General features: G+C 69.9%; 113 protein-coding genes, 4 tRNA genes and 2 pseudogenes (2 of these 119 running past the window's edge). 47 read left to right on the plus strand and 72 right to left on the minus strand.

What is annotated here, in order from left to right:
• Positions 1 to 310 carry the 5' portion of an Rne/Rng family ribonuclease gene (locus tag IFU19_RS05690; RefSeq protein WP_191915016.1) on the minus strand. Its footprint begins 2360 nt before the window's first position, so the window shows 310 of its 2670 coding nt (coding positions 1–310); it begins with the start codon at positions 308 to 310; its stop codon lies off the left edge, out of view.
• A gap of 279 nt (positions 311 to 589) precedes the next feature.
• On the opposite strand from IFU19_RS05690, the gene IFU19_RS05695 reads away from it, so the two are divergent.
• Both IFU19_RS05695 and IFU19_RS05700 read left to right on the plus strand, forming a co-directional pair.
• Complete coding sequence (locus IFU19_RS05695; protein WP_192013160.1) at positions 590 to 1186, plus strand: vitamin K epoxide reductase family protein; 597 nt, start codon at positions 590 to 592, stop codon at positions 1184 to 1186.
• 81 nt (positions 1187 to 1267) lie between these two features.
• Positions 1268 to 1504, plus strand: a complete 237-nt coding sequence (locus tag IFU19_RS05700; RefSeq protein WP_191915015.1) for a PLD nuclease N-terminal domain-containing protein — start codon at positions 1268 to 1270, stop codon at positions 1502 to 1504.
• A gap of 109 nt (positions 1505 to 1613) precedes the next feature.
• On the opposite strand, the gene ndk is transcribed toward IFU19_RS05700, so the two are convergent.
• The 8 genes from ndk to IFU19_RS05740 all read right to left on the minus strand — a co-directional run bounded on the left by ndk (position 1614) and on the right by IFU19_RS05740 (position 13045).
• Positions 1614 to 2030, minus strand: a complete 417-nt coding sequence (gene ndk, locus IFU19_RS05705) for a nucleoside-diphosphate kinase (RefSeq protein ID WP_055836910.1) — start codon at positions 2028 to 2030, stop codon at positions 1614 to 1616.
• A gap of 3 nt (positions 2031 to 2033) precedes the next feature.
• Entirely contained in the window at positions 2034 to 2447 is a 414-nt protein-coding gene (locus tag IFU19_RS05710) for a DUF4233 domain-containing protein (protein WP_308447287.1), read from the minus strand.
• Entirely contained in the window at positions 2444 to 3796 is a 1353-nt protein-coding gene (locus IFU19_RS05715) for a bifunctional folylpolyglutamate synthase/dihydrofolate synthase (protein WP_192013161.1), read from the minus strand. The genes IFU19_RS05710 and IFU19_RS05715 overlap by 4 nt, the downstream gene beginning before the upstream one ends.
• Positions 3793 to 7206 carry an isoleucine--tRNA ligase gene (ileS, locus tag IFU19_RS05720; protein ID WP_199858606.1) on the minus strand — a complete coding sequence of 1138 codons (3414 nt, stop codon included), beginning with the start codon at positions 7204 to 7206 and terminating at the stop codon, positions 3793 to 3795. The genes IFU19_RS05715 and ileS overlap by 4 nt, the downstream gene beginning before the upstream one ends.
• Positions 7207 to 7987: 781 nt before the next feature.
• The gene (locus IFU19_RS05725; protein ID WP_342343378.1) at positions 7988 to 9637 is read right to left on the minus strand and encodes an ABC transporter ATP-binding protein; all 1650 of its coding nucleotides are present in this window, start codon (positions 9635 to 9637) and stop codon (positions 7988 to 7990) included.
• The gene (locus IFU19_RS05730; RefSeq protein ID WP_055836902.1) at positions 9634 to 10443 is read right to left on the minus strand and encodes an ABC transporter permease; all 810 of its coding nucleotides are present in this window, start codon (positions 10441 to 10443) and stop codon (positions 9634 to 9636) included. Before IFU19_RS05730 ends, IFU19_RS05725 begins: the two co-directional genes overlap by 4 nt.
• Positions 10440 to 11417, minus strand: a complete 978-nt coding sequence (locus IFU19_RS05735) for an ABC transporter permease (RefSeq protein ID WP_192013162.1) — start codon at positions 11415 to 11417, stop codon at positions 10440 to 10442. Before IFU19_RS05735 ends, IFU19_RS05730 begins: the two co-directional genes overlap by 4 nt.
• Positions 11418 to 11431: 14 nt before the next feature.
• A complete protein-coding gene (locus IFU19_RS05740; protein WP_192013163.1) occupies positions 11432 to 13045 on the minus strand; it encodes an ABC transporter substrate-binding protein in 1614 nt (537 codons plus the stop codon).
• Positions 13046 to 13289: 244 nt separating this feature from the next.
• Here IFU19_RS05740 and valS point away from each other — a divergent pair, with 244 nt between their 5' ends.
• Positions 13290 to 15857 carry a valine--tRNA ligase gene (gene valS / locus IFU19_RS05745; RefSeq protein ID WP_192013164.1) on the plus strand — a complete coding sequence of 856 codons (2568 nt, stop codon included), beginning with the start codon at positions 13290 to 13292 and terminating at the stop codon, positions 15855 to 15857.
• Complete coding sequence (locus IFU19_RS05750; protein WP_055836886.1) at positions 15857 to 16105, plus strand: hypothetical protein; 249 nt, start codon at positions 15857 to 15859, stop codon at positions 16103 to 16105. Before valS ends, IFU19_RS05750 begins: the two co-directional genes overlap by 1 nt.
• Position 16106: 1 nt before the next feature.
• On the opposite strand, the gene IFU19_RS05755 is transcribed toward IFU19_RS05750, so the two are convergent.
• Positions 16107 to 16319: a hypothetical protein gene (locus IFU19_RS05755; protein ID WP_192013165.1), complete on the minus strand. Its 213-nt coding sequence runs from the start codon at positions 16317 to 16319 to the stop codon at positions 16107 to 16109.
• Positions 16316 to 16909, minus strand: coding sequence for a winged helix-turn-helix domain-containing protein (locus tag IFU19_RS05760; protein WP_192013166.1), 594 nt, complete (start codon positions 16907 to 16909; stop codon positions 16316 to 16318). The genes IFU19_RS05755 and IFU19_RS05760 overlap by 4 nt, the downstream gene beginning before the upstream one ends.
• An 81-nt stretch (positions 16910 to 16990) precedes the next feature.
• Between IFU19_RS05760 and IFU19_RS05765 the strand changes: the two genes are divergently transcribed.
• Positions 16991 to 19042, plus strand: coding sequence for a M3 family metallopeptidase (locus IFU19_RS05765; protein WP_192013167.1), 2052 nt, complete (start codon positions 16991 to 16993; stop codon positions 19040 to 19042).
• A gap of 69 nt (positions 19043 to 19111) precedes the next feature.
• Here the strand turns inward: IFU19_RS05765 and IFU19_RS05770 are convergent, their stop codons facing one another.
• The 7 genes from IFU19_RS05770 to IFU19_RS05800 all read right to left on the minus strand — a co-directional run bounded on the left by IFU19_RS05770 (position 19112) and on the right by IFU19_RS05800 (position 25828).
• Positions 19112 to 20233: an epoxide hydrolase family protein gene (locus tag IFU19_RS05770; RefSeq protein WP_192013168.1), complete on the minus strand. Its 1122-nt coding sequence runs from the start codon at positions 20231 to 20233 to the stop codon at positions 19112 to 19114.
• Between the two features lie 160 nt (positions 20234 to 20393).
• Positions 20394 to 21662 (minus strand): ATP-dependent Clp protease ATP-binding subunit ClpX, encoded by a 1269-nt coding sequence (clpX, locus tag IFU19_RS05775; RefSeq protein ID WP_055836872.1) that lies wholly within the window; start codon positions 21660 to 21662, stop codon positions 20394 to 20396.
• A gap of 269 nt (positions 21663 to 21931) precedes the next feature.
• Positions 21932 to 22594 carry an ATP-dependent Clp protease proteolytic subunit gene (locus IFU19_RS05780; RefSeq protein ID WP_055836869.1) on the minus strand — a complete coding sequence of 221 codons (663 nt, stop codon included), beginning with the start codon at positions 22592 to 22594 and terminating at the stop codon, positions 21932 to 21934.
• Between the two features lie 23 nt (positions 22595 to 22617).
• Positions 22618 to 23202 (minus strand): ATP-dependent Clp protease proteolytic subunit, encoded by a 585-nt coding sequence (locus IFU19_RS05785; protein ID WP_055836866.1) that lies wholly within the window; start codon positions 23200 to 23202, stop codon positions 22618 to 22620.
• A gap of 78 nt (positions 23203 to 23280) precedes the next feature.
• The gene (locus IFU19_RS05790; protein ID WP_192013169.1) at positions 23281 to 23769 is read right to left on the minus strand and encodes a tetratricopeptide repeat protein; all 489 of its coding nucleotides are present in this window, start codon (positions 23767 to 23769) and stop codon (positions 23281 to 23283) included.
• Positions 23770 to 24211: 442 nt separating this feature from the next.
• Positions 24212 to 25681: a trigger factor gene (gene tig, locus IFU19_RS05795; protein ID WP_192013170.1), complete on the minus strand. Its 1470-nt coding sequence runs from the start codon at positions 25679 to 25681 to the stop codon at positions 24212 to 24214.
• A 73-nt stretch (positions 25682 to 25754) separates the two neighbouring features.
• Positions 25755 to 25828 (minus strand) — tRNA-Pro (locus IFU19_RS05800).
• A 255-nt stretch (positions 25829 to 26083) separates the two neighbouring features.
• Here IFU19_RS05800 and IFU19_RS05805 point away from each other — a divergent pair.
• From IFU19_RS05805 to IFU19_RS05835, 8 genes and pseudogenes are all read left to right on the plus strand, one after another.
• Positions 26084 to 26157, plus strand: a tRNA-Gly gene (locus IFU19_RS05805).
• 242 nt (positions 26158 to 26399) lie between these two features.
• Positions 26400 to 26636 (plus strand): annotated as a pseudogene (locus IFU19_RS17120) (hypothetical protein); the annotation flags it as partial.
• Positions 26637 to 27112: 476 nt separating this feature from the next.
• A complete protein-coding gene (locus IFU19_RS17125; RefSeq protein WP_441004768.1) occupies positions 27113 to 27412 on the plus strand; it encodes a tyrosine-type recombinase/integrase in 300 nt (99 codons plus the stop codon).
• A 1002-nt stretch (positions 27413 to 28414) separates the two neighbouring features.
• A pseudogene (locus IFU19_RS17130) lies at positions 28415 to 28540 on the plus strand (helix-turn-helix domain-containing protein); the annotation flags it as partial.
• 396 nt (positions 28541 to 28936) lie between these two features.
• Complete coding sequence (locus IFU19_RS05820) at positions 28937 to 29581, plus strand: hypothetical protein (RefSeq protein WP_192013172.1); 645 nt, start codon at positions 28937 to 28939, stop codon at positions 29579 to 29581.
• A 47-nt stretch (positions 29582 to 29628) separates the two neighbouring features.
• Positions 29629 to 30696, plus strand: coding sequence for a DUF262 domain-containing protein (locus IFU19_RS05825; protein ID WP_192013173.1), 1068 nt, complete (start codon positions 29629 to 29631; stop codon positions 30694 to 30696).
• Between the two features lie 44 nt (positions 30697 to 30740).
• Positions 30741 to 31361, plus strand: a complete 621-nt coding sequence (locus IFU19_RS05830; protein ID WP_192013174.1) for an MAE_28990/MAE_18760 family HEPN-like nuclease — start codon at positions 30741 to 30743, stop codon at positions 31359 to 31361.
• 579 nt (positions 31362 to 31940) lie between these two features.
• Positions 31941 to 32411 carry a hypothetical protein gene (locus IFU19_RS05835; RefSeq protein ID WP_192013175.1) on the plus strand — a complete coding sequence of 157 codons (471 nt, stop codon included), beginning with the start codon at positions 31941 to 31943 and terminating at the stop codon, positions 32409 to 32411.
• A gap of 25 nt (positions 32412 to 32436) precedes the next feature.
• On the opposite strand, the gene IFU19_RS05840 is transcribed toward IFU19_RS05835, so the two are convergent.
• Complete coding sequence (locus IFU19_RS05840) at positions 32437 to 32661, minus strand: helix-turn-helix domain-containing protein (protein ID WP_192013176.1); 225 nt, start codon at positions 32659 to 32661, stop codon at positions 32437 to 32439.
• Positions 32662 to 32729: 68 nt separating this feature from the next.
• On the opposite strand from IFU19_RS05840, the gene IFU19_RS17135 reads away from it, so the two are divergent.
• On the plus strand, positions 32730 to 33125 hold the full coding sequence (locus tag IFU19_RS17135) for a DUF2510 domain-containing protein (protein WP_192013177.1): 396 nt from the start codon (positions 32730 to 32732) through the stop codon (positions 33123 to 33125).
• A 186-nt stretch (positions 33126 to 33311) separates the two neighbouring features.
• Here IFU19_RS17135 and IFU19_RS05850 read toward each other — a convergent pair whose 3' ends face one another.
• Positions 33312 to 34196, minus strand: coding sequence for a hypothetical protein (locus IFU19_RS05850; RefSeq protein WP_192013178.1), 885 nt, complete (start codon positions 34194 to 34196; stop codon positions 33312 to 33314).
• Between the two features lie 162 nt (positions 34197 to 34358).
• On the opposite strand from IFU19_RS05850, the gene IFU19_RS05855 reads away from it, so the two are divergent.
• The 3 genes from IFU19_RS05855 to IFU19_RS05865 all read left to right on the plus strand — a co-directional run bounded on the left by IFU19_RS05855 (position 34359) and on the right by IFU19_RS05865 (position 36767).
• The gene (locus IFU19_RS05855) at positions 34359 to 34502 is read left to right on the plus strand and encodes a recombinase family protein (RefSeq protein ID WP_199858607.1); all 144 of its coding nucleotides are present in this window, start codon (positions 34359 to 34361) and stop codon (positions 34500 to 34502) included.
• Positions 34503 to 34594: 92 nt separating this feature from the next.
• Complete coding sequence (locus IFU19_RS05860; protein WP_192013179.1) at positions 34595 to 35665, plus strand: hypothetical protein; 1071 nt, start codon at positions 34595 to 34597, stop codon at positions 35663 to 35665.
• A 7-nt stretch (positions 35666 to 35672) separates the two neighbouring features.
• Positions 35673 to 36767, plus strand: a complete 1095-nt coding sequence (locus IFU19_RS05865; RefSeq protein WP_192013180.1) for a hypothetical protein — start codon at positions 35673 to 35675, stop codon at positions 36765 to 36767.
• Positions 36768 to 37017: 250 nt separating this feature from the next.
• Here the strand turns inward: IFU19_RS05865 and IFU19_RS05870 are convergent, their stop codons facing one another.
• From IFU19_RS05870 to IFU19_RS05880, 3 genes are all read right to left on the minus strand, one after another.
• Entirely contained in the window at positions 37018 to 37335 is a 318-nt protein-coding gene (locus IFU19_RS05870) for a hypothetical protein (protein ID WP_192013181.1), read from the minus strand.
• Between the two features lie 224 nt (positions 37336 to 37559).
• Positions 37560 to 37946, minus strand: a complete 387-nt coding sequence (locus IFU19_RS05875; protein WP_192013182.1) for an A1S_2505 family phage non-structural protein — start codon at positions 37944 to 37946, stop codon at positions 37560 to 37562.
• A 338-nt stretch (positions 37947 to 38284) separates the two neighbouring features.
• Positions 38285 to 38857, minus strand: a complete 573-nt coding sequence (locus tag IFU19_RS05880) for a gamma carbonic anhydrase family protein (protein WP_192013183.1) — start codon at positions 38855 to 38857, stop codon at positions 38285 to 38287.
• A 161-nt stretch (positions 38858 to 39018) separates the two neighbouring features.
• On the opposite strand from IFU19_RS05880, the gene IFU19_RS05885 reads away from it, so the two are divergent.
• From IFU19_RS05885 to IFU19_RS05905, 5 genes are all read left to right on the plus strand, one after another.
• Positions 39019 to 39615 (plus strand): alternate-type signal peptide domain-containing protein, encoded by a 597-nt coding sequence (locus IFU19_RS05885; protein WP_192013184.1) that lies wholly within the window; start codon positions 39019 to 39021, stop codon positions 39613 to 39615.
• Positions 39616 to 39628: 13 nt separating this feature from the next.
• Positions 39629 to 40144 carry a hypothetical protein gene (locus tag IFU19_RS05890; protein WP_055836848.1) on the plus strand — a complete coding sequence of 172 codons (516 nt, stop codon included), beginning with the start codon at positions 39629 to 39631 and terminating at the stop codon, positions 40142 to 40144.
• On the plus strand, positions 40141 to 40641 hold the full coding sequence (locus IFU19_RS05895) for a hypothetical protein (protein ID WP_055836845.1): 501 nt from the start codon (positions 40141 to 40143) through the stop codon (positions 40639 to 40641). Before IFU19_RS05890 ends, IFU19_RS05895 begins: the two co-directional genes overlap by 4 nt.
• The gene (locus tag IFU19_RS05900; RefSeq protein ID WP_192013185.1) at positions 40626 to 41843 is read left to right on the plus strand and encodes a signal peptidase I; all 1218 of its coding nucleotides are present in this window, start codon (positions 40626 to 40628) and stop codon (positions 41841 to 41843) included. Before IFU19_RS05895 ends, IFU19_RS05900 begins: the two co-directional genes overlap by 16 nt.
• Before the next feature lie 110 nt (positions 41844 to 41953).
• Positions 41954 to 42439, plus strand: coding sequence for a Dps family protein (locus IFU19_RS05905; protein ID WP_055939900.1), 486 nt, complete (start codon positions 41954 to 41956; stop codon positions 42437 to 42439).
• A gap of 109 nt (positions 42440 to 42548) precedes the next feature.
• Here the strand turns inward: IFU19_RS05905 and IFU19_RS05910 are convergent, their stop codons facing one another.
• The 5 genes from IFU19_RS05910 to IFU19_RS05930 form a co-directional block, all read right to left on the minus strand.
• Positions 42549 to 44042, minus strand: coding sequence for an amidohydrolase family protein (locus tag IFU19_RS05910; RefSeq protein WP_192013186.1), 1494 nt, complete (start codon positions 44040 to 44042; stop codon positions 42549 to 42551).
• The gene (locus IFU19_RS05915) at positions 44039 to 44662 is read right to left on the minus strand and encodes an FMN-binding negative transcriptional regulator (RefSeq protein WP_191914989.1); all 624 of its coding nucleotides are present in this window, start codon (positions 44660 to 44662) and stop codon (positions 44039 to 44041) included. Before IFU19_RS05915 ends, IFU19_RS05910 begins: the two co-directional genes overlap by 4 nt.
• Positions 44663 to 44770: 108 nt before the next feature.
• Positions 44771 to 45763, minus strand: a complete 993-nt coding sequence (locus IFU19_RS05920; RefSeq protein ID WP_191914988.1) for an Fpg/Nei family DNA glycosylase — start codon at positions 45761 to 45763, stop codon at positions 44771 to 44773.
• Positions 45763 to 46305 (minus strand): ribose-5-phosphate isomerase, encoded by a 543-nt coding sequence (locus tag IFU19_RS05925; RefSeq protein ID WP_055836828.1) that lies wholly within the window; start codon positions 46303 to 46305, stop codon positions 45763 to 45765. Before IFU19_RS05925 ends, IFU19_RS05920 begins: the two co-directional genes overlap by 1 nt.
• 93 nt (positions 46306 to 46398) lie before the next feature.
• Positions 46399 to 47586, minus strand: coding sequence for a ferrochelatase (locus IFU19_RS05930; RefSeq protein WP_192013187.1), 1188 nt, complete (start codon positions 47584 to 47586; stop codon positions 46399 to 46401).
• A gap of 150 nt (positions 47587 to 47736) precedes the next feature.
• Here IFU19_RS05930 and pepN point away from each other — a divergent pair, with 150 nt between their 5' ends.
• The 5 genes from pepN to IFU19_RS05955 all read left to right on the plus strand — a co-directional run bounded on the left by pepN (position 47737) and on the right by IFU19_RS05955 (position 53894).
• Entirely contained in the window at positions 47737 to 50286 is a 2550-nt protein-coding gene (pepN, locus tag IFU19_RS05935) for an aminopeptidase N (protein WP_192013188.1), read from the plus strand.
• A 129-nt stretch (positions 50287 to 50415) separates the two neighbouring features.
• A complete protein-coding gene (locus IFU19_RS05940) occupies positions 50416 to 51327 on the plus strand; it encodes an ABC transporter ATP-binding protein (RefSeq protein ID WP_055836821.1) in 912 nt (303 codons plus the stop codon).
• Positions 51324 to 52133: an ABC transporter permease gene (locus IFU19_RS05945; protein WP_192013189.1), complete on the plus strand. Its 810-nt coding sequence runs from the start codon at positions 51324 to 51326 to the stop codon at positions 52131 to 52133. Before IFU19_RS05940 ends, IFU19_RS05945 begins: the two co-directional genes overlap by 4 nt.
• 70 nt (positions 52134 to 52203) lie before the next feature.
• On the plus strand, positions 52204 to 53448 hold the full coding sequence (locus IFU19_RS05950) for a mechanosensitive ion channel family protein (protein ID WP_192013190.1): 1245 nt from the start codon (positions 52204 to 52206) through the stop codon (positions 53446 to 53448).
• Positions 53445 to 53894 carry a globin gene (locus tag IFU19_RS05955; RefSeq protein ID WP_192013191.1) on the plus strand — a complete coding sequence of 150 codons (450 nt, stop codon included), beginning with the start codon at positions 53445 to 53447 and terminating at the stop codon, positions 53892 to 53894. Before IFU19_RS05950 ends, IFU19_RS05955 begins: the two co-directional genes overlap by 4 nt.
• A gap of 231 nt (positions 53895 to 54125) precedes the next feature.
• Here the strand turns inward: IFU19_RS05955 and IFU19_RS05960 are convergent, their stop codons facing one another.
• Both IFU19_RS05960 and IFU19_RS05965 read right to left on the minus strand, forming a co-directional pair.
• Positions 54126 to 54989: a cation-transporting ATPase gene (locus IFU19_RS05960; protein ID WP_192013192.1), complete on the minus strand. Its 864-nt coding sequence runs from the start codon at positions 54987 to 54989 to the stop codon at positions 54126 to 54128.
• 170 nt (positions 54990 to 55159) lie between these two features.
• On the minus strand, positions 55160 to 55828 hold the full coding sequence (locus IFU19_RS05965; protein WP_055836809.1) for a hypothetical protein: 669 nt from the start codon (positions 55826 to 55828) through the stop codon (positions 55160 to 55162).
• Positions 55829 to 55881: 53 nt separating this feature from the next.
• Between IFU19_RS05965 and IFU19_RS05970 the strand changes: the two genes are divergently transcribed.
• Positions 55882 to 56751 carry an acyl-CoA thioesterase gene (locus tag IFU19_RS05970; protein ID WP_055836806.1) on the plus strand — a complete coding sequence of 290 codons (870 nt, stop codon included), beginning with the start codon at positions 55882 to 55884 and terminating at the stop codon, positions 56749 to 56751.
• 13 nt (positions 56752 to 56764) lie between these two features.
• Here IFU19_RS05970 and IFU19_RS05975 read toward each other — a convergent pair whose 3' ends face one another.
• From IFU19_RS05975 to IFU19_RS05990, 4 genes are all read right to left on the minus strand, one after another.
• A complete protein-coding gene (locus IFU19_RS05975; RefSeq protein ID WP_055837884.1) occupies positions 56765 to 57247 on the minus strand; it encodes an acyl-CoA thioesterase in 483 nt (160 codons plus the stop codon).
• 67 nt (positions 57248 to 57314) lie between these two features.
• The gene (ettA, locus tag IFU19_RS05980; RefSeq protein ID WP_055836803.1) at positions 57315 to 58994 is read right to left on the minus strand and encodes an energy-dependent translational throttle protein EttA; all 1680 of its coding nucleotides are present in this window, start codon (positions 58992 to 58994) and stop codon (positions 57315 to 57317) included.
• Between the two features lie 170 nt (positions 58995 to 59164).
• Positions 59165 to 59677, minus strand: coding sequence for a DUF6993 domain-containing protein (locus tag IFU19_RS05985; protein ID WP_070407882.1), 513 nt, complete (start codon positions 59675 to 59677; stop codon positions 59165 to 59167).
• Between the two features lie 67 nt (positions 59678 to 59744).
• Positions 59745 to 60299 (minus strand): single-stranded DNA-binding protein, encoded by a 555-nt coding sequence (locus IFU19_RS05990; protein ID WP_192013193.1) that lies wholly within the window; start codon positions 60297 to 60299, stop codon positions 59745 to 59747.
• Positions 60300 to 60504: 205 nt separating this feature from the next.
• Between IFU19_RS05990 and IFU19_RS05995 the strand changes: the two genes are divergently transcribed.
• Positions 60505 to 60762 (plus strand): hypothetical protein, encoded by a 258-nt coding sequence (locus tag IFU19_RS05995; protein WP_191914978.1) that lies wholly within the window; start codon positions 60505 to 60507, stop codon positions 60760 to 60762.
• 119 nt (positions 60763 to 60881) lie between these two features.
• Here the strand turns inward: IFU19_RS05995 and yczR are convergent, their stop codons facing one another.
• On the minus strand, positions 60882 to 62300 hold the full coding sequence (gene yczR / locus IFU19_RS06000) for a MocR-like transcription factor YczR (RefSeq protein WP_192013194.1): 1419 nt from the start codon (positions 62298 to 62300) through the stop codon (positions 60882 to 60884).
• Positions 62301 to 62361: 61 nt separating this feature from the next.
• Between yczR and yczE the strand changes: the two genes are divergently transcribed.
• Positions 62362 to 62970, plus strand: a complete 609-nt coding sequence (gene yczE / locus IFU19_RS06005) for a membrane protein YczE (protein WP_192013195.1) — start codon at positions 62362 to 62364, stop codon at positions 62968 to 62970.
• A 10-nt stretch (positions 62971 to 62980) separates the two neighbouring features.
• Here yczE and IFU19_RS06010 read toward each other — a convergent pair whose 3' ends face one another.
• Positions 62981 to 63193, minus strand: coding sequence for a hypothetical protein (locus IFU19_RS06010; RefSeq protein ID WP_055836783.1), 213 nt, complete (start codon positions 63191 to 63193; stop codon positions 62981 to 62983).
• Between the two features lie 101 nt (positions 63194 to 63294).
• Here IFU19_RS06010 and IFU19_RS06015 point away from each other — a divergent pair.
• From IFU19_RS06015 to IFU19_RS06040, 6 genes are all read left to right on the plus strand, one after another.
• Positions 63295 to 63370, plus strand: a tRNA-Arg gene (locus IFU19_RS06015).
• Positions 63371 to 63405: 35 nt separating this feature from the next.
• Positions 63406 to 64032: an oligoribonuclease gene (gene orn, locus IFU19_RS06020; RefSeq protein ID WP_055836780.1), complete on the plus strand. Its 627-nt coding sequence runs from the start codon at positions 63406 to 63408 to the stop codon at positions 64030 to 64032.
• A gap of 36 nt (positions 64033 to 64068) precedes the next feature.
• A tRNA-His gene (locus IFU19_RS06025) sits at positions 64069 to 64144 on the plus strand.
• A 239-nt stretch (positions 64145 to 64383) separates the two neighbouring features.
• Positions 64384 to 64665, plus strand: coding sequence for a metallopeptidase family protein (locus tag IFU19_RS06030; RefSeq protein WP_374754289.1), 282 nt, complete (start codon positions 64384 to 64386; stop codon positions 64663 to 64665).
• Positions 64656 to 64964 carry an ATP-dependent Clp protease adapter ClpS gene (gene clpS / locus IFU19_RS06035; protein WP_055939876.1) on the plus strand — a complete coding sequence of 103 codons (309 nt, stop codon included), beginning with the start codon at positions 64656 to 64658 and terminating at the stop codon, positions 64962 to 64964. Before IFU19_RS06030 ends, clpS begins: the two co-directional genes overlap by 10 nt.
• Positions 64961 to 65443: a DUF2017 family protein gene (locus IFU19_RS06040; protein ID WP_342343379.1), complete on the plus strand. Its 483-nt coding sequence runs from the start codon at positions 64961 to 64963 to the stop codon at positions 65441 to 65443. The genes clpS and IFU19_RS06040 overlap by 4 nt, the downstream gene beginning before the upstream one ends.
• Before the next feature lie 94 nt (positions 65444 to 65537).
• Here IFU19_RS06040 and IFU19_RS06045 read toward each other — a convergent pair whose 3' ends face one another.
• The 6 genes from IFU19_RS06045 to gatC form a co-directional block, all read right to left on the minus strand.
• A complete protein-coding gene (locus IFU19_RS06045) occupies positions 65538 to 66131 on the minus strand; it encodes a hypothetical protein (RefSeq protein WP_192013196.1) in 594 nt (197 codons plus the stop codon).
• A complete protein-coding gene (locus tag IFU19_RS06050) occupies positions 66106 to 66426 on the minus strand; it encodes a hypothetical protein (protein ID WP_055836765.1) in 321 nt (106 codons plus the stop codon). Before IFU19_RS06050 ends, IFU19_RS06045 begins: the two co-directional genes overlap by 26 nt.
• A gap of 63 nt (positions 66427 to 66489) precedes the next feature.
• The gene (locus tag IFU19_RS06055; protein WP_055836763.1) at positions 66490 to 67746 is read right to left on the minus strand and encodes a DNA polymerase IV; all 1257 of its coding nucleotides are present in this window, start codon (positions 67744 to 67746) and stop codon (positions 66490 to 66492) included.
• A gap of 124 nt (positions 67747 to 67870) precedes the next feature.
• Positions 67871 to 69388, minus strand: coding sequence for an Asp-tRNA(Asn)/Glu-tRNA(Gln) amidotransferase subunit GatB (gene gatB, locus IFU19_RS06060; protein WP_192013197.1), 1518 nt, complete (start codon positions 69386 to 69388; stop codon positions 67871 to 67873).
• The gene (gene gatA / locus IFU19_RS06065; protein WP_192013198.1) at positions 69388 to 70908 is read right to left on the minus strand and encodes an Asp-tRNA(Asn)/Glu-tRNA(Gln) amidotransferase subunit GatA; all 1521 of its coding nucleotides are present in this window, start codon (positions 70906 to 70908) and stop codon (positions 69388 to 69390) included. The genes gatB and gatA overlap by 1 nt, the downstream gene beginning before the upstream one ends.
• Complete coding sequence (gene gatC / locus IFU19_RS06070) at positions 70905 to 71204, minus strand: Asp-tRNA(Asn)/Glu-tRNA(Gln) amidotransferase subunit GatC (protein ID WP_055836752.1); 300 nt, start codon at positions 71202 to 71204, stop codon at positions 70905 to 70907. The genes gatA and gatC overlap by 4 nt, the downstream gene beginning before the upstream one ends.
• A gap of 145 nt (positions 71205 to 71349) precedes the next feature.
• Between gatC and IFU19_RS06075 the strand changes: the two genes are divergently transcribed.
• Both IFU19_RS06075 and IFU19_RS06080 read left to right on the plus strand, forming a co-directional pair.
• Complete coding sequence (locus tag IFU19_RS06075; RefSeq protein ID WP_192013199.1) at positions 71350 to 73029, plus strand: long-chain-fatty-acid--CoA ligase; 1680 nt, start codon at positions 71350 to 71352, stop codon at positions 73027 to 73029.
• A 120-nt stretch (positions 73030 to 73149) separates the two neighbouring features.
• On the plus strand, positions 73150 to 73563 hold the full coding sequence (locus tag IFU19_RS06080; RefSeq protein ID WP_055836747.1) for a hypothetical protein: 414 nt from the start codon (positions 73150 to 73152) through the stop codon (positions 73561 to 73563).
• Positions 73564 to 73785: 222 nt separating this feature from the next.
• On the opposite strand, the gene ligA is transcribed toward IFU19_RS06080, so the two are convergent.
• From ligA to IFU19_RS06095, 3 genes are all read right to left on the minus strand, one after another.
• Positions 73786 to 76344 (minus strand): NAD-dependent DNA ligase LigA, encoded by a 2559-nt coding sequence (gene ligA / locus IFU19_RS06085; protein WP_249405351.1) that lies wholly within the window; start codon positions 76342 to 76344, stop codon positions 73786 to 73788.
• A 140-nt stretch (positions 76345 to 76484) separates the two neighbouring features.
• A complete protein-coding gene (gene mnmA / locus IFU19_RS06090) occupies positions 76485 to 77582 on the minus strand; it encodes a tRNA 2-thiouridine(34) synthase MnmA (protein ID WP_192013200.1) in 1098 nt (365 codons plus the stop codon).
• A gap of 9 nt (positions 77583 to 77591) precedes the next feature.
• Complete coding sequence (locus tag IFU19_RS06095) at positions 77592 to 78773, minus strand: cysteine desulfurase family protein (protein WP_192013201.1); 1182 nt, start codon at positions 78771 to 78773, stop codon at positions 77592 to 77594.
• 49 nt (positions 78774 to 78822) lie between these two features.
• Between IFU19_RS06095 and glgX the strand changes: the two genes are divergently transcribed.
• The 3 genes from glgX (at position 78823) to glgB (ending at position 85200) form a co-directional block, all read left to right on the plus strand.
• The gene (gene glgX / locus IFU19_RS06100; RefSeq protein ID WP_192013202.1) at positions 78823 to 80910 is read left to right on the plus strand and encodes a glycogen debranching protein GlgX; all 2088 of its coding nucleotides are present in this window, start codon (positions 78823 to 78825) and stop codon (positions 80908 to 80910) included.
• 67 nt (positions 80911 to 80977) lie between these two features.
• On the plus strand, positions 80978 to 83062 hold the full coding sequence (locus IFU19_RS06105; RefSeq protein ID WP_192013203.1) for a maltotransferase domain-containing protein: 2085 nt from the start codon (positions 80978 to 80980) through the stop codon (positions 83060 to 83062).
• Entirely contained in the window at positions 83059 to 85200 is a 2142-nt protein-coding gene (glgB, locus tag IFU19_RS06110; RefSeq protein ID WP_192013204.1) for a 1,4-alpha-glucan branching protein GlgB, read from the plus strand. Before IFU19_RS06105 ends, glgB begins: the two co-directional genes overlap by 4 nt.
• 55 nt (positions 85201 to 85255) lie before the next feature.
• Here glgB and IFU19_RS06115 read toward each other — a convergent pair whose 3' ends face one another.
• Positions 85256 to 86197: a tetratricopeptide repeat protein gene (locus IFU19_RS06115; RefSeq protein WP_192013205.1), complete on the minus strand. Its 942-nt coding sequence runs from the start codon at positions 86195 to 86197 to the stop codon at positions 85256 to 85258.
• The gene (locus tag IFU19_RS06120) at positions 86194 to 87996 is read right to left on the minus strand and encodes a glycosyl transferase (protein ID WP_192013206.1); all 1803 of its coding nucleotides are present in this window, start codon (positions 87994 to 87996) and stop codon (positions 86194 to 86196) included. The genes IFU19_RS06115 and IFU19_RS06120 overlap by 4 nt, the downstream gene beginning before the upstream one ends.
• 174 nt (positions 87997 to 88170) lie before the next feature.
• On the opposite strand from IFU19_RS06120, the gene IFU19_RS06125 reads away from it, so the two are divergent.
• On the plus strand, positions 88171 to 89244 hold the full coding sequence (locus IFU19_RS06125) for an AI-2E family transporter (protein WP_192013207.1): 1074 nt from the start codon (positions 88171 to 88173) through the stop codon (positions 89242 to 89244).
• Positions 89245 to 89304: 60 nt separating this feature from the next.
• Here the strand turns inward: IFU19_RS06125 and IFU19_RS06130 are convergent, their stop codons facing one another.
• From IFU19_RS06130 to rpsB, 9 genes are all read right to left on the minus strand, one after another.
• A complete protein-coding gene (locus IFU19_RS06130; RefSeq protein WP_192013208.1) occupies positions 89305 to 90027 on the minus strand; it encodes an alpha/beta hydrolase in 723 nt (240 codons plus the stop codon).
• A complete protein-coding gene (locus IFU19_RS06135; RefSeq protein WP_192013209.1) occupies positions 90027 to 90314 on the minus strand; it encodes a hypothetical protein in 288 nt (95 codons plus the stop codon). The genes IFU19_RS06130 and IFU19_RS06135 overlap by 1 nt, the downstream gene beginning before the upstream one ends.
• A gap of 9 nt (positions 90315 to 90323) precedes the next feature.
• A complete protein-coding gene (locus IFU19_RS06140) occupies positions 90324 to 91028 on the minus strand; it encodes a transglycosylase SLT domain-containing protein (protein ID WP_235561599.1) in 705 nt (234 codons plus the stop codon).
• Between the two features lie 49 nt (positions 91029 to 91077).
• Positions 91078 to 91653, minus strand: a complete 576-nt coding sequence (locus IFU19_RS06145; RefSeq protein ID WP_055836710.1) for a DivIVA domain-containing protein — start codon at positions 91651 to 91653, stop codon at positions 91078 to 91080.
• Positions 91650 to 92699 carry a phosphatidate cytidylyltransferase gene (locus tag IFU19_RS06150; protein WP_055836707.1) on the minus strand — a complete coding sequence of 350 codons (1050 nt, stop codon included), beginning with the start codon at positions 92697 to 92699 and terminating at the stop codon, positions 91650 to 91652. The genes IFU19_RS06145 and IFU19_RS06150 overlap by 4 nt, the downstream gene beginning before the upstream one ends.
• 3 nt (positions 92700 to 92702) lie before the next feature.
• On the minus strand, positions 92703 to 93257 hold the full coding sequence (gene frr / locus IFU19_RS06155; protein WP_055836704.1) for a ribosome recycling factor: 555 nt from the start codon (positions 93255 to 93257) through the stop codon (positions 92703 to 92705).
• A 75-nt stretch (positions 93258 to 93332) separates the two neighbouring features.
• A complete protein-coding gene (pyrH, locus tag IFU19_RS06160) occupies positions 93333 to 94052 on the minus strand; it encodes a UMP kinase (RefSeq protein WP_055836701.1) in 720 nt (239 codons plus the stop codon).
• A 116-nt stretch (positions 94053 to 94168) separates the two neighbouring features.
• Positions 94169 to 94996, minus strand: a complete 828-nt coding sequence (tsf, locus tag IFU19_RS06165) for a translation elongation factor Ts (RefSeq protein ID WP_055836699.1) — start codon at positions 94994 to 94996, stop codon at positions 94169 to 94171.
• A 154-nt stretch (positions 94997 to 95150) separates the two neighbouring features.
• Positions 95151 to 96080 (minus strand): 30S ribosomal protein S2, encoded by a 930-nt coding sequence (gene rpsB, locus IFU19_RS06170; RefSeq protein ID WP_055836696.1) that lies wholly within the window; start codon positions 96078 to 96080, stop codon positions 95151 to 95153.
• 314 nt (positions 96081 to 96394) lie between these two features.
• On the opposite strand from rpsB, the gene IFU19_RS06175 reads away from it, so the two are divergent.
• Positions 96395 to 96895, plus strand: a complete 501-nt coding sequence (locus tag IFU19_RS06175; protein ID WP_249405352.1) for a murein hydrolase activator EnvC family protein — start codon at positions 96395 to 96397, stop codon at positions 96893 to 96895.
• A 60-nt stretch (positions 96896 to 96955) separates the two neighbouring features.
• Here the strand turns inward: IFU19_RS06175 and IFU19_RS06180 are convergent, their stop codons facing one another.
• The 10 genes from IFU19_RS06180 to IFU19_RS06225 all read right to left on the minus strand — a co-directional run bounded on the left by IFU19_RS06180 (position 96956) and on the right by IFU19_RS06225 (position 104984).
• Entirely contained in the window at positions 96956 to 97576 is a 621-nt protein-coding gene (locus tag IFU19_RS06180; protein WP_070407863.1) for a DUF3060 domain-containing protein, read from the minus strand.
• 291 nt (positions 97577 to 97867) lie between these two features.
• A complete protein-coding gene (locus tag IFU19_RS06185) occupies positions 97868 to 98773 on the minus strand; it encodes a tyrosine-type recombinase/integrase (protein ID WP_192013210.1) in 906 nt (301 codons plus the stop codon).
• 132 nt (positions 98774 to 98905) lie between these two features.
• Positions 98906 to 100057 (minus strand): DNA-processing protein DprA, encoded by a 1152-nt coding sequence (gene dprA / locus IFU19_RS06190; RefSeq protein ID WP_192013211.1) that lies wholly within the window; start codon positions 100055 to 100057, stop codon positions 98906 to 98908.
• Positions 100054 to 101577, minus strand: a complete 1524-nt coding sequence (locus IFU19_RS06195) for a YifB family Mg chelatase-like AAA ATPase (RefSeq protein ID WP_192013212.1) — start codon at positions 101575 to 101577, stop codon at positions 100054 to 100056. Before IFU19_RS06195 ends, dprA begins: the two co-directional genes overlap by 4 nt.
• Positions 101574 to 101936: a YraN family protein gene (locus IFU19_RS06200; protein WP_191914958.1), complete on the minus strand. Its 363-nt coding sequence runs from the start codon at positions 101934 to 101936 to the stop codon at positions 101574 to 101576. The genes IFU19_RS06195 and IFU19_RS06200 overlap by 4 nt, the downstream gene beginning before the upstream one ends.
• Positions 101937 to 102028: 92 nt before the next feature.
• Positions 102029 to 102352, minus strand: a complete 324-nt coding sequence (locus IFU19_RS06205) for a DUF2469 family protein (RefSeq protein WP_055836674.1) — start codon at positions 102350 to 102352, stop codon at positions 102029 to 102031.
• Between the two features lie 89 nt (positions 102353 to 102441).
• A complete protein-coding gene (locus tag IFU19_RS06210) occupies positions 102442 to 103101 on the minus strand; it encodes a ribonuclease HII (RefSeq protein ID WP_055837870.1) in 660 nt (219 codons plus the stop codon).
• Positions 103092 to 103841 (minus strand): signal peptidase I, encoded by a 750-nt coding sequence (gene lepB, locus IFU19_RS06215; RefSeq protein WP_055836669.1) that lies wholly within the window; start codon positions 103839 to 103841, stop codon positions 103092 to 103094. The genes IFU19_RS06210 and lepB overlap by 10 nt, the downstream gene beginning before the upstream one ends.
• Positions 103842 to 103985: 144 nt before the next feature.
• On the minus strand, positions 103986 to 104333 hold the full coding sequence (gene rplS, locus IFU19_RS06220; protein ID WP_055837868.1) for a 50S ribosomal protein L19: 348 nt from the start codon (positions 104331 to 104333) through the stop codon (positions 103986 to 103988).
• Between the two features lie 159 nt (positions 104334 to 104492).
• Positions 104493 to 104984 (minus strand): MFS transporter permease, encoded by a 492-nt coding sequence (locus IFU19_RS06225; RefSeq protein ID WP_192013213.1) that lies wholly within the window; start codon positions 104982 to 104984, stop codon positions 104493 to 104495.
• A 108-nt stretch (positions 104985 to 105092) separates the two neighbouring features.
• Between IFU19_RS06225 and map the strand changes: the two genes are divergently transcribed.
• Positions 105093 to 105875, plus strand: a complete 783-nt coding sequence (gene map / locus IFU19_RS06230) for a type I methionyl aminopeptidase (protein WP_055836664.1) — start codon at positions 105093 to 105095, stop codon at positions 105873 to 105875.
• A 139-nt stretch (positions 105876 to 106014) separates the two neighbouring features.
• On the opposite strand, the gene trmD is transcribed toward map, so the two are convergent.
• The 4 genes from trmD to rpsP are packed head-to-tail and all read right to left on the minus strand — an operon-like array spanning position 106015 to position 108023.
• Positions 106015 to 106704 carry a tRNA (guanosine(37)-N1)-methyltransferase TrmD gene (gene trmD, locus IFU19_RS06235; RefSeq protein ID WP_191914954.1) on the minus strand — a complete coding sequence of 230 codons (690 nt, stop codon included), beginning with the start codon at positions 106702 to 106704 and terminating at the stop codon, positions 106015 to 106017.
• 1 nt (position 106705) lies between these two features.
• Positions 106706 to 107374 (minus strand): ribosome maturation factor RimM, encoded by a 669-nt coding sequence (rimM, locus tag IFU19_RS06240; RefSeq protein WP_191914953.1) that lies wholly within the window; start codon positions 107372 to 107374, stop codon positions 106706 to 106708.
• Positions 107374 to 107604 (minus strand): RNA-binding protein, encoded by a 231-nt coding sequence (locus tag IFU19_RS06245; protein ID WP_055939831.1) that lies wholly within the window; start codon positions 107602 to 107604, stop codon positions 107374 to 107376. The genes rimM and IFU19_RS06245 overlap by 1 nt, the downstream gene beginning before the upstream one ends.
• 5 nt (positions 107605 to 107609) lie before the next feature.
• A complete protein-coding gene (gene rpsP / locus IFU19_RS06250; RefSeq protein ID WP_055836651.1) occupies positions 107610 to 108023 on the minus strand; it encodes a 30S ribosomal protein S16 in 414 nt (137 codons plus the stop codon).
• 252 nt (positions 108024 to 108275) lie between these two features.
• On the opposite strand from rpsP, the gene IFU19_RS06255 reads away from it, so the two are divergent.
• Positions 108276 to 109439 carry a glutamate--cysteine ligase gene (locus tag IFU19_RS06255; RefSeq protein ID WP_055939829.1) on the plus strand — a complete coding sequence of 388 codons (1164 nt, stop codon included), beginning with the start codon at positions 108276 to 108278 and terminating at the stop codon, positions 109437 to 109439.
• A 196-nt stretch (positions 109440 to 109635) separates the two neighbouring features.
• A complete protein-coding gene (locus tag IFU19_RS17140) occupies positions 109636 to 110175 on the plus strand; it encodes an SGNH/GDSL hydrolase family protein (RefSeq protein WP_441004769.1) in 540 nt (179 codons plus the stop codon).
• A gap of 85 nt (positions 110176 to 110260) precedes the next feature.
• Here IFU19_RS17140 and ffh read toward each other — a convergent pair whose 3' ends face one another.
• Together ffh and IFU19_RS06270 are read right to left on the minus strand one after the other, a co-directional pair.
• Complete coding sequence (gene ffh, locus IFU19_RS06265; RefSeq protein WP_055836644.1) at positions 110261 to 111805, minus strand: signal recognition particle protein; 1545 nt, start codon at positions 111803 to 111805, stop codon at positions 110261 to 110263.
• 75 nt (positions 111806 to 111880) lie between these two features.
• Positions 111881 to 112429, minus strand: coding sequence for a TetR family transcriptional regulator (locus IFU19_RS06270; RefSeq protein WP_192013215.1), 549 nt, complete (start codon positions 112427 to 112429; stop codon positions 111881 to 111883).
• A gap of 63 nt (positions 112430 to 112492) precedes the next feature.
• On the opposite strand from IFU19_RS06270, the gene lipB reads away from it, so the two are divergent.
• Positions 112493 to 112812, plus strand: partial view of a lipoyl(octanoyl) transferase LipB gene (gene lipB, locus IFU19_RS06275; RefSeq protein WP_055836639.1) — the 5' portion only. Its footprint extends 319 nt past the window's final position; the window shows 320 of its 639 coding nt (coding positions 1–320); it begins with the start codon at positions 112493 to 112495; the stop codon falls past the right edge of the window.

Below are 112812 nucleotides of genomic sequence, written 5' to 3' on the forward strand. Positions count from 1 at the left end.
CCACGGAGGCGTCCACGGTGGGCTCCTCGACGCTCGCGGCGTTCGCCTCGGCAACGTCGTCACCGGCAACGTCGTCACCGGCGGCGGCCTGAGCCGGCGCGTCGCCGGATCCCTCGTCGAGCACGGCGGGGGGTGCCACGTCGTCGGCGGCGGCCTGCTCGGCATCCTGCACCGCGGCCTCTTCGTCGTCGACGGGGGGCACGAATCCCGCGGCGGCCTCCGTCTCGGACGCGAGGGTCTCGAATTGCGGAGCCTCGGTCTCGGGCGTCACCTGGTCAGCGGGGGTCTGATCGTCGGTCTTGTCGGCCATATCGGGGATACTCCCTAGCGGGCGACACCGCGCGTCACCCGGCGAAATCTCATGCGGCGCCGCACCCGGCGGGGCCGCGAACTCACTCGGTCTGCAGCAGGCCTGTGGCGCTTGCTGCGATGGGCGGTCATCGCCCGAAGTCTTCTGGGTGATGTTCCTGCGGCGCGGCCGCGGTCACATCAGCTTTCATTATCGCACGGACCACGCGTTTCGCCCGCAGAAGGTCGACGACGAGCCGTCTTCAGCCGGCGGAGAAGTCAGCGGTGGCAGAATCACGGCATGAGCGAAACCGTCACGACCCGTCGTCCGATCGTCACGGCGGTCTGGCTCATCTTCGCCGGGATCGTCGGCTGGTGGGCGGCGTTCTCGCTGACGATGGAGCGGTTCCACCAGCTCACGGATCCCACGGCCGCCGCGTCGTGCGACTTCAGCGTCCTCGTGCAGTGCTCGGCCAATCTGCAGTCGTCGCAGGGAAGCGTGTTCGGCTTCCCCAATCCGATCATCGGACTGTCGGCGTGGATCGCCCCCATCGTGGTCGGGGTCGCGCTGCTGGCCGGCGCCCGGTTCGCACGCTGGTTCTGGGCCCTCTTCTGGCTGGGCTTCGCTCTGGCCCTGACCTTCGTCATCTGGCTGATCGCGCAGAGCCTGTTCGTTCTGGCCACTCTCTGCCCGTGGTGCATGGTGACGTGGTCGGTCGTCATCCCCTCGTTCTTCGTCGTGACCCTGCACGTGCTGCGCGAGGGCGTCGTTCCGGGCGCGCGGGTGCGCGAGGTCGCCGACCGTCTCATGGTGTGGGTGCCCTTGATGAGCATCGTGGCCTTTGCCGTCATCGCGGTGATCGCGCAGCTGCGGCTCGATGTGCTCGCGCAGCTGTGAGGTCGCGGCGGCCCTGACCCGCCGGCCCGGCGATGGGCATCCGAGTCGCGCGGCTCGCCTCGCGGGCCCTATCCTCCAGGAATGGATGCGATGAACCCGCTGGTGCCGGCCGCGTACGACGTCGTGTGGGCGGTCGTCGCACTGGTCGCGTTCGCTCTCGCCGTCTGGGCGGTCGTCAGCCTGTCCCGCGGAGCGGCCCGCCTGTCGTCCCTCACGGTGATGCTGTGGGCCGTGGTGATTCTGCTCGTCCCCGTTGTGGGGCCGGTCGCCTGGCTCGCCGCCGGTCGTCGTGCGGGGCGCGGGGTCGCGCGCAGCTGAGCGACGCGCCGCCGCACGGGTCCGATTCGACAGACCGTGCGGCCGCGCGGGCCGATCAGACGACGATGGCCGCCACCCTCTCGGGCGGCGGCCATCTCGGCATCCGGGATCAGGCGAACCAGATCGCCAGTTCGCGTTCGGCGGACTCGGTGCTGTCGCTGCCGTGCACGAGGTTCTGCTGCACCTTGAGGCCCCAGTCGCGGCCGAAGTCGCCGCGGATGGTGCCGGGGGCGGCCGTGGTCGGGTCGGTGGTGCCGGCCAGCGAGCGGAAGCCCTCGATCACGCGGTTTCCGGCGAGGCGGATCGCGACCGACGGGCCCGAGAGCATGAACTCCAGCAGCGGCTCGTAGAAGGGCTTGCCCTCGTGCTCGGCGTAGTGCTGGGCGAGGCGCTCACGGTCGGGCTCGACGAGGCGGATGTCGACGAGCGCGTAGCCCTTCGCCTCGATGCGGGCGAGGATGGCGCCGGTCAGTCCGCGGGCGACGCCGTCGGGCTTGACCAGGACGAGGGTCTCTTCGGTAGCCATGGGTCATTCTCCGTTCGAGAGGTCGGGATGAGCGGCGCGTCGGGCGTTCTGCCGATCCAGTGCCGCTCCCTTGATGGTGGCATACGCCCACATGCCGCCGAAAATGAGGGCGACCACCGCGAGGGCGGGAACGAGGAATCCGCCGAGCAGCAGCAGGATCTGCAGGCCCCAGCCGACGACGATCGCCGCGCGGTGCTGCAGGAGCCCCGCCACGGCGACCATGGCGACCGCCATGACGACGCCGCCGACGATGCCCCACCAGGGTTCGATGCCGAAGGGCAGCACCTTAAGGCCGTAGACGACCAGGCCGCCGAGGAACACCACGATCGACTCGAAGCCGAGCACGACGGCGCCGAGCGACTCGAGCGCACCGCGCCGTCGCCGCACGCGCGGGGTCCGGGGGGTGCGCGGGCTCACGCCTGCCACCCCGACTTCCAGTCCTCGAGCTCCGACAGGCGCAGCGCCTCGCCCGCGAGCACGACGGAACCGGCGATGATGACCGCGCGCCGGTCGGATTCCGCGGCCCACGCGCGCGCCGCGTCGGCGGCTTCTTCGAGCGTCGGGTGCACGGTGACGGGCAGGTCGGCCGCCTCGGCGACGTCGGCGATCACGTCGGGGTCGCTGGCGCGGTCGCTCGCGGGGGCCGTGGCGAACACGCGCGCGACGGCGGGCACGAGAGCCGACATGATGCCCCGGGCGTCCTTGCCGTCCAGGATGCCGACGACGGCACCCCACTCGTCGATGTCGAACGCCTCGTCGAGGGCGGCGACGAGCGCGCGGGCGCCGTGCGGGTTGTGCGCCGCGTCGACGAAGACGGTCGGCGCCGTCCCGACGAGCTGAAGGCGCCCGGGCGAGGTGGCGTTCGCGAGGCCGTCGGCCACGACCTCGGCGGCCAGGGGCTGCGTGCCCCCGCCGATGAGCGACTCCACGGCCGCGACCGCCAGGGCGGCGTTGGTGCCCTGGTGCGCGCCGTACAGCGGCAGGTACAGCTCGGGGTACGACCCCGCGACCCCGCGGATCGTCAGCATCTGCCCGCCGACGGCCAGCGCCTGGGCCTCGAGCGCGAAGCCGTCGCCGGCCACCGACACGGTCGCGCCCTCCTTCTCGGCGCGTGCGCGGATGACGCGGAGCGCCGCGTCGGGCTGCGCGGCCGAGACGACGGCGGCGCCGGGCTTGATGATGCCCGCCTTGACCGTCGCGATCTCGGTGATCGTGGAGCCCAGGCGGTCGGTGTGATCGATGTCGATGGGCGTGAAGACGGCGACGTCGCCGTCGGCGGTGTTGGTGGAGTCCCACTCCCCGCCCATGCCGACCTCGAGCACCAGCACGTCGATCGGCGCGTCGGCACAGACCACGAAGGCCAGCACCGTCAGCAGCTCGAAGAACGTCAGCGGCGCATCGTCGGCGGCGGTGAGCTCGGCGTCGACCATGTCGACGAACGGCGTGATCTCGTCCCACGCGTCGGCGATCGCGGCATCCGCCACCGGTTCGCCGTCGATGAGGATCCGCTCGGTGAAGCGCTCGAGGTGCGGGCTCGTGAACAGGCCCGTGCGCAGTCCCAGGCCGCGCAGCAGGCTCTCGATCATGCGGCTGGTCGAGGTCTTGCCGTTCGTGCCCGTGACGTGGATCACGCGGTAGGTGCGCTGCGGGTCGGCGAGCATCTCGAGCACGCGGCGCGTGCGCTCGACGCGCGGCTGCACCCACTGCTCCCCCTGGCGTTCCAGCAGGGCGCTGTACACGGCGTCGGCTCGGGTGCGGTCGCTCATGCGGTCCCTCCGATGCGTGCGACGGCGACGGTGACGGCACCGACGTTCGCGTAGGTCTTCGCGGCGATCTGGGTCTCGTACTCGGCGGGGGCGATGGCCCCGCGTTCGATGAGCCTTCCCTCGGGGCCGGCGAGCACGACGGCTTCGGCGAGGGTTTCGGATGCCACGCCCGCGACGTCGAACGCCTGGGCGACCGCCCGCGCGTCGGCGTCGTCGACGAAGGTGAGCGAGAGGAAGATCCGGTCGCTCACGTCGAAGCCGGCGGCCTTGCGGGTGTCCTGGATGCCGCGGATCATGTCGCGCGCCAGGCCCTCGGCTTCGAGCTCGGGGGTGGTGACGGTGTCGAGCAGCACGAAGCCGCCCGTCGCCAGCACGGCCAGAGCCTCGCCCTCGGGGCGACCCGCGGTCTCGACGACCAGGTCGTACTCGGCGGGCTCCAGCGCGATGCCGCCGGCGACGACCCGTCCGTCGATCTCGTTCCAGTCGCCCTCGCGGGCGGCCTTGATCGCCTGCTGCACCTGCTTGCCCAGGCGGGGACCCGCCGCGCGGGCGTTGACCGACAGGCGGTGCGTGATGCCGTACTCGGCGGCGGTGCCGGCCTGCAGGGTGACCTGCTCGACGTTCTTCACGTTGAGCTCCTCGCGCAGGATGTCGTCGAACTGCGCCAAGCCGGTGGCATCCGGAGTCACCACCGTCAGGCGCGGCAGCGGCAGGCGCACGCGCTTGCCCTCGCGCTTGCGGAGCGCGTTGGCGACGCTCGAGACGTCGCGGACGGTGTCCATCGCCGTGCGGATGTCGGCCGCGGCGGGGAACGCGTCGGCGTCGGGCCAGTCGGTCAGGTGCACGCTGCGCCCACCCGTCAGGCCCTGCCACACGCGCTCGGTCACCAGCGGCAGCAGCGGGGCGGCGACGCGGGTGAGGGTCTCCAGCACCGTGTAGAGCGTGTCGAAGGCCTCACGGCTGGTCGGGTCGTCGGTCACGCCCACCCAGAAACGGTCGCGCGAGCGGCGGATGTACCAGTTGGTCAGCACCTCGGCGAAGTCGCGCAGGCGCTCGGCCGCGGTCGTGGAGTCGAGCCCCTCGAGGTCGGCGGCGACGCCCTTCACCAGGTCGCCGGTGAGCGCGAGGATGTAGCGGTCGAGCACGTCGGTGGAGTCGGTGCGCCACTCGGCCGTGTAGCCCTCCCCCGACGCGTTCGCGTAGGTGGCGAAGAAGTACCACGCGTTCCACATCGGCAGCAGGAATTCGCGCACCCCCGAGCGGATGCCCTCCTCGGTCACGACGAGGTTGCCGCCGCGCAGCACGCTCGACGACATGAGGAACCAGCGCATCGCATCCGAGCCGTCGCGGTCGAACACCTCGCGCACGTCGGGGTAGTTGCGCAGCGACTTCGACATCTTCTGCCCGTCGTTGCCCAGCACGATGCCGTGGCACGACACACCCGTGAAGGCCGGGCGGTCGAAGAGCGCGGTCGAGAGCACGTGCATGACGTAGAACCAGCCGCGCGTCTGCCCGATGTACTCGACGATGAAGTCGGCGGGGGCGTGCTCGTCGAACCACTCGTGGTTCTCGAACGGGTAGTGCACCTGCGCGAACGGCATGGAGCCCGAGTCGAACCAGACGTCGAGCACGTCTTCGATGCGGCGCATCGTCGAGCGTCCCGTCGGGTCGTCGGGGTTCGGGCGCGTGAGGTCGTCGATGTAGGGGCGGTGCAGGTCGACCTCGCCGTCGCCGTTCACCGGCAGGCGGCCGAAGTCGGCCTCGATGTCGGCGAGAGAGCCGTACACGTCGACGCGCGGGTAGTTCGCGTCGTCGCTCTTCCACACCGGGATCGGCGAGCCCCAGTAGCGGTTGCGGCTGATCGACCAGTCGCGTGCGCCCTCGAGCCACTTGCCGAACTGACCTTCCTTGACGTTCTCGGGCACCCAGGTGATCTGCTGGTTGTTCGCCAGCAGGTCGTCCTTGATCTCGGTGACCCGCACGAACCAGCTCGACACGGCCTTGTAGATCAGGGGGTTCCGGCAGCGCCAGCAGTGCGGGTACGAGTGCTCGTACGACGCCTCGCGAAGCAGACGGCCCTGCTGCGTGAGCAGGCGGATGAGGGGCCGGTTGGCCTCCATCCACAGCTCGCCGGCCACGTCGGTCACGGCCGAGAGGAACCGGCCGCCGTCGTCGAGCGAGATGATCGTCGGCAGGCCCGCGGCGTCGGCGAGGCGCTTGTCGTCCTCACCGTACGCGGGCGCCTGGTGCACGATGCCCGTGCCGTCGCTGACGGTGACGTAGTCGTCGACGAGGATCTTCCAGGCGTTGCCGGTCCCCCACGTCTCGGCGTCGGCGTAGTAGTCGAAGAGGCGGTCGTATGACACGCCCTCGAGCTCGGCGCCGGTGAGCGTGGTCTGCACGGCCTGGCGGGCGGCATCCGGGGTCTCGTACCCCAGGTCCTTCGCGTAGCCCGGCAGCAGGTCCTCAGCGAGCAGGTAGCGGTGGGCGGTGGCCTCGATCGCTTCATCGGGGGTGCCGTCGGGGGCGCGGTGCACGTCGGCGGCACCGTGGGGACCGCCCTCGATGACCGCGTACCGGATGCCGGGACCCACCGCGAGAGCGAGGTTCGTCGGCAGGGTCCACGGCGTCGTCGTCCACGCCAGCGCCCGCACGCCGGTGAGCCCGAGCGCCTCGGCCTTCGCGCCGACGAGCGGGAAGGTCACGGTGACCGACGGATCCTGGCGCATCTTGTAGACGTCGTCGTCCATGCGCAGTTCGTGCGTCGACAGGGGGGTCTCATCGCGCCAGCAGTAGGGCAGCACGCGGTAGCCCTCGTACGCGAGGCCCTTGTCGTGCAGGGTCTTGAAGGCCCAGAGCACGCTCTCCATGTAGGTCGTGTCGAGCGTCTTGTACCCGCGGTCGAAGTCGACCCAGCGGGCCTGGCGGGTGACGTAGTCCTGCCAGTCGCGCGTGTACTCCAGCACCGACTCGCGGGCCTTGGCGTTGAAGGTGGCGACCCCCATGCGCTCGATCTCGTCCTTCTCGGTGATCCCGAGCTGCTTCATGGCCTCGAGCTCGGCCGGGAGACCGTGGGTGTCCCACCCGAAGACGCGGTCGACCTTCTTGCCGCGCATGGTCTGGAAGCGCGGGAAGACGTCCTTGGCGTAGCCGGTGAGCAGGTGCCCGTAGTGCGGCAGGCCGTTGGCGAAGGGCGGGCCGTCGTAGAACACCCACTCCTCGCCGCCGTCGCGGTTCGCGATCGACGCGCGGAAGGTGTCGTCGGCCTCCCAGAACGCGAGGGTGTCGTTCTCGATCGCCGGGAAGCGAGGGCTCGGGACGACGGATGCCGCGGACGCCGGGGTGATGGCATCCGGGCTCGCGGACGCGTCGGCGGCGGGGCCGAAGGATGAGGGGCGTGGGTAGGTCATGTCACTCCGCGGGTCGAGGTTCACTCGCCGGGACGATCCTTGCGGACCGCGGTACCACCCTGCGTTGCGCCCTCTCGCGAGGACGCCTCTCTCACTGCGGCGATGACGGGCCTGCCCCGCTCGGTTCTACCGCGGGCCGTGACCCGTTTCTTCCGAGAGCTCCCCGGTGATGGCCGGATCGGTGCTGATGCGCCCAGTCTACGCGCTCGGGCTGTTGTGCGGTGCGGTGGGGTGCGGCGGGGCTTGAGGTTGCGTCGCGGGCGTGGGGGGGCGGTTGCGGGGGTGGGGCGGCGAAGGCGTTGAGTGTCCAGGACACGCCGCGTCGCGCGGTGCGGGTGCGGCGTGTTCTGGACACTCAACGGGGCTGCGCCCGCGCGGTCGGCACCCGGTGCCGCGGGACGGGCGGGCGCGGGCGGGCGCGGGCGCGGGCCGGGCGCGAGCGAGTGCCCGGGGCGGTCGCGCGACCGGGTCGGCAGAGGCGTTGAGTGTCCAAGACACGCCGCGTGTGGCGGTGCAGTTGCGGCGTGTCCTGGACACTCAACGGGGTTGCGTCGCGCGCGGGCTGACGGCCCGTGCCGCTTGCCTGCAGTCGCGGGCGGGGTCCCGGCAACCGCACGCGGGGGCCGACAGAGGTGTTGAGTGTCCAAGACACGCCGCATGGAGCGGTGCGGGCACGGCGTGTCCTGGACACTCAACGGGGCTGCGCCCGCGCGGTCGGCCGCCCGCTGCCGACGGCCGGCAGTCGCGCAGTCGCGCGTGCGGGCGGGCGGGCGCGCGCAGCTCACCCGCCGGCGGATGGGCCGGTACCCACGCCCGCGGCGGCGAGCAACTCCCTCGTGAACGGATGCCGAGGATCGGCGAACACGCACGACACGGTGCCCGAGTCCACCACGCGGCCGTCCTTCATCACGATGACGTCGTCGGCGATCGAGGCCACGACGTCGAGGTCGTGCGTGATGAACACCATCGCGAGGTCGCGCTCGCGCTGGAGGGCGAGCAACCGTTCGAGGATCCGCTCGCGCACCGTCGCGTCGAGCGCCGACACCGGCTCGTCGAGCACGAGCAGGTCGGGGTCGGCGGCGAGGGCGCGGGCGATCGCGACGCGCTGGCGCTGACCGCCCGACAGCTGGGCCGGAAGCCGTCGGCCGAACGCCGGGCCGAGCCCCACCTCGTCGAGCAGGTCGCCGACCGCCGCCCGACGGCCGGCACGCGGCACACCCGCGGCGGCGACCGCCTCGCCGAGCGTGCGTCCGACGCTCCAACGCGGGTCGAGGGCGCCCCAGGGGTTCTGCTGCACGAGCTGCACGCGACGGCGGGCGGCGCCCCTCGCCGCGCGGGGCGACCACGGGCGGCCGTCGAAGGTCAGGGTCCCGGCATCCGGTTCGGCGACGCCGACGATCATCCGCGCGAGCGTCGTCTTTCCCGAGCCCGACTCCCCGACCACGGCGAGGGTGCGGCCGCGCCGCACGGCGAACGACACGTCGTCGACCGCCGCGCGGTCACCGAACCGCTTCGTGAGGGACGTGCCCGAGGCCAGCGGGGCGTCGGTGCGGGGGGCGCGATGCAACGGCGGATGCCGGGTGGCATCGACCAGCGCACGGGTGTGGGGGTCTCGGGGGGCGGCCATCACCTCGGCCGTGGTCCCCGTCTCGATCGCGCGTCCGTCGTGCAGCACGATCACCCGGTCGGCCACGCGACGGACGGCAGCGAGGTCGTGGCTGATGAACACCACGGCCACGCCGCTGTCGGCGATCGCGCGCACCTGATCGAGCACGCGCGCCTGCACGGTGGCATCCAGTGCCGTCGTGGGCTCGTCGGCGACCAGGATGCCGGGACCCGCCGCCAGCGCCGAGGCGAGCAGCGCGCGTTGGCGCAGGCCGCCCGACAGCTCGTGCGGGTACTGACGCGCCCGCCGGTCGGGCTCGGGCAGGGCCACGCGCTCCAGCACCGCGCGCACCCGATCGCGCAGGGCGTCGCCGCGCACGGCGGGTTCGTGGATGCGCAGGGGCTCGGCGACCTCGGCGCCGATCCGGCGCAGGGGGTCGAGCGAGACCAGGGCGTCCTGCGACACGAGGGCGATGCGTCGCCCCCGGAGCCTGCGCCAGGCCCGCCCGCCGAGGGCGCGCGCGTCGACGCCGTCGATGCGCAGGGCTTCGGCGCTCCACGACAGCGTGCGCGGGAGCAGTCCGAGCAGTGCGCGGGCGCTCAGCGACTTGCCCGTGCCCGATTCCCCCACGATCGCGACGCACTCCCCCGGCGCGACGTCGAGGTCTAGTCCGCGGACGAGCTCGGTGTCGCCGGCAGCGATGCGCAGCCCGCGCACGTGCACGCCGCCCGCCACGCTGCCGCCCGCGCCGCTGCCGCCCGCGCCGTTCCCGCCCGCGCCGCTCACACCCGCCGCCGCCACGCCCCGCCCCTCTCGCCCGTTCACGCGCCGCGCTCCTCGGCCCGCGCGCGCAGGATACGACCGACGACGCTCACGCTGACCACCGTCGCGGTGATGGCGAGGCCCGGGAACACGGCGACCCAGGGCGCCTGCAGCAGCAGGTTGCGTCCGGCCGAGAGCATGAGTCCCCACTCCGGTGTCGGTTCGGTCGGTCCGAGGCCCAGGAAGCTCAGGCCCGCGGCGGCGAGGATGCTCGTGCCGATGCCGATGGTGCCCAGCACGCTCACCGCGCCGAGGACCCCCGGCAGCACGTGCCGCACGTGCACGGTGACCGCCGGAACCCCCACGATCCGCGCCGCTTCGACGTGCTCGGCGGCGGCCGAGGTGCGCGTCTGCGCGCGCGCCAGGCGCACGTACACGGGGACGGCGGCGATCGTGACGGCCACCGCGACGTTGACCGGCCCGGGACCGAGAACGGCAACGACCAGCAGCGCCACGAGGAACTCGGGGAACGCCAGCAGCACGTCGACGACGCGCATCGCCGCGGCGTCGACCAGGCGCGGTGCCATCGCCGACAGCGACCCGACGATCACGCCCACGACCAGCGCGAGCCCCGTCGCGAGCAGTCCGATGCCCACCGAGCGTCCCGCGCCGAAGACCACGCGCGAATAGACGTCGCGTCCGCTCTGGTCGGTGCCGAACCAGTGGGCGCCACTCGGCGGCTGGAGCGCCGCCCGCACGTCGGTCAGCAGCGGGTCGTGGGTGGCCAGCAGCCCCGGCGCGAAGGCGGCGAGGGCGACGACGGCGAGAACGGCGCCCGCCGTGCTCAGTGCGACGACGCGGCCCCTCACCCCGGCACCCCCACCCGGGCGCGCAGGGCGGCGTCGGCCCGCCGCAGCCGCGGGTCGAGCACGGGCACGACGAGGTCGACCACCGTGTTCACGACGACGAAGACGAGGGCGCTCAGCAGGATGACTCCCGTGATGACGGGCAGGTCGCGATCGGTGATCGCGGTGAGGGTCACGCGGCCGATTCCGGGACGCGCGAACACCGTCTCGACCAGCACCGCACCCCCCAGCAGCGAGCCGACGAGGTAGGCCGCGAGCGTCACGCCGCCGACGCTCGCGTGGCGCAGGGTGTGGTGCACGCTCTCGCGCAGTGGCGTCGCCCCGCGGGCACGCACGGTCGTGAGGAACGGTTCCCGTTCGGCCGACTCCACGCCGTCACGCAGCACCTGCGACAGCAGCGCGGCGACCGGCAGCGCGAGGGTCACCGCGGGCAGCACGAGGGCCGCGGCATCCCTCGCCCCCGACACGGGGAACCACCCGAGCTGGAACGAGAAGACCGACAGCAGCACCAGTCCGGTCCAGAACACCGGAGAGGAGAGCACGATGAGTTCGATCCCGGATGCCAAGGCTCGGCCCGTCCGCCCGCGCACGAGCAGGGCGCTGGCCAGGGCCAGCAGCACCGCGAGCACGAGTGCGAGGGCCGAGAGCTGCAGCGTGGGTCCGAGCTGACGCCCGATCACCTCGGTCACGGGCTGCCGCAGCTGGTACGACTCCCCCAGGTCGCCGCGCAGCAGCCGACCGAGGAAGGCGCCGTACTGCTCGAAGACCGGGCGGTCGAGGCCCAGCTCGCTGCGGATCCCGTCTTTCACCGCGTCGCTCACCTGCGCCTGCGGGCCGAGCATGACGTCGACCGGATCGCCGGGGATGATGCGGAACGCCACGAACGCCAGCGTCGCCGCCCCCCACAGCACCGCGACGACGGATGCCACGATCCCGCCGATGCGCCTCAGCAGGGCGCGCGAGCGAGATCGTGGCATTCCGGGTCCGAGTCTCAGCCGACGGCGGCCGTGGCGAACAGCGGCCGACCGTAGAGGTCGAACGTCAGGCCGGTCACGTCGGGACGGACGGCGCTGATGAGCGCGGGGCTGTACAGGGGCACGATCGCGGCGTGCTGAGCGTTCCACTGCTGCACCTGGGCGTAGATCTCGGCGCGCGCGGTGGGGTCGGTGGTCGACGCGCCCTCGGCGAGCAGCGCGTCGACGGTGGGGTCGCTCACCTGCGAGGCGTTCTGGAAGCCGTCGGTGGCGAGGTGGCTGCGCAGCAGATCGGCGTCGACGCCCGAGAAGCCCCAGTCGGTGACGTCGTAGGTCTTCGGGCCGTACTGCTCGTTGTACGCACCGGGCTCCAGCACCTCGCGCTGCAGGTCGAATCCGACCGCCTTGAGGTCGCTCTGCACGGCGTTGGCGAGTGCGGCGCGGTCGTCGGGCACGGGGGTCCAGGCGATCCAGCGGGCCGTGAGGCGCTGGCCGTCCTTGGTGCGGATGCCATCGGCATCCCGTCCGGTCCATCCGGCCTCGTCGAGCAGGGCGCCCGCTGCGGCTGCGTCGAAGGGCCACGAGTTCTCGAGGCTCGCGTCGTAGCCGGGGGTCGTGGAGCCGAGGATGCTCCAGGCGCGCGGGTACTGGCCGAAGAAGATCTCCTGCACGGCGGTGTCGACGTCGATGGCCCGCGTGAAGGCCTGGCGCACCTTCTCGTCGGCGAAGACGCCGTACTTCTCGTTGAGGAACAGCGAGTAGGGCAGGCCGGGGTACTCGATCGACTCCACGGTGTCGTCGGCGGGGACCTGGCTGACGAGGTTCGGGGGCAGGTTGGTCACGACGTCGGCCTGGCCGCTCGACAGCGCGCCGACGCGCACCGAGGCCTCGGGCAGGATGTCGACGCGCAGGGTCTCGAACGCGGGCTTGCCGCCCCCGTCGGGGCCCCACGTGTAGTCGTCGTTGCGGGTGTAGACGATGTCCTGATCGGGCGTGTACTCGGTGAGCTCGAAGGGGCCGGTGCCGACCGTGACGCCGGGGCCGCCGGCCTTGAGCTGGTCGGCCTTCGTCTCGAGCACGGCCGGCGAGTAGAACCCGAGCAGCGCCGTGCTCGCGGCCTGCAGGAACGGGGCGTAGGGCTGCGAGAAGCGCACGCGCACCGTGTGCTCGTCGACCACGTCGGTGCCGGCGTACAGGTCGCCGCCGAGCATGGATGCCGCCTGCGCCGACGCCGTGTCGGGATCGACGATGCGGTCGAAGTTCGCCTTCACGGCCGCCGCGTCGAAGGGCGTGCCGTCGTGGAAGGTGACGTCGGTGCGGAGGCGGAAGAGGTAGCTCGCGCCGCCGTCTTCGACGTCCCACGACTCGGCGAGCCACGGCGAGAACGAACCGTCGGCCTCCTGGAACACGAGCGAATCGAGCACCGCGCGCTGCACCATGGCCGACACGTCGAGCTGGCTCGTCTGCGGGTCCATGTGCCCGGCCGAGAGGTTCGCGCCCTCGATCGCCCAGACGATCTCGCCGTCGCCCGAGGCGCCCGGGTCGGAGCCGGAGCACGCCGACAGGGAAAGGGCGGCGACCGCGGCGACGGCGACCGCCGACAGCACGCGACGGGAGAGCGAAGAAGGCATGGACGAACCTCAGAGTTTTCGATGGGGAGGTTTCAGACTACCCGGGTTCCTGGACGCGGTGCGGAAACCTCGACGCCGTGGGCCGTTGTGCACCTCGGCATCCACCCCACCCCACGGACTTTGCGCACATCGCCGAGCACGCGCACGCCGGCGCCACGCGCGCGCGGCGACCCCGGTATCCTGGAGGCCACCCCCTTCAGGCACGCTCACACAGTGCCGCCCATATCGCTCGAGGAGTACTCCCATGGCCACGATTCCCGACAAGCCCGCCCTGGAAGGCCTCGAGCAGAAGTGGGACGCCGCGTGGAAAGAACGCGGCACGTACGTCTTCGACCGCCTGCGCGCCGCCGAGAGCGGCCGGCAGGGCGTCTACTCGGTCGACACCCCGCCGCCCACGGCATCCGGGAGCCTGCACATCGGTCACGTGTTCTCGTTCACGCACACCGACGTGAAGGTGCGCTTCGAGCGCATGCGCGGCAAGACGGTGTTCTACCCGATGGGCTGGGACGACAACGGCCTGCCCACCGAGCGCCGTGTGCAGAACTACTACGGCGTGCGCTGCGACCCCTCGCTCCCCTACGACGCCGACTTCACCCCGCCGTTCGCCGGCGGCGACAATAAGAGCAGCAAGGCCGCCGACCAGGTGCCGATCAGCCGCCGCAACTTCATCGAGCTCTGCGAGCAGCTCACGATCGAGGATGAGAAGCAGTTCGAGGAGCTCTTCCGCGAGCTGGGCCTCAGCGTCGACTGGACGCAGACCTACCGCACCATCTCCGATGACTCGATCCGCACGAGCCAGCTGGCGTTCCTGCGCAACATCGAGCGCGGCGAGGCGTATCAGTCGATGGCGCCGACCCTGTGGGACGTCGACTTCCGCTCGGCGATCGCCCAGGCCGAGCTCGAAGACCGCGACCAGCCCGCCGCCTACCACCGCGTGGGCTTCGCGAAGACCGACGGCTCGGGCGACGTGTTCATCGAGACCACCCGCCCCGAGCTGCTCGCCGCGTGCGTCGCGCTCGTGGCGAACCCCGACGACGAGCGCTACCAGCCCCTCTTCGGCACGACCGTGCGCACCCCGCTCTTCGACGTCGAGGTGCCGGTGCTCGCCCACCCGCTCGCGCAGAAGGACAAGGGATCGGGCATCGCCATGATCTGCACCTTCGGCGACGTGACCGACATCATCTGGTGGCGCGAGCTCGACCTGCCGAACCGCACGATCATCGGCAAAGACGGACGCATCGTCGCCGACGCCCCCGACGTGATCGTGACGGATGCCGCGAAGGCGGCGTACGGCGAACTCGCCGGCAAGACGGTCTTCAGCGCCAAGAAGCGCATCGTCGAGCTGCTGCAGGAGGCAGGCGCCATGGAGGGCGCCCCGAAGCCCTTCACCCACCCCGTCAAGTTCTTCGAGAAGGGTGACCGCCCGCTCGAGATCGTCTCGACGCGCCAGTGGTACATCCGCAACGGTGCGCGGGATGCCGAGCTGCGCGAGCGTCTCGTCTCGCTCGGGCGCGAGATGTCGTGGCATCCCGACTTCATGCGCGTGCGCTTCGAGAACTGGACCAACGGCCTCACCGGCGACTGGCTCGTCTCGCGCCAGCGCTTCTTCGGGGTGCCGATCCCCGTCTGGTACGCGCTGGATGAGAACGGGGAGCGCGACTACGCGCGCGTCCTGACGCCCGACCTCGCCGCGCTCCCGGTCGACCCGACGGTCGATGTGCCCCCGGGGTACACCGAGGACCAGCGTGGAGTGGCCGGCGGCTTCGACCCCGAGCTCGACATCCTCGACACGTGGGCGACGTCGTCGCTCACCCCGCAGCTGGCCGGTGGCTGGCAGCGCGACGAGGAGCTGTGGAACCTCGTCGCACCGTTCGACCTGCGTCCGCAGGGTCAGGACATCATCCGCACCTGGCTCTTCTCGACGATGCTGCGCAGCGCCCTCGAAGACGACCGGAGCCCCTGGTCGGATGCCGCGATCTCGGGCTTCATCGTCGACCCCGACCGCAAGAAGATGTCGAAGTCGAAGGGCAACGTCGTCACTCCCGCCGACATCCTGAAGCAGCACGGCTCCGACGCCGTGCGCTACTGGTCGGCGTCGAGCCGCCTGGGCACCGATGCCGCCTTCGACCCGCAGAACCCGACGCAGGTGAAGATCGGTCGGCGCCTGGCGATCAAGCTGCTGAACGCGGCGAAGTTCGTACTGTCCTTCCCCGTGCCCGAGGGCGCCGAGGTCACGCACGACCTCGACGCGTCGATGCTCGCGACCCTGGATGCCGTCATCCGAGACGCGACCGCCGCCTTCGAGGCGTACGACCACGCGCGGGCGCTGGAGATCACCGAGTCGTTCTTCTGGACGTTCTGCGACGACTACCTCGAGTTGGTCAAGGAACGCGCGTACGACCAGTCCGACGTGGGTCAGGCGTCGGCAGCGCTCGCGCTGCGCACGGCCCTGTCGGCGCTCGTGCGCCTGTTCGCCCCGGTGCTGTCGTTCGCGGCCGAAGAGACGTGGTCGTGGTTCGAAGAGGGTTCGGTGCACACCGCCGCGTGGCCGGAGCCGCTCGGCATCGACGGCGACCCCGCCGTGCTCACCGCCGTCAGCGCCGCGCTGATCGGCATCCGTCGCGCCAAGACCGAGGCCAAGGCTTCGCAGAAGACGGCGGTCACCTCGCTCACCGTCTCGGGGCCGAACGTCGAGGCCCTGCGTCTGGCCGAGGGCGATCTGCGCGCCGTGGGCCGCATCGAGACCATCTCTTTCGTCGGGGCCGAGACCACCACGGTCACCGACATCGTGTTCGCACCCCAGGAGGACTGATGCAGCTCGGAACCCGTTGGACCGCCCGCGAGCAGCCGCCGAAGGCCGTGCCCGAGGCGCTGCACGCGCAGATCGCCGCGGTCGAGGCCGCGCTCACCCCCGACGGCCTGAGCGCCCCCGCCCCGCGGTGGACGCTCACGTTCCTCGAGGGGCGCGCGGTCGCCGAGCTCGACACGGGGGTCGTCGTGACCCAGGATGCCGCGGGCGAGGTCGTCGTGCGCTACGACGACGACGACGAGTTCGCCTGAGTCAGCGCACGCGCAGGTAGAACTCCGCCTCGGCGTACGGCGACCGCCCCTCGCCTCGGGCGGCGTGCCGTGCTTCGCTGTTCGCTGGCCTCATCGCCCGCGCCCGCATGCGGGACTCCGCGGCTCGGGCGAGCATGCGAGACAGGCCCAGCAGGGCGCGGTCGAGGGCGGTGGGGGCGAGCGTGCGCGGCGCCGTGGTCGTGAGGGCGGTCATGAGGCGACTCCGTCGGCGGGAAGAGGGAAGACGTCGGCACGCATGGTCACCACGCGAACGTCGTCGCCGGTCTGATCGCGGTACCGGTCGGTCGTCTCGTCGATCACCGCCTGCAGGCGTGCGCTGAGGTCGGCCATCTGCGCCGACGTCAGTCGGGCGCTGGCGGTGGCGATGAGCGTGGCATCGCGCCAGTCGGGTGCTTCTTCCCAGCCGTCGCGCACGAAGCGCATGAGCTGCTGCTGCCGCAGGGTGAGGGTCTCGCTCGCGACGGCCTCCTGCACGGCACGACCGGCCGGGGTCTCGGCCAGCTCGGGGTTGGTGAGCGTGATCGCACCCACCGGGCGTTCCCACCAGCGCTCGCGAGCGGTGCCGCGCCCCTCGACCTCGCGGATGAGCTCGTGGCGCGCGAGCGCACGCAGGTGGTAGCTCGTCGCGCCCGTGGACTCCCCCGTGAGCGTCGCGAGGCCGCTCGCCGTCTGGGCGCCGTACTGGCTGAGCAGGTCGAACAGGCGGACGCGAAGCGGGTGGGCGAGCGCGCGGAGGGCACCGGCGTCGAGGACGCGTTCCCGGGGTCGGTTCTGCTCGGTCATGATGCAAAGATAACTTTGCACGGGTTTCTTTGCAAGCACTTCTTTGCATCCGGTCGCTGAACGCGTGACTACGCTGGAACGATGACGGATGCCGTGACCAATCCCCTCCTCTCACCGCCCGCTCTCCCCTACGACCTGCCGCCCTACGGCAGCATCCGCGCCGAGCACTACCTCCCCGCGTTCCGCGCGGCGTTCGACGCCCACCGGGCCGAGGTCGACGCCATCACGGCGCGGACCGATGCTCCGACGTTCGAGAACACGCTCCTGGCGCTCGAGCGCAGCGGTGACCTGCTCGACCGCGTCGCGAGGGCGTTCTACACCGTGTCGTCGGCTGACGGAACGCCCGAGATCCAGGCCGTAGAGGAAGAACTCGCGCCGCTCCTGGCCGCGCACGGCGACGCCATTCAGCTCGACGCGGCCCTGTTCGCCCGCATCGCGGCGGTGCACTCCTCCCTCGACGACCTCGAGCTGGATGCCGAGAGCCGGTACCTCGTCGAACGCCACCACCGCGAGATGGCCCTCGCCGGCGCCGGTCTCGACGATGCGCAGAAGGCCCAGCTGACCGACCTCAATCAGCGGCTGTCGGTGCTCACCACCGCTTTCGAGAAGAACCTGCTCGCCGACACGAACGACCTCGCGGTCGTCTTCGACGACGTCGCCGAGCTCGACGGTCTCGGCGCCGGCGAACTGTCGGCCGCAGCCCAGGCGGCGACCGCCCGCGGTCTCGAGGGCCGCTACGTCGTCACCCTGACCCTGTACACCGGTCACCCCTACCTGGCGTCGCTCACCAACCGTGAGAGTCGCCGACGCCTGCTCGAGGCCTCCCGCTCGCGCGGGACCCGCGGCAACGCGCACGACAACCGTGCGGTGCTGCGCGACATCGTGCGACTGCGCGCCGAGCGTGCCGCCCTGCTGGGGTACCCGTCGCACGCCGCGGCCATCCTCGCCGACCAGACGGCCGGCTCCCCCACCGCCGTGCACGAGCTGCTGCGCCGCCTGGCCGCCCCCGCCGCGGCGAACGCCCGCGCCGAGCAGGCCGCGCTCCAGCGCATCGCCGACGCCGACGCCATCGAGATCGAGGCGCACGACTGGGCGTTCTTCACCGAGAGGGTTCGGGCAGCCGAGTACGACCTCGATCGTGCGGCACTCCGGCCCTGGTTCGAGGCGGAGCGCGTGCTGCGCGACGGCGTGTTCTTCGCCGCGGAGCAGCTGTACGGCATCCGCGCGAGCGAGCGGCACGACCTGCAGGGCTATCACCCCGACGTGCGCGTGTTCGAGGTGCACAACGCCGACGGCAGCGAGCTGGGCCTGTTCCTGCTCGACCTGTACACCCGCGACACCAAGCGGGGCGGCGCGTGGATGAACTCGATCGTCACGCAGTCGGCGCTGCGTGGCACCGCGCCCGTGGTGGTGAACAACCTCAACGTCAACAAGCCCGCGCCGGGTACGCCGACGCTGCTGACCCTCGACGAGGTCACCACGCTGTTCCACGAGTTCGGCCACGCTCTGCACGGGCTCTTCGCGACGGTCACGTACCCGCACTTCGCCGGTACCGCCGTGCACCGCGACTTCGTGGAGTTCCCCAGCCAGGTGAACGAGATGTGGATCCTCTGGCCCGAGATCCTGACGAACTACGCCCGCCACATCGACACCGACGAGCCCCTCCCCGCTGACGTCGTCGAGCGCCTGCACGCGTCGGAGGCGTTCAACCAGGGCTTCGCCACGAGCGAGTATTTGGCGGCTTCGTGGATCGACCAGGCCTGGCACGGCCTGTCCGTCGACGAGGCGGCGGCCGAGATCGACGTCGCCGAGTTCGAGGCCGCCGCTCTGGCGGACATCAGCCTGGACATCCCGGCGGTGCCGACCCGGTACTCGTCGACGTACTTCGCCCACGTGTTCTCGGGCGGGTACAGCGCGGGCTACTACTCGTACATCTGGAGCGAGGTGCTCGACGCCGACACGGTCGAGTGGTTCCGCGCCAACGGTGGCGTGCGCCGCGAGAACGGCGATCGATTCCGGCAGCGCCTGCTCGGCGTCGGCGGCTCGGGCGATCCGCTGGCGGCCTACCGCGACTTCCGCGGGCGCGACGCCGACATCCAGCCGCTGCTGGAGCGCCGCGGTCTCACGGGCTGAGGCGTCCCGCCGTGGCCCTCGCCGCCGACGGGCATGGGCGGGGCCACGGCGGGACGTCACCGAGCACGCTCAGCTGGTGAGCGACTCGACGAAGTCGCCGACGCGCTGCGCCAACGCCTCCGGCACCTCGGCCGCGGTGAAATGCCCACCCTCGGACAGGCGCTCGAACACCCGCAGGTCGCGGTAGAACGCCCGAGCCATCACCTCGGGGTAGTCGGCCTCATGGCGCTGGATGAAGACCGCAGCCGGCACGGTCGTCGTCGCGGCGGGCTCGGCGTCGGCGGAGTGATGGTCGAAGTAGGGCCGGAACGACGTCGCGATCGTCTGCGTGACCCAGTAGAGGGTCACCTCGGTGAGGATCCTCTCGCGGGAGATGCGCGTCTCGAGCGAGCGCGGATCGTCGGTGTCGACGTCGGCCCACTCGACGAACTTCTCGACGATCCACGCCAGCAGCGCTGCGGGCGAGTCGTTCAGTCCGACCGCCAGGGTGTCGGGCCGTGTCGCCTGCGCGTGGCTGTAGGCACCGCCCGATGCGCGCTCGCGCTCCAGATGAGCGCGGAACGCCTGCACCTCGGGGAGCGCGGACAGGGACTCGTCGCTCGGCGCGGCGAAGTGGGGGTGCGTCGCGATGATGCCGGTCACCTGATTCGGATACCGCACCGCCAGAAGGTCGTTGATCGACGCCGAGACGTCTTCGCCGTAGGTGACATACGTCTCGTATCCGAGATGCTCGGTCATGAGTTCGTGCACGGACCGCACCAGCCGTTCATCGGTCATCGGCCCCTCCCGATAGGGCGTCGAGAAACCGAACCCGGGCAGGCTGACGACCACGACATGCATGCGAGACTGCAGACGTTCCGCGAAATCGAGCTGCAGGGCGAAGGTGTGCGGCCACCCGTGCATGACGAGCAGGGCCGGCGCCTCGGGGTCGGGCGCGCGGAGGTGGACGGCGTGCAGCGTCGCCCCCTCGACGTCGACGAGCACCTGCGGGTGCGCGTTCAGCCACTCCTCGCGGGCGCGCCAGTCGAAGCCGGCCCAGGACTCCACCAGCTCGGCGAGGTAGTCGGCCGTCATGCCCGAGGCCGGTCGGCCCGGGGAATCCGGGAGCAGCCGGGAACGGCGCAGACGCTCTCGGAGGTCGACGAGGTCGTGCTCGGGAACGGAGATTCGAAAGGGTGTGACGCTGACCATGTCGCGAGGTTAGCGGCCACCTCCGACATCGCTCGCCGACGCCACGGCTCGTCTGGTCACCGCCGGTGCAGGACCGCGTGTGCGGACGCTCGCGCTACGGCGCCGCCGTCGTTCGAAACGGTCCCGATCTTCTCAGGCGAGACGAGCCGGGCGTTCGCGCTCAGGCGCTCCGGCGCTTCTGCGCGAGCACGATCGTCGGCGGCACACGGTCTTCGACCGACGCCCGCGTGATGACCACCTTGGCGATGTCATCGGCCGAGGGCACATCGAACATGATCGGTCCGAGCACGTCTTCGAGGATGGCGCGCAGACCGCGGGCACCCGTCTTGCGCAGCACCGCGAGGTCGGCGATGGCGCGCAGCGCGTCTTCGTCGAACTCCAGCTGCACGCCGTCGAGCTCGAACATGCGCTGGTACTGCTTGACCAGGGCGTTGCGCGGGGCGGTGAGGATCTCCATCAGCGCGTCCTGGTCGAGGGGCGAGACCGATGCCACGACGGGAAGGCGACCGATGAACTCGGGGATGAGACCGAACTTGTGCAGGTCTTCGGGAAGCGCCTCGCTGAAGAGGTCGGGCGCATCTTCTTTCCGCTGGAGCGGGGCGCCGAAACCGACGCCGTGCTTGCCGACGCGGGCGGAGATGATCTCTTCCAGCCCCGCGAAGGCGCCGGCCACGATGAACAGCACGTTCGTCGTGTCGATCTGGATGAACTCCTGGTGCGGGTGCTTGCGCCCGCCCTGCGGGGGAACCGACGCGACGGTGCCCTCGAGGATCTTCAGCAGGGCCTGCTGCACGCCCTCGCCCGACACGTCGCGCGTGATCGAGGGGTTCTCGGCCTTGCGGGCGATCTTGTCGACCTCGTCGATGTAGATGATGCCGGTCTCGGCGCGCTTGACGTCGAAGTCGGCGGCCTGCAGCAGCTTCAGCAGGATGTTCTCGACGTCTTCGCCGACGTATCCCGCTTCGGTGAGCGCCGTGGCATCCGCGACCGCGAACGGCACGTTGAGACGCTTGGCCAGGGTCTGCGCGAGGTAGGTCTTTCCGCAGCCGGTGGGACCGAGCAGCAGGATGTTGCTCTTGGCGATGTCGATCTCTTCGGCACGCGCCTCGGCGGGCTGCAGGGTGCCGTGCGAGCGCACGCGCTTGTAGTGGTTGTAGACGGCGACGGCGAGGGCACGCTTGGCGGCCTCCTGACCGACGACGTACTCCTCGAGGAACGAGAAGATCTCGCGGGGCTTGGGGAGGTCGAACTCGGCGACTTCTCCCGCCGAGGACTCGGCCATGCGCTCTTCGATGATCTCGTTGCACAACTCGACGCACTCGTCGCAGATGTACACGCCGGGACCGGCGATGAGCTGCTGCACCTGCTTCTGGCTCTTGCCGCAGAAGGAGCACTTGAACAGGTCGGCGCTTTCACCGATACGTGCCATGCCGGTTCCTCCTGTCACCCGGCCCCCGCCGGTGTGTACCCGAGCCTAACCCGTGCCCGTACGAACCAAGGGCATTTGGGCCCGCGGCGGTGTCGTGATCGCCCAGGGCGGACGCCGGCATCCGTTCTCTCCCCCGTTTGCCGCGCGTGAGTCGCCGAGATGTGTCCCTGCGGACCGCCCTCGAGCGACGACTCTTGGCGAGTCGCGCGAGGAACGACGAAGCCCCGCAGACCGAAACGGGTCTGCGGGGCTTCGAGACGAGAAGCGCGTCAGGCGGTGAGAGCCGCGGGCATGCGCTTGCGCGTGGTCAGCACCTGGTCGACGAGGCCGTACTCGAGGGCCTCCTGCGCCGACAGGATCTTGTCGCGGTCGATGTCCTTGTTGATCTTCGCGACGTCCTGGCCGGTGTGGTGAGCCATCGTGTGCTCGAGCCAGGTGCGCATGCGCAGGATCTCCTGCGCCTGGATCTCGATGTCGGACGCCTGCCCGTGACCCGCTTCGCCCATGGCGGGCTGGTGGATCAGGATGCGGGCGTTCGGCAGCGCCAGGCGCTTGCCGGGGGCACCGGCGGCCAGCAACACGGAGGCTGCCGACGCGGCCTGACCGAGCACGACGGTCTGGATCTGCGGCGAGACGTACTGCATCGTGTCGTAGATCGCCGTCATGGCCGTGAACGAGCCACCGGGCGAGTTGATGTACATGATGATGTCGCGGTCGGGGTCCTGCGACTCGAGAACGAGAAGCTGGGCCATCACGTCGTCGGCCGACGCGTCGTCGACCTGCACGCCGAGGAAGATCACGCGGTCTTCGAACAGCTTGTTGTACGGGTCCTGGCGCTTGTAGCCGTAGGCCGTGCGCTCCTCGAACTGAGGAAGAACGTAGCGGCTGCTGGGCATGTGCGACGCTGCGCCGCCGAAAGTGGGGATGTTCATGTCGGTGTCCTTTCCTCTCGGCCTCAGGCCGCGGTCCCGCCGCCGCCGGTGACGTCGGTGGCGTGCTCGCGCATGTGGTCGACGAAGCCGTACTCGAGAGCCTCGGCGGCGCTGAACCAGCGGTCGCGGTCGCCGTCGGCGTTGATCTGCTCGACGCTCTTGCCCGTCTGCGCGGCGGTGATCTCTGCCAGACGACGCTTCATGTCGAGGATGAGCTGCGCCTGCGTCTGGATGTCGCTCGACGTTCCGCCGAAGCCGCCGTGCGGCTGGTGCAGCAGAACGCGCGCGTTGGGCGTGATGTAGCGCTTGCCCTTGGTGCCGCTGGTCAGCAGCAGCTGACCCATCGACGCCGCCATGCCGATACCGACGGTCACGATGTCGTTCGGGACGAACTGCATCGTGTCGTAGATGGCCATGCCGGCGGTGATGGAGCCGCCGGGCGAGTTGATGTAGAGGTAGATGTCCTTCTGCGAGTCCTCTGCGGCCAACAGCAGGATCTTGGCGCAGATCTCGTTGGCGTTATCGTCGCGCACCTCGGAACCGAGCCAGATGATGCGGTCCTTCAGCAGCCTGTCGAAGACGCTCGTTGCCATAAGGGGTTCGGGCATGTGTGCTCCTCTTCCGGTGATCTGCAACGAATCTACCGGCGGGCCGCGGGCCGGGATGCCGTGTTCGCCGCGGGCGGATCAGCGGGAATCGTCGGCGATTTCTCGCGCGTACCCGGTCACCGAGCGGGTATAGCGCGGCAGGTGCGGCGCGAGGGCCCGGAGGGCGATGGATGCCGCCTGCTCGGGCGCACCGGTCGACACCAGCGCGAGGGCGTAGAACGCCGCAGCGGCATCGTGCAGCGGTCCGCGCGGTTCGCGCTCGTACTCGGCGCGGAGCAGTGCCAGGGCCTCCTCGGTCTTGCCGAGGTTGCGGATCGTGCTCGCCAGCTGGATGGTGGCGCGGGTGCGCCGCTCGTCGTCGAGGCCGAGGGCGAGCGCGCGGCGGTAGAGCACCTCCGCCTCGTTCTCGACGCCCGCGGAGTCCCGTGCGCCGGCCCGCTCGAACAGCGCGACGGCGTCGTCGTCGGGCCGCTCGGCGGCCAGCTCGTCGATGCGTGCGATCACCGCGGTGGGTTCCAGCGCCTCGTCTGCCCACACGGCATCCACTCGGTCCTGCCAGTCGTCCATGTCGTCGCTCCACCCTCTCGGCGTCGTCCTTCTCACTCGAGTGTCCACAACACGCCGCATCACCGAAGCTGGGGCGGCACGTCCTGGACACTCAACAGCATTCGGGGTCGGCGCCGGGCGCGCCGCCCCGCGCGCACGCGCACTCCCGGGGGTTCGCGCCCGGGTGCGCACCCCCGGGGGTTCGCGCCCGGGTGCGAACCCTCGGGTCCGGGGCCGAGTGCGCACTCTCGGGTTCCGGCCCGCGCGCCGCGCACCGCACCGCCCGTGCGCCCCGGGGCGCAAACCCCCTGTTGAGTGTCCAAGACTCGCCGCTCAGAGCGCGCGGCGCGCGGCGTGTCTTGGACACTCCGCGCGCGGCGCGCGGCGTGTCTTGGACACTCAACAGAGAGTCCGGGAACGGGAAAGGGGGCGGATGCCGTAGCACCCGCCCCCTCGTCACGACTTACTCGCTCTCGGCGGCCTTGTCGTCGGCCTTCTTCTTGGCAGGCGCGCGCTTCTTGGCGGGAGCCTTCTTCGGGGCCTCCTCGACGGGAGCCTCCTCGGCCTCGACGACGGCGTCGGCGTCGGCCGCGGCGTCCGCGATCTCCTGCGCCTCTTCGACGACCTCGTCGTCACCCTCGGTGGGCTCTTCGCCCTCGACGGCGACGAAGCCGGTCAGGTCGACGGCCTTGCCGTTCGTGTCGACGACGGACACCTTGCCGAGCGCGATCGCGAGGGCCTTGTTGCGGGCGACCTCACCGACGAGCGCGGGCAGCTGGTTGCCCTGCTGGAGCGCGTTGACGAAGTCCTGCGGCGCCATGTTGTACTGCGCGGCCGACTGGATCAGGTACTGCGTGAGTTCGTCCTGCGACACCTGCACGTTGGCGTCTTCGGCGATCTTGTCGAGCACCATCTGCGTGCGGAACTGCTTCTCGCTCGCCTCGGTGACCTCGGCGCGGTGCTCGTCGTCTTCGAGGCGGTTCTCGCCCTCGAGGTGCGTGTGCACCTCGTCTTCGATGAGCGCCGGCGGAACCGGGATGTCGACGGCCTCGAGCAGGGCCTCGATGAACTTGTCACGCGCGGCGGAGCCCTGCGTGAACACGGCCTGCTGCGACACGCGCTCGCTCAGCGACTCGCGGAGCTCCGCGAGCGTGTCGAACTCCGACGCCATCTGCGCGAAGTCGTCGTCGGCGTCGGGGAGCTCGCGCTCCTTGACGGCGGTGATGGTCACCGCGACCTCGGCCTCTTCGCCCGCGTGGTCACCGCCGACCAGCTTCGAGCGGAACGTGGTCTGCTCGTCGGCGGTGAGCGATTCGATGGCCTCGTCGATGCCCTCGAGCAGCTCGCCCGAGCCGACCTCGTACGAGACGCCCTCGGCGCGGTCGATCTCGGCGCCGTCGATGGTGGCGACCAGGTCGAGCTCGACGAAGTCACCGGTGGTCGCGGGGCGGTCGACCGTGACGAGCGTGCCGAAGCGCGCACGAAGGCGGTCGAGCTCGGCGTCGATGCCGGCCTCATCGGCCTCGACCGCGTCGACGGTCACCGTGAGGGTGTCGTAGGCGGGGAGGTCGAACTCGGGGCGAACGTCGACCTCGACGTCGATGACCAGGTCACCGGAGAAGTCCTTGAGCTCGGGGAGCTCGATGATCTCGGCGTTGGGGCGACCGATGACGCGCAGTTCCTGGTCGTCGACGGCCGCGCGGTAGAAACCGTCGAGGCCCTCGTTGACGGCGTGCTCGATGACCGCGCCGCGGCCCATGCGCTGATCGATGATCGGGGCGGGGACCTTGCCCTTGCGGAAGCCGGGGATCTGCACGTCGCGCGCGATGTGCTCGTAGGCGTGAGCGATGCTCGGCTTGAGCTCGTCGGGCGAGACCGTGATGTGGAGCTTGACCCGGGTGGGGCTGAGCTTCTCGACGGTGCTGTTGACCATGCGGTTCGTTCTCCTCGTGTGGCCCGCGCGCACGCGGGGGCCGATTGGGCCTGTGGTCTGTGGGGCCGTGACGTCGGGGCGACAGGATTTGAACCTGCGGCCTCCCGCTCCCAAAGCGGGCGCTCTACCAAGCTGAGCTACGCCCCGGGGCGACGCGCGGCACGCGCCGACGAAACGACCGAGGAAAGTCTAGTCGATCGACCTGGGCACGCCGGTTTCTCTGCGGCGGGGTTGTCTGATCCGCTCAGGATGCGTCCGCGGGCGGCACTTCCTGCCGGTCCTCCGGATGCCGAGGAGCCACCCGCCCGTGCACGAGTGCCCCCGCATGGTGTCGGCGGCACTCCCACGGGTGTCGTAGAGTAGAGAAGTCCGATTCCGCGACTCCTCGAGTCGCCGGATTTCGGGGCTGTAGCTTAGTGGTAAAGCCTCTGTCTTCCAAACAGATGATGCGAGTTCGATTCTCGTCAGCCCCTCCACACAAAGTGCCTGGTCCGGCACCATTTCCGTAGCTAGTTCGGCTCCCTTCGCTGGAGCTGATGAGGGTCCATGGCCAATCGATGGCCAATAGTCCTGATCTTGCAGCCGCCTCCGGCGTATAACGGACATGAACGGATCAAGCGTGCGCAAGCGCAGCCATGGCCAAGGCCAAGTCACCCCCTACCGCGACGGCTTCAGAATCAGGTGGTCACTCCCTGACGGAGGACGTAGCTCGAAGGTCATGAGACCAGCCACCAAGACGCAGGCCGAGCGGGAGCTACGGCGCATCCTGGGGGAGGTCGAGAAGGGTGAGCACCAGGATGACCGGCGCGGGTCGGTGACCTTCGACGCCTTCTTCGAAGACTGGCTGACCCTACGTGAGCTGGAGGTGAAGCCCTCCACGTACAAGAACCTCCAGAGCATCCATCGAGCGGTACTCAGCCCTACCTTCGGCCCGAAGAAGATCAACGCCATCACGCGCAAGTCTGTCGACCTTTGGTGGGCCAAGCACAAGGTCCACCCAGTGCAGCGGCGCAACTCCTACTTCGCTCTAAAAGGCGCGATGGATCAGGCCGTCGACTGGGGCCTCATCACCGTGTCGCCCTGTCAGGTGAAGCATCCGGGGAAGGACGAGTCGAAGGATAGGCCCACCTGGAGCGTCGAAGAGTTTGACGCCGTGCTGGCCCACGTGCCTGAGTTCTACCGCCCCGTGATTCTCATCATGTTTGCGGGTCACCTTCGGCTGGGCGAGGTCATCGCGCTGAACTGGTCGGACGTGACGCGCGAAGGAGTCGTGACGGTTACCAAGCAGAAGACCGGACTAGGCTTCACCGCCGACACAAAGACGGGTCAACACAAGAGGATCCAGCTCCTCCAGAGAGGTGTGGACGCCCTCCAGACACTCCCCGGAGGCTTCGGGTCCACCCCCTTCTTGCTGGAGAGCGTGCCGAGCGGATGCCGCGGAACAGCCTCCGAGACGCATGGAAGGAGGCTGTGGTCGTGGCCGGTCTGGAGAATTTCCGTGTGCACGATCTTCGTCATGTCGGACTCAGCCTGGTGGCCGAAGCGGGCGCGTCCGAGAAGGTGGTCCAACAGCGCGCCGGTCATGCGTCCGCGACGAGTACGAGGCGATACATGCACACGAACGCCCGCCAGCACGCGGAGGCTGTCGAGAAGGTCGACGCGCTGGTCGCTCGACTCACGCAAGGCAGTAGATTCAACGCCGCGAAGATCGCGAATCGAGATCCGCGTTAGCGCGTAACGTGCAATAAAAGCCCAGGTTAGCGGGTACATCTGAAAATGTCGTATGCTGGCTTACAGCGCCCGCTCCACCCCGGCTGTTGATTCGTCCCATCGCCCCGGAGCGGGCGCTTCCACGTCCCCGGTTTAGCGCGCGACGCTACTTAATTCCGAATGCTTGCATGCGCACGAGCGGTAGGCGTACAGTGGCTCTCGACGAATCAGCAGCCCCTCAATCGGGCCCATGTTGGTGGCGTCCCGTAGATGCCGGGGAAAGTCCAGACCGGAAGTTGAGATCACTCCTTCCGGTCGCTCTTGGATCTCTCGACCGATGTAACCGAGATTCAGCCCTTCGCCCCGCTCGGGGTCGCTCATGCACTGGCCCAATCCGGGCGGGCCAGGCCCACCATCCACGGGGTCAGCGCTGGCCAACTGAACACGTGACGCGACGGGACGATCGCCCGAGACCCGCTGTAGGCGACAGCGACACAAGATAGCCATCCCGATGAGCACCGCCTCGTCGACCGTCAAGGAACGTCCGGGGGTCGACAATGTCAGCGCGGAGGTGTGCTCAACATCCCGACCGTTGGGCGACTGCATGCGCCCGTGCCTTGGCTCCATACGTGAACCACGACGCCCCTCCCGTGTGCACCTGTCTGCACATAGGGGGGTGCTCACCACCGTGAGCCCTGCCCAAGGGCAGGCACATCCACGTCCTGAGCTAGCTCGTGTCGAACACCGCCTGCGCCACAAAGCCGAGCTATGTTCAGACGCGGTTAGCGCGTGACGCGCATTCTCGCGAACCCCGGCCATGGGTTAGCGCGTGACGCGCACTCACCGCAGACGCCACGACCAGCGCGTCGGGTAAGCGCATCCAGCACGGCCTCAGACCCGAGTTCGACACCGAGAACAGGTTCGATGTTGGAGCGGTCGATACTCATCGCATGACCGCCTCGACCGCAGCACCCGCACGTCGCGTAGGACGCCCGTGCGCGGCGCAACGGGGGGCGGAAGAGTGCCCTCACCACTAAGCAGGCTGAGCGCATCCGCAAGCTGCACGCGGACGGCGCGACAGTCTCAACCCTTGCGGAGGACTTCAAGGTCAGCCGCCCGACTATCTACCGGGCGTTGGAAGCGGCGTAGCTTCTGGCAGAGAAACGGCCCCCAGAATCGCGTACACCGCCCGCCTGGGGGCCTTCGTGCGTCTAGGCGGTGCCCAGCTCGCCCCGGCGGTCGCGCAGCTTGGCCGCTGCACACGCTATCTCAATGACGTAGGAGGGATCGGTACGGATCGCTCGATCAAACTCGGCGTCGAGCACTCCAAGCCACGCTCGCTCTTCGAGGACACTCCCGGCTTGCGATGCTTCACAGCAGCTCGCGGCGCTCGTGCCGTCCGCCGTCGCTCTGGCTCTCGCGTCTCGCACCACGCTAGCAAGCCGCTCCGCTCGTGCGGCAGCTCGTGCCTGCGGAGGCAACACCTCGCCGTTGGCAATGCGCGCCGTCGTCAGCGCGTGGGTCGCCCGTGCCAGGATGCGCATCATGGAGACAGAAGACCTCATCGAGCGTGTGATTCAGGCCCTGGAACCCAACCCCTGGGGCGCGGAGTTCTGGGCAGGAATCTTCTCGACGCTGATCGGAGTCGTAGCGGGTGCCGTGCTCTCCTGGCTTTTCGCTCGGCGGTTGCAGACTGAGGCCCAGGAAGATCGCTATGGCGAACGGCTGGACGACCGCACCCTGATCTGGACCGACGCGCTGGAGAATTTCCTGGGACGTCTGCACGATGAGGCTTTCGCGGACCGCGGCGCGACGCGTCCTTACGAGCCCTCCGGCGAAGTGTGGCTGTCCTACGAGGCATTCCGCACGCGGCTTCGTCAGGCGAGCTTGATCGCGAACGCTGCCGACCGTGTTGTGATCGCGGACCTGCGAGACGATATCGACAGGAGCATTCATGAGTCGTACGGCGCTCGGGGCTTCGACGGCGAGTTCCTGACACGTGCCCGCATGCTCATGGCCGAGTACGGGAACTACCGGCGCGGCGAGCTGCATCCGTCGTGGTTTGCGTTCTGGAAGCAAGGAACCCAAATGCCGTTCGTCCTAGACGGGAAAGATCCCCGTAAAGCCGCGCCCAGAGTCAACCCGACCGTTCGCTTCTCCGCCAGAGCAGGTTCCCTGCCCGGATGGTGAGCAAACCGGTTGCCGGTCAGTCGCCTTCCACCGATACTGTTTCTCGCATGGCCAAGGTCGATCCCGCAGAGCAGCGCGCCCAACTCACAGATCAGCGACACAAGGTGGACTTCGACTCGTACGATGTGACGGTCGATGAGCTGGTCAGACGTGTAGGCAAGGACCGGATCGAAATAGCACCCGCATACCAGCGGCAGTTTCGATGGGACAGCAAACGACAGTCACGTCTGATTGAATCGCTCCTATTGGGCATTCCGGTGCCGTCTCTCTTCATGGCCACCAACGTCGATCAGACGCGTGGCACGACCTGGGAAGTCGTAGACGGGCTGCAGCGCCTGCTCAGCCTCGTGAACTTCTTGGGCGACCCCGCCACGCGGGCGGGAGCCAACCTCGACGGCGACCCGACGAGCCTCACCGATCTGGATAAGCTCACGCTGTTGGAGGGGTACAGCGCGAAGGATCTTCCCACCGACATCTTGACCGGCCTGGAAGACCGCCCCATTAAGGTCATCGTGCTGAACGACAAGAGTGACCTGCGAGTCCGGTTCGATCTCTTCGAGCGTCTTAACACCGGAGGAATCAGGCTTACTGATCATGAAGTGCGCGAATGCGTCTACATGGGTGAGTTCATCAATCTCCTAGATGAACTAGCCCAGACCCCTGACTTCAAGACGGTCGTGAGAATCACTGAGAGTCAACAGCGCGATGGTACGGCTCAGGAGTACGTCTTGCGCTTCTTTGCATTCCTAGAGCGCTACGCGGCCTTCGACCACTCCGTGAAGGACTTCCTGAACGACTTCTGCGCCGACGCTGCAACAACGCCCCGGGCAGATGCGCGCCGCAAGGTGTTCTCCAAGACGTTCTCATATTTGGCGACTGTGTTCCCGGATGGACTGAAATCACGCAAGGGGACTACGGCGGTGAACCTTTTCGAGGGCATCTCGGTAGGTGCGGCGCTTGCGCTGCAGCAGGACCCGTCGCTCGCTGTGCCGACCTCGCTGGACTGGGTGACCACCGACGAAATCAAGAAGGTTACTACTGGCGCAACCAACAACCGCGCGAGCGTCTCCGGGCGCGTGAAGTTGTCTCGCGATCACTTTCTCGCCGGGAAATGATCAGCGTCGCTCTGCACCGACAGGCGCTCAAGGATCGCATAGCCGTGGTGATGTCGCTGATCGATGAGACCCACCCCGCCGCGCCTGCAGTCGGTCCCATATCGCGCGAAGCGCGAGGACTCGCAATTGTGCTGCTGTTCGCGGCGTACGAGGAGCTGCTCACCTCACTGACCAGGACCTTGCTCGAAACTGTTGTGCGGATGCGAATCAGCAATCGTCGGATGCAACCGGGATTCAAGGCGTTTGCAGTTCGTAACTCGGTGCGGTCGTTGCGGGATGTTAGCGAGCGAAAGCTGTTTGTATCCGCGATTCCGACCATGTTGGAGCTGACCGAACGCACCGATCAACACCCCACTGTGGACACGAACGACTTTCCGCACGACGGCTCTTTCATGAAGCGGACTCAGATCGAAGTGTGGGCACGCACATTCCGAGTTGGTCCGCCCGCGACGATTCTGAAAAGGACCTGGAACAGTATCGACGCGGTTGTCTCGCAGAGGAATCAGGTTGCCCATGGAGCACTGACTCCGCAGGATGTAGGTCGCAACTACACCGAGAGCGAAGTCCGGAAGCTTGTTAGCGACTGGTCTGCAGACTGGGAGGACTTCCTCCTCCATGTCGAGAAGTGCGCGAGCACGCGCGATTTCTTCCGCGTTCCGCGCTGACGATCATCGCCTGCTCCGCGCTCATCGCTCCCGGGTTCGTCGTCCTCAACCCGCCGCCCGCCCCGGTATCGGTCGCGAGCAGCCCCATGAACGCCCCGTGCACGACGTTCTCGCCCGACCCTGACCCACGACCCCGCGCCCTCGGTCTCGGTCGCGGTCTCGGCGGCGAGCGCGGCGCACAGCGGCGCAGTCTCGTACGAGTCGTAGTACCCCGCACAGGTGCGCGCGACCTGAGCTAGTAGCTCGTTATCGTCTCCAGCGAGCGCTCGCAGCTCAGCCAACACGCGCCCCGGATCGTTCACCAGTGAGTTCCTAGAGATCGTCGCCGACAACGCGACATCGAGCGCAGCCCGCTGGCTCAGGCGTCGCGAGGGCATGGGGCAGGCGCTAAGCCGCACCGCCGACATCGCCCCGTCGCTTCGCTTTCGTGTGGGCGTTTGGGGACTACGGGCACCCGAAAGCACGCGCCACTACATGGCCAGACATTCATCACCGAGAAGGTGTATCTCCGGGGGTCGCCAGGAGTATCACGGGCATGAGCGCGCCGAGAAGCGGTGCCCGTGTCACGAGAGACGCCCAATGGAAACGACCGACAAGATTCGCGAAACCAGACTCCGCCGCATGGCGTACCGTCAGGGGCTCATCCTGCGGAAATCTCGGACGCGAGATCCCCGCGCAATCGGCCACGGCATGTACTGTCTCGCCGACTTCGAGAATCGGGCCGTGGCCGGAACAGACTTGATGGGTCACTCAATGAGTCTCGATGAGATCGAGGCTTTCCTGGCGGATGCCCAGGGGTTCGATGTCTATTTCGCAGATCCGCTTGGGGACTATCGGCAGAACGAGAAGCCCTTCTTGGAGTGGCACGACAGGTACTGGTTCGGAAGGCGTTGGACAGCAGGGTGGCTGCTCACCGAGCGCAGCGACAGCCCTACCGACCACTTCATCCTTGTGGGCCGAACCGAACTCGCTCAGGCGGCCATCATCGCGACGGACATGGTCGAGTACTGGAACACTTTCCGGCGCGATATCGAAGCAGAAAGCGCATGACGCCTTCAGCGGTCGATCAAAGCCGTTAGTCCAGGACGCCAAAGAACGCGGCGGACGTGCTCCCCAGAGCGTGCGCGACCTTGAACCAGGTCGCGACTGTGCCGCCGCGTTCACCGGTTTCCAGAGCGATGACGCCCCGTCTGCTCAACCCGGAGGCCTCGGCCAACTGCTCGTAGGTCAGGCCCTGCTCGGCTCTGAGCTGCTTCATCCGCCGCGCGAGACGGGAAACGTCAGGCTCGGGTGTGGACACGATCCCCAACCCCACTAGAGTCGGCTTCAGAACACAGTGCACATCTGTGCACTAGCTGAGGGGGGGTGATGACGGACTCGGACCAGGCAGACGCGCGAGTCGGGGCGGGATGGTTCCCTGACCCCGCTGGGGCTTTGCAGATGCGCTATTGGGATGGCTCTCGATGGACTGAGCACACGGCTGCTCCAAACCGGAACACCAGCGTCCGAGGTCAGCTCCCCGCCATCGCGATCATCGCGGTGGCGCTCGCATCTATCGCGTGGCTGCTCGGCTTCGTCTCCTCGAATGCGGTCCCCGCCGTAGGGGTCCTGCTCCTCCTGAGCACAGTCGCTGCCATTGTTCTCGGAGTGGTTGGCATCGTGCGGGCGAGGCGAAACGGTCGTGGCTTCACCACATCGGTTGTAGCCACGGTGATGGCCGGTCTGATCGTCGTGAGCGGGCTGTCCGTCTTGATTCGGGCATAGGAGTGAATCATCGTCGACGGCCTCACCCTCGTCCGAGCCCGTGGACTTGTCGGAGCCGTCAGCACCTCGCATCAAGTCCGCGCCGTCCCAGCTCCGCCCGTGCCTACGTAGTGACACTTTCGTAGCGATAGCTCTGTTCACTCAAAGCAGGACTTCGCGCCGTCACGAACCAGGGCACGCATGTTCTCAGCCTGCCGATGGCGTGGAGGCGTTCATGTGCGCTCGAACAATAGCTTCGGAAGCGGCGTCATGAGCCACCGCACAAGGATGTCCGGGAGGAACTGAACGCCCCAGAACGGCGAGCATCTGTCTGCTCACATAACTGGCGGATAAAAACGCCTGATGCGCATACATCGCAGCCCACCGCGCGTTCAGTCCGATCCGATAGACACCAGCATTGTCGTCGACATCGACAAATCCGTGAATCCCGGTTGACTCACCATGCGCGACCCCGGAAAGGTGCGAGTAGCGCCAGCGTCCCTGAAGGCCTGTCTTATCCCCGAGTTCGGTGGCCAGCTTCGTGGGGGACACATTGAGCGGGTTCCTACTGCCCGTGAGGCGACCGATGTCATCCAGTACGTTTTGCCGCACCTCATCCGCGCGAGTGTTGCGGCCGTGCATTTCACCAAGCACTAGCGATGGATTGACTTTGATCAGCATCGCCATTTCGCTAGCCATGGCAGAGAGCCATCGGTACATGACCTCGTTGTCAGATTCGGGTTCGATCAGCCACCAGGCTCGCGCAAAGGATTCGACGGCACCACGGGTGATAGTAGCCGTCGAGAAAGCTGCGTCGGCGCGCTGGAGGGCATGAGCGAGCGACTGAAGATGATCCACCCCGGCGAGCGCCGCAAACAGTGCTGTCTCCATTGCGTTACGACCCGGGAACGGACCCTGGGAACAGTTTGGGTCGTGAATTAGCCCCAGGCGTTGCGCACGCGAGCCGCTGGGACCTTCCCCGAAACCGCTCAGCAGCAATGGCTTGAGCTGCGTCACAAACGTGAGCAACGCCGTGGACACGTCGGCCCTATCCATAGGGGAGAAGGGCTGAAACACTCGCTGCTGGCTCACGTGTTCAAAGTACTGGGCTCTGACCGTGGCCTCAGATGCACGTGCGTACGCGCGGCAGCCGCCGAGCCTGCAAGTCTGACATCGCGGTCTTGGGTGGACTGCCCGAAGGTCCCGAGCGGCGCACATGGGAAGTATGGATCGAGTGGCAGGCAGTGCGGATACGTGAGCAGCGACGGCCTGTCGATGAACGTCATCGCCCGCACCCTGAACGACGAGAACGTGGCCACGGCCAAGGGTGGTAAGTGGTACCCGTCGACGGTGCGCGCCATCGTCACCAGCGAGACCGCCAAGGGACTGGCCGGGTAGGCCCGTGCAAGCATGCTCGTCCGCCACCCGTATTATTTGGACAACCGCACCCGGTGGGGGTGCTGGGCCACGGTCGTTTCGAGGAAGAGCTGATGGACGGTCCTGAAGGCTTCGACTACGTCCTGCTCGCGCAGGCGCAGCTTGGCGCGCCCATCGACTTGGTCTCCTCCATCGTGCGCACGAAGGGTGACACAAACTCCGCGCACGTCGCGGTCGAAACCGTCTTCACGGATGGAGAGCACCCATTTGACGAACTGACGCTCGCCGGTGTCGCGGTTCGCCGCCACCACGGGCCGAACTATGTCGTCCTCGAACTGTCCGACTCAGACGGACAGTGGGCGGCAGCGGCATTCACGACGGGGCACGAAGGTGTCTTTCACATAGCGTCAGGGCAGCCCCGGACGGACAAGCGTTGGGACAAGCTGGAGCGCGCTTTGTCTGCGCGGCAGTCAGTCTCGCGGTGCTTCCTAAACCACGCCGATTTCCTCGCAATCGCGACGGATCTGGAGCGCTACAGTCCGATCCTCGTATCGCGACTGACGGCGCGAAAGACAGAGGACCACTCGTCCATCACGCGTGGCTTTTCTCAGTCTCGTCCCACGCCGCAGCAGGCGGTGGACGACATCGAGGATCAGGGCGGCGTCGTGCGCACCATGAGCATGGTGTCCGACGAGGTCTCCCTACAGATCCGCCGCATCGCGGGCGCGACCTTCTACGTCGGACAGCCGCGCTACTTCGTGGACAACGTCCTACGTCCCCTGGCTGCTGCTGCTGCTGTCAGACGGCAACTGGTGTCCAACAGGGCGCGGCAGGGCGTGGACGAAGAGCTCCACGCGCTCAGCATCGACCTGTCTGCAAACCTGTTCAATACGAGGGAGGAGACGGGCCTACTCCTGGATGTCGTCTCCCAGATGCCGCACACCGAAGTAGCTGTCTTCCATCGCAACCCATATCTGCACTTCGCGCTCTTCGACTCACGCGACGGGTCCAACTTCGACATCGTGGTGACCGAGGCCAACTCGATTCAGATCTACCCGGGGTACCGCGCGTCGCAGGATGCCGTCGCTCGTGTGGCTCAGGCGCTTGGTGAGCGGTTTGGCGCGTCGTCAATCGCCGACCCACCAGAGCGTGAGCGCGTGTCCATCGAAGAGCTGATCGGCTGAGCAGCAGATGGCAGACGCGCCCAAGCCGCAGCCCGACTCCGCGACGCTGCGCGAGTACGAGTTGTACGACCGCAGCGTTGACGTCGTCTCTGCGTTTCACTGGCTCTACACCGACACGAAAGAACTCCCCGACCTTGTCGCTCACTTCGAGCGCTACCCCACCGTCAAGATGCGGGTGGGCGACACCGAGACGAAGATCACTCCTGACTTCACCGTGCTCTTCAAGGATGGCACCGGTCTCGTCGCCGAGATCGCGAACATCGCTCGACACGAGAACTCCGTCGAAAAGCTTTGCCGTCAGCTCCTGAACTACTCGGAGATCACAGAGCTACCAGACGGTACCGGGGGCACGGTCCCCGTGAAGGGTGTGGATGTCCTCTTCCTTACTCCAATGAAAACGGCGGGAGACGCCGTTCAGCGCGTCTTCTCCGAGCGACTCGACAACACCGATCACTGGTACTCGCCCGATGCACGACCCGCACTCATGCAGTTTGCCCAGCAGCCCGACGAGTACGTCTTCCAGCTTTGGCCTGATAAATCGATCAACGGCAATCTCCGCCCGCACGGAGACCTAAAGCTGGCGTCGCTCGACGTGCCGCAACTTGTCGTCAAGCCCGGGCACTTTGCGCAAAACAAAGTGCAGTACGCGTTCTGCAACGATCCGGTGCCTGCTCTGTATCTCGCGACGCGTCTCGTCGTCAGCGTCTTCCCAGTGATGCACGCAGACCCGAGGGAGGCCTTCACCACCACCGTGGAGGACATTACCGCGGTCCTCCGGATGCAGTATGGGCAGGGACGCACCGCAGATGTCCAGAGAGCGCTGGACCTCTTGAAGACCGCGGGCTTGGTCACCCGGGCAGCAGACAGTTCGTGGCGAATCCTTCGAGGTCGCGCAGGTCTTGGACGAGAGAACGTCCACATCTCAATAGCGACGAGGGCCGCGAAAGCCGCGATGCCCAAGCCCAAACCCAAGCCCAAGGCCGCCCAGCCGATGGTCGCTGGATCGGTTCCCCTATTCGACAACGCGGAGCAGTTGGCAGCGCTCCTCGACGGACGCACCGCGGGCGAGCCGGAGGAGACAACCGGCGATCTGACGGCCTGAGCAGCACCTAGGGGCCACGGGACCTCTCCGCTGCGATACGTGCAGCTCGTGCAGCCGTGTATTGCTCTTGCGTCCTCAGCAGCTGCCTCCGCTTCACCTCCAGCGCCCTCGGATTCAGCGGGCCGATGGCCTCCGTTTTCTGGCGAGCCTCGTTCGATGCCTCCGCCATGCCGGATCAGGATCTCCATGTCCTCGTGCATGGCACGGATGAACCGCGCCAACATCTCGTCGTCCTTGTCCCCCCATGCCCTCAGCGCCCCGTACGTGGGTCCTGGGGGCCGTTCTGCGCCTCGCGCATGCGCCTACGCAGCATCGCCGCCGCCTTGTCGCGGGGCACCATCTGCGATGACTGGCTGCCCCATGCGTTAGTCCATTCGATACTGACGAGATCCCTCGGAGGCAGTGCGGCCTCTTTGGCCTCTTCGCGCGCACGCCGTGCCGCCCGCCGTCTCAGAACGCCCGGAATCTCATCAGCCATGTCAAGCAGGTGATCGTCGTCCGAGCGGAACGCCTTGTCGGCGACGGCCCACAGGGCTTCCAACTTCGAGATCTTCTCGGGGCGGATCATGGGTGACTCCAGGGTCGCGTATCGGTCAGAACGACTATCGACTGCGCGTGCCGTGGCCAATCCGTGGCCAATCTTTTTCCCGACACGGGTACGGTATGACGCGAAGGAACCGCACTGATTCGCGAATCGACGCGGGTCCAGGCACTGCCAAAAGGGGTGTTCATCTGTCTTCCAAACAGATGATGCGAGTTCGATTCTCGTCAGCCCCTCCACCCGTCCCGCGCCTAGGGATTCTCCGCATCGTCATCCGATCGCCGACGACTCTCCTCGCGGAACGATCCCGGCAGCACGACGTTCTGCCCGGCTCCCGCGAAGAACCCGGCCACCTGCGCGGGTCGATATCCTGCGATCCCGCACCCGACCTCGGTGACGAGGAACCGCAGATGCGGGTGATCCGCCGCGAAAGCGACGAATCGCCGTGCCTGCTCCTCGAACACCGTGAGGCCCGACATCGTGTCGATGCCGTAGGCCTGCCCCTGCAGCCCCTCGCTCTGTCCCCAGACCGCTCCGAAACGGTCCAGGGCGAACCGCGCGGCTCCCCCGCCGTGCGCCCCGGACGCGTTCGATCCGAACACGAAGACCTCGTCGGGGCCGAGCGTCGTGATGTGCATCTCGCGAGAGTACGCGTCGCGCTGCTGCTCGGGGCCGGCCCACCCGCCCAGCGACAGATCGAGCTCGAGGCCCGCCTGCGCCTCCGTGGGTACGTCGAATCCGCAGGCGGCGTAGAGCGCTGCTCGCCGCCACGACCCGCGCGGCCACGATCCGCGCGCCGCTGCGAGACGGACCCACTCGCGGCGGGTCGACGAGGCGGTTGCGCAGATGGCGGCTCCCGGGCGGCGACGGCATCGCCGACAGCGACACCGTTCGCCACGACACCACAGTCCCGGCGCGGACCCCCGTCAGAGCCGCGGAACTTCACCCGTCGGACGCGTCGATTCGCTCCCCCGGGTCAGTCCGTCCACCCGTCGAGGTCTCGGTCGACGTCCGTGACCGGCGACGCGGCGCGATGCCGAGCCGTGTGCGCCACGTACGTCTGGGCGTTCCGCAGAATCTTCGCGCGCTCCTCGTCGGTCAGCGCGCGACGCACCTGGGCCGGAACGCCCGCGACGAGCGATCCCGCCGGCACGACGGTGCCCTCGAGCACGACCGCTCCCCCGGCGATGAGGCAGCCGGGACCGATATCGGCACCCGAGAGGATCACGCTCCCCATCCCGATCAGCGAACCGTCGCCGATGGTGCACCCGTGCACGACGGCGTTGTGTCCGACCGAGACGTCGGCGCCGATGACGACGGGGCGTCCGGCGTCGACGTGGACCGAGACGTTGTCCTGCACGTTGCTCCGGGCGCCGACGGTGATCGACGCGCTGTCGCCCCGCAGCACCGCGTTGTACCAGACGCTCGCGTCCGTCGACAGTCGCACGTCGCCCACGACTCGGGCTCCGGATGCCACGAACGCGGTGTCGTCGAGCTCGGGAGCGGCATCGGGAAGGGCGAGCACGACGGCGTCGCGAGCGATGGTCATGGCCCGACCCTAACGACCCGCGACTACTGGCCGCACGCGCGCCCCGACTACCGGCCAGCGCCTCTTCCCCTACCGGGAAGGCGAAACCGGTAGCGCCGCGGACGGGCGGCGCTCATAGGTTCGGTCCCGCACCGCAGCCGCATCCCGCCCTGGAGAACATCATGTCCCGCACCGTTGAAACATCCCCCGCCACCCGCACCCGTTCGGTTCGGCGCCACCCTCGAGGCGTCGCGATCCTCGCGATCGCCGCCGGCACCGCCCTCCTGCTCGGTGGCGCCGGCACGTACGCGTACTGGTCGACCGAGACCGCGTTGAGCGCCGGCACCGTGGAGTCGGGAGACCTCGACCTGACGTTGGGGGCGGGCTCGTGGACCCTGGCGGGCGCACTGCAGCCGGCCACGGCCGTCGACGAGGCCGACCTGGACGATGTGCGACTGGTTCCGGGCGACGTGCTCACGCTGTCGCAGCCTCTCACCGTGACGCTCGAGGGGGACACCATCGCCGCGGACCTCACGGCAGCCCTCGGTGACGACTTCACCACGGGTGCGCTCGCGACCTATCTCGACGTGGACCTGACGGTGCCGGGCCTCGGCACCGAAACCACTCCGAACACCTACCGCATCACGGGCGACACCGAAGAGACGGTGACCGCCACTCTGACCATCACGTTCCGCTCCACCACCGACCAGCGAAACGGCGTCAACAGCACCGTCGACCTCAACGGTGTGGCCTTCGCGCTGTCGCAGGCGACCTCCTGACACGGGCCTCGGCATGTCGCAGCGTGACGACGGCGTCCCGCGACGGCTGCGCTGGGGAGCGATGTTGGCGACGGTCCTCGTGCTCGGTGGGGGGACCACCGCGGCGCAGGCGTTCTGGCAGAGCCGTGTGCCCCTCGCCGCGGGGGTCGTGGCATCCGGTGACCTGGCCCTCGCGACGCAGTGGGTGGGTTCCTGGTCGGCGTGGAAGCCGCTGTACCCGAGCGGCGTGAGCGACACCGCGACGCTGCGAGTCACCGCGACGGGGAGCGGGACGACGCTCCGCTGGAAGCTCAGCGCGACGCCGACGACCCAGTCGACGTGGGTCACCACGCAGGTGTTCGTCGGAGCGTGCGGGAGCGGCACCGTGATCCCGCCGGGGGGTTCTTACGCCCCGGCGGGAGGGTTGAGGACGGGACAGTCGGTCGACCTGTGCCTGCGGGTGACGCTGCGCGCAGACGCGCCGTCTACCGCGCAGAACACAGCCATCTCGCCGTCGATGACGGTGACGGCCGATCAGGTGCTCTCGTGACGGGGCTGTCGCCGGGGGGCCGGTCGGTGATCGCCGGCGCCGTCGCCCTGTCGTTCCTCTGGGGTCTGACCGCTCCGCCCGCAGAGGCCGCCTGGCAGTCGACCGCCGCGGCGCCCGCGTTCTCGCTGTCGACGGGCTCGCTCGCCGCACCCGTGACGCAGTGCAAGAACGTGACGTCGAGCCCCCGCGCCGCGCGGATCGAATGGGCGAGCGTCGAGGGCGCGACCGGTTACGACGTGACGCTCGGGAACACCGTCAACAGCAGCACAACATCGCTCAGCCAGAACCAGACGAACCTGTTCTTCGAGGTGCGCGGCTCGCTGCTCGAGAACCTCGGTCTGGCCCTCGGTTCCCTCCTCACCGGGGGGTCGGTCCTCGTGACCGTCAAAGCCCGCGTCGGTGCGTGGGAATCCGCGGCCGGCAACGCACAGCCCGTCGTGCTGTCGAGCCTGCTCGGTGGTCTGCTGACCGGAGGGCTGAAGTGTCAGGGAACCTGACCCGACGCTCCACGCGCGAGGCCCACCCCCGCCCGCGCTCCCGCGGGCCCCGTCTGCGTTCGGTCGTCGGCACGGTCGTCATCCTGGTCCTCTCCCTGTTCGCCCTGCTGACGATCGTCATCCCCCACCTCCTCGGCGCTCAGACGTATACCGTGCTCACCGGGAGCATGCAGCCCGGGATGCCGCCCGGCACCATGATCGCGGTGCGCGCCGCGTCGATCGACGACGTGCGGATCGGCGACGTCGTGACGTACCAGATCCGCTCGGGCGACCCCGCGGTCGTCACGCACCGGGTCGTCGGGACGACGAGCAGCACCGGCGGAGACCGGCTGCTCGTGACACGCGGCGACGCCAACGATGTCGACGATCCCCCCGTGCAGCGCGAGCAACTGCGCGGCACGGTGATCATGGCGGTGCCGTACCTCGGGTATCCGGGTGTGCTGCTGGGCGGGCACGACCGAGGGGCGATCGTCGCCGTGGTCGGGGTCCTCATCGTCGGGTACGGCGTCGCGCTGCTGGCCATCGACCTGGTGCGGACCCGGCGTCGGCGGGCTGCCGCGGCGACGCTCGCCGTGCTCGTCGCCGTCGCGGCTCTCACCCCCTTCGTCGCTCCAGCGCCCGCGAGAGCCGGGGAGCCGGCGGCCGCGTCCCGCGACGCGGCGGAGGCGAACCTGCAGCTCAGCGCCGATGGCATCCGATTCGTCTCCGACGGCTCGCTCGACCCGATCGACGACCTCGGCCGTCTCGCACCGGGAATCACGCTCACCACGCCCGTGTGGATCCGCAACGTCAGCGGTGATCCCGCTCGCGCTGCGGTTCGCCTCGACCTCCCGGGCGCCGACGGGACGCGCCCCACCTTGGCGGGGGCCCTGCGACTCGCCGTCGACGATCAGACGGTCGCGCCGGGCGCCGAATGGCGCAGCGCCGTCATCCCGGCCGGCGGCACGGTGCGCATCGCGATCGGCGTGCGGATGGATGCCGCGGCGGGCAACGACATGCGACGGGCGGCGACGAGCGCCACGCCCGTCGTGCGGCTCAGCGAGCACGTCGAGGGCGCCGACCCGGACTCCCCCCGATCGCCCGGCGATGCGCTGCCCCGGACGGGGCGTGGCACGGACCCGCTCGCCGCCGTCGCGCTCGTCGCGGCCGGAACCGTGGGAGCGGGGCTCGCGCTCGCGACGAGAAGGCGGGAGCATAGGTGAGGATTGCCTATTCATCAGGTATTTAGCCGAGCCTCATCTTGCTTGCGGAATGTCCGCGACTGAGTAGCGTTGCATCCATCGAGACTTCGAACGTCGCCTAAGGAGCAAACATGAGCACCGTTCACACCCCCGCCGCCACCACCGTCGACTCCACCATGGCGTCCGGCACCGCGCAGTTCCTGTCCCCCGTCGTGATCGGCCTCGAGGCGCTCGTCGTCAACGGCAAGCAGGCGCACTGGCACGTCCGCGGATCCAACTTCATCGGCGTGCACGAGCTGCTCGACACGGTCGTGGCTCACGCGCAGGACTGGGCCGACCTGGCCGCCGAGCGTATCGTCGCCCTGGGCCTGCCCATCGACGCGCGCCTGTCGACGGTCGCGGCCAAGGCGAAGGCCACCGAGGTGCCCGCCGGCTTCGCGCAGTCCGACGTCGTCATCCGCGCCGTCATCGCCGACATCGACGCCGTGCTGCTCGACATCGAAGCCGCCATCGAGGGCCTCGACGAGCTCGACATGACGAGCCAGGACGTCGCCATCGAGATCAAGCGCGGTCTCGACAAGGACCGCTGGTTCCTGTTCGCGCACCTCGCGGCGTAATTCCTCCACGAAGGGGGCGGTGCTTCGGCGCCGCCCCCTTCGTCGTCCCCGCGCACAAGACGCCGGGGGTGTCGTCGCGCGCGAATCCGAAGCGGCGAGGACGTGTGCGTCACGCGCCGTGCGTCACGCGCCCCGCGAGCAGCGTCGTGCGCACCGTCATGGCGCGCAGGCCCCGCTCGTCGGCGGCGTGCGGATCGTCGCCCACGATGACGAGATCCGCCAGGGCCCCGGGACTGATCTGCGCCGGCGCCGTCGATCCTCCGGCGGTGGATGCCGCGATGGCGGTGTCGATGTCGATCCGCTGGTGCGGGTGCCAGGCGTCGCGCCCGTCGCGCGTGCGGAACACGGCCGACGCCATCGCCGCCCACGGATCCAGCGACGCCACGGGCGCGTCGGAGCCGAACCGCACGTTCGCCCCGCTGTCGACCAGGGCGCGCAGGGGGTAGGGCTGCGCGGATTGCTCAGCCCAGATGGCATCCGTCATGTCGCGATCGTCGAGCGCGTGCTCGGGTTGCACGCTCGCCGCGACGCCCAGCCGGGCGAAACGCGGAATGTCGGCGTGCGCGACGAGCTGTGCGTGCTCGATGGTGCCCACCGCACCGGTGCGTGCGTACGCGTCGAGAGCGTGCGCGTTCGCGACGTCGCCGATGGCATGGATCGCGCACTCGAGCCCCGCGGCGGTCGCCCGCGTCATCATGTCGACGAGGGCGTCGGGGGGCACGGTGAGCAGTCCGTGGTTGCCGATCTCACCCGGGTAGTGGTGGGCGCACGCCGCCGTGCGGGTTCCGAGCGACCCGTCGGTGATGGCCTTCAGCGGTCCGACGCGCACGAGGTCGTGCGCCGCCCCGCGCACCCGGTCGCCGGTGCGCAGGCCCTCGGCGATCGCGCGGTCGAGGTGCTGCGGGTAGGTGCCGTACGAGACGCGGAGCGTGTCGAAGCCCCGCGCGACCCGCCGCTGCCAGGGCTCGTCGTTCCACGTCATGTCGAGGTCGACGAGTCCGACGATCCCGCGTGCCGCGGCGGCGCGAGCCATGCGCTCGACGGCGTCGTCGGCACGGTCCGGCTCCATGGCGTTGAGTCGGCGCGAGATCTCGAAGGCGTCCTCTTCGCGCAGCATCCCGGATGCCACGGGCTCGAAGCCCTCGCGACGGAACGCGGCGCTGTTCATCCAGACGCTGTGCACGTCGGCGTTGACAAGGTAGGTCGCCCCGTCTCCGGTCGCGGCGTCGAGCAGGGCGAGACTCGGCTCGTCGGGCCACAGCCCGTCGCGGAAGCCGACGCCGATGCGGCGTCCGTCGCTCTCGGGGGCGAACGCCATGATCGATGCGGCATCGCGCGCCGAGGCGACCTCGCCGAGCGGCACGCGCTCGGCGACCAGGGCCCACTGCAGCACGTGCACGTGGTGGTCCCAGAGGCCGGGCAGCAGCCAGCCGCCCTCCCCGTCCACCACCACGCCGGTGGGCCGGAGGTTCCCCGTGGGGGCGATGTCGGCGATCACTCCGTCGGCGATGACGAGGTCGACGGGCTCCGAGGTGGGGAGGAACTCACGACCCGGCCCCGCCACCCGCACGGCGCGGACGAATCCGACGTGCTCGCCGATCACGCGCGTCCCCGGGCGTCTTCGGCGCGGCGCATCTCGCCGGCGAGCTCGGGGTGCTGTGCGGACAGCCCCGCGATGACGGTCTCGACCACCTCGGCGCTCTTGTTCTGGCTCAGCTTGCGTTTGGCCGTGACCCGCGTGGGTGTCAGGCGGAAGCCGACGGTGCCGCGCTCGAGGCGTTCGACGAACGTCGCGTCGTTCGGCAGGGCGTACAGGGTCCGCGCGTCGTCGGCGTCGCCCTCGAACCGCTCGACGAGACGTTCGAGTACGCGGAGGTTCTCGTCGGGCGTCAGGATCTCCGGGATGCCGGAGAGGTGCGCCGACACGAAGTTCCAGGTGGGGACGGCGGGCACGTCGCCGTACCACCGGGGAGTGATGTATCCGTGCGGGCCCTGCACCACCACGAGCAGCTCGCGGTCGCCGAGACCGAGGATCGCGTCGTCGGGCTTGCCGACGTGCCCGACGATGGTCAGGTCGTCTCGCTGGTCGTCGAGCATGACCGCATAGTGCGAGGCGACGAGACCGTCGTCGCCCTGACCGACGAGGGTGACCCACGGGTGGCGGTCGATGAGACGCCGGATCTCACCGACGTCGGTCATCGCGAAGCTGGGGTTCTGGCGCACCGGATCAGCCTAGAACGCGGCGGGCTTCACCAGGCTCATCCGCCGACGCGGCGCGCGAGGCACCGGGCTCGTCGACGGGACCGTCCCCGGCAGATCAGGCCCGGCAGATCAGGCCTGGCAGCGTGGGCACCAGTAGAGCTTGCGCCCCGCCGCCTCTTCCATCACGATGTCGGTGCCGCATACGCGGCACGGCAGACCCGCGCGGTGGTAGACCCAGTGCCGGTCGTCGCGATGGGCCATGGCACGGCGATACGCCTCGGGATCGAGGTCGTCCATCGTCATCATCTGGCCGGTCTCGACGCCGATCGACAGCAGTCGCACCCAGTCCCGCCACATGCCGCGGACGACCTCTTCGGGCACGTCGCGGCCAGGCGTGTGCGGATTCTGCCGGGCTCGGAAGAGGATCTCGGCGCGGTAGACGTTGCCGATTCCGCTGACCACGGCCTGATCCATCAGGAGCAGGCCGATGGCGGTGGGCTTCTTCTCGACGGTCGCGGTGAAGCGTTCCTCGCCCTCGGCGACGTCGTCGACGAGGGGGTCGGGGCCGAGCTTCGCGATCGTCGCCGCCACCTCGTCGGGCGTCTGCAGCACGCAGGCCGTGGGGCCGCGCAGATCGGCGCACGTCGTCTCGGTGAGAAGACGCAGCCGCACGGCGCCGACCACCGGCGGTGGCCACTCGACCTGTTCGTCGAGACCGGTCGTCTGCTCCGACATGCGCACCCGCGCGCGCCGGGGGGCACCGATCGAGCTCAGGGAGTTCTCGCCCGCGGCGTCGAGGATCGGCGCGTCGTCGAACGTCGTGCCGCGCTGGTTGGTGTGCCCCATGCGGCCGTTCGCCGAGGCGATCGTCGCGTCGAGCGCCACCTCGCCCGAGAAGTCCCACGCGCCGTACATGCCCAGGTGCACGCGAAGCCACACGTCACCGTCGAACCGCAGGAACATCTGCTTGGCGACGGCCCGCACCTCGACCGCTTCGCGTCCGTCGAGCACCGACGCGCCCTCGACGAAACGACCCTGGGGGCTGGATGCCGCCACGACGCGCCCCACGATGTTGCGGTCGAACTGCCGCGCGATGCGGTGGACGGAATGCCCTTCGGGCATCAGCCTGCCTCGGGGTCGAACGAGTCGCTGGCGTCGGTCAGGGTGTTCTCGCCGCGAGCCGCCCGCGGGTCGGGCAGCAGCACGCCGTCTTGCTCGTACGCCGCGAGCTGGCCGATCCGGCGCGCGTGGCGTTCTTCGCCCGAGAACGGTGTCGCGATGAAGCGGTCGATGAACGATGCGGCCTCGTCGAACGTGTGCTGACGCGCGCCGATCGAGATGACGTTGGCGTCGTTGTGCTCGCGCGCGAGCTCGGCGGTCGACACGTTCCACACCAGCGCGGCGCGCACGCCCAGCACCTTGTTCGCGGCGATCTGCTCGCCGTTGCCCGAGCCGCCGAAGACGACGCCGAGCGCGTCGACGCCGTCGGCCTGATCACGCACGACCGCTTGAGCGGCGCGGATGCAGAAGGCCGGGTAGTCGTCGAGCGGGTCGTACTCGAGGGGGCCGTGGTCGACGACCTCGTGCCCCTGGGCGGCGAGGTGGTGCTGGATCTGGGTCGAGAACTCGAGACCGGCGTGATCGGTGCCGATGTGGATGCGCATGCGCTCATCTTATTGACGGCCGCCGACATCAGGGGGCGGACGCGACGACGCCGCCCGCTCCCCGGAAGAGAGAGCGGGCGGCGTCGGATCGGGTCAGGGGCGAACGCCCGCGGCGACGGGCTTGAACCCGGCGCGGATGTTCTCGCAGCAGCCGGGGCGACACACGTCGTACCACGGCCCCAGGTCGGTCAGGTGCGGGCGTTCCGATTTCGGAGTGCCGTTCAGTCGCTCCTCGACGAGGTCGACGAGGCCCGAGACGTAGGCCGGGTCGACGCCGGGCGTGGGCGTGCGGACTGCGCGGATGCCGGCCTCCTCGGCGGCCTCCATGGCCTCGGTGTCGAGGTCCCAGAGCACCTCCATGTGGTCGCTGACGAAGCCGAGCGGCACGATCGCGACGGCCTCGACCCCGCGGCCGGGGAGTTCGGCGATCACGTCGTTGACGTCGGGCTCGAGCCAGGGCTGCGTGGGCGGGCCGGAGCGCGACTGGTAGACGAGCTCCCACTCGACCTCGGCGACGGCGTCGGCGACAGCGGCCATGACGACCTCGGCGACGGCCTTGTGCTGCGCCTCATACGCGCCCCCCTCGCCGAACTCGACGTCACGGGGGCCCGAGCGCTGGGCGTCGGCCATCGGAATGGAGTGGGTCGAGAACAGCACGCGGATCTTCTCGGGCGCGATCCCGTCGGCGACGAAGCCGGCCACGGCATCCGTCACTCCGCGCAGGAACGTGTCGACGAAGCCGGGGTGGTCGAAGAACTGGCGCACCTTGTCGATCGTCACGGTCTCGCCGAGCCCCGTCGACTCGAGCACGCGGGCGTAGTCCTCGCGGTACTGCCGGCAGCTCGAGAACGAGCTGTACGCGCTCGTGGCGATCGCGAGAAGAGTGGTGTGGCCGGCTTCGGCGGCCTCGCTCACGGCCTCTTCGAGGTAGGGCGCCCAGTTGCGGTTGCCCCAGTAGACGGGCAAGCCGAGCCCGCGCGCAGCGATCTCCGCCTCCAGAGCCGCCTTCAACTCGCGGTTGTGCTCGTTGATGGGGCTGACCCCGCCGAAGTGGCGGTAGTGATGGGCGACCTCTTCGAGGCGCTCGTCGGGGATGCCGCGTCCGCGCGTGACGTTGCGGAGGAAGGGGATGACGTCGTCCTGCCCCTCCGGGCCGCCGAATCCGGCGAGGAGGATGCCGTCGTATGCGACGGGCGTCTCGACCCACTTGGGCCCCGACGCCGCGGCGGGCGAGGCATAGAGGACGGGTTCAGGGGTGGTGTCCGTGTCGGTCGTGCTCACGCAGACATCCTCGCACCTGCATGGCGAGCCCGGGCGCGGGTTATCTCGTGACTAGGCTTATCTGGTTGTCATCGTCGCCGACGGCGTCCGTCGTCACCCGCGAGAGCGCTCGATCTGCGACGATCCACCCTCATCCCAGGGAGTACGCCAGTGCCAGGAGAGAACCTCACCCGCATCGAAGCGCAGGAACGCCGCGCCGTCGTCGACACGCACGCCTACGACGTGCAGCTCGATCTCACCCGCGGCGACGAGGTCTTCTCCTCGCGCACCGTCGTCACCTTCGCCGCCACCGAGGGCGCATCGACGTTCATCGATCTCATCGCGCGCACCGTGCACTCCGTCACGCTGAACGGCCGATCCCTCGACCCGGCCGCCGTGTTCGTCGACTCGCGCATCGCGCTCGACGAGCTGGCATCCGAGAACGAGCTCGTCGTCGAGGCCGACTGCGAGTACACGAACACCGGCGAGGGCCTGCACCGCTTCGTCGACCCCGTCGACGGCGAGGTCTACCTCTACTCGCAGTTCGAGGTTCCCGACTCCCGCCGCATGTACACGGTGTTCGAGCAGCCCGATCTCAAGGCCGCCTTCACGTTCTCGGTGACCGCCCCCGCGCGCTGGAAGGTCGTCTCCAACTCCCCCACGCCCGAGCCCGTCGCCGTCGGCGACGACACCGCCCGCTGGGACTTCCCCCCGACGCCCCGCATCTCGTCGTACATCACCGCGCTCGTGGCGGGTCCGTACGAGGCGACCTTCTCGGAGCTGACCAGCGCCGACGGCCGCGTCATCCCCCTCGGCGTCTTCGCCCGCAAGAGCCTCTGGCAGCACCTCGACGCCGACTACGTCTTCGACAAGACGCGCCAGGGCTTCGCGTACTTCGAGGAGAAGTTCGGGTTCCCGTACCCGTTCGCCAAGTACGACCAGCTCTTCGTGCCCGAGTTCAATGCCGGCGCGATGGAGAACGCCGGCGCGGTGACCTTCACCGAGACCTACGTCTTCCGCAGCAAGGTCACCGACGCGGTCAAGGAACGCCGCGTCGTGACGATCCTGCACGAGCTCGCCCACATGTGGTTCGGCGACCTCGTCACCATGAAGTGGTGGAACGACCTCTGGCTCAACGAGTCGTTCGCCGAATGGGCGTCGACGATCGCCACCGCCGAGGCCACCGAGTGGAAAGCCGCCTGGACCACCTTCAACGCGATGGAGAAGACCTGGGCCTACCGTCAGGACCAGCTCCCCTCGACCCACCCGGTCGTCGCCGAGATCACCGACCTCGAAGACGTGCAGGTCAACTTCGACGGCATCACCTACGCCAAGGGCGGGTCGGTGCTCAAGCAGCTCGCCGCCTGGGTCGGGATCGAGCAGTTCTTCGCCGGGGTCGGCGCGTACTTCCAGAAGCACCAGTGGTCGAACACCGAGGTCGGCGATCTGCTCGTCGAGCTCGAGGCCACCAGCGGCCGAGACCTGGGCGACTGGTCGAAGAAGTGGCTCGAGACGGCGGGCGTCAACACGCTCTCGCCGCTCATCGAAGAGGGCTCCGACGGCACCATCTCGCGCTTCGCGATCGTGCAGACGGCGCCCGCCGACTACCCCACCATCCGTCCGCACCGCCTCGGCGTCGGCTTCTACTCGCTCAACGACGCCGGAGCGCTCGAGCGCGTGCACCGCGTCGAGATCGACGTCGACGGTGACCGCACCGAGGTCGCCGAGCTCCGCGGCATCCGTCGTCCCGATCTCGTGCTGCTCAACGACGACGACCTGGCCTACGCGAAGATCCGCCTCGACGAGCGCTCGCTCGCCACGGCGGTCGCCCACCTCAAGGACATCTCCGACCCGCTGGCCCGCTCGCTCGTCTGGGGCGCCGCCTGGGATCAGACCCGGGATGCCGAGTCCTCGGCCACCGACTACCTGGATCTCGTGCTGCGCAACATCGGTTCCGAGACCGAGTCCACGACGGTGCGCACGACGCTCGGTCAGCTGCAGCTCGCCGCCAACTCGTACGTGACGCCCGCGTCGCGCGAGGCGGCTCGCGCACGCGTCGCCGACGGCCTCTGGGCGCTCGCCCAGGCCGCCGAGGCCGGCAGCGACAGCCAGCTGCAGTTCGTCACCGCGTTCGCCTCGGCGGCCTCGACCCCGGCGCACGCCGAGACCGTGCGGGCCCTGCGCTCGGGCGAGACGGTGCTCGACGGCCTCGAGATCGACACCGACCTGTCGTGGCAGTTGCTCATCTCGCTGGCCACGGCCGGCGCGGTGTCGGCCGACGACATCGACGCCGCCCGCGCGGCCGACAACACCTCGAAGGGTGGGGAGCTCGCCGCCCAGGCGAAGGCCTCGCTGCCCACGCACGAGGCGAAGCAGCAGGCGTGGAACTCGCTCATCGACAACGCCGACGCGCCGAACACGATCGTGCGTTCGACCGCCCTCGGCTTCACGCACCCGGCGACGGTCGACGTGCTGGCCGACTTCGTCGAGCCGTACTTCGCGATGCTGCTGCCGATCTGGGAGTCGCGCAGCTACCAGATCGCGCAGTACCTGATCGTGGGTCTGTACCCCGCCGCCCTCGCGAACACCGCCCTGCGCGATGCGACCCGCGCCTGGCTGACGCAGAACGCCGACGCCGCCCCGGCGCTGCGCCGCCTCGTCGGCGAGAACCTCGCCGGCGTGGAGCGTGCGCTGTCGGTCCAGGAGCGCGACTCGCAGTAATCGCGCCCCTCAGAATGCCCCCTCCCTCACCGGGAGGGGGCATTCGTCATTCGTGGGTCATCCCCGGGTGGACCCGGATCATCCCCTGGGAGGATGCCCCCGCCCGGGGCGCCTCCGTAGCGTGAAGGCATGATCGTTGCAGAGCACCTCACCAAGCGTTACGGCGACAAGACCGCCGTCGACGACGTCTCGTTCACCGTGGCTCCTGGCCGCGTCACCGGCTTCCTCGGCCCCAACGGCGCGGGCAAGTCGACCACCATGCGCATGATCGTCGGTCTCGACCGTCCCTCGACGGGTTCGGTCACCGTCGGCGGGCAGGACTACCGCCGTCTGCGCTCCCCCCTCACCGAGGTCGGCGTGCTGCTCGACGCCAAGGCGATCCACACCGGACGCTCGGCGCGCAACCACCTGCGCGCCATGGCCGCGACGCACGGCATCGGGCGCAGCCGCGTCGACGAGGTGATCGAGCTCACCGGCATCGGCTCGGTCGCCGGCAAGCGGGCGGGCAAGTTCTCGCTCGGCATGGGCCAGCGTCTCGGCATCGCCGCCGCTCTCCTCGGCGACCCGCACACCCTCATCCTCGACGAGCCGGTCAACGGCCTCGATCCCGAGGGCGTGCGGTGGGTGCGCCAGTTCGTCCGCCATCTGGCGGGTGAGGGTCGCACCGTGCTGCTGTCGAGTCATCTGATGAGCGAGATGGCGCAGACCGCCGACCACGTCATCGTGCTCGGCCGCGGACGCGTCCTGGCCGATGCGCCGCTCGCCGACCTCGTCGGCACCTGGACCACCACGACCCTGCTCGTGCGCTCCCCGCGCCTGGCCGACCTCGTCTCGGCCCTGCAGATCCCGGATGCCACGGTGACGGCCACCGAGCCCGGTGCCGCCCAGATCACCGGCGTCACGGCGCAGACGGTCGGCGACCTCGCCGCCGCTCGCGGCATCCCCCTCTATGAACTGACTCCGCGAGCGGGCTCGCTCGAGGACGCCTACCTCGCCCTCACCGACGACTCGGTCGAGTACAAGACCAAGGAGATCGCATGACCGCCGTCGCTTCCGCGCCGACCACGCGGGCCCACGCCCCCGCCTCGACCGCGCACCGCCTCAGCTTCATCCACCTGATGAAGAGCGAGAGCATCAAGATGCTCACCCTGCGCTCCACCTGGTGGTCGCTCGGCGTCACCGCCGCCCTGTCGGTCGGGATCTCGTTGCTGATCGCTGCGGCCTCGAGCGACATCGGCGGCGGCTTCCCCGCGGCGAACGTGATCCTGGCGCCGACGCAGTTCACGATGCTGGTCGCCGGCATCCTCGGTGCGATCGTCATCACGGGTGAGTACTCGACCGGCATGATCCGTTCGACGCTCACCGCCGAACCCCGTCGGGGGGCGGTGCTGGTGGCCAAGGCCCTCGTCGTCGCACTCGTCATGGCCGTGACCACCGTCGTCATCTACACGGTGGCGATCGCCGTGACCGCGCCGCTGGTCAGCACGGGCCTCGACTGGTCGACGCCCTCGGAGTCCCTGGTTCCTCTCGCGTTGGGGGTCGTGTCGATGGCGGCCTTCACGCTGATCGGTCTCGGCTTCGGCTTCGTCATCCGCAGCGGCGCCGGCGCCATCGCAGCCACGGTCGGGGTGCTCTTCGTGCTGCCCATCGTGTTCAGCCTGTTCTCGTTCGCGGGACCGAGCTGGCAGTGGATCCTCGACGCGGCCGACTACCTGCCGGTCAACGCCGCGGTGCAGCTCACCACGCCCGGCGGCACGGAACTCGGCCAAGGCGCCCTCACCCTGGCGGCGTGGGCCCTCGCGCCGCTCGTGCTGGGCTGGATCTCCCTGCGGTCGCGCGACGTCTGACCCCTCCTCCCCACCACGAATGCCTCGACGCTCAGCCAGCGCCGAGGCATCCGTCGTTACGCTGTGACGGATGTCTGTTCTCGCCGAAGTCCCCGAACCGAGCCCGTCTTCCACCGCGCCCCCGGCCGACATCGGCAGCCTCGATTTCTGGACCTGGGTCGGCGGCCAACTGCTCGGCTTTGGTGGCGTGCTGCTGCAGATTCTCGGCATCGTCGTCGGGATCGCCATAGCGGCGTGGATCCTGCGCGTCATCATTCGGCACGTGGTCGATCGCATCGTCAACGGTGCGAAGAGCAAGGCGCGCGTCGACGACACCCAGGCCCTCGACCGGTCCCCGCTCAGCGCGGTGCGACTCGTGCAGCGCACGCGCACCCTCGGCACGATCCTGCAGAACATCGTCAACGTCATCCTGGTGATCGTGGCGCTCGTGTGGGTCGCCGGGATCGTCGCGCCGAACGCGCTGGCCTCGCTCACCCTGCTCACGGCCGCCGTCGGTGCCGGCCTCGGTTTCGGCGCGCAGAACATCGTCAAAGACGTGCTCAACGGCATCTTCATCGTGGCCGAAGACCAGATCGGTATCGGCGACGTCGTCGACCTGGGCCTGGCGACCGGCATCGTCGAGTTCGTCAGCGTGCGCATCACCCACGTCCGCGACGTCAACGGCACGCTCTGGTACGTCCGCAACGGCGAGATCACCCGCATCGGCAACATGTCGCAGGGCTGGTCGCGCGTCATCATCGACCTCGCCGTTCCCACCGACGCCGACATCGACGACGTCGAGACGGCGATGCTCGCCGCGGCGAAGACGATGTCGAAAGAGTCCAAGTGGCGCTCGCGCATCATCGAGCAGCCCGAGATCTGGGGCCTCGAATCCATCAGCGGTGACGCTCTCGTCATCCGCCTGGTCATGAAGACGCGCTCGAGTGCCAAGGACGACGTCGCCCGCGAGCTGCGCGCGCGCCTCAAGCGCGCGATCGACGCGATGGGCATCGCCCTGCCCCAGCTGAACTCCATCATGCTCAGCGGGCCCGAGGGCGCGCAGAGCGTGCGCGGCGCGCACCCGCCGAAGACGAAAGAGACGCCGGTGGCGCCCGGCGCCGACCGGCCTCGCTGGAAGCCCCGCGGCCGCCGGATCGATGCGTCCGACACCGCCGACGACCACGACGACGCCGTCCCCACGAAGACGAAGAAGAAGGCCGTGCGCGACGAGACCCCGACGGCGACCCTGGATCTCCCGGGCGCCGAGATGCCCCGGGCCGACTTCGCCAAGCCGACGCCTCCGGCCGTCCGTGCCGATCACGAGGAGCAGTCGTGACCGAGCCCATCAGCTTCTACGACCAGGTGGGCGGCATGGACACCTTCCGTCGCCTGGTCGATGCGTTCTACCGCGGCGTGGCCGGCGACGAGGTGCTCAAACCCATGTACCCCGAAGAAGACCTCGGGCCGGCGGCCGAACGTCTGACGCTCTTCCTCGCCCAGTACTGGGGTGGGCCGGCGACCTACGGCGAGACCCGAGGTCATCCGCGCCTGCGCATGCGCCACATGCCGTTCCACGTCGACCCCGACGCCCGCGACCGGTGGCTTCGGCACATGCGCGCCGCCGTCGACGAGATCGCCCTGCCGCCCGCGTTCGAGGCACCCCTCTGGGACTACCTCGAGCGCGCCGCGTACGCGATGGTCAACACGTTCGAGCCCCGCGGCAGCGGGCCGCAGCAGAACGGGCGCCCCGACACGGGTCTCCCGGTACGCGCCGCCGATTGAGCGACGTCACGGGGCGGCGGGTGCGATCACCGCCTTCCGGCGCCGTGACTTGACCGGCCCGCCCGCCCTCGGGCCTACCGCGCCGTCCGGCTTGCTGCGTCGACCGGCCTGACACGTCGACCGGCGCAACGTCGACCGGCGCAACCTCGACCGGCGCCACGTCAGCTGGCCCGAAGCCGGCCGCCCGCGCACCGTCGCGCGTTCACGCGGCGCAGCGGGTCGTCGGGCCGCTCAGCGCCCGAGGAAGTCGCCGAAGCCCGGGATGTCGAAATTCGACAGACGTTCGCCGAGCCCGCCGACCTGATCGCCCAGACCCGACACCGCGTCCTGCGCGCCGCCGGCCCAGTCGCCCGCCGCCCCCAGATCGACGCCGCCCGCGAGTGTCTCGAGGTCGACACCGGATGCCAGAGCGTCGAGGTCGACGCCCTCGGCGAGCCCGGCGAAGTCGACGCCCAGCTGACCCGCCTGGGCGAGCAGGGGCCCCGCGACCGCACTGACGATCGCTCCGCCGGCCACGGCGGCGAGCAGCCCGCCCGCACCCGCCACTCCCGCGCCGATCAGCCCGCCGCGGCCCGCGCGGGACAGCATCTGCGACATGCGGCCCGGACGCGTGGCCTCGGCGCGTGCGGCCGTGCGTGCGAGGTCGTCGGGTGCGTCCGAGCGCGGACGCTCGTGCGGGTGCAGGTCGGTATCCATGCGCTCGCGCACGTGCGCGCGCTGCTCGGGCGTCAGTCGCGCGAAGGCCTCGCGATGCATCTGCTCCACGCGATCGGGGTCGGCCGTGCGCAGCAGGTAGTCGTACCGCGCGATCGCCCCGCGGTCGTCGGCCGAGAGCGCCGGGGCCGAGCCCGACGTGGGCGGCGGAGCGTATCGGCCGGTGTCTCGGCGCGAATCGGCGACGGGCGAGGGAGCGGGTGCGGAGTCCGCCCGGCGGTCACCGGTGACGGCATCGGCGGCGGAGCGCACCATGGTGCGCCAGTCGCGGGAGGCACCCGACGAGGGGTGGGGAGCGGAGCCGTCCCGCGAGGACGACGAGGACGACGCCTTGTCGACGGCCTTCGAAGCGAGATCGAACAGACGGGAGAACGAGACCATGGGGTACCTCTCGACGGGCAGCGGAAACTGCGACGTCAAGGTCTCCTCCGCCCCGGACGGGACCGACGCACCCGGAGCCCAACGGTGGGCTCGTGATGACGGATGCATCGCGACGGGAGTACTCCCCTTGCTTCCCTCAGCGTAAAGCGGCCACCTATGCGCGGGCTGGATCAGCTCCCGGTCGCGCGCACGGCGGTCAGCCCCGAGCGCACGGGGCCTCGAACGAGCACGTGACCGCGAGCGAGGCTCACGCGAGTCCACGCGCCGCTCGTGCGGACGGGCGCCATCTCGCTGCCGGCGATGAAGCCCAGCGCGAAGGCCGCGAAAGCGGTGCCGAGCGGCAGACCCCCGAGGGCGTCGTCGGGCTGACCCCACACCTGCGCGCGGATCACCCGCACGATGTCCTCACCGGCATCGGCGGGGAGCGCGTCGGCGACGGCGGCGACCCCGTACTGGGCTCGGGATGCCAGAACGGCGGCGTCGATGGCATCCTTCTGCTCCCATCCGCTGCGCGGGGGCGAGATCCCCGCCCACGCGGGCGAGGTGGCGGTCTCGGGAAGGACGACCGCTGAGGCGTCGTCAGGGGCCGGGAGCAGCGCGGAGGCGTCGACCACGAGGTCGCACTCGAGCTCGGGATCGATCGCCGAGACGCGCAGGCCCAGCACCGTCGGGGTGGCGTCGAGCAACCCGCGGGGAGCGAGGGGGGCGGCGGTGGCGACGAGCACTCCCCCGTCGGCACGCAAGCGCACGGTGCCGTCACCCAGACGGATCGTGCGGGAGGCGAAGGTCAGCAGGTCGGCTGCCGCCTGGGGGTCGGGGAACAACAGGCGCGCGGACACCCGCCCTAAACTATCAAGCGGCGCGGGCTCGCTGCGCCGGAAAGCGAGTCGCCATGACCGATGCCCTCGATCCCGTGGCGTCGCTCCTCGCGGTGCTCGACCTGCGCGACGCCGGCGCCCGCACCACCGAGGACATCTTCACCGGTGTCTCGCAGCCCATGCCGTTCGGGCGGGTGTACGGCGGCCAGGTGCTGGCCCAGTCGGTCGTGGCCGCGTCGCGCACGCTCCCGCCCGAACGCGCGGTGCACTCGATGCACGGGTACTTCCTCCGCCCGGGCGACCCGGCCGACGGCATCACCTTCTCGGTCGACCGCATCCACGACGGACGCTCGTTCTCGACCCGGCGCACGCAGGCCTACCAGGCCGGCGTCCCGATCTTCTCGATGATCGCCTCGTTCCAGGACGAGCACCCGGGCCTGGAGCACGCCGAACCGATGCCCGACGGCATCCCTCAGCCCGAAGACCTCGCGCCGTTCGACGCCGAGGGACTCCACCCGCTCAGCCGCCGGATGTTCTCGGAGCGACCGGTCGACGTGCTGCACGTCCCGTCGCCCATCTACACCTCGGTCGAGGGCCCGCGGGTGCCGCGACAGGCCGTGTGGATGCGCACACGCCGCGCACTGCCCGACGACCCGGCGGTGCACCGCGCGGCGCTGGCGTATCTCAGCGACCTCACGATCCAGGAGTCCATCATGCGCGCGCACGGCGTCGCGTGGAACGTCCCGAACCTGAAGGTCGCCAGCCTCGACCACGCCATGTGGTGGCACCGTCCGGGTCGCGTCGACGACTGGCTGCTGTACGTGCAGGAGTCCCCCAACGCCCGCGGCGGCCGAGGCCTGTCGACCGGGCGCATCTACTCGCGCGACGGCGTGCTGGTCGCGAGCGTGGCCCAGGAGGTCATGGTGCGGGTGCCGAACGACTGACGGCGCCGGAGGCTCAGGCGCGGGCGGCTCGCCGCCGGTACTCGATCGGATCGCCCGTGTAGGGCGCCCATGCCGCGCGCTCCGCATCGGTCCATCGGATCGGGCGACCGGTCGAGGTGTCGACGAGCACGACGACGGCCGTGGCGCGCGCGTAGAGCACGCGCTCGGGATCGCCGACCGGACTGTAGACCTCGAAGCAGATGTCGGCGCTCGAGCCGCCCATCGCGCCGATCCACATCCGCACGTCCAAGGGGCGCTGGGTGTACGGCGTCGGTCGGAAGTACTCGATCTCCTGCCGCGCGATGAGGGTTGCGCGTTCCCCGCCGCTGGCGAGGACGTCCATGTCGAACACCGCGGTCGGCAGGGGCTCTTCGTCGCCGTCGCTGTACCAGAAGGCCCGCAGGCGCGCCTCTTCGAGCAGTTTCAGCATCGCGGTGTTGTTTACGTGCCCGAGCGCATCGAGGTCGCCCCACCGCAGGTGGATGGGGACGTGCACCCGCGAGGGTCCGGCCGCAACCGGACCCTCGTCGGGGGATGCCGCGCCCGCCGACGCGGCGGCCGCGTCAGTCACGCGTGAGCTTGCGGTACGACGACCGCGACGGGTTGGCGGCGTCGGCACCGAAGCGCTCGATCTTGTTCTGCTCGTAGGCCTCGAAGTTGCCCTCGAACCAGTGCCACTGGTCGGGGTGCTCTTCGGTGCCCTCGTAGGCGAGGATGTGCGTCGCGATGCGGTCGAGGAACCACCGGTCGTGAGTGATGACCACGGCGCAGCCGGGGAACTCCAACAGCGCGTTCTCGAGCGAGCTCAGCGTCTCGACGTCGAGGTCGTTGGTGGGCTCATCGAGCAACAGCAGGTTGCCGCCCTCTTTGAGCGTCATCGCCAGGTTGAGGCGGTTTCGCTCACCACCGGAGAGTACGCCGGCCTTCTTCTGCTGGTCGGGTCCCTTGAAGCCGAACTTCGACACGTACGCGCGGGAGGGGATCTCGGTCTTGCCGACCGTGATGATGTCGAGTCCGTCGGACACGACCTCCCACAGGGTCTTCTCGGGGTCGATGTTCGCGCGGGACTGGTCGACGTAGCTGATCTTGACGGTCTCGCCGATCTTCAGCGTGCCGCCGTCGAGCGGCTCGAGACCGACGATCGTCTTGAACAGCGTGGTCTTACCCACACCGTTGGGCCCGATGACACCGACGATGCCGTTGGGGGGAAGGTTGAAACTGAGGTTGCTGATCAGCGAGCGGTCGCCGAAGCTCTTCTCGAGCTTCTTCGCATCGATGACGATGCCGCCCAGACGCGGACCCGCGGGGATCTGGATCTCGTCGAAGTCCAACTTGCGCGTGCGCTCGGCCTCGGCTGCCATCTCTTCGTAGCGGGCGAGTCGAGCCTTGGACTTGACCTGGCGACCCTTGGCGTTGGAGCGCACCCACTCCAGCTCCTCTTTGAGGCGCTTGGCGAGCTTGGCGTCCTTCTTGCCCTGGACTTCGAGGCGCTGGCCCTTCTTCTCGAGGTAGGTCGAGTAGTTGCCCTCGTAGGGGTACAGGTGACCGCGGTCGACCTCGGCGATCCACTCGGCGACGTTGTCGAGGAAGTACCGGTCGTGAGTGATCGCGATGACGGCGCCCTTGTAGGCCTTCAGGTGCTGCTCGAGCCAGAGCACGCTCTCGGCGTCGAGGTGGTTCGTGGGCTCGTCGAGCAGGAGCAGGTCGGGCTTCTGCAGCAGGAGCTTCGCGAGCGCGACGCGCCGGCGCTCACCACCGGACAGCGGCACCACCGACGCATCGGCGGGCGGGGTGCGCAGGGCGTCCATCGCCTGGGCCAGCTGGGAGTCGAGGTCCCACCCGTCGGCGGCGTCGATCTCTTCCTGCAGCGTGCCCATCTCGGAGAGAAGGGCGTCGAAGTCGGCGTCGGGATCGGCCATGAGGGCGGAGATCTCGTTGAACCGATCGAGCTTGGGCTTGATCGCCACGCCGTCCTGGATGTTCTCGAGGACGGTCTTGCTGTCGTCGAGCTCCGGCTCCTGCATGAGGATGCCGACGGTGAAGCCCGGGCTCAGCCGCGCCTCGCCGTTGGACGGGACGTCGAGACCGGCCATGATCTTCAGGATCGTCGACTTTCCCGCACCGTTCGGCCCGACCATGCCGATCTTGGCACCCGGGAGGAACGACATCGTGACGTCGTCGAGAATCAGCTTGTCGCCCACAGACTTACGGGCGCGGACCATGGAGTAGATGTATTCCGCCATAACATCTCCAGTCTAGGGGCGCAGAGCCTCCGCGCCGACGCCCGGGGTCCGCTGCTGCCGATCGGTGGACGCCCGTCGCTCGAGGTCCGCGTCGCGCGGGGAGGTCGGACCGCCGGCGCCGAGGGAGGGCACGCGCAGCCAAGGGCCGCGCCCGGATCGGGCGCGAAGGCTCACCAGTCGATCGTGCGCGTCTGTCCGATCAGACAGCCCCCGGCCGACAACCCGGGAAGCACCGTCGACACGGGGTTGCCGATCGAGGGACCGACCTGACCGACCAGGCAGTCGCCACCGAGGCGCACCGAGAACTCGATGCTCTCGGCGGGGTTGCCGATCGTGGTCTGGTCGGCCGTGACCTGCATCGACCCCTTGTCGAACCCGGCTGCGGCGAGGGCGTCGATGTAGGCACGACCGGCGACCTGATCGGGTCCGGACCAGACCGCACCGACGACCTGCGTGAAGAACGGGAGGTTCTCGGCGGCGGTTCCGTTCGGCACGAGTGCGACCGGCGCCGGAGCGCTGGTGGCGGCACCTGCGTCGGAGGGAGTCGTCCCCTCGGTGGCGATGGCCGCAGGCGTCGCGGATCCCTCGGGCGTCGTCGGCGACTGGCCGCCCGTACAGCCGGCCAGCGACAGCACGGCCAGAAGAGTCAGAGCGGCGAGGGGACGACCGTGGGAGCGGGACACGCGGTCAATCCTACGGACGCGGCCCGCGACCGCAGCCTCGACGGCCTCCGCCCCCGCGCCGACCGTCTCAGAAGGGCACGTCGACGGGCTCGGCGGACGAGTCGGCGGCAGCGCCGGACTCGGTCTCGTCGCGTGTCGCCGCCTCGGGCGACTCCCCTCCCGGAAGTGCCCATCCGTCGGCGTCGCTTTCGGCCGCCGCCGCCGTTCGTCCGGCCGATGCCGCCGCCACGACCGCGGGGCCCGCGGGAGCATTCGACGACTCCGGCCGCGGTGTGCGTTCGAAGCGCGAGATCCCCCACCGCAGATCGTGGCCGATCGCCTCGGCGGTGACGTCGGCGCTGACGCCGCGTTTGCTCTCGGTCTCCCATTCCCGCAGCCGCAGGCGACCGTTGAGGATGATGCGCTCCCCCTTTTGGAACGACCGCAGCGCGTGCGCCCCCAACTCGCCGAAGACGGACACGGCATAGAAGCTGGTGTGCCCGTCGACCCATTCGCCGCGTTCCCGATCGAGACGTCGCTCGCCGACGGCGAGACGGAACGCCGCGACGGTCCCGCCTCCGCGCGTCGAGCGCTGCTCGAGATCGCCGACGATGTTGCCCACCAGGGTGATGTGGTCGCTCATGATGAAGTCCTCTCGGTGTGTGTGGTGCGCTCCGGCATCCGTGTGCCCGACGGATGCCGGAGCCCCGCCAGAATGACCGCACCCGCCTGGTCCGCGCGGGCCCGAACCGCACATCCGGGGAGGGATCGAGCGATCCCTGTCGTGGGGAGGACGGGTGAGATCTCCCGTCCGCGGCGATGTCGGAGGTTGGTTCTACCGTGTCCGCATGAGCACCGCACTCTGGAACGACCTCGCCCCGGCTCCGCGTCCGGCCGGGTGGGGCGCGGCGACCCATGTCGCCGCGGGTCTGTGGCGCGTTGCCGACCCACGCGGCCTCGTGGTGGGTCACATTCGCGCGATCGCGGCCGAGGGGGGCTGGCGGTACACCGCCGAGCGCTTCCATGCCGCGTCGGGACGCTTCCGTGAGCTCGGCGCGTTCTGGTCGTCATCCGAGGCCTTCGAGTGCCTGCGGTACAGCCGCTGACCCGGTGCCCCGCGGGCTCAGCCGCCGGCACCGCGCTCCGCGCGCTCAGACGCCGACACCGCCCTCCCCCGGCTCAGCCGCGCGACCGCGCCCCGCGCGCCGACGCAGCTCGACCGACGTCAGACCACCGTCGCGAGCTCGTCGCGCGCTGCCACCGAACCGCCGCCGCGCACGTCGTCCCAGGCGGTCCGCAGAATACCGACCGCGCGCTCGAGGGTCGGGGGTGCCGCGGTGAAGGGCAGCCGCAGCCGGCGATCGTGGCCTCCTTCGACCGCGAAGCGCGAACCCGCCGACAACGCCAGCCCGCGCGCCCGCGCGTTCATCACCAGCGGGGTGCTGAGCGGGTGTCCGATGCCCACCCACAGCGAGACGCCACCGGAAGGTTCGGGCACCTCCCACTCGGGGAAGGTTCGGCGAAGCGCCGCGACCAGGCTGTCCCGTCCGGCGCGCAACAGGTCGCCGCGCTGCACCGAGATCTCGTCCAGCCGGGGAACGAGACGCGCCGCGATGGCCTGCTCGAACTCGGGTGTGCCCAGGTCGTGCACCGGGCGACCGGCGGCGAGCCGTCGGATGATGTCGGGCGCGGCGCGGATCCATCCGACGCGGAGCCCGCCCCACACGGTCTTGCCGAGCGACGCCACACGAATGATCCGGTCGTCGTCCGGGAACGGCGCGGCCGTCCCGCGCCGATCGATGTCGAGTTCCGCCGTCGTCTCATCGAGCATCAGCACGCTCCCCACCCGACGGGCGCCCTCGACGAAGGTCGCCGCCTCGAGCGAGGTCATGGTGCGGCCGGTGGGGTTGTGGAAGTCGGGCATGAGGTACGCCAGGGTCGGCAGGGCACGCGCGAAGGTCTGTGCCGCCCGCTCCAGGTCCCAGCCGCGCTCGGGGTCGACGGGAACGCCGACCAGGCGCGCGCCGACACGACGGAATGCGTCCGCGGCGTGCGGATAGGTCGGCGTCTCGATCATCACTCGGTCGGCGCGCGTCAGCAGGATCGACGCGATCAGGTGGATCGCGCTCTGCGCACCGGTCGTGACGAGGATTTGATCGGGGTCCGTCGGCATACCGCGCCGCACATAGCGTTCGGCGATCGCCGAGCGCAGTGTCGGATCGCCGACCACGTCGTAGCCGATCCGGGCGACCAGCGCCGGGGCGCCTTGGGCCACTTCCGAGACGACGGCCGGAAGCCCCGGCCACGCCGCCGGGCTGGCCTGCTGCAGGTCGATGATCGTGTCGTCGGCCTCGTAGCGTCCGGGATCGTTGCGCCCCACGGGAAGGGTGACGCTCCCGCTGCCGCGAAGACTCTCGATGTGGCCGGTGTCCCGCAGGCTGCGATACGCGGCGGCGACGGTCGTGCGGCTCAGCGACAGCGCCGTCGCGAGTTCGCGTTCGGCGGGCAACGCGGTCGCGGGCGCGAGGCGGTTGTCGAGGCAGAGCAGTCTGACGCCGTCGGCCAGAGCCTCGTACGCCGGGCCGGTCCCCCGCCACCCCCCGAGTGCTTCAGCCAGAGCGCGGGCGGAGATGCGGGAATCCATGGGGCCACGGTATCCGTATTGGCCTTATTCGACCAAGCCAATCACGTGATTGGATTCCTTCATGTTCTCCCGCATCACCCGTCTCATCGTCGGACTCGCGCTCTATGGCGTGGGCTGCGCGTTCACCGTCGCCGCGGGCCTCGGCGTCGACCCGTGGACGGTCTTCGCGCAGGGCATCTCGCGGGTGTCCGGGATCGGCATCGGATGGATCACCAACATCGTGGGCCTGGGGGTCCTGCTGCTCTGGATCCCCCTCCGCCAGAAGCCGGGCGTGGGTACCGTCGCGAACATCCTTCTCGTGGGGACGAGCATGCAGGTGGCACTCGGTGTCCTCCCCCACCCCGACGTGTTCTGGATTCAGGCGGCGATGCTCGTGGCGGGCGTCGTCCTGGTGGCCGTGGCATCCGGTCTGTATATCGGCGCGCGCTTCGGCCCCGGTCCGCGCGACGGCCTCATGACGGGCATGCACGCGCGCTTCGGATGGCCCATCTGGGCCTGCCGCCTCGGGGTCGAGGGCAGCGTGCTCGTCCTGGGGTGGATGCTGGGCGGAACGGTGGGGATCGGCACCGTCGTGTTCGCCCTCGGTATCGGACCCCTGGTCCACATCGCGCTTCCGCTCCTGGCCACGCCCGAACCGTCGCGACGCGCGCGCCGCCCGGTCCGGGTGTGACCTCGAACGCTCAGTGCTCCCGGAACTCGGGGCGATCGCTGCCGGGCTTCAGGTGCGAATGCAGCGCGTTCTTGGCGATCTCCATCGACGGATAGACCCCCAGCCGCTCGTCCTTGCCCGCCATGTGGACGGCGTAGCCCTCGGCATCCTTCTGGATCTTGCCGACGACCCCGGAGGGGCCGTACGCGACCCAGAGACGGCGGTGCGTGATGGTCTCAGACATGAGTGCTCCTTCGCTCTCGATGGCGGCAGATTACGCTCGCGCGTCCGGCCGCACCAGGGGCTGGTGTCGACGGAACGGCCCGACGGATATCCTGGAGCAGACCCCCAGTAGCTCAGTGGATAGAGCAGCGGCCTTCTAATCCGCCGGTCACACGTTCGAATCGTGTCTGGGGGACCAGATGCCGTGTCGGAGCCCCTCACTAGACTGAGGGGATGGTGAACGCCTCCGAGAACGACCGTCTCGTCTGGATCGACTGCGAGATGACGGGACTCGACCTCGCGGTCGACGAGCTCGTCGAGATCGCCGTCGTCGTGACCGATTTCGAGCTCAACGTGCTCGACCCCGGCTTCCAGATCGTGATCAAGCCCGATGACTCCGCGTTGGACAACATGGGCGAGTTCGTCACCGACATGCATCGCTCGTCGGGACTGCTCGACGAGATCCCCCACGGGGTCAGCCTCGCCGACGCCGAGTTCCAGGCGCTCGAGTACATCCAGCGGTTCGCGCCCGTCGAGGGCAAGGCCCCGCTGGCGGGCAACACCATCGGCACCGACCGCATGTTCCTCGCCAAGTACATGCCGCGCGTCGACCGCTGGCTGCACTATCGCAACGTCGACGTGTCGAGCATCAAAGAGCTGTCGCGCCGCTGGTACCCGCGCGCGTATTTCCAGGCGCCCGCGAAGCACGGCGGGCACCGCGCCCTCGCCGACATCCGCGAATCGATCCGCGAACTCGCCTACTACCGCGCCGCGGTCTTCGTGCCGCAGCCGGGCCCCACCAGCGACGAGGCGAAGGTCGTCTCGGCCTCGGCCGTGTCGTCGTTCGCGCTGGACCTATGACATAATCGTTCAGTTGTCTGCTGCGGCGGACACATGGTGGCTATAGCTCAGTCGGTAGAGCACCGCGTTGTGGTCGCGGGGGTCGCGGGTTCAAGTCCCGTTAGCCACCCCACACCCACGAAAGCCCGGTCGAGACCTCTCGCCGGGCTTTCGTGGTCCCGGACTCCCGGGCGCAGCGCCCGTAGAATCGTCTGTGTCCGCCGGCGTCGCCGGCTCGGCATCCATCGATCGGCTTGCGACCCCGGGAGGCCCGCCGTGAACGACGACGCCGACACGCGCGCGGCCCTCGACCTCGACGCCGAAGCGTTCGAACGCCTGGTCGTCGATGAACTCGACCGCCTGCCCGACGACATGGTCGACGGGCTCGACAACGTGGTGTTCGTCGTCGAAGACCGCCCCGAAGACGGCTCCCTCGATCTGCTGGGCCTGTACGACGGGTGGGCACTGACCGAGCGCGAGCGCTACGGCGTCGGCGAACTGCCCGACAGGATCATCCTGTACCGCGAACCCCACCTCGCCGCGTGCGACGACGAGGGCGAGTTGCGCGACGAGATCCACACCACGCTCGTGCACGAGATCGCGCACTTCTACGGCATCGACGACGAGCGTCTGCACGAGCTGGGATGGGCATGATGGCCGGGCTCGCGACACCCGACCTCGACGTCGTGGACGAGACCGACCTGCGCGCGCAGCCGCCGTCGTCGTGGCAGACGGTCGTGTGGAACGACCCCGTCAACCTCATGAGCTACGTGCGCCACGTCTTTCGCACCTACTTCGGCTTCGACACCGCCACGGCCGAGCGACTCATGCTCGCCGTCCACCACGACGGGCACGCCGTCGTGGCGCGCGGTCCCCGCGAAGTCATGGAAGCCCACACGCACGCGATGCACGACTTCGGACTCTGGGCCACCGTGCGGAAGGAGCCCGCGTGAGCGAGCAGATCGTGGTGCTCGAGATCAGTGGTCTCGAAGCCCTCCACCTGGCCGGCATCGTGGGTCAGTTCCGCGACGTGATCGCCGACAGTCGACGCGACGACGACCCCGCCGTGGCACGACTGCTGCCCGACGCCTATCCCGACGACGACGACGCCACGCGCGAGTTCCGCCGCCTCACGGGCGACGACCTGCTCGGACGGCGGGCCGACGACGCCGCGATCGTGCTGCGGACATTGGGCATGGACGGCGGCGACCTCGACGCCGACGACGATCCGGATGCCACGATCTCGGTCGCACTCTGTGAGACCGAGGCCCTGGCGTGGATGCGCACCCTCTCGGCCGTGCGGCTCGTACTGGCCACGCGTCTCGGCATCCAGAGCGAAGACGACCACCAGCCCGACGATCCGCGCTTCGGCATCTACGACTGGATCGGCTACCGTCTCGACGGCCTCGTCACCGCTCTCGATCGGCGCTGAACGCGGAGAGTTCCGAATGCCGTGCCCCTGGCGCGCGGGCGGTCACGGGGCGTTCTGCACGTCGTGCCGACCAGGCGCCGGACTCGTCGGCGCGTTACGGCACCCGCACGACCACCGAGGCCAACGACACCGGATCGTGCGCGACGAGATGCTGCTCCTCTTGCGCCGCCCAGCCGTCCCAGTGCGGTCGGTAGGTGTCGCCGTCTCGGTCCAGCGCGCGGTGCTTGCGGGAGGACGATGGCGCGTCGACCCACACCGTGACATCGGCCAGGCGCGCCGACTCCGGAGTGAGCACCCCGGCGCCCTCGACGACGAGAGGAAGAGACGGGTCGACGGCGTGTGCCTCGGCGCGCGCGTCGCTCTGCCAATCCCACCGCTGCCAGACGCCCACCATGCCCCGCGCGTGCGGTGTCAACACGGTTTCGCGGGCGTACTCCGCCCCCGCGGCGAGCCCGCCCCATCCGGGATAGAGATCGTCGAGGGCCACGAGCTGCACCCGACCGCGACCCGGCCACGCGGCGACGAGCCGACGCGCGAGAGAACTCTTGCCCGCGCCGCTGCGGCCGTCGACGACGATCACCGGATTCGCCACGCCGAGGGCGCTGACGCGCGCCACGACGGAGGCCGTCGCCGCGCCGAGGGCGTCGTCGACGGGGTCTGCGCTACTTCTTGAGGGCGCGGATGACACGGCTGAGCGCGCGACCGGCGACCCACACGAACGGGATGCCGACGGCGAGCAGCGACACGAGGTTCGGGTCGAACCGCAGGTCGTCGCCGCGGCGGATGTAGGCACCGAGCGGCAGGGTGTAGCCACCGCCGCCACCGCCGCCGTTGCCCTGCTCGTCGGAGCCGCCGCCGTACCCGGCCCACACCAGGGCGACGGGAACGATGCGCACGCCGTCGACGTCCTGCTGCTCGCCGTAGGCGGAGGTGACGCCGAAGTGGGTGGACTGCTGGCCGAGTTCCAGAGCGATGTTGGGCATGAGCCCACCGTACCGGCCCGGGGATCAGCGGCCCAAGGGCGTTGCGTCGACGCCGACGGCGTGTCAGTGGTCGTACGACGGCCGGGGGTTGGTGGGCAGAGCGCCCCCGCCGCGCGTGGGGCCGAGGAGCGACCCCCGTGTCACCGCACCGCGCCCGAAGCGCGCCGTGGCCCCGTCGAGCGCTCCCTCGATGCGACGCCACTCGGCATCGTCGTCCCAGAGCGTCGCCGCCATGGCCGCGGGCTTGAGCTTCTCGCCCCGCACGCCCACCAGACGCACCGCCTGGCGGCGGTCGATGGAATCGAACAGCTCGATCGCGGCGTCGCCGATGCGCTGTCCGACCGAGGTGGGCTCGGCGAGCGTGCGCGAACGGCTGAGCGTGGTGAAGTCCGAGAAACGCACCTTGATCGCGATCGTCGACGCCTCGTACTGCTGCGCGCGCAAGCGGGCCCCGACGCGGTCGGCGAGTCGACGGAACTCGACGTGCAGGGTGCGCGTGTCGGAGATGTCGGTGTGGAATGTCTCTTCGTGCCCCACGCTCTTCTCGGCGCGACCCGTGTGCACCTCGCGCGCGTCGACCCCGCGCGACAGGTGCCAGATGCGCTCGCCCATGGCCGCGCCCAGCACCTGGTCGAGCGCGTGCCGCGGGGTGTCGAGGATGTCGGACACCAGGCGGATCCCCCGGGACTCCAACGCCTCGGCCGCCTTCGGGCCCACGCCCCACAGGGCGCGCACCGAGCGCGGCCGAAGGAACGCCTCGGTGTCGGCGGCCGAGACGACGAGCAGTCCATCGGGTTTCGAAATGGTGGACGCCATCTTGGCGACGTGCTTGGTGGCCGCGACACCGATGCTGCACGTCAACCCGGTCTCGGCCTTGACCCGGGCTCGCAGGTCGCGGGCGATGGTGGCGGGACTCCCCCACAGCCGGCGCGCTCCGCGCACGTCGAGAAAGGCTTCGTCGATCGACAGGGGTTCGACGAGCGGGGTCACGTCATGGAAGATCGCCATGACCTGCCGCGACATCTCGGTGTAGCGCTGATACGGCGGGTTGACGACGATCGCCGTCGGGCAGAGCCGCAGAGCGATCGCCACGGGCATGGCCGACTTGACCCCGTACCGACGCGCCTCGTACGACGCGCTCGACACGACGCCGCGGCCCTCGGAGCCGCCGATGATCAGGGGCTTGCCCGCGAGCGAGGGATCGTCGAGCACGGCGACCGACGCGAAGAAGGCGTCCATATCGACGTGCAGGATGCCCGCGCCGGTGTCGTCGGCGTCGGGACGCGAGACGAGCCTCCCGGTGCCGTCGCCTCGTCCCATGGCATCCATTCTCCCCCCGACCTCCGACATCGGGCGGAGTGGAGGCGTCGACTCCGACGGGAAACGACGGATGCCACGGCACCGGCCCCTCGCGGGGCGGCGGTGCCGTGGCATCCGGGGCATTCTACTGGGCGGCGGCGCGCTCCAGCACGAGCTCGCGCACGCGCGCGGCGTCGGCCTGGCCCTTCATCGCCTTCATGACCGCGCCGATGACGGCGCCGGCGGCCTGCACCTTGCCGTCGCGGATCTTCGCGAGCACATCGGGCTGAGCCGCGAGGGCGTCGTCGATTGCCGCGATGAGCGCTCCGTCGTCGGAGACCACGGCCAGGCCGCGGGCGTCGACGACCTCTTGCGGGGTGCCCTCGCCGGCGATGACGCCCTCGAGCACCTGACGGGCGAGCTTGTCGGTGAGGGTGCCCGCCTCAACCAGCTGCTGCAGGGCGGCGACGTGCGCGGCCGAGACGAGGTCGGCGGCGTCGCGCTCCTGCGCGTTGGCGACGCGGGTGATCTCACCCGTCCACCACTTGCGCGCGGTCGCGGGGGTGGCACCGGCGGCGATCGTCTCGGCGACGGCGTCGAGCAGACCACCGTTGGCGACGTCCTGGAACTCGAGGTCGGTGAAGCCCCACTCGGCCTTCAGACGACGGCGACGAGCGGCCGGGGGTTCCGGAAGAGCCGCGCGCAGCTCCTCGATCAGCTCGGGAGCCGGTACGACGGGCAGCAGGTCGGGCTCGGGGAAGTAGCGGTAGTCGTCGGCATCCGACTTCGGGCGCCCGGGAGAGGTGCGACCGGTGTCCTCGTGCCAGTGGCGCGTCTCTTGCGTGATCGTGCCACCCTGGGCCAGGATCGCGGCCTGGCGCTGGATCTCGTACCGCACGGCGCGCTCGACCGAACGCATCGAGTTGACGTTCTTCGTCTCGGTGCGCGTGCCCAGCTTCTCTTGCCCGCGGGGACGCAGCGACACGTTCGCATCGCACCGCAGGTTGCCGCGCTCGAGCTTGGCCTCGGAGATGCCGAGACCGCGCACGATGTCGCGGATCGTGGCCACGTACGCCTTCGCCAGGTCGGGAGCCGAGTGCTCGGCGCCGATGATCGGCTTGGTGACGATCTCGACCAGCGGGACACCCGCGCGGTTGTAGTCGACCAGCGAGTACTCCGCGCCCTGGATGCGACCGGTCGCGCCACCCATGTGGGTGAGCTTGCCGGCGTCCTCTTCCATGTGGGCGCGTTCGATCGGAATCGTCACGAGCGTTCCGTCGGCCAGCTCGACCTCGACCGAGCCCTCGAAGGCGATCGGCTCGTCGTACTGCGAGATCTGGTAGTTCTTGCCGAGGTCGGGGTAGAAGTAGTTCTTCCGCGCGAAGCGGCTCGACGGCGCGATCGAGCAGCCGAGGGCGAGCCCCAGGCTGATCGAGGAACGGATCGCCTCGGCGTTCACGACCGGGAGCGCACCCGGCAGTCCCATGTCGACGGGCGCGACCAGGGTGTTCGGCGCGGCGCCGTAGTGGGCCTCGTTCGCCGGGTTCGGCGCGGACGAGAACATCTTCGTCGCGGTGTTCAGCTCGACGTGCACCTCGAAACCGAGGACGGGCTCGAATCGCTCGAGCGCCTCGTCGAAGTCCATCAGCGCATCTTTCGCCATCAGCTCGACGCTCCGTTCGTGAGAGAGGGGGCCTTGTCCAACAGCGGTCCGCCCCACTGGTCGACCAGCAGCGCCTCGAGCGCCGCGCCGACGCGGTACAGACGCGCGTCTTCGCGGGCGGGGGCGAGGAACTGGATGCCGACGGGCAGGCCGTCTTCGGCGGCGAGGCCGCTCGGCACCGAGATGCCCGGGACACCGGCCAGGTTGGCGGGGATCGTGGTGATGTCGTTGAGGTACATCTGCAGCGGGTCGTCGATCTTCTCGCCGAGGCGGAATGCCGTGGTCGGCGCCGACGGCGTCGCGATGACGTCGACCTCGGCGAAGGCGGCGTCGAAGTCCTGCTGGATGAGCGTGCGCACCTTCTGGGCGCTGCCGTAGTAGGCGTCGTAGTAGCCCGCCGACAGCGCGTAGGTGCCGAGGATGATGCGGCGCTTGACCTCGGGACCGAAACCGGCGTCGCGCGTGGCGGCCATGACGTTCTCGACCGTGGCGGGGCCCTGGGGGTTCACCCGCATGCCGAAACGCACCGAGTCGAACTTGGCGAGGTTGCTCGACGCCTCGGCGGGGAGGATCAGGTAGTACGCGGCGACACCGTACTCGAAGTGCGGGGCGCTGATCTCGACGATCTCGGCACCCTGCTCCTGCATCGCGGTGAGCGAGGCGCGGAACGAGTCGGAGACACCCTTCTGGAATCCCTGGTCGTCGAGCTCGCGGATGACGCCGACCTTGAGTCCCTTGAGTACCTGACCGATGGCGCCCTCTCGGGCGGCCGCGGCGAACGAGGGCCACGCGTCGGAGAGCGACGTCGAGTCGTTCGCGTCGTGTCCGCCGATGACGTCGTGCAGCAGACCGGCGTCGAGAACGGTGCGGGTGACCGGACCCACCTGATCGAGGCTGGATGCCAGGGCGATGGCGCCGTAGCGGCTGACTCCGCCGTACGTGGGCTTGACGCCCACCGTGCCGGTCACGTGGGCGGGCTGACGGATCGATCCGCCCGTGTCGGAGCCGAGGGCCAGCGGAGCTTCGAACGCCGCCACGGCGGCGGCGGAGCCACCGCCGGAGCCGCCCGGGATGCGGTCGAGATCCCACGGGTTGCGCGTGGGACCGTAGGCCGAGAACTCGGTGGACGAACCCATGGCGAACTCGTCCATGTTCGTCTTGCCCAGGGGCACGAGGCCCGCGGCGCGCGAGCGCGCGACGACGGTGGCGTCGTAGGGCGACATGTACCCCTCGAGGATCTTGGATCCGCTGGTCGAGGGCATGTCGGTCGTGACGAGAACGTCCTTCACCGCGAGGGGCACGCCGGCGAGCTCGTGGAGCTGCTCGCCCGCGGCGCGGCGGCGATCGATGTCGGCCGCCACCTCGAGGGCGTGGTCGCTGACGTGCAGGAACGCGTGCACGTCGCCGTCGACGGCGGCGATGCGGTCGAGGTGCGCTTGCGTCGCCTCGACGCTCGACACCTCTTTGCGGGCGAGAGCGGCGGCCAGGTCGGCGGCGCTCAGGCGGGTCAGGTCGGTCACTGTTCCTCCCCCAGGATGGCGGTCACGCGGAATCGGCCGTCGGCCTGGTCGGGTGCGTTCTGCAGCACCTGCTCGCGCGTGAGCGGTTGCTGAACGACATCCGGGCGGAACACGTTCTCGAGCGGGATCGGGTGGCTCGTGGCGACGACGTCGGGCGTTGCGACCTCGGACACCTTCGCGATGTTGTCGACGATGGCATCCAGCTGGCCGGTGAGGCTGTGGACCTCTTCGTCGCTCAACTGGATCCGAGCGAGCACACCGAGATGGCGCACGAGATCAGGAGTGATTTCAGACACCCGTCGAGTCTAGTTCGCGCGGCGCCGCGCGCCGGGCCGCGATGGACGAGCGGAGACCGGTGACATGCCGCGCGTATCCCCGCTGTGCGGAACGCCGGGCCGGTTCCGACGGCGGGGCGCTCGCCCCTCGCCGTAGGCTGGCCGCGTGACGCGCTTCGACCCGCCCCGTCCCTGGACCCGCAGCTACGCCGACGGCGTCCCCGAGAACGTCGGAGCCCAGACCGGCTCGCTCGTCGACATCGTCGACGCCTCGACGCGCGACTATCCCGACGCCCCGGCGCTGCAGTTCTTCGGACGCGAGACGACCTACGCCGACATGTCGGCGCAGATCTCGCGGGCCGCAGCCGCTCTGGCGGCCCACGGCGTACGCGCCGGAGACCCCGTCGCGATCGTGCTACCGAACTGCCCTCAGCACATCGTGGCGTTCTACGCCGTGCTCCGGCTCGGAGCGGTGGTCGTCGAACACAACCCGCTCTACACCCAGCGCGAGCTGCGCAGGCAGTTCGAAGACCACGGCGCGAAGCACGCCATCGTCTGGAGCAAGGTCGTGCGCACGGTGCAGGAGTTCCCCGCCGACCTGCGGGTGAGCACACTGGTGTCGGTCGACGTCACCCTGGCGATGCCTCGGCTCACGCGTCTCGCGCTCCGACTGCCGATCGCGAAGGCCCGCGAGTCCCGCGCCGCGCTCACCGAGAAGACGCGGGATGCCACCCCCTGGACCGAGCTCGTCCGTCACGCGCCGCTGCCCGAGTCGCACCCGCGACCGACCGCCGACGATCTCGCGATCATCCAGTACACCAGCGGAACGACGGGCACCCCCAAGGGCGCCATGCTCACGCACGCCAACCTGCTCGCCAACGCCGCCCAGGCCCGCGCCTGGGTTCCGCAGATCGTGCGCGGCGAGGGGTGCGTCGTCTACGCGGTGCTGCCGATGTTCCACGCCTACGGGCTGACCCTGTGCCTGACCTTCGCGATGTCGATGGGCGCGCGGCTCGTGCTCTTCCCGAAGTTCGACCCCGACCTCGTGCTCGCCGTGACGAAGAAGCACACCGCGACGTTCCTGCCCCTCGTTCCGCCGATCGCCGAACGGCTGCTCGCCGCCGCCGAGGCCCAGGGAATCTCGCTGGCCGGAACGGACGTCGCGATCTCGGGGGCGATGGCACTGCCCCACGACCTCGTCGTGCCGTTCGAGAAGGCCACCGGCGGCTACCTCGTCGAGGGATACGGGCTCAGTGAGTGCTCCCCCGTGCTCATGGCGAACCCCGTGGCCGGCAACCGGGTCGCCGGAACCGTGGGGCTCCCCCTGCCGGGCACCGAGTGCCGCGTCGTCGACCCCGACGACCCCCGCACCGACGTCGAACGGGGCGAGCTGCTCGTGCGCGGTCCCCAGGTGTTCTCGGGCTACTACGGCAAACCCGAAGAGACCGAGTCGGTGTTCGTCGACGGCTGGTTCCGCACGGGCGACATCGTGACGATCGACGACGACGGGTTCGTGCGCATCGTGGACCGCATCAAGGAACTCATCATCACCGGCGGCTTCAACGTCGCACCGACCGAGGTCGAGAACGTGCTGCGTCAGCACCCGTCCGTCGCCGATGTGGCCGTGGTCGGCGTGCCGAGCGAACATTCGGGTGAAGACGTCGTCGCCGCCGTCGTGCCGACCACCCCGGCTGACTTCGACGCCGAGGCGGTGCGGGCGTTCGCGCGCGGCATCCTGACCCCGTACAAAGTGCCCAAGCGTCTCGTGGTCGTCGACGAGCTGCCCCGCTCGCTGATCGGCAAGGTGTTGCGCCGGCAGGTGCGCGATCAGCTGCTCGGCGGCTGAACGAGAGGCCCCGCGCGGCTCCGACACAAGTCCCCGGTGCAAGATGGCGCCCCTCGTCGTGCCCTCGATATCGTGAGCCCCACCCGGAGCGATCCGCCCGGGGAGACAGAGGGGGATCACATGATCATCAAGCGCACTCCGCTCGCCGCCCTGGCGGCGTCGGCCCTGCTGCTGCTGGCCGGTTGTTCGGGAGGCGGCGCTCCGGCGGCCGATCAGTCCAAGGCCGACGCGTGCGACATCGTCAAGACGCAGTTCGAAGAGGTCAGCAAGGCGGGCTCGTCGATGAGCTCATCCGACCCCGAAGCGGCGATGACGAGCTTCAAAAGCCTGGCGACGAACGTCGACGACGCCTTCTCGTCGATCACGAACACCGAGGTCGCCCCCGCCGCCGCCCAGGCGAGCGGTGCGCTGAACGACTACGTCGCCTTCCTCGAGGGCGTCGTCGCCGACCCGAGCGGCGTCGACGGCTTGGGCGAGCAGGTGCAGACGCTGCAGCAGAGCTTCACCGACGCCGCGGCGGTCTGCGCCGGCTGACGTCGTAATACGCGCACTGAGGGGCGGGGCCGGTGTCGGCTCCGCCCCTCCGTGCGGGAGGGAGGGGCCGATCCGGGACCGCCGCCTCGCCGCGGCGCGGACCTCGGGCATCGCCCACGGTAGGTGCGGTCAGGCCGTCGTTGCGACCCCACGGATGCGCGCGCACGCGAACGGCCTGCGGTGTCTGCGCTCCGGGGGGCGTCTGCGGGTGTCCGGGGCTGCTCAGTCGTCCGAGGTGGGCGTGTCGGAGCTCGGCGTGTCGGGGGTCGCTTCGTCTACGTCGCCGACAGCCCTCGCGTCGCCGTCTGCGGTGACGTCTGCGGTGACGTCAGCGGTCGCGTCGGCGATCGCATCCGCGTTGCCGCCGTCCTCGCCGTCGAGAGCCGCGGGCCCTTGCTCGACCAGCACGCGGAACTGTGCGGCGTCGAGGATGCGCAGACCGAGCTCTTCGGCCTTCACCAGCTTCGACCCGGCTCCCGGGCCGGCCGCCACGAAGTCCGTCTTCTTCGACACGCTCGACGCGGCCTTGCCTCCGGCGGCGAGGATGGCCTCCTGCGCCCCCTCGCGGGAGTACCCCTCGAGAGACCCGGTCGCCACGACCGTGAGCCCCGCGAGCACACCACCGGCGGCTGCCGCGGCGCCCGGCCCCGGGTGGCCGGGAATGGCGAAGCGCACGCCCGCGGCCGTCCATCGCTCGACGATCTCGCGGTGCCAGTCGACCTCGAACCAGTCGATGACCGCGTCGGCGATGATGCCCCCGACGCCCTCGACGGCGGCGAGCTCTTCTCGCGAGGCCGCGCGGATGGCATCCAGCGATCCGAACCACTGCGCGAGCGCGCGGGCGGCCACCGGTCCGACATGGCGGATGTTCAACGAGACGAGCAGACGGTACAGGTCTTTCGTCTTGGCCTTCTCGAGCTCGGCCACCAGTTTCAGCGCCTGCTCCGACGGACGCACCTCGCGGTGATCCTTGCGGATGCCGCGGCGTCGGCGCTCGGCGGGATCGAGATCCTCGGTCCCCGGCGGATACGTCGCCGGGCCGAGCTTCTGGAACGGCGCGCGACGCACGAGGTCTCCGGTGTCAGGGTCGACCTTGCGCTCGCCCGTCTCGGAGTCGCGCACGACGACCTCGATGGGGACGAGCTGCTCGATCGTGAGATCGAACAGCCCCGCCTCGGTGTCGAGGGGTGGGCGGTCGGGGACCTCGGGCTGGGTGAGCGCCGCGGCGGTCACTTCGCCGAGCGCCTCGATGTCGAGCGCGCCGCGGGAGCCGATGTGTTCGACACGCCCGCGCACCTGCGCGGGGCAGGAGCGGGCGTTCGGACACCGCAGGTCGATGTCGCCCTCTTTCGCGGGGCGCAGCGCGGTGCCGCACTCGGGACAGTCGGTGGGCATGACGAACGCGCGTTCCGTGCCGTCGCGCAGTTCGACCACCGGGCCGAGGACCTCGGGGATGACGTCGCCGGCCTTGCGAAGCACGACGGTGTCGCCGATGAGCACGCCCTTGACCTTGACCACGTCTTGATTGTGGAGAGTGGCCTGGCGCACCACGCTGCCGGCGACCTTCGCCGGCTCCATCACGGCGAAGGGCGTGGCCCGCCCGGTACGCCCGACCGAGACGACGATGTCGATGAGCTTCGTGTTGACCTGCTCCGGCGGGTACTTGTAGGCGATGGCCCAGCGCGGAGCGCGGCTCGTGGCGCCGAGCTCGTCGTGCAGCGCCAGCTCGTCGACCTTGACCACGACACCGTCGATCTCGTGCTCCACGTCGTGGCGGTGCTCGCCGTAGTGCGCGACGAACGACAGAACGCCGTCGATCGACGATTCGACCCGGCTGTACGGCGACGTGGGGAGTCCCCACGACGCCAACAGGTCGTAGATCTCGCTCTGGGCGGCGACCGGCGGATCGGGCCACGCGCCGAGGCCATGGACGTAAAGGGAGAGGGAGTCGATGCGGGCGAGGCCGGCCTCGAGCTCGAGGCCGGTCTTCTTCTCGATCTGCTGGCGCAGTCCGCCGCTGGCCGCGTTGCGCGGATTGGCGAAGGCGGGGAACCGTCGCGCGGCCGCCTGCTCGGCCTTCTCTTCGTCGAAGGCCCGGCTGCCGCGTCGACCGGCGGCGCGCTCGCGGGACTCGGCCACCGCGCGCTCTCGGTACTCGCCCTGCAGTCTGTTGAGGTTCTCGAACTTCGCGACGGGGATGAACACCTCGCCGCGCACCTCGACGAGGGCGGGATGCCCCTCGCCGGACAGCTGTCGCGGAACGCCGGCGAGACGGAGCGCGTTGTCGGTCACGATCTCACCGACGCGCCCGTCACCCCGGGTGGCCGCCGAGGTGAGAACGCCGTGCTCATAGCGGAGGTTGAGGGCGAGGCCGTCGATCTTGAGCTCGCTGAGCCAGTGCACCGCTCGACCCGCCGCCGCCTCGGTCTTCACCGCCCAGTCGCGCAGCTCGTCGGGAGAGAAGACGTTGTCGAGGCTCAGCATGCGCTCGGCGTGCTCGATGGTCGCGAGGTCGGTGGCCTCGGCGGCGCCCACCGACTGCGTGGGGCTGTCCTGCCCCTGCAGCTCGGGGTGCAGTCGCTCGATGGCCTCGAGCCTCTGCATCCATCCGTCGTAGGTGGCGTCGTCGACGAGCTCGGCGTCCCGGCCGTAGTACGCCTCGCGCGCGTCGACGATGCGTTGCGTCAGGTCGGCCGCCTCGACGCGCGCGTCGTCGAGAGAAAGATCGGGAAGCTGGTCGTGCTCGGTCACGTCCTCCAGCTTAGGGAGGGGTCCCGACATCGCCGTCGGGGTTGCCTCACTGGCGTGATGAGCGGAGTGCGGGGGACCAACGGAGGACCGATGCCACGGCATCCACCCTCCCCCGAACCCACACCCTCCGCTCATCACCGCCGGCGGACCCGCACGCCCGCGCGAGAAGGTCAGGCGTCGACCGGCACCGCCGACACCGTCCGGTCGATCGTGAACTGGCCCATCACGCGCGTGCCGTCGTAAAGCACAGCCGTCTGGCCCGGGGCGACGCCGTCGAAGGGCGCATCGGGCCGTACCGTCAGCACACCGTCCACCAGAGAAGCGCAAGCGGGCACCGGGTCGGCGTGCGCGCGGATCTGCACGTGGCAATCGAAGCGGTCGTCGGCGGGCGCGCGGCCGGCCCAGGTGAAGCGCTCCCCCGCGATCTCGGCGCACGCGAGGGCCTCTTTCGGCCCCACCACGACGGTGTTGTTGATCGGGCGCACCTCGAGCACGAAGCGCGGCTTTCCGTCGGCGGCGGGAACGCCGAGCGACAGGCCCCGTCGCTGACCGACGGTGAAGGCGTGCGCCCCCTCGTGCGTGCCGACGACGGCGCCCGAGCGGTCGAGGATCTCGCCGCGCTCGGCCCCGACCTTGTCGGCGAGCCAGCCGCGCGTGTCGCCGTCGGGGATGAAGCAGATGTCGTGGCTGTCGGGCTTCTGTGCCACCGTCAATCCGCGCTCGGCCGCCTCGGCGCGCACCAGGGCCTTCGACGGGGTCGACCCCAGCGGGAAGTAGGTGTGGGCCAACTGCTCCGCCGTCAGCACGCCCAGCACGTACGACTGGTCCTTGGCGTTGTCGGACGCACGGTGCAGCTCCCGCCCGTCGGGCGTGTCGATGAGCGTGGCGTAGTGCCCGGTGCACACGGCGTCGAAGCCGAGCTCGAGAGCGCGTTCCAGCAGGGCTGCGAACTTGATCTTCTCGTTGCATCGCATGCACGGGTTGGGGGTGCGCCCCGCGCGGTACTCCGATACGAAGTCGTCGATGACGTCGTCGCGGAAACGCTCCGAGAAATCCCAGACGTAGAAGGGCATGCCGAGCTTGTCGGCGGCGCGACGGGCGTCCATCGCGTCTTCGATCGTGCAGCATCCGCGACTGCCGGCGCGCAGCGTTCCGCCCGCGCGCGACAGCGCCAGGTGCACGCCCACCACGTCGTGGCCCGCCTCCACCGCGCGGGCCGCGGCCACCGCGGAGTCGACGCCACCGCTCATCGCCGCCAGAACTCGCATGGGTCCAGTCTACGAACGCGGGGCTGAGCGGGCGCCGGATGCCACGGCCCGGGCGTACGCGTCGGGAAGACGGGCGAGCACCGCCTCGACGTCCGCCGAGGTCGAGGTGCGTCCCAGGCTGAACCGCAGCACCGAGCGGGCGGCGCGGTCGTCGAGTCCGAGAGCGAGGACGACGTGCGAGGGCTCGGCGACACCGGCCTGGCACGCCGACCCCGTCGACACGGCGATCCCCGCCATGTCGAGCAGGAACAGCAGCGTCTCGCCCGCGGCATCCGGGAACAGCACGTGCGCGTTGCCGGCGAGCCGATCGGTCGGATCGCCCAGCAGGCGGGCCGCGGGAACGGAGCTCAGGATGCCGTCGACCAGGCGATCGCGCAGCGCTCCGAGCCGCACGTTCTCGGCCTCGCGCTCGGCCTCGGCGGCGGTGGCCGCGGCGGCGAAGGCGGCGGCTCCCGCGACGTCCTGCGTTCCGGCGCGGAGCCCCCGCTGCTGCCCACCCCCGTGCACGAGGGCCGTCAGCTTCGCGTGCCGCGACACCACCGCGGCCCCCACCCCGACGGGGCCGCCGACCTTGTGCGCCGAGACCGACATCGCCGCCAGTCCCCCGGTCGCGGTCCCGGCACCCCGCCAGGCCGCGAAGTCGACCGCGATCTGACCGAGCGCCGAGACGGCGTCGAGGTGCAGGGGAACCCCGGCTCCGGATGCCAGCTCCGCGAGAGCCGCCGGATTCTGCACCGTCCCGACTTCGTTGTTGGCCACGAGCGCGGTGGCGACGGCGGCCCCCGGCAGCGCCGCGGCGAACGCGTCGGCGTCGATCCGACCGAGGGCGTCGAGGCCGACCGGGCGTACGAGCGCGCCCTGGGTGGCGAGCCAGCTCACGACGTCGAGCGTGGCGTGATGCTCGCCGTCGGGCAGAACGAGGGCGTCGACCCCGGTCGGGCGGGACCACCACAGCCCCTTCAGGGCGAGATTGGTCGCCTCGGTGCCGCTGCCGGTGAAGACGATCTCGATGGGCTGGCACCCCAGTACGAGGGCGAGCTGGTCGCGGGCGTCCTCGAGCAGGCGACGCGCCGCCTGGCCGGCCCCGTGGATCGACGACGGATTGCCCAGCACATCGTGTGCGGCGAGCCACGCATCGCGCGCTTCTGCGCGCAACGGCGTGGTCGCTGCGTGATCGAGGTAGACCTGCATCGTGCTGTCCTTCCGACGACGCCTGCCGCCGTTCACTACCCTAAGACGCATGGTCCGACCCGAGACTGTCCTTCCCGCCCGCCCCGGCCTGCTCGGCAGCGCCTTCGACGATCTCGGAGTGAGGCTGGGCCCCGATGGCGGCACCCTCCGGGTGTGGTCGGGTCACGCCGACGCGATGCAGATGCTCGTGTTCGACGACGTCGACCTCGACTGGGCGACCGAGACGGTGACGATGGTCCCCCTCGGCGACGGGGTGTTCGAGGCGACCTCCGCCCTGCTGCGGCCCGGAGCCCGCTACGCCATCCGCGTGGGCGGTCCGCTCGGCCCCGGCAACACCTTCAATCCGCAGACGCTCCTGGTCGAGCCGTACGCGCGGGGGCTCGTCTCGGGCAACTTCGGCGACTGGCGCGCGGTCGTGGTCGAGGGCGGCTTCGATTGGGGCACGTCGACGAAACCGCGCGTGCCGCTGGACAAGACCGTGATCTACGAGGGCCACGTGAAGGGGCTGACCAAGCGGCATCCCTTCATTCCGCCGGCGCTGCACGGCACCTACGCCGGTCTCGCGCACCCCGCCATGATCGATCACTTCCTGTCGCTCGGCATCACCAGCGTCGAGCTGCTGCCGATCCACGCCTTCGCGACCGAGCCGCGTCTGCTGCAGCTGGGGCTGACGAACTACTGGGGCTACAACAGCCTCAACTTCTTCACCCCGCACGCCGCCTACGCCACCGCGGCCAGCCGCGCCGAGGGTCCCGAGGCGGTGCTGCGCGAGTTCAAGGGCATGGTGAAGCTGCTCCACGAGGCCGGCCTCGAGGTCATCCTCGACGTGGTCTACAACCACACCGCCGAAGAGGGCATCGGCGGCCCCCGCACGAGCTTGCGGGGCATCGACAACCGGTCGTATTACCGCCAGACCGACGACGGCGCCTACATCGACGAGACCGGGTGCGGCAACGCGGTCGACACCTCGACCGACGCCGCCGCGCGGCTGGTCCTCGATTCGCTGCGTTACTGGGCCAACGACGTGCAGATCGACGGGTTCCGCTTCGACCTCGCCGTCACGCTGGGCCGCGACGAGCGGCACTCGTTCACGCCGGAGCATCCGCTGCTCCAGGCCATCCGCGACGACGCCGAACTCGCCGACGTGAAGCTCATCGCCGAGCCGTGGGACGTCGGCATGGGCGGGTGGCAGACGGGGAACTTCGGCGACGGCTGGCAGGAGTGGAACGACCGCTACCGCGACCGGGTGCGCAACTTCTGGCTGAGCGACATCGACTACGCCCGCCGCGCCGACACCGCCCCCGTGGGGATCGGCGGCTTCGCCACACGCCTGGCGGGGTCCTCGAACACCTTCTCGGAGGAGCGCGGACCGCTCGCGAGCATCAACTTCGTGACGGCGCACGACGGCTTCACGCTGCGCGACCTCGTCTCGTACGACGTCAAGCACAACCTGGGCAACGGCGAGCAGAACCGCGACGGCGCCGACACCAACCGCTCCTTCAACCACGGCGCCGAAGGGCGTACCGATGACGAACGCGTCCTCGCCACCCGTCGCAAAGCCATGCGCAACCTGATGGGCACGCTGCTCGTGTCGGCCGGCATCCCGATGATCACCGCGGGCGACGAGATGGGACGCACCCAGCGGGGCAACAACAACGCCTACTGCCACGACTCGGCCCTCACCTGGCTGTCGTGGGATCTCGCACCCTGGCAGCGCGATCTGTTCGCGCACACGCAGCGTCTCTTGCAGATCCGCCGCGACAACCCGGCCCTGCGTCCTCGGCGGTTCGCCCGACTCGGGGAGCGCATCCCCTCGGCCTCGGTCATGCAGTGGTTCGACGAGAAGGGGCGCACGATGTCGAGCGACGCCTTCAACGACCCCGCGCATCGCACGCTGCAATACCTCGCGACCTCGACGCCCGAGCACGAGGACCTCAACCAGGTCCTGCTGGTCGTGCACGGGACCGAGGCGCCGGCCGACATCGTGCTGCCCACCCTCGACGACGATGCCGGCACGGCCTACGTCTCGCTGTGGTCCAGTGCCGACGAGGCGCCGACCCCCGGCGGGGAGCGTTTCGCCCCCGGCGAGACGGTCTCGCTGGCGGGCGCATCGATGCGTTTGTTCCGCGTCGAGTAACCGACGCGCCCTGTCAAGGGCGCGAGAAAGGTGAGGGCACGTCGTCGCCCCGCGGTAGGTTCGGACCGTGGCTGACACGACGACTCTCACGCCCGAGCTGCCCTGGCGCAGTGCCGCCTCGATCCCCGTGCGGCCGGTCAAGCCGACACCGACGTCACGGAACGTGGTCACCCCACGCATCCCCCTGGCCCTTCCGCATCCGAGTGTTCCCGGCGGGCGGTTCCGACCGTCGGCCTTCGTCGGCGAAGCCGTGCCCTTCACGGTGACCGCCTTCCGCGAGGGACACGATCTGATCGGCGTGCACGTGCGCCTGTTCTCGCCCTCGGGCGACGAATCACTGCACCGTCTCAGCCCACTGAACGACGGGTTCGACCGCTGGTCGGCGCTCGTGGTCCCCCTCGAGCAGGGTGTCTGGCGGTTCCGGTTCGAGTCCTACGCCGACGACTTCGCCACCTGGGAGCACGCGGCAGACCTGAAGATCGCCGCGGGCGTCGACGTCGCCGTCATGCGCGAGATGGGCGCTCAGCTCTTCGACCGCGCCCGAGGCGAGAAGAAGCGCCCCGGCAGCGACAAAGACGTGCTGTACGACGCCGCGCGGGCACTCCGCGACCCCGACACGCACGACGACGTCGCCCTCGACATCGTCCGCGACCCCGCGATCGCCGCGTTGTTCCACGCCCGACCCCTGATGGGTCTGGTCTCGGTCGGGCGCGACGCCGAACTGCTCGTCGAACGCACCCGCGCCGGTGTCGGCTCGTGGTACGAGTTCTTCCCCCGCTCCGAGGGCGCCACGCGCGCCGAGGACGGCAGCGTCGTCAGCGGAACCTTCCGCACCGCCGCCGAGCGCCTCCCCGCCGTCGCCGCGATGGGCTTCGACGTGCTGTACCTGCCGCCGATTCATCCGATCGGTCAGACCAACCGCAAGGGCCCGAACAACACCCTCGTCACCCAGCCGGGCGACCCCGGTTCGCCGTGGGCCATCGGCGGGGCCGCGGGCGGGCACGACAGCGTGCACCCCGACCTCGGCACTCTCGACGACTTCCGCGCCTTCGTCGCCGCGGCGCGCGAGAACGACATCGAGGTGGCCCTCGACCTCGCCCTCCAGGCCTCTCCCGACCACCCGTGGGTCACCGAGCACCCCGAGTGGTTCACGACGCTGCCCGACGGCTCCATCGCCTTCGCCGAGAACCCGCCGAAGAAGTACCAGGACATCTACCCCGTCAACTTCGATAACGACCCCGACGGCATCCGCGCCGAGGTGCTGCGGATCGTGCGCCACTGGATCGCCCAGGGCGTGAAGATCTTCCGCGTCGACAACCCGCACACCAAGCCGTTGCAGTTCTGGGAGTGGCTCATCGCCACCGTCAGCGCCGAAGAGCCCGACGCGGTCTTCCTCGCCGAGGCGTTCACGCGCCCCGCTCCCCTGCAGGGCCTGGCGATGGCCGGGTTCCAGCAGAGCTACACCTACTTCACGTGGCGCAACACGAAGGAAGAACTCGAGGAGTTCCTCTCGGGCCTCGCGCACGAGACCGACGACTTCCTCCGTCCCAACCTCTTCGTGAACACTCCCGACATCCTCACCGAGTACCTGCAGTTCGGCGGTCGACCGGCGTACAAGATCCGCGCCGCGATCGCCGCCACCGCAGCCCCCACGTACGGCGTGTACGCCGGGTACGAGCTGTACGAGAACGTCGCGCGTCCCGGCGCCGAAGAGAACATCGACAACGAGAAGTTCGAGTACAAGTTCCGCGACTGGGCCGGTGCCGAGGCGGCGGGCGACTCGCTCGCCCCGTACCTGCGCATGCTCAACGAGGCCCGACGCGCGCACCCCGCCCTCGGCCAGCTGCGCGACCTCAGCGTGCACTGGAGCGACGACGACGCGATCCTCGTCTACTCGAAGCACCTCGATGCCGCCCTGTCACCCACCGGCGAGAGCGACACGATCATCGTGATCGCCAACGTCGACCCGCACTCGACCCGCGAGAGCACCGTCCACCTCGACACCACCGTCTGGGGTGTCGAACCGGGAACGTCGTACGACGTCGAAGATCTCGTGACGGGACAGGTCTGGACCTGGGCCGACCACAACTTCGTGCGTCTCGACGCCTTCACCGAGCCCGTGCACATCCTGCACGTCAAGGAGAACCGATGACCACTCTTCCTCCCGAGATCCTGGATGCCGTGGCGAACGGCGCGCACCACGACCCGCACAGCGTGCTCGGCGTGCACCAGGGCACCGACGGCTGGGTCCTGCGCGCGCGGCGCCCTCTCGCGCGCGAGGTGGCGGGCGATCTCGCCGCCGGTGACAGCGTCACCCTCGAGCACGTGCACGGCGGCGTGTGGGAGGCCGCTCTCACCGAGAACCCCGGCCGGTACACGCTGCGCACAACCTACGACGACGGGGTCGAGAACGCCACCGACGACGGCTACCGGCACGCTCCCTCGATCGGCGAGCTCGACCTGCACCTCATCTCCGAGGGGCGCCACGAAGAACTCTGGCGGATCCTGGGCGCCCACGTCCGCGAGACGGATGGCTCCGCCGGCACGGCCTTCACGGTGTGGGCGCCCGACGCCCGCGCCCTGCGCGTGATCGGCGACTTCAACGGCTGGGACGGCACGGGCAGCGCGATGCGCTCGATGGGCGGCAGCGGCGTCTGGGAGCTCTTCGTCCCCGGCATCGGCGCGGGCACCCGCTACAAGTTCGAGATCCTCACCCGCCGCGGTGCCTGGATCCAGAAGGCCGACCCGATGGCCCGCCTGGCCGAGGTCCCCCCGGCCACGGCCTCGGTCGTCACCGAGTCCGAGTACGCCTGGTCGGATGACGCGTGGATCGAGGAACGCTCGACGACCGCCCCGCTGGACCGCCCGATGTCGATCTACGAGCTGCACCTCGCGTCGTGGAAACCCGGGCTGTCGTACCGTGACGCCGCCGACGAGATCATCGACTACGTCGGGGCTCAGGGCTTCACGCACGTCGAGTTCCTTCCGCTCGCCGAGCACCCGTTCGGCGGCTCCTGGGGCTACCAGGTCTCGGGCTACTACGCGCCGACCAGCCGCTTCGGAGACCCCGACGACCTGCGCTACCTCATCGACCGGCTGCACCAGGCCGGCATCGGCGTGATCATGGATTGGGTCCCTGGCCACTTCCCCAAAGACGAGTTCGCGCTGGCGCGCTTCGACGGCGAGCCCCTGTACGAGCACCCCGACCCCCGGCGCGGGGAGCACAAGGACTGGGGCACGCTCATCTTCGACTACGGCCGCAACGAGGTGCGCAACTTCCTCGTCGCGAACGCGCTGTACTGGTTCGAGGAGTTCCACGTCGACGGTCTGCGCGTGGATGCCGTGGCATCCATGCTCTACCTCGATTACTCGCGCAATGACGGCGAGTGGGCCCCCAACCAGTTCGGCGGGCGTGAGAACCTCGAGGCCATCCGATTCCTGCAGGAGGTCAACGCGACCTCGTACAAGCGTTATCCGGGCATCGCGATCATCGCCGAGGAGTCGACCAGCTTCCCCGGGGTGACCGCCCCCACCTCGCACGCCGGACTCGGTTTCGGGTTCAAGTGGAACATGGGCTGGATGAACGACTCGCTGCAGTACATCGGGCGCGATCCCATGTACCGCTCGCACCACGAGGGCGAGCTGTCGTTCTCGTTCGTCTACTCGTTCAGCGAGAACTTCGTGCTCCCCATCAGCCACGACGAGGTCGTGCACGGCAAGGGCAGCCTCTTCGGCCGCATGCCGGGCGACCACTGGCAGAAACTCGCCAACATGCGCGCGTTCCTCGCCTACATGTGGGGCCACCCGGGCAAGCAGCTGCTCTTCATGGGCCAGGAGTTCGGCCAGATGTCGGAGTGGTCGGAGTCGCGCGGCCTCGACTGGTGGATGCTCGACCAGCCCTCGCACGCGCAGCTGCACGCCTTCGTCGCCGAGCTCAACCGGGTCTATCGCGACCAGGCCGCCCTGTGGTCGCGCGACCATGACGGTGCCGCGTTCTCGCGTCTGGGCGCTCCCGCGTGGAACCCCAACGTGCTGGCGTTCGCGCGCCGCGACCACCACGGCAACACCATCGCCGTGCTGTGCAACTTCTCGGGCGTCCCGCTCGGGGACTTCCCCATCGACCTGCCCGAAGCGGGAACGTGGACCGAGATCCTCAACAGCGATGCCGAGGCGTTCGGCGGCTCGGGTCAGGGCAACTTCGGTGCGGTGACGACCGATTCCCGCGGAAGCGCCGTCGTCACGCTCCCGCCCCTGGGCGTGCTGTGGCTGCACCACCGCGCCGGGAGCTGACCCCGGCGAACGACGAAGGCCCCACCCTCGATCGGGTGGGGCCTTCGTCGTCGGCTCAGAAGAGCAGGGATGCCAGACGGGTACGCGCGCGGATGACGCGGGCGTCGTCGTCGCCGACGAGACCGAACAGCTCGAGGATGCGTTCGCGAACGGGCGCGCGATCGTCGGCCGGAAGCTCGGCGAACAGATCGAGCAGACGCGCGAAGGCGTCGTCGACGTGGCCGCCCACGAGGTCGAGGTCCGCAACCAGGAACTGCGCGTCGAAATCGGTGGGAGCTGCGGCCGCGGCCGCACGGGCGGCCTGGAGGTCGGCATCCTGCACACGGGCGAGCAGGCGCACCTGTCCGAGTCCGGCGCGGGCATCGGCGTCGCGGGGGTCTTCGACCAGCGCCTGCTCGTAGGCGGTGATCGCCCGGGCGTAGTCGCCCTCTTCGATCGCGGCGAACGCCTCGGCGTGCAGCGGGGGCAGAACCGGCTCTTCGGGCTCGGTGACCGCATCGGCGGCTCCGTCGACGGGGATCGTGCCCGTGACGCCGTGCTGGGCCGCGAGCTGCAGCAGCTGCGCGAACACCTCGCGCACCTGCTCCTCGGGGACGGCGCCCGTGAACAACGGCACGGGCTGGCCGGCGACGAGCGCCAGCACCATCGGGATCGACTGCGCGCGGAAGCCCTGGGCGAGCTGGGGGTTGGCGTCGACGTCGACCTTGGCGAGCACGAGACGCCCCGCGAGCTCGGTCACGACCTTCTCGAGCACGGGACTCAGCTGCTTGCAGGGACCGCACCACTCCGCCCACAGGTCGATGACGACCGGAACGGTCCGCGACAGCTCGAGCACCTCGCCGAAGCTGGCGTCGGTGACGTCGAAGACGAGGGGCAGCGCTCCCGACGGCGGGGCGGCCGGGGCGGCCTCACCGGCGGCGGGCGGCTGCGGGCGGTTGCGCAGCGACGAGAGGTCGACGGCACCGCGCATGACGGAACCGGGGGCGGGAGTGCTCACGGGGACACCTTCGCTTCGAGGAGGCTGGATCGATAGCCGAGCAGGCGGATCTGGTCGTCCGAGCCTTGGCTGGGGACGTAGAAGAAGACCTGGTCGGAGTAGGTGGTGGTGAAGCCCGTCGCCGACTGGTCGACGCCGGTCAGCGCCTTCACCGCCGGGTTGTTGTCGAGCTTGATCACGGCGTCGGCGTTCGTGGGCTTGGCCGTGTCGCTCTCGTACACGTTGACCGCGACGATCGCGCCGGTGTCGAGGGTGGCCAGAGCGATCGGCGAGGCGGGACCGGCCGAGGCGGCGAAGCTGATCTCGGCCGTGCCTTGACCCGTCTGATTCAGCTCGTCGGTGCGCTTGGTCTTGTTGTCCTGGATGGCGGTCAGCAGCAGGTCGTTCGCCGTGTCGAACAGGCCGTACGAGGCACTGTTCTGCCCGTTGTTGATGATGTCGGAGTAGGCCTCTGCGACCTTCTGCGGCTCCATGACCAGGAACGACGAGTCCGGGGGAACCTGCGTGGCGCCCACGTACGGGGCGGCCAGCTCGGGCAGGTTGGTCGAGGCCTCGAGGTTTCCGACGTACGCGGCCTTGTACTCGGCCCAGGGCGTCTCTTGCGTCATCATCATGATCGTCGTGGTCGGAGTCGCCGCGTCAGCGGACTCCACGACCGTCATGAGCGTGCGCGGCCACGCGCCGGTGGTCTGCGGCAGGATGATCTGCACCGGTTCGGCCGGGATGGCGGGGAGGGCCGGACGGTCGGTGATCGCCGCCCGCAGCGTGTAGTTGGTCTCGCGCTCCGCGAGCGCCGGTCCCGTCAGGCGGGTCGCGGCGGCGGTCTTGTCGAGGGACGCGTCGGCCTGCGTCACCGCGGTCGACACACGCGAGACGATGCGCGTCGCCTGCGCCTCGGTGACGGCCGGCGGGAACTGGCCCTCGGGCACGATGACGGTCGGGGACGCACTCGGCGTCTCGGTGGCGGCCAGCTGCGGCCACGCATCGGCGGAGCAGCCGGCGAGCAGGGTGAGCGAGACACCGAGCGCGGGGACCGCGATGAGGGCGCGTCGTCCGCCACCCAGGGCTCCGCGCACCCGACCCCGGCGGGCCGGCGACTCGCTCACGACACCCGTGCCCGCCGTCCGGGACTCGCCGATCGAGATGGGCTCGGTCACGGGCAGCGGGAGGCCCTTGCGGCGCGGGCGGCGCGAACGACGCACGTGCCGGATGCCGAGGAGGTACAGCACGAGACCGGCGAGAAGCGCGATGCCGCCGCCCACGATCAGCGGGCCCGCCCAGGGTGTGCTGTCGTCGATCGGCCACGTCACGCTGATGTCGGAGGGGGCGGGAGCGATACCGTCCGAGGCCACCAGGACGCTCATGTCGGCGGGAAGCTGCAGAGTGGTCGACAGCGGACCGGTCTGTTCGAACTCGTCGAGCCACAGGTCGGAATCGACCGGGCTGCGCCCGGCGACCTCGCCCGTCGCGGTCGCGGTGGGCTCGACGACCGACGTCTGGAGGCTGCCCTCGCCGCCGGGGACCACCGAGGTGTACCGCGTGTCCGACAGCCACGCCTGCATGTCGGAGGTGCGCCCGTACGACACGAACACGGCTCCGTCACCCGCGACGCGCAGCGTCTGCGCGCCCGGGGTGCTGGTGAGAACCGACCCGTCGATGAGCGTGTAGGGCGTGGTGCCCTCGGTCTGCACGGCCGCGGTGGTCTCGGACGGACCCTGGAATACGGTCCGCTGAGCGATGCCCGCACCGATCATGGCGGCGGCGATGACGAACGCCACCACGGCCCAGACAAATCTCACTCTTCACACCATCCCCACCGGCGGCCCTGGCACCACCGAAGAATCGACGTTTCAGACTAGCCGAGGACGCCTGAAAGTTCGCGGCGAGGCCCGTCGCGCACGTTCGAGGGCGCGGCGTCAGTATCCTGACGACAACGGGCGCCGTCGCACCCGTCCGAGGCGGGAGTCGTCGTCATGAAGATCCACAATCCTTTCCAGGTGGCGCTGCTGGCGACGCTCGGCGTCGGCGTCGGGCTGCTGCTGATCGGCAGCGTCGAGAACCTGTCCACGATCCTGCTGTACGTGGGAACGGCCCTCTTCCTCTCGCTGGGGCTCGATCCCGTCGTCTCGTTCCTCGAGAAGCGCGGTCTCCCCCGGTGGGCGGCGGTCCTCGTGACGATCCTCGGGGTGCTGGGGATCTTCGCCGGCATCATCGTGATGGTCGTGCCGATCATCGTCGGGCAGATCACCCAGCTCGTGGTGCAGATCGAGCAGCTCCTGCAGCCGACCCGGTGGAACGAGATCGTCACGCAGGTGCAGACCTGGGTCGAGCAGACCCTCCCCTGGTTGCGCCTCGACGAGGTGTGGGCCGGTGTGCAGCAGTGGGTCACCACGCTCGACGTGGGGTCCATCTCGACGATGGTGGGCAACAGCCTCCTCACGATCGGCGGTGCGGTGGCGGCCGGCCTCGGCGGCGCGTTCATCGTGCTCATCCTGACGATCTACTTCACGGCATCCACCCCGTCGCTCAAGTCGGCGGTCTACCAGTTGGTCCCCGCGTCGATGCGCGCGCGGTTCATCGAGCTGGCCGAGAAGATCACCGACTCCGTCGGCTACTACGTCATGGGTCAGGTGAGCCTGGGCGTGATCAACGGCGTGCTGAGCGCGATCTTCCTGTCGATCATCAACGCGCCGTTCCCGGCCGTGCTCGCCGTGATCGCCTTCTTCTTCTCGTTGATCCCGCTCGTGGGCACGCTCACCGGGTCGACGATCATCGTGCTGACGTGCCTCCTGCCCGGGCTCGGATCTCCCACGACGGCGCTCATCGCGCTGGTCTACTATCTCGTCTACATGCAGATCGAGGCGTACGTCATCTCGCCGCGCATCATGAACCGCGCCGTGTCGGTACCCGGTGCCGTCGTCGTGATCTCGGCCCTCGCCGGCGGTGCGCTGCTCAACCTGCTCGGCGCCCTCATCGCCATCCCCGTGGCCGCGAGCATCCTCATCATCTACCGCGAGGTGATCATCCCGCGGCAGAACGAGCGGTGATCGACGCTCCGTCACCCCGCGAGACCGGCCGAGCCGTTCGCCTCGCGTGGGACACCGTCGTCAGCCGTCGAGGTCGCCGTCCCACTCCACGGGGAGCGGCAGCGCGTCGGGGTTCACGGCGGCGACGATCTCGGTGAGCACCCAACGGGTCTGGGTCTCGCCCACCCACAGATGCTTCCCGCCCTCGACGGCGATCAGGGTGGCATCCGGAACGGACGCGAATCGCTCCCGCGCCTCATCCGGTCGCAGGTAGTCGTCGAACTCGGGAACCAGCACGACCATGCGCCGCGCGTCGCCGGCCCACGCGGCGACCTCGTCGGCCGTCGCACGGTGCAGCGGCGGCGAGAGCAGGATGACGCCCTCGACGTCGTGATCGCGACCGTACTTCAGCGCCAGCTCGGTGCCGAACGACCACCCGACCAACCACGGTCGGGGAAGACCCCGCTCGCGCGCGAAGTCCACGGCCGCGGCGACGTCGAAGACCTCGCTCGCTCCCCCGTCGAAGGTGCCCTCGCTCGTCCCGCGGGGTGACGTGGTGCCGCGGGTGTTGAAGCGCAGCACCGCGAGGTCGGCCAGGGCCGGCAGTCGCCCCGCGGCCTTGCGCAGGATGTGCGAGTCCATGAATCCGCCCGCCGTCGGCAGCGGATGCAGGGTCACCAGCGTCGCGACGGGTTCCCGCTCCAGCGGGAGAGCGAGTTCGCCGACGAGGGTGAGCTCGTCGACCGTCCGCAGCTCAATGTCCTCGCGACGGGCGGGGAGCAGAACGGGTCCGCGTATCTCCATCAGGCGATCCTCCAACAGTGCGTGTGCCAATGGCGTCGGGCGGCGAGGTCGGCGGCGTCGCCGAGCACGCCGTCGGCCCGCCAGACGACGAGGTGGGCGGTTCCGGCCACGACCGCGCGACCGCAGCCGGGGCAGACGTAGTCCTTCAGCGCTTGCGGTGCCGAGATCGGCTGCACGGTCCAGTCGATCCCGCGCTTGACCTCGGTGCGCTTCCACCCGGCGATCAGGCGATCGAGGGAATCCTCGCTGCGGCCGGGTTCCGGACGACGTTTACGGGAGCGGGGCATGACCGCCGCTCACCACCAGTGGTTGCTGGTCCAGAACGCGTAGGCGCCGGCCCAGCTGCCGTACCGGCCCGTGGCGTACCCGGTGGCCCACCGCAGGTTGTCGACCGGGTCGTAGCCGTTTCCGGGCACCTTGCTGCACGGCAGCGCCTGCACGAGACCGCACGCGCCCGAGGAGCGGTTGGTCGCGTTCGGGTTCCAGCCGCTCTCGCGGCTGACGATGTAGTCGACGTAGCCCATGTCCGCGTCGGAGATGCCCGCCGCCGCCATCCACTCGCCCGGGGCACCGCCGCCGGAGTAGAACAGCGGTCCGGCGTCGCCCGCCGACGATCCCGACCCGCTCGAGGGCGTGGGGGTGGGCGTCGGGGTCGGCTTCGGCTTGACGTAGACGTTGTAGCTCGAGCGATCGAGCACGGGAGCCTGCTTCTCGCCCGAGGTCGACACGGCCTGCGTGTCGCCGAGGCCCTCGGCGTACAGCGTGACCGTGCGGGGTTCGTCCGCCTGGGCCGGCGTCAGCGCCGCGCCCATCGGGCCGACGTACGCGGCGGCGAAGAGCACCGCGGCGCACGAGGCGAAGACACCGACCACTCCGCGTCGGCGAGACCAGCGCGGTGCCGAACGACGCGGAAGTGCGGGCGGCACGACGTCGACGGACACCACGCCCCGGCGGGCGGCGCGGGACGAGGAGGCACGCGAGAGGTCTGAACCGGCAGTCACAGTGTGCTCGAGTCTACCGACGCCCGCGGGCGCGTGCCACGTGAACGGGTCATCCGACGGCGAGCATGACCTCGACGACGGCATCGAGCACGGCGTCGACCTGCGCCTCGCGGTATCCGCCGCGCTGCATGCGGAAGGCGACGGCGCGCACCTGCTCGGGCGTGACGGGGTGGCCCGCCGCCAGATACCCCGCGACTCGGTCGGCGACGACGTCGACCTCGTCGACGCGGTAGCCGTAACGGAGCAGACCGACGCGATCGAAGCGTTCGCCGCGCGGGCGGCCCAGACGATCGAGGACGACCTGGGCCGTGTCGCGCGTCTCGGCGACCCACGCCCGCGCGCCCAGGCGCGACAGGGCGAACTCCCGCTCGCGGGCAGCGAAGGCGTCCTCGACGCGTCCGAGCGCCGCGTCGACGGCCGCGACCGCGTAGCCGCCGCGCACGAGGGGGAAGGCGGCGGCGCGGATCTCCGACGAGCGCAGCGCTCCCTCGGCATCCGCTTCGAACGCCTCGCGCGCTTGCGCGAGGAAGGCGTCGACGGCCCGCTTCTCGTAGCCCTTGGAGCGCCCGGAGGCCTCGGGGAACGGCGTCGCGCTCACTCGATCGTGGATCGGGGTCTCGGTCATGACACTCCCAGCGGGGCGAGCAGGTAGAACATCACCAGCGCGGCGGTGGCCGACGGCAGGATCGAGTCGAGGCGGTCGAGCACTCCCCCGTGGCCGGGGATCCACGAGCTCATGTCCTTGATGCCGAGGTCGCGCTTGAGCATCGACTCACCCAGGTCGCCGACCGTCGCCGTCGCCAGGACGACGGCGCCGAAGATGAGACCCGCCCACCACGGCACCTGCAGCATGAAGACGGCCAGCAGCGCCCCGGCGACGAGGGCGGCGACGCAGGCCCCGGCGAAGCCCTCCCAGGTCTTCTTCGGGCTGATGCGGGGGGCCATCGGATGCCGCCCGCCCCGCCCGAACGTCAAGCCCGACACGTACGCGCCGGTGTCGGCGGCGACGGCCAGGATGAGGAACGCCAGCACCCACCACTCGCCGCGCGGCTGCGCGAGCAGGATCAGCGCGACGCTGGTGAGGAAGGGGACATAGAGCTGCACGAAGCCGCCGACGAGAACGTCGCCGATCACCTCGATGGGCGCGCGACCGTCGCCCGAGAACAGCTGCGCGGTGAGGCGCCACACGATGACCACCACGACCGCGACCAGCGTGGCGACCCAGTGCACCCACGCGCCGAGGAAGAACCCGCTGAGCACGAGCAGGAAGCCCATGACGAGCTGGGGTACGACGTCGACGCGCCGCCCGGCCACCTGGAGCGCGCGCGAGAACTCGAGCACGCCCAGCACCATGGCCGCCGCGGCGAACAGCACGAAGAGCCACTTGACGAAGACCAGCGACGCGATCACGATCACGCCGATGCCCACGCCGATCAGGGTGGCGACGATGAGGTCGCGGCCCGTGCGCTGCTTGAGACGTTCGTTGGCCTGGTCGAACTCCGCGCGGGCATGCGCGATGTGCTGTTCGGCGTCGGTGCGCATCGCCCGCAGCTGCGACTCGATTGCGGTCACGCCCTCGCCCGTGATCGGCGAACGGCGCACCGGATCGGCCCGGCGAGCATCGGTCGGATCGACCGGATCGGTGTCGCCGGTCTCGGGCAGGTCGGTCATGACTCAGACCTCGAGGAGTTCGGCCTCTTTGCGCTTGAGAGCCTCGTCGATCTTGTCGACGTGCGTGCGCGTGAGGCCATCGAGGTCCTTCTCGGCGCGGACGAGCTCGTCTTCGCCGACATCGCTCTTCAGGGCGTCGAGGTCGTCCTTGGCCTTGCGGCGGAGGTTGCGCACCTGCACCTTGGCGTCTTCGCCCTTGCCGCGCACGATCTTGACGTACTCCTTGCGGCGGTCCTGGGTGAGCTCCGGCATGGTGATGCGCACGATCGTGCCGTCGTTCGTCGGGTTGACCCCGAGGTTCGGCATGTCGCGGATCGCCTGCTCGATCGCCTTCAGCGCCGACTTGTCGTAGGGATTCACCACGAGCGTGCGGGCCTCGGGGTTGTTCAGCGAGGCGAGCTGACCGAGAGGGGTGGGCGAGCCGTAGTAGTCGACCAGCACCTTCTGGAACATCTGGGGGTTCGCGCGTCCGGTACGGACGGTCGCGAAGTCCTCCTTGGCGGCCTCCACGGCACGATCCATGCGCGCTCCGGCATCGGCGAGGACATCGGCGATCACGGTGACTCCATTCGTTGGGACTGACTTCTCAGTCTAGCCGCGTGCGGACCCGGCTCCCCGGGCCCGCACGGCGCGTCATGTGGTGACCAGGGTGCCCATCGTCTCGCCGAGCAGCGCACGGGTGACGTTGCCGGCCGGCTCCATGCCGAACACGCGCATGTCGATGCCGTTGTCCATGCACAGGCTGAACGCCGTCGAGTCGACGACCTTGAGACCCTTCTGCAGAGCGTCGCGGTAGGTGAGGTGATCGAGCTTGACGGCGTCGGCGTCGGTGCGCGGGTCGGCGGTGTAAACACCGTCGACGCCGTTCTTGGCGACGAGCACCTCGATGGCGCCGATCTCGAGCGCGCGCTGGGCGGCGACGGTGTCGGTGGAGAAGTACGGAAGCCCCGCTCCCGCGCCGAAGATGACCACGCGGCCCTTCTCGAGGTGGCGCACGGCGCGACGCGGAATGTAGGGCTCGGCGACCTGCGTCATCGAGATGGCGGACTGCACGCGGGTGGCCGCTCCCGCCTGCTCGAGGAAGTCCTGCAGGGCGAGCGCGTTCATCACGGTGCCCAGCATGCCCATGTAGTCGGCGCGCCCGCGGTCCATGCCGCGCTGGCTCAGCTCGGCTCCGCGGAAGAAGTTGCCACCGCCGACCACGATCGCGATCTCGACCCGGTCGACCGCCTCGGCGATCTCGCGGGCGATCTGGCTCACGACGTCGGGATTCACGCCCAGTTGGCCCCCGCCGAATGCCTCCCCCGACAGCTTCAGCAGTACACGGCGGCGCTTGGTGGCTTCATCGATCACGTGTGGTGTCCTCTCGTCTTGAACAAACTAGCTCCCCGCCCGCGTCGACCGAAACGACCCCCGGGCAGGGAAAAGGCCCGGGATGCCATGGCATCCCGGGCCTCGTCATGCGTGGATTACGCGCCGACCTTGAAGCGGGCGAAGTCGGTCAGGGTGAGACCGGCGTCGGACGCGACCTTGGCGACGGACAGCTTGTTGTCCTTCGCGTAGTCCTGGTCGAGCAGCGAGACCTGCTTGAAGAACGCGTTGACACGGCCCTCGACGATCTTCGGAAGGGCGGCCTCGGGCTTGCCCTCGTTGCGGGAGATCTCGGTGACGATCTCGCGCTCCTTCTCGACGTCGGCCTCGGGCACGGCGTCGCGCGTGAGGTACGAGGGGTTGGCGAACGAGATGTGCTGCGCGATGGAGCGAGCGGTCTCGGCGTCGTCACCCGTGTAGGCCAGGACCACGCCGACCTGTGGGGGCAGGTCCTTGCTGGTCTTGTGCAGGTAGACCTCGAACTTGTCGCCCGAGAGGGTGCGCACGCGACGGAGCTCGACCTTCTCGCCGATGATCGCGGCCTCGTCCGAGATGAGCTGCTCGACGGTCTTGCCGTCGGCGTCGGCGGCCAGGGCGGCCTCGACCGAGTCGGCGCCGGCGGCGGATGCCGCGTCGACGACCTTGTCGGCCAGAGCGATGAAGCGCTCGTTCTTGGCGACGAAGTCGGTCTCGCAGGCGAGCTCGAGCAGCGTGACGGTGCCGTTGACCTCGCGCGCGGCGACGAGGCCCTCGCTGGTCGAACGGTCGGCGCGCTTGGCGTTGCCCTTGGCACCCTTGAGGCGCAGGATCTCGACGGCCTTCTCGACGTCGCCGTCAGCCTCTTCGAGCGCCTTCTTGGTGTCGACCATGCCCGTGCCGAGCTGCTCGCGCAGCGCCTTGATGTCGGCGATCGTGAAGTTTGCCATGGTGTGGCGGTCTCCTTGTCGTTTGCGTTCTAGATGTGAGCCCGGCGGGGCCGTGTCACCACCCTCGCGAAGAGGGGGCGGTCACGACCCCGCCGGATCGTAGCCTGTGCGGGTGACGCCCCGGCCACCCGAGGGTGACCGGGGGTCGCGCGGCTTACTTGCTGTCGGTGGCCTCGGCGTCGGCGACCTCGGTCGCGGTCTCGCCCGACGCGTCGGCGACGGCCTCGTCGTGAGCCTCGGCGCCCGCGGCGTCGTCAGCCGACTCGGTGGCGGCCTCGGTGGTCTCGGCGTCGGTCTCGGCCGCAGCCTCGTCGGACGTGCCCGAGGTGAGCAGCTCGCGCTCCCACTCGGCGAGCGGCTCGGCGGCCTCGGCCTCGGCCTCGCCGGCGGGCTGGTGGCGCTGGATGAGGCCCTCGGCGGCGGCGTCGGCGATGATGCGCGTGAGCAGGCTCACCGAGCGGATCGCGTCGTCGTTACCGGGGATCGGGTACTGGAACTCGTCGGGGTCGGCGTTCGTGTCGAGGATGCCGATGACGGGGATGCCGAGCTTCTTGGCCTCGTCGACCGCGAGGTGCTCGCGCTTGGCGTCGACCACCCAGATGGCCGAGGGGGTCTTCTGCAGGTTGCGGATACCACCGAGCGACTTGTGCAGCTTGTCGAGCTCGCGCTTCTTGAGCAGCAGCTCCTTCTTGGTGAAGCCACTCTCGGCCGGGTTCTCGTAGTCGAGCTCTTCGAGCTCCTTCATACGGGCGAGGCGCTTCGACACCGTCTGGAAGTTGGTGAGGAGGCCACCGAGCCAGCGCTGGTTGACGTAGGGCTGGCCCACGCGCGTCGCCTGCTCGGCGAGGACTTCCTGCGCCTGCTTCTTGGTGCCGACGAAGAGGATGGTGCCGCCGTGCGCGACGGTCTCTTTGACGAACTCGTAAGCCTTGTCGATGTACCCGAGCGACTGCTGCAGGTCGATGATGTGGATGCCGGAGCGCTCGGTCAGGATGAAGCGCTTGACCTTCGGGTTCCACCGGCGGGTCTGGTGTCCGAAGTGAACGCCGCTGTCGAGCAGCTGGCGGATGGTGACGACGGCCATGGTCGTACTCCTGTTTCTGGGCGCTTTCGCGCCGTGGTTGTGGTTGTTCGCGTCGGACGATGCGTTCGACGAGCCTGGTGCCCGGCGCACACCCGCCATCCGCCGGAGCGGAGGACCATGGGGTGTGGATGCCGCGCGATGCGCTGCCCCGAGGGGCGGCGCGCTGCGCTGAGGGCACGCGGAGTCATCCCGACAAGCGAGATGCGTCCTCCAGCATACAGGACGCCTCCTCCCCACCGCGTGCAGGAGAGGGACCGTCACCGTCACGCCCGATTCGCCCTCGAGGGCACGGAACGGGGCGGGAGACTTCGGCCATGCGATCCCGGCCCCTCGTCCTGCGCGCGCTCCGGTTCGCGATGATCCTCGCCCTGCTGCTCGCGGCGAACCCGACGGTCGGCGGCGATCCGCTCGCCGATCGGGGGTGGGTGTGGCCGGTGCAGACGGTGCAGCTCCTCCGCCCCTTCGAAGCCCCCGCCCACCGCTACGGTCCGGGCCACCGCGGAATCGACCTCGCGACCCCCGAGCCGGTGCGCTCCCCCGCCGACGGTCGCATCGCCTTCGCCGGAGCGGTGGCCGGACGCCTCGTCGTCACCATCGACCACGGAGACGGTCTGGTCACGACCCTCGAGCCCGTGGCGACCGGCCTGGTCACCGGTGACCGCATCGCCCGCGGAGCCGTCGTGGGCACCGTCGCCCCCGAAGGTCACACCCGGCCGCACACGCTGCACTTCGGCGTGCGGCTGGACGGCGAGTACATCAACCCGCTGCGGCTGCTGGGCGGCGTTCCCCGGGCGGTTCTGCTGCCCTGCTGCTGACGACGGGGCCGGGCGGCGCGGTTCCGCGACGTCACCTGCTCACGGTCGAGCGGCCCGGCATCAGCCGATCTGGTTGCCGCGTCCTTCGACCGTGGTCTGGCCGACTCCCCCGCCGGCGCGGACGATGTTGTCCTGCCCGCGCACCGTGACCGACGAGACGGCACCACCGGCGTCGACGGTCGTGCGGTCGCCGCTGAGGTCGACGCTGCCGATGGCGCCGCCCGACGAGACCGCCGCGTCGTTGCCCTGCACGACGAGCGCATCGATCGCCGACGCCGACACCCGGACGCGATCGCCCGAGACGCGCAGGGATCGGATCGTCGCGCCCGCAGCATCCACCGTCAGCGCGGACCCCGAGACGGTGAGCTCGGCGCAGGTGCCGACGACGCGGACCGTCTGTTCGGCGCCGGAGACGTTCTGCGAGCCTCCGTCGCCGCACGAGAGGGCGTCGGGGTCCGACGCCGGCGTCGAGGGATCGGGCACGGGGGCGACCGTCGGTGCCGTGGTCGGGGGCAGGGTGACGACCGTCGGCGAGGGCGCGGCAGCCGTCGGAGGCGCGGAGGTGACGACCGCTCCCGGGGGAAGGCGCGTCTCGACGGGCGTCGGCTGCAGCGCGCACCCGGCGAGCGAGAGGACGAGCACGACGGCACCCGCCGCGGCGGAGACGGATCGGCGATTCACCCGGCTCACGCTACGTCCGCCGACGGGGCGAGCGCCAGCGGCTGGCCGCGCAGGACGTGCATCGGGTCGACGTCTCGGGCCGTGAAGCGGGGTCGGGCATGCTCGAGTCCACGCAGGCGTGAGCCCGTGCAGGCTCGAGCTCGCGCCCACGCGGCCCGCGCATACTCGGCCCCGTACCCGCTCGAGTGCGGTGATGCTGAGGTTCTCAAATGTCAGACGCGTGGCTGCTCCGAGGCCCGCATGCTCCGCGGCTCGGACACCACGTGCGCGGCTGGTCAGACGCCCGGGTGCTCAGGCCCGCGGATGCGCGAGCTTGTACGCCTCCCGCAGCCGTTCGCCAGAGACGTGGGTGTAGATCTGCGTGGTTCCGAGGCTGGCGTGTCCGAGGATCTCCTGCACCGCGCGCAGGTCGGCGCCCCCGTCGAGCAGGTGCGTCGCTGCGGAGTGGCGCAGCGCGTGGGGCCCCAGGGTCTCAGCGCCGACGACGGGGGCCACGGTGCGCGAGACGAGGGAGTGCACGGCCCGTGGGCCCAGGCGCCGCCCCTGCGCACCGAGGAACACCGCGCGTCCCGCGCCCCCCTCACCGCGCGCCGAGAGGACCGGGCGCGCGCGGACCAGGTAGGCGTCGAGGGAGAGGCCGGCGGGAACGCCGTAGGGCACGACGCGCTCCTTGTCGCCCTTCCCGCGCAGACGCAGGGTGCGACGCTCGGGGTCGATGTCGTCGAGGTCGAGACCGCAGATCTCCGACACGCGGGCGCCCGAGCCGTAGAGCATCTCGAGCAGGGCGTGGTCTCGCAGCGCCAGCGGGTCACCCTCGCGCGCGTTCTCGGCCGCCGTCGAGAGGACGCCCTCGAGTGCCTGGGCAGTGGCGACGGCCGGCAGCGTGCGACCGCGCTTGGGGGCGACGAGGCGCTGCGCCGGGTCGCCGTCGATCAGCCCCGCATCCTTCGCCCAAGCGAGGAACCCCCGCACCGCCGACGTCCGTCGCGCAGCAGTGGCTTTCGACAGCCCGGATCTGGACGCCTCCCACTGCCACTCGCGGAGGTCCTCGACGCCGAGCGCCGCGACCTCCGGATCGCCGGTCGCTCCCGTGAGGTCGGCCAGGTCGGCCCGATACGCGCGCACCGTCGCCGACGAGAGCCGGCGCACGTCGGAGAGGTGGGTGAGATACCCCTCGACGGCTTCCGACACACGCACGGCTCCACCCTGCCCGCCACGCACGGCGGAGCCCGACACGACGCGCGCTCAGACCGCGATCGGACCGAACGGACGACCGAAGGCGCTCACGCCGCCACGCACCGAGCATCGGGCACCCCGCCGCCCTCCCTCTCATCGCGCGCCGTGCCTCAGGAGCCAGTCCCCCTCGCTGTCGCGCATCGCCCGCCCCTCGAGCTCGGCGAAGCCCAGGAGCGCGACGGCGCGTGAGGGCGCCAGCCCGCTCCTCCGCGCGACCTCGTCGGTCGGTCGCGCCGACCGCGCGGAGAGGGCGTCCATGATCCGGGTGCTCTCGTCGGTACGCCCCTCGTCGGCCGATGTGCCCGCTCCCGCGCCGCCGAGCATCTCGCGCACGTCGGCAGCCGAGGTCACGCACACTCCGTCGTACTCGCGCAGGATGCGGTGGCAGCCGGCCGAGGCCGCACTCGTCACCGGCCCGGGTACCGCCCCCAGGGCGCGACCGAGCGTCGCCGCATGTGCAGCCGTGTTGAGCGAGCCGCTGCGCCACCCGGCCTCGACGATGACCACGGCATCGGCGAACCCCGCGATCAGCCTGTTCCTCGCGAGAAACCTCCATTTCGTCGGTGCGGCTCCGCACGGTGTCTCGCTCCACACCCCACCCGACGCGGCGATCGTCGTCAGCAGGGCTTCGTGCCCGCGCGGATACGAACGGTCGACGCCTCCGGCGAGGAAGGCGCTCGTCGTTCCCGCGGTGCTCAACGCGGCGCGGTGGGCCGCGCCGTCGATTCCGTACGCCGCTCCCGACACCACCGTGACGCCGTCCGCAGCGAGCTCGGCGGCGAGGTCGGCAGCGATCCCCTCGCCGTAGGCCGTCGAGGCGCGCGCCCCGACAAGGGCGACGACGGGCCCGACGGGAGCCGCAGATCGGCCCCGCCGCCACAGAGCCACCGGGGCATGGGCACCGAGGTCGTCGAGCTTCACCGGCCAGTCCTCGTCGCCCGGCACGACGAGGTCGACCGCCGCCCGACGGGCCGACTCCAGCGCGGCGGTGATCGACCCGGGCTGCAGGCGCGGCAGCCACCGTGCGCGCGCGTCCGCGAGTTCCGCCCCCTCTCCGCGCGAGACGAGACGGAGCGCGTCGACCGGCCCGTGCGTCGCGATCAGGGCCCCGGCCACCCCGTCGCCGGGCTCGAGCAGAACGCTCCAGATCGCGCGGGCGTAGGCCGAGCCGTCGTCGCCCTCGGCGCGCCGGAGCCCGCGGAGGGCGCGGCGCGCGGCCGGTGCCTCGAGATCGGGGAGGTTCACGCGCTCATCCCCCGCCGCAGGTACAGCGCTCGACCCACGTCGTCGGGCTGCAACCGCTCATGACCGGCGATGTCGGCGACGGTCCACGCCACCCGCAGCAGCCGGTCGTAGCCGCGCAGGGTCAGCCCCCCACGCCGCAGTGCCGCGTCGAGCGGGCTCAGCACGGCGGGCGACGGTGCCGCGGGGCCGCGCAACCAGGTCCCCGGCACGTCGGCGTTTCGACGCCACGGGGTTGCGGCCCACCGGACCGCCGCATGTTCTCGCGCGCGCGCGACGGTCTCGCGCGCCTGCGCGGTGGTCACCGTCCGCGTGTCGCTCTCGCGTCGCGCGGCCGACACGCGCTGGAGGCGCAGGTCGATGTCGATCCGGTCGAGGAGGGGACCCGACAGCCGACGGGTGTAACGACGGATCGCCTGCGGGGCGCACTCGCACCTTCCCCCGGCCACCCCGTACTGACCGCACGGGCAGGGGTTCGTCGCGACCACGAGTTGGAAACGCGCGGGATAGGTGGCGGCCACCCCCGATCGGTGCACCTGGATGACGCCGCTCTCGAGCGGTTGGCGCAGGGCGTCGAGGACCGCCGCCGGGAACTCACCACCCTCGTCGAGGAACAGCACCCCGTCGCTGGCGCGGGCGATGGCGCCCGGGCGTACCACGCCCGACCCTCCCCCGATCAGGGCGGCGGCCGTCGCGCCGTGGTGAGGGCTCTCGAACGGCGGTGTCCGCGACAACCGGGTCACCGTCTCGCCCGACAGGGAGCGCACCGACGCCACCGACAGCGCGGCGTCGTCGTCGAGCGGGGGCAGGATGCCGGGGAGCCGACGCGCCAGCATGGTCTTGCCCGCGCCCGGGGGCCCGCTCATCAGCATGTGGTGGCCGCCGGCCGCCGCCACGACGAGCGCGTCGACGGCATCGGCCTGCCCGACGACGTCGGCGAGTTCGTGGCTCTCATCGGAGGAGTCGTCGACCGTCGGAGCCGTGACGGGGTCCAGCTCCACGGCGTCGGTCGCCCCTCCGTGCCAGCGCACGACCTCGGCCAGGCAGGTGGCGGCGAACACCTCGACCCCCTCGACGAGGGCGGCCTCGGCCGCATTGGCCGCGGGGACCACGACCCGTGCGTGCCCCGCGCGGCGGGCAGCGACCACCGCGGGAAGAATGCCCGGCACCGGGCGCAGCCGCCCGTCGAGTCCCAGCTCGCCGATGTGCACGGTGGCGGCGACGCGGGCGGCATCCATGCGCGTGGTCGTCGCCAGCGCGGCCACGGCGATGGCAACGTCGAACCCCGACCCGCGTTTGGGAAGACTCGCCGGCGAGAGGTTCACGGTGATCCGCCGCTTCGGCAGATCGAGACCACGATTGGCGCAGGCGTTGCGCACCCGGCGTCCTGCTTCGCCGAGGGACTTGTCGGGGAGTCCGATGATGGCGAACTCCGGCGTCTGCGACGACACGTCGGCCTCGACCTCGACGGGGTCTCCGCGCAGGCCCGTCAGCGCCACGGCCCACGTGCGCGCCACGCTCACAGGGCGTCCTCGAGGTGCTCGAGGCGGGCCGTCGCCGGATCGTCCCCCACGAGGGCGATCGCGTCGATGCGCAGATGGCGGCCGCGTGCCGCGTCGGGGTGAGCGGCGATCCACGCCATGGCCAACCGCCACAGGCGAGCCGCCTTGCGCGCGTCGATCGCCTCGAACGGGTGACCGAAGTCCTCGCTCCGGCGGGTCTTCACCTCGACCACGACGAGAGTGCTCCCGTGCTCGGCGACGATGTCGAGCTCGCCCTGTGCGCACCGCCAGTTCCGCGCCAGTATCCGGTAACCGTCGCCCGTCAAGAAGGCGACGGCGCGTTCTTCCCCGGCTCGGCCGAGATCGTCTTTCGCTGCCATGCCCGAGAGCGTGGCATCCGGCTCACCTCGTCCGGAGCGTCGAAACCGTCATCGGTGGAGAGCCCGAGAGATCGGGCCGCTGTGGAGGAGCCTCAGTTGTCGAGCGACAGCTCGTCGGGCAGCTGAAAGTCATGGCGAGAGAGCTCTTCGACGTTGACGTCCTTGAACGTCAGCACCCGCACCGACTTCACGAACCGGTCGGCGCGGTAGATGTCCCACACCCACACGTCGGTCATCGAGATCTCGAAGTAGAAGTCGTGCTCGGTGTCGCGGCGCACGACATTGACGTCGTTGGCCAGGTAGAACCGTCGCTCGGTCTCGATCACGTAGGTGAACTGGCGCACGACATCGCGGTACTCGCGGTAAAGGGCCAGTTCGAGTTCGCGGTCGTAGTCCTCGAAGACGTCGTCATCCATGGTTCTCCCATCCTAGGCGGGCGTCGGGCGCCGAGCCGCACGCGGGCGCGCTCCCGGGCGCGTCCCTCGGCGTCGTCGGATCGGCGTCGTCAGAACAGCGTGGGCGCCGCGGCGATCGCCCACGAATGCCGGTGGTGCTCGCTCATGCCGTGCACGGCGATGGCGTCGCGGTGATCGAGGCTCGCGTACCCCTTGTTGCGCGCCCACCCGTAGGCGGGCAGGTCGTCGTGCAGACCGACCATCAGCGTGTCCCGGGCGACCTTGGCGATGACGGATGCCGCGGCCGCACTCGCGCAGTCGCGGTCGGCCTTGATGATCGGGCGCACCGTCAGTCCGGACTCGCCCGCCGGGGTGATGTAGTCGTGGTTGCCGTCGAGGATCACGAGCGCTTCCTCGGGCACGACGCCGTGGGCGCGCAGGTCGGCGATCGCCCGGACCGCCGCGAGTCCGAGGGCACGGATGATGCCGATCTCGTCGACCTCGACGGAGCTCGCCCATCCGACGGCGCTGTGCTGCACGAACGCCGCCGCCCGGGCGGCGACCTCGGGGCGACGGGCCTCGGGCACGAGCTTGGAGTCGCGCAGCCCCATCGGCACGCGCTTACGTGAGCGGGCCGGGTCGACCACCGCCGCGCCGACCGCCACCGGTCCCGCCAGCGCCCCGCGACCGACTTCGTCGCAGGCGATGACGATCGCGTGCTCCTTGAGCAGGCGACGCTCGAGCGTGAGGGTGGGCTCGATCACGGCGATCCCGGCGCGGGGACCCCCGCGAACACCTCGTGGTGGAAGTCGACGAGGCCGAACCGGTCGAGCGGCCACGTCTTGAGGAAGGCGCGCCCGACGACGTTGTCGACGGGAACGAAGCCCAGCCCCGGCTGATCCTGGTTGAAGCGCGAGTCGCGCGAACTGTTGCGGTTGTCGCCGAGCACCCAGAGCGAGCCCTCGGGCACCGTGATGTCGTAGGGAACCGGCTCGGGAGCCGTGGCGCCGGGCGCGAGGCGCACGTAGCTCTCGTCGAGCGGCACGCCGTTGACGGTGGTCTGCCCGAGCGCGTTGCAGCAGACGACGTGGTCGCCGGCGGTGCCGATCACGCGCTTGATCAGGTGGTCGTCGCTGTCGGGAGCCGACAGGCCGAAGAGCGACAGCGCCCAGTCGACGCCCTCGACGAGCGGCGACCGAGGAGCGGCCGGTGTGGTGTCGAGCCATCCGCCCGGGTCGCGGAACACGACGACGTCGCCCCGCGAGTACTCGCCGAAACGGGGGGTCAGCTCATCGACCAGGATGCGGTCGTTGATCATCAGCGTGTTCTCCATCGACGCCGACGGGATGTAGAACGACCGAACCACGAACGTCTTGACCAGGAACGACACGACCAGCGCGATGAGCACGATGACCACGAGGTCGCGGAAGAACAGCCCCCACCCGCGGCGACGCCGACCGTCGGAACGGGATGCCATTGCATCCGGGGTCGAGGCGGTCTGGTCGTTCATGTGTTCCTTCACCGGGTCCGCCGCACACCGGAGAACCGCACGGACAAGGGTCGCACATCGGGGCCCCGACGGATGACCGACGCCGCCGCGAAAACGCCGAACGCCCCGTGGGTGAAATCCACGGGGCGTTCGAGGGGAGCGGACTCAGCGGTCGCGCTTCTCCTTGATCTTGGCCTTCTTGCCACGGAGGCTGCGCAGGTAGTAGAGCTTGGCGCGACGGACGTCACCGCGGGTGACGACCTCGATGTGGTCGATCACCGGGCTGTGGACGGGGAACGTGCGCTCCACGCCGACCTGGAAGCTGACCTTGCGGACGCAGAACGTCTCGCGGACGCCATCGCCCGAGCGGCCGATGACGACGCCCTGGAAGACCTGGACACGCGAGCGCGTGCCTTCGGTGATGTTGACGTGCACCTTGACGGTGTCGCCGGGGGCGAAGACGGGGATGTCGGACCGCAGCGAGGCTGCGTCGACGGAGTCGAGGATCTGCATGATCTTCACTTCCTGCGACCGCCACAGGTCGATCGCACGATAAAAGGGGAAAAGGTGAGGCGTGCCCGAAGCCGCGGATGCGGCGGACTCCCCTGAGGCAGAGCCGGTCAGGGCACAAACGCCTATTCTGCCACGGACACCGAGCGCGGCAAAACCGGCTCAGTCGGGACGGCGCGTTTCGGAGACGACGATCACGTCGCCCGCGGGCTGGGCAGCCGGGCGTTCCTGCGCCGGTGGGATGTAGGCCGTGCCGTCGGTGGCGTGCAGCACGGTGACCGCGCCCCGTGCCTCGTTCCACAGCTGCGCCAGCGACGACCAGAACAGCAGCAGCGCACCGACGACCGACAGCACCAGCAGCGGGAAGAACACGCGCGAGTCGAACAAGCCCAGCGCGACGATCACCACGTGCCAGAGCCCCAGGCCCGCGACATCGCGCCACGACACCGCGCGCGACTCGCGCACACTCGCGCGTCCGCGGATGAGCAGTGACAGCAGCACCTGCGAGACGAAGACGGCCGGAAGGGCGACGAACAGCCACAGCAGGGCCCACCCGCTTCCGCCCGAGAACACGATCCATCCGACGAACAGCCAGAGCGGCAAGACGAAGGCGGCCGGGAACAACCAGCCGAGGAAGAGTCTGCGCAGCGCCATGGACCGATGCTACGGCGCGGGAATGTGCGCTGCCTATGAGAACCCTCTGCCCGTCTCGGCGCGAGGGCGCCGCGTCGGGGAGAATGGATGTTCCACGAGAGGAACACCATGATCGAACTTCGCACCCCGGCCGAGATCGAAGCGATGCGTCCGGCGGGCCGCTTCGTCGCGGAGGTGCTCGCGACCCTGCGCGACGAGACCAAGGTGGGCACGAACCTGCTGCACCTGGATCGCCGCGCCCACGACATGATCCGCGCTGCCGGTGCCGAGTCCTGCTACATCGACTACCACCCCTCGTTCGGCGCGAGCCCGTTCGGCAAGGTGCTGTGCACCTCGATCAACGACGCCGTGCTGCACGGCCTCCCCCACGACTACGTCCTGCGCGACGGCGACCTCGTCTCGCTGGACTTCGCGGCGTCGGTCGACGGCTGGGTCGCCGACTCGGCCGTGTCGTTCGTGGTCGGCACGGCCCGCGAGGAGGACCTGGCGCTCATCGACACCTCGGAGCGCGCTCTGGCCGCCGCGATCGACGCCGCGACCGTCGGCCACAAGATCGGCGACATCTCGGCGGCCATCGCCGCGGTCGCCCACGCCGAGGGGTTGAGCATCAACACCGACTTCGGCGGTCACGGCGTCGGACGCACGATGCACGGCGACCCGCACGTCGCCAACGACGGCAAGGCAGGACGCGGCTATCCGCTGCGTGCGGGTCTCGTCGTGGCGCTCGAGCCGTGGTTCCTGCACACGACCGACGAGCTGGTCACCGACCCCGACGGCTGGACGCTGCGCAGCGCCGACGGCTCGCGCGGGTCGCACTCCGAGCACACGGTCGCGATCACCGCCGACGGCCCGATCGTGCTCACGGACCGTTCGTTCCTCGGCGTCGACTGACACGCGATCGAGGGATGCCGCGGCCTCGGGGTCGCGGCATCCGTCATTCACAGGGCGGGCCGGTGCCGAGCGCGGGGCGCACCCGATGCGGACTCCCCCTCCGCCCCAGGCCGCGAGGCGTACACCCGGGGCGGCGGGGTCAGTCGGCGAGCAGGTCGGGCCGGCGCTGTCGCGTGCGCTCGAGCCGCTGCTCGCGTCGCCACGAGCCCACCGCACCGTGGTTGCCGCTGAGCAGCACCGGGGGCACCTCGCGCTCGCGCCACACCGCGGGCTTGGTGAACGACGGATACTCGAGCAGCCCGTCTTCGTGGGACTCCTCGACGAGGCTCTCGGGGTTGCCGACGACGCCGGGCACGAGGCGGCCGATGGCCTCGACCATCGCCATCACGGCGACCTCTCCCCCGTTGAGCACGTAGTCGCCCAGGCTGATGAGACGCACCTCGCCGAGTTCGGCGGCGTAGTCGAAGACGCGCTCGTCGATGCCCTCGTAGCGACCGCATCCGAAGACGAGGTGCGGGGCGGTCGACAGCTCGCGCGCGGTGGCCTGCGAGAACCGCTCGCCGGCGGGCGACGGGAAGACGATCACGGGCCGCTCGGGCGCATCGCGGGTGACGTCGTCGAGCGCCTCGCCCCAGGGTTCGGGCTTCATGACCATGCCGGCGCCGCCCCCGTAGGGCGTGTCGTCGACCGTGCGATGACGGTCGTGCGTGTAGTCGCGCAGATCGTGCACGCGCACGTCGAGCAGGCCGCTCTGACGGGCCTTGCCCAGCAGCGACACCTCGAGCGCGTCGAAGATCGTCGGGAAGATCGACACGATGTCGATGCGCACGTCAGTCCTCGCGCGCGTCGGTGGCCTCGTCGGCGTCGGGCGTCTCGTCGACGTGCGCCTCGAGGTCGGCGGCGTCGGGCTCGGGCTCGTCGCCCTCGACCGACGGAAGCTCTTCGAAGAGACCGGCCGGGGGCGTGACGACCACGCGACCGGCGGCGATGTCGACCTCGGGAACGATCGCGCTCACGAACGGAACGAGGACCTCGCGCTCGTCGCCGCTCAGGCGGACGATGAGCAGGTCCTGCGCGGGGAAGTGTTCGACCCGCACCACGCGACCTATGATGTCGCCGTCACGCACCACGTCGAGACCGACCAGCTGGTGGTCGTACCAGGCGTCGTCTTCGGTGGGGGCGGTCTCGGAGTCCTGGTCGATCCACAGGATGGCCTTGACCAGCGCCTCGGCGGCGTTGCGGTCGTCGACACCCTCGAAGAAGGCGACGGGGTGCGAGTTCATCCACCGGAACTCGCGAACGGTCAGTTCGCGGCCGTGCCACGGCGACGACTCGGGCACCTGCAGAGTGAAGGTGCTGCCCGGGACGAAGCGCCTGTCGGGGTCGTCGGTGTAGAGCTCCAGCTTGAAGGCGCCTTTCAGGCCGTGGGCCTTGACCAGGCGCCCGACGCGGAGCTGGGTCTTGGCGGGCTGGGAGCCCGCGGTGTCGTCGGCCGCCATCAGTCGTCGGCGACGTCGACGCGAACGCGACGCCCGTCGGCGAGGGCGGACACGACGGTGCGCAGTGCTTTGGCGGTGCGTCCGCCGCGCCCGATCACGCGACCCCGGTCATCGGGGTGCACGTGAACCTCCAGCACATCGCCGCGGGGCGAGGTGCTGGAACGGATGGTCACGGCGTCCGGGTGATCGACGATCCCCTTGACGACGTGTTCGAGCGCGGCAGACAGCACGGGAATTACTCGGCCGAGGTCTCGGCGGCGTCGGCGGACGCCTCGGCGGGGGCCTCGGCAGCCTTCTTCTCGGCCTTGGGCTTGACGACCGACTTCTTGGCGGCGTCGGGCTGGAAGGGCGCCTTGGGCTCGCGCACCTTGACGGTGGACACGGCGTTGGCGTCGCCCTTGAACTTGCCCCAGTCGCCCGTGAGCTTGAGGATGGCGGCGACCTGCTCGGTGGGCTGGGCGCCGACCGACAGCCAGTACTGCGCGCGCTCCGAGTCGACCTCGATGAACGAGGGCTCCTCGGTCGGGTGGTACTTGCCGATCTCTTCGATGACACGACCGTCGCGCTTGGTGCGCGAGTCGGCGACGACGATGCGGTAGTAGGGCGCGCGGATCTTTCCGAGGCGCTTGAGACGGATCTTGACAGCCACGATGACTCCTGATGATGGAAAACGAACGAACCGAACGCCTGGAGCGTGGGGTGCACACCCGGCGGAAGCTCAAAAGGGCGGACCGACACTGGATAGAGGGTCGAGTGGTGGGTCCGACCCTCTATTCTGCCAGATCCGTCGCCCCACCCGCGACAGCGACATCGAATGACACGCCGCGGCGCGCCGGAGTCGGCGTAACACGGCGTTTCCCGCGGCGCGATCCACCGCATGCCGCATGCGAGACTGAGCCGCATGAGGCTGCCGTTCGCTGCATCGACGCGCTCGTCCGTGGGGCTGGAGTGGGAGCTCATGCTCGCCGACCGCGAGACGGGCGACCTGGTCCCCCGTGCCCCCGAGATCCTCGAACGCCTCGAGGATCGCACCGCGCTCGAGCGCTTCACCGTCACGGGTGAGCTGCTGACGAACACCGTCGAGGTCACCAGCGGCGTGGGCGACACCGTCGCCGGAGCCGTCGACGACATCGCCGACGCGATCGGCGCTCTGCGCGAAGAGACCGAGCCGCTCGGCGTCGAGCTGCTGTGCGCCGGAAGCCACCCCTTCGCGCAGTGGTTCGACCAGCAGGTCAGCGACAAGACGCGCTACCACTCGCTCATCGAGCGCACGCAGTGGTGGGGCCGCAACATGATGATCTGGGGCGTGCACGTGCACATCGGCGTCGACGACGTCGAGAAGGTCCTGCCGATCGTCAACGCCCTCACCGTCTACCTCCCGCACCTGCAGGCCCTCTCGGCATCCAGTCCATTCTGGGCGGGCGAGCGCACGGGGTACGCCTCGAACCGCGCCCTCGTGTTCCAGCAGCTGCCCACCGCGGGTCTGCCCTGGCAGCTCGAGACCTGGGACGACTTCGAGCGCTACCTCGACGACATGGTGCGCACCGGGGTCATGGCGGATGCCAGTGAGGTGCGCTGGGACATCCGTCCGGCGCCCAAGTGGGGCACCGTCGAGATCCGCGCGTGCGACGGGATGTCGACCCTGCCCGAGCTCGCCGCGGTCGCCGCCCTCGCGCAGACGCTCGTGGAGCACTTCTCGCGCCTGATCGACGAGGGTCGCGAGCTTCCCGGCATCCCGCCCTGGTACGCCCGCGAGAACAAGTGGCGCGCAGCCCGCTACGGTCTGGACGCGCGGGTCATCGTCGATCGCGACGGCACGCAGCTGCCGGTGGTCGACCACCTGCGTTCGACGATGCAGGAGCTCGCCGGGGTCGCCGCCGAGCTGCACTGCGCGCGCGAGTTCGCCGGGCTCGAGACGATCCTCGCCACCGGCGGCAGCTCCGCTCGCCAGGTCGCGGTGGCCGAGGCCGCCGACGGCGATCTGCGCGAGGTCGTGCACCACCTGATCCGCGAGTTCCGCGCGGGACCCACCCTGCGCGAGCACCTCGCCTCGCTGCGGGTGTGAGCGGGCTCGGCGCCCCTTCATAGGGTCACCCTCATAGGATCGCTCCATGATGCGCGGGCGTTCTCTGGTGGTCACGACGGCGATCGCCGTGGGCCTGGGCGTGCCCCTCACCGCCTGCGCNTTCGCCGATCCGGTGCTGCGTCCCTCCCCCACCGCGACGCCCTCGTCGACGCCCGCGCCCCTGCGCGTGGTGACGGTGGGCGATTCCCTCATGTCGGGGTTCGGGCTGGAACCGGAGCAGGCGTGGCCGGTGCTGCTCGGCACGCGCGCGCACCTGAACCTCACCAACCTCGCCTGCGCGGGAGCGGGCTTCGTCGTCACGGGCGACTGCGGGGTGCCCTTCTCGGGGCTCGCGCCCGCCGTCACCGCCCTGCAACCGCAGCTGATCGTCGTGGAATCCTCGAGCAACGACTTCTGGGAGGACGGCGACGAGATCCGCGACGATACCGCCGACACCGTCGAGCTGCTGCGCGAGGCGGCGCCCGACGCGCGCATCGTCGGGCTCAGCACCATCTGGAACGACGAGGCCGACGTCCCCGACGACACCGCCGTCACCTCGCAGGCCCTGAGAGACGCCGTCGACGACGCCGGGGGCACGTTCCTCGACGTCGGGCAGCCGCTCGTCGGGCACCCCGAATGGATGCAGCCCGACGACGTGCACCCGACGCCGCGGGGTCAGCGCGCGATCGAGCAGACGGTCATGTCGGCACTGCAAGACGCCGACGTGCTGCCCTGACCCGACGCCCTGGGCGCGGCGTCAGCCGCGACCGAGCAGCTCTCGTCGCGGGGTCAGCCGCGACCGAGCAACCTTCGTCGCGGGGTCAGCCGCGACCGAGCATCTTCTGCAGCTCGGCGAGGTCGGCCTCGCTCGGCGCCGCCTGGCCGCCCAGGCCAAAGCCCGAACCGGTCGGAGCGGTCGCCTCGGCGACCCCGGCGTTCTCGGCCGCGCGCTTGGCGGGGTTGCCCGAGCGCGAGCCCTTCGCCTTCTGCTGCTTGCCGCGCTTCGATGAGGCGCCGGGCTTTCCGCCGACGGGACCCATGCCGGGGATGTTGGGCACACCGCCCCGTGCGACGGTCTTCATCATCTTGGCGGCCTGGTCGAAGCGCTGCACGAGCTGGTTGACGTCGGTCACCGTCATGCCCGAACCGCGAGCGATGCGCAGGCGACGCGAGCCGTTGAGGATCTTGGGGTTGCGACGCTCACCGAGCGTCATCGAGCGGATGATGGCCTCGGTGCGATCGATCTCGCGCTCGTCGAAGTCTTCGAGCTGTTGCTTCATGTTGCCCATGCCCGGGAGCATCCCGAGCATCTTCTTCATGGAGCCCATCTTCTTCATCTGCTGCATCTGCTGCAGGAAGTCTTCGAGCGTGAACGTCTCGGTCGCGAGCTTCTCGGCGACCGCCATCGCCTCGGCCTCGTCGAACGCGGACTGCGCCTGCTCGATCAGGGTGAGGATGTCACCGAGGTCGAGGATGCGCGACGCCATGCGGTCGGGGTGGAACGGCTCGACGTCGTCGAGACCCTCACCCGTCGACGCGAAGATGATCGGCCGACCCGTGATCGAGGCCACCGACAGGGCCGCACCACCGCGGGCATCGCCGTCGAGCTTCGACAGCACGACGCCGGTGAAGTCGACGCCGTCCTGGAACGCCTTGGCCGTGTTGACGGCATCCTGGCCGATCATGGCGTCGATGACGAAGAGCACCTCGTCGGGCTGGGTCGCCGTGCGGATGTCGGCGGCCTGCTTCATCAGCTCGGCGTCGACGCCCAGGCGGCCGGCGGTGTCGATGATGACGATGTCGTGCTGCTGGCGGGTGGCGTAGGCGACGCCGTCGCGGGCGACCTTCACGGGGTCGCCGACGCCGTTGCCCGGCTCGGGGGCGTAGATGGCGGCACCGGCGCGCTCGGCGACGACCTGCAGCTGGTTGACGGCGTTCGGGCGCTGGAGGTCACAGGCGACCAGCAGCGGGGTGTGCCCGTCTTTCTCGAGCATCTTGGCGAGCTTGCCGGCGAAGGTCGTCTTACCGGAGCCCTGGAGGCCCGCGAGCATGATGACGGTCGGGGGGTTCTTCGCGAACTGCAGTCGTCGCTGCTGACCGCCCAGGATGCCGACGAGCTCGTCGTTCACGATCTGCACGACCTGCTGCGCGGGGTTCAGCGCACGGTTGACCTCGTCGCCGAGGGCGCGTTCGCGCACCGCCGCCGTGAACTCCTTGACCACGGGCAGGGCCACGTCGGCGTCGAGCAGGGCCCGGCGGATCTCGCGCACGGTCCCGTCGACGTCGGCGGGTGTGAGCTGGCCCTTCTTCCGGAGGTTGCGGAAGGTCTCTGTGAGCCGGTCGGAGAGGGTGCCGAAAGTCGCCATGATGAGACGAGTTTACGCGGGTGGCGCGAAAGGCGCTGTCGACCCGCGTGGCCCGTGGCCCCGGCGCCGCCCGGCTCAGGCGAGAGCGAGGGCCGCCGTGAGCATGTCACGGAGCGCCGGCCCGGTTGCGGTGCGGTCCGCCCACGCCCAGACGGCAGCCAGAACCGCCGCCGAGAGGGCTCCCCCGCGCACCTCGGCCGAGAGCTCCGGCATCCCGTCCCGCACGAACCGCGCCGCGAGATCCCGCTGCAGCCGGAACTGCCGGATGGCGCGATCGCGGTCGAGCTCGGCGGCGATGCCCATGGCGTCGGCGTTCGTGATCGCCAGGGCGAGGGCGTCGGGAGCGAACCCCTCTCCGATGCGGATCAGGGTCTCATCGATCGCCGACCCCGTGCGCAGGTGCCGCTGGGCGGCATCCACACGCTCATCGAACCCCGACCACAGCACGTCGCTCTTCGCGGCGAAGTAATTGAAGAAGCTGGAACGACTGACGCCGACCCGGCGGGTGATGTCGGACACCGAGGTGGCGTCGTAGCCGCGCTCGAGGAACAGCTCGCACGCGGCTTCGGCCAGCACCTCTCGCGACGAGGCGCGGGGGCGTCCGCTGCGGGGCTCGGGGGTCACCGCTTCAGCCTAGGCGGCTCGTCGCATGTATTCTTGGACGCAATCCAACATTGGGAGCGGTCGATGATCGACATCCACCACGCGGGGCTCTCCCCGCACTACGTGCCCTATCTCGACGGCTGGGCCCACCAGCGGGCGATCCACGCGGACGTGGTCGCCGGCACCCGGCCCGACACCCTGCTGCTCCTCGAACACGAGGCCGTCTACACGGCCGGCAAGCGCACCGAGGCCCACGAGCGGCCCGACGACGGCACCCCGGTCGTCGACGTCGACCGCGGGGGAAAGATCACCTGGCACGGACCGGGCCAACTGGTGGGCTACCCCATCGTGCGTCTGCCCGAGCCGATCGACGTGGTCGCCCACGTGCGGCGACTAGAAGCACT

The sequence above is a fragment of the Microbacterium sp. CFBP 8794 genome (assembly GCF_014841235.1).
Classification (GTDB): domain Bacteria; phylum Actinomycetota; class Actinomycetes; order Actinomycetales; family Microbacteriaceae; genus Microbacterium.

Excerpts from the sequence above, each read along its gene's own strand:
- IFU19_RS05695 (WP_192013160.1), top strand. The coding sequence starts at position 590 with ATGAGCGAAACCGTCACGACCCGTCGTCCGATCGTCACGGCGGTCTGG.
- IFU19_RS05700 (WP_191915015.1), top strand. The coding sequence starts at position 1,268 with ATGGATGCGATGAACCCGCTGGTGCCGGCCGCGTACGACGTCGTGTGG.
- ndk (WP_055836910.1), bottom strand. The coding sequence starts at position 2,030 with ATGGCTACCGAAGAGACCCTCGTCCTGGTCAAGCCCGACGGCGTCGCC.
- IFU19_RS05715 (WP_192013161.1), bottom strand. The coding sequence starts at position 3,796 with ATGAGCGACCGCACCCGAGCCGACGCCGTGTACAGCGCCCTGCTGGAA.
- ileS (WP_199858606.1), bottom strand. The coding sequence starts at position 7,206 with ATGACCTACCCACGCCCCTCATCCTTCGGCCCCGCCGCCGACGCGTCC.
- IFU19_RS05735 (WP_192013162.1), bottom strand. The coding sequence starts at position 11,417 with ATGCCACGATCTCGCTCGCGCGCCCTGCTGAGGCGCATCGGCGGGATC.
- IFU19_RS05740 (WP_192013163.1), bottom strand. The coding sequence starts at position 13,045 with ATGCCTTCTTCGCTCTCCCGTCGCGTGCTGTCGGCGGTCGCCGTCGCC.
- valS (WP_192013164.1), top strand. The coding sequence starts at position 13,290 with ATGGCCACGATTCCCGACAAGCCCGCCCTGGAAGGCCTCGAGCAGAAG.
- IFU19_RS05750 (WP_055836886.1), top strand. The coding sequence starts at position 15,857 with ATGCAGCTCGGAACCCGTTGGACCGCCCGCGAGCAGCCGCCGAAGGCC.
- IFU19_RS05755 (WP_192013165.1), bottom strand. The coding sequence starts at position 16,319 with ATGACCGCCCTCACGACCACGGCGCCGCGCACGCTCGCCCCCACCGCC.
- IFU19_RS05760 (WP_192013166.1), bottom strand. The coding sequence starts at position 16,909 with ATGACCGAGCAGAACCGACCCCGGGAACGCGTCCTCGACGCCGGTGCC.
- IFU19_RS05765 (WP_192013167.1), top strand. The coding sequence starts at position 16,991 with ATGACGGATGCCGTGACCAATCCCCTCCTCTCACCGCCCGCTCTCCCC.
- IFU19_RS05770 (WP_192013168.1), bottom strand. The coding sequence starts at position 20,233 with ATGGTCAGCGTCACACCCTTTCGAATCTCCGTTCCCGAGCACGACCTC.
- clpX (WP_055836872.1), bottom strand. The coding sequence starts at position 21,662 with ATGGCACGTATCGGTGAAAGCGCCGACCTGTTCAAGTGCTCCTTCTGC.
- IFU19_RS05780 (WP_055836869.1), bottom strand. The coding sequence starts at position 22,594 with ATGAACATCCCCACTTTCGGCGGCGCAGCGTCGCACATGCCCAGCAGC.
- IFU19_RS05785 (WP_055836866.1), bottom strand. The coding sequence starts at position 23,202 with ATGCCCGAACCCCTTATGGCAACGAGCGTCTTCGACAGGCTGCTGAAG.
- IFU19_RS05790 (WP_192013169.1), bottom strand. The coding sequence starts at position 23,769 with ATGGACGACTGGCAGGACCGAGTGGATGCCGTGTGGGCAGACGAGGCG.
- tig (WP_192013170.1), bottom strand. The coding sequence starts at position 25,681 with ATGGTCAACAGCACCGTCGAGAAGCTCAGCCCCACCCGGGTCAAGCTC.
- IFU19_RS17125 (WP_441004768.1), top strand. The coding sequence starts at position 27,113 with ATGCCGCGGAACAGCCTCCGAGACGCATGGAAGGAGGCTGTGGTCGTG.
- IFU19_RS05820 (WP_192013172.1), top strand. The coding sequence starts at position 28,937 with ATGGAGACAGAAGACCTCATCGAGCGTGTGATTCAGGCCCTGGAACCC.
- IFU19_RS05825 (WP_192013173.1), top strand. The coding sequence starts at position 29,629 with ATGGCCAAGGTCGATCCCGCAGAGCAGCGCGCCCAACTCACAGATCAG.
- IFU19_RS05835 (WP_192013175.1), top strand. The coding sequence starts at position 31,941 with ATGGAAACGACCGACAAGATTCGCGAAACCAGACTCCGCCGCATGGCG.
- IFU19_RS17135 (WP_192013177.1), top strand. The coding sequence starts at position 32,730 with ATGACGGACTCGGACCAGGCAGACGCGCGAGTCGGGGCGGGATGGTTC.
- IFU19_RS05860 (WP_192013179.1), top strand. The coding sequence starts at position 34,595 with ATGGACGGTCCTGAAGGCTTCGACTACGTCCTGCTCGCGCAGGCGCAG.
- IFU19_RS05865 (WP_192013180.1), top strand. The coding sequence starts at position 35,673 with ATGGCAGACGCGCCCAAGCCGCAGCCCGACTCCGCGACGCTGCGCGAG.
- IFU19_RS05870 (WP_192013181.1), bottom strand. The coding sequence starts at position 37,335 with ATGATCCGCCCCGAGAAGATCTCGAAGTTGGAAGCCCTGTGGGCCGTC.
- IFU19_RS05875 (WP_192013182.1), bottom strand. The coding sequence starts at position 37,946 with ATGCACATCACGACGCTCGGCCCCGACGAGGTCTTCGTGTTCGGATCG.
- IFU19_RS05880 (WP_192013183.1), bottom strand. The coding sequence starts at position 38,857 with ATGACCATCGCTCGCGACGCCGTCGTGCTCGCCCTTCCCGATGCCGCT.
- IFU19_RS05885 (WP_192013184.1), top strand. The coding sequence starts at position 39,019 with ATGTCCCGCACCGTTGAAACATCCCCCGCCACCCGCACCCGTTCGGTT.
- IFU19_RS05890 (WP_055836848.1), top strand. The coding sequence starts at position 39,629 with ATGTCGCAGCGTGACGACGGCGTCCCGCGACGGCTGCGCTGGGGAGCG.
- IFU19_RS05905 (WP_055939900.1), top strand. The coding sequence starts at position 41,954 with ATGAGCACCGTTCACACCCCCGCCGCCACCACCGTCGACTCCACCATG.
- IFU19_RS05920 (WP_191914988.1), bottom strand. The coding sequence starts at position 45,763 with ATGCCCGAAGGGCATTCCGTCCACCGCATCGCGCGGCAGTTCGACCGC.
- IFU19_RS05925 (WP_055836828.1), bottom strand. The coding sequence starts at position 46,305 with ATGCGCATCCACATCGGCACCGATCACGCCGGTCTCGAGTTCTCGACC.
- IFU19_RS05940 (WP_055836821.1), top strand. The coding sequence starts at position 50,416 with ATGATCGTTGCAGAGCACCTCACCAAGCGTTACGGCGACAAGACCGCC.
- IFU19_RS05945 (WP_192013189.1), top strand. The coding sequence starts at position 51,324 with ATGACCGCCGTCGCTTCCGCGCCGACCACGCGGGCCCACGCCCCCGCC.
- IFU19_RS05950 (WP_192013190.1), top strand. The coding sequence starts at position 52,204 with ATGTCTGTTCTCGCCGAAGTCCCCGAACCGAGCCCGTCTTCCACCGCG.
- IFU19_RS05960 (WP_192013192.1), bottom strand. The coding sequence starts at position 54,989 with ATGGTCTCGTTCTCCCGTCTGTTCGATCTCGCTTCGAAGGCCGTCGAC.
- IFU19_RS05970 (WP_055836806.1), top strand. The coding sequence starts at position 55,882 with ATGACCGATGCCCTCGATCCCGTGGCGTCGCTCCTCGCGGTGCTCGAC.
- ettA (WP_055836803.1), bottom strand. The coding sequence starts at position 58,994 with ATGGCGGAATACATCTACTCCATGGTCCGCGCCCGTAAGTCTGTGGGC.
- IFU19_RS05990 (WP_192013193.1), bottom strand. The coding sequence starts at position 60,299 with ATGAGCGACCACATCACCCTGGTGGGCAACATCGTCGGCGATCTCGAG.
- IFU19_RS05995 (WP_191914978.1), top strand. The coding sequence starts at position 60,505 with ATGAGCACCGCACTCTGGAACGACCTCGCCCCGGCTCCGCGTCCGGCC.
- yczR (WP_192013194.1), bottom strand. The coding sequence starts at position 62,300 with ATGGATTCCCGCATCTCCGCCCGCGCTCTGGCTGAAGCACTCGGGGGG.
- yczE (WP_192013195.1), top strand. The coding sequence starts at position 62,362 with ATGTTCTCCCGCATCACCCGTCTCATCGTCGGACTCGCGCTCTATGGC.
- IFU19_RS06010 (WP_055836783.1), bottom strand. The coding sequence starts at position 63,193 with ATGTCTGAGACCATCACGCACCGCCGTCTCTGGGTCGCGTACGGCCCC.
- orn (WP_055836780.1), top strand. The coding sequence starts at position 63,406 with ATGGTGAACGCCTCCGAGAACGACCGTCTCGTCTGGATCGACTGCGAG.
- IFU19_RS06030 (WP_374754289.1), top strand. The coding sequence starts at position 64,384 with ATGGTCGACGGGCTCGACAACGTGGTGTTCGTCGTCGAAGACCGCCCC.
- clpS (WP_055939876.1), top strand. The coding sequence starts at position 64,656 with ATGGGCATGATGGCCGGGCTCGCGACACCCGACCTCGACGTCGTGGAC.
- IFU19_RS06050 (WP_055836765.1), bottom strand. The coding sequence starts at position 66,426 with ATGCCCAACATCGCTCTGGAACTCGGCCAGCAGTCCACCCACTTCGGC.
- IFU19_RS06055 (WP_055836763.1), bottom strand. The coding sequence starts at position 67,746 with ATGGGACGAGGCGACGGCACCGGGAGGCTCGTCTCGCGTCCCGACGCC.
- gatB (WP_192013197.1), bottom strand. The coding sequence starts at position 69,388 with ATGGCGAAAGATGCGCTGATGGACTTCGACGAGGCGCTCGAGCGATTC.
- IFU19_RS06080 (WP_055836747.1), top strand. The coding sequence starts at position 73,150 with ATGATCATCAAGCGCACTCCGCTCGCCGCCCTGGCGGCGTCGGCCCTG.
- ligA (WP_249405351.1), bottom strand. The coding sequence starts at position 76,344 with ATGTCGGGACCCCTCCCTAAGCTGGAGGACGTGACCGAGCACGACCAG.
- mnmA (WP_192013200.1), bottom strand. The coding sequence starts at position 77,582 with ATGCGAGTTCTGGCGGCGATGAGCGGTGGCGTCGACTCCGCGGTGGCC.
- IFU19_RS06095 (WP_192013201.1), bottom strand. The coding sequence starts at position 78,773 with ATGCAGGTCTACCTCGATCACGCAGCGACCACGCCGTTGCGCGCAGAA.
- glgX (WP_192013202.1), top strand. The coding sequence starts at position 78,823 with ATGGTCCGACCCGAGACTGTCCTTCCCGCCCGCCCCGGCCTGCTCGGC.
- glgB (WP_192013204.1), top strand. The coding sequence starts at position 83,059 with ATGACCACTCTTCCTCCCGAGATCCTGGATGCCGTGGCGAACGGCGCG.
- IFU19_RS06125 (WP_192013207.1), top strand. The coding sequence starts at position 88,171 with ATGAAGATCCACAATCCTTTCCAGGTGGCGCTGCTGGCGACGCTCGGC.
- IFU19_RS06130 (WP_192013208.1), bottom strand. The coding sequence starts at position 90,027 with ATGGAGATACGCGGACCCGTTCTGCTCCCCGCCCGTCGCGAGGACATT.
- IFU19_RS06135 (WP_192013209.1), bottom strand. The coding sequence starts at position 90,314 with ATGCCCCGCTCCCGTAAACGTCGTCCGGAACCCGGCCGCAGCGAGGAT.
- IFU19_RS06145 (WP_055836710.1), bottom strand. The coding sequence starts at position 91,653 with ATGACCGAGACCCCGATCCACGATCGAGTGAGCGCGACGCCGTTCCCC.
- IFU19_RS06150 (WP_055836707.1), bottom strand. The coding sequence starts at position 92,699 with ATGACCGACCTGCCCGAGACCGGCGACACCGATCCGGTCGATCCGACC.
- tsf (WP_055836699.1), bottom strand. The coding sequence starts at position 94,996 with ATGGCAAACTTCACGATCGCCGACATCAAGGCGCTGCGCGAGCAGCTC.
- rpsB (WP_055836696.1), bottom strand. The coding sequence starts at position 96,080 with ATGGCCGTCGTCACCATCCGCCAGCTGCTCGACAGCGGCGTTCACTTC.
- IFU19_RS06175 (WP_249405352.1), top strand. The coding sequence starts at position 96,395 with ATGCGATCCCGGCCCCTCGTCCTGCGCGCGCTCCGGTTCGCGATGATC.
- IFU19_RS06200 (WP_191914958.1), bottom strand. The coding sequence starts at position 101,936 with ATGGCAGCGAAAGACGATCTCGGCCGAGCCGGGGAAGAACGCGCCGTC.
- IFU19_RS06205 (WP_055836674.1), bottom strand. The coding sequence starts at position 102,352 with ATGGATGACGACGTCTTCGAGGACTACGACCGCGAACTCGAACTGGCC.
- lepB (WP_055836669.1), bottom strand. The coding sequence starts at position 103,841 with ATGAACGACCAGACCGCCTCGACCCCGGATGCAATGGCATCCCGTTCC.
- rplS (WP_055837868.1), bottom strand. The coding sequence starts at position 104,333 with ATGCAGATCCTCGACTCCGTCGACGCAGCCTCGCTGCGGTCCGACATC.
- IFU19_RS06225 (WP_192013213.1), bottom strand. The coding sequence starts at position 104,984 with ATGGCGCTGCGCAGACTCTTCCTCGGCTGGTTGTTCCCGGCCGCCTTC.
- map (WP_055836664.1), top strand. The coding sequence starts at position 105,093 with ATGATCGAACTTCGCACCCCGGCCGAGATCGAAGCGATGCGTCCGGCG.
- rimM (WP_191914953.1), bottom strand. The coding sequence starts at position 107,374 with ATGGCGGCCGACGACACCGCGGGCTCCCAGCCCGCCAAGACCCAGCTC.
- IFU19_RS06255 (WP_055939829.1), top strand. The coding sequence starts at position 108,276 with ATGAGGCTGCCGTTCGCTGCATCGACGCGCTCGTCCGTGGGGCTGGAG.
- ffh (WP_055836644.1), bottom strand. The coding sequence starts at position 111,805 with ATGGCGACTTTCGGCACCCTCTCCGACCGGCTCACAGAGACCTTCCGC.